This is a genomic window from Bacillus sp. FSL K6-1218, assembly GCF_038006445.1.
Taxonomy (GTDB): domain Bacteria; phylum Bacillota; class Bacilli; order Bacillales; family Bacillaceae_G; genus Bacillus_A; species Bacillus_A thuringiensis_S.
Genome location: NZ_JBBOVE010000001.1, coordinates 1,537,188 through 1,652,530, shown reverse-complemented (window position 1 = coordinate 1,652,530; position 115,343 = coordinate 1,537,188). Strand labels below are relative to the sequence as shown.

The following is a 115,343-nucleotide window of genomic DNA, read 5'->3' as shown; positions in this document are numbered from 1 at the left end:
AATCTTCAGGTGCTGTCTTCACATTTTTTGTATTGTACACAATCCCTAATGCTGAAGCACTATACCCGAAATAATGCCCTTTATCATCTGACCATTCAGAACGCAGCTTATCAGCTTGTTTCGCCTCTTTATAAGCTAACGTTTGACCCTCTTTCTTTAATCCTTCCATCGCTGGTAAGGAAGCGAGTACGACAACGTCAACGACTGGATTTTTCTTTTCAGCTTCCATTCTCGCTAAAATTTTACCAGTTGTCCCTTGAAACATTTCTACCTTTATACCAGTTTTCTTTTCAAAGTCTTTTTGAATTTTTTCTGCTAACCCTTTTGGCCCTGCACTATATACAACAATTTTCTTTTCATTCGTATTTGTACTTTTTGCATCTGCATTACCTGTCTTTGAACTACAACCTGTTACTACAGTAGAAAATAGTAAAGTACATACAAATAAAGACTTAAGCGAACTGAATTTCTTCATACGATTCTCCCCCTATATGATGAATACATTTTTTTGGTACATATAACGATACTGGTTTCCCGATGCTTAGCTTACTATTGTTATAGGCTGTCCAGATGCCTAAATTCCCCATATTTATTTTCACTTCATAACGTTCCCCTACATATGTAACGTGCTTAATTTCACCTGTATACATTTCGCACACATCATTTTTTGTCCAACTCACATGCTCTGTACGAATCATTTTCTTACCCTCTACAAGCCAATTCGCCTTACCAATAAATTTGGCAACAAATTCATGAGACGGTTTCACATAAATATCTTCCGGTGTTCCTTTTTGTAATACTTCTCCTTGTTTCATGACAATAATTTGGTCTGACATTGACATTGCTTCTGTTTGGTCGTGAGTGACATACAGTGCAGTTAAACCAATGGAATGAACGATATCCATAAGCTCTATTCTCATTTCTTCTCGCAAAATTGCATCGAGTGCACTTAGTGGTTCATCAAACAAAATAAAATGAGGTTTTGTTACAATTGCTCTAGCGAATGCGACACGTTGTTGCTGTCCACCAGAAAGTTCGTGTGGATACCTTTTCTCCATACCTTGCAAGCGAACTCGCTTTATCGCATCTTCTACTTTTTCTCGTAAATGATTCGTTTGCTTTGTAGCCCTTAAACCAAATGCAACATTTTCAAAAACAGTCATGTGCGGCCATAAAGCAAAATCTTGAAATACCATACCGATATTCCGTTCATGAGGAGATGTCTTTATCTTTTTTGTAGCAGAATACATGCACTGGTCTCCAAAATATATTTCTCCCTTATCCGGTTCTTCAAGCCCTGCTATCATTCTAAGTAAAGTCGTTTTCCCACACCCCGAAGGCCCTAAAAGTGTAGTGAATTCCCCTTGTTTCATTACAATCTGCAACGGCTTTAACGCCTGTGTTTTTCCAAATGTCTTTTCTAATCCACTAATTGTAATATCCATTGCTTCACCTCTCTCCCCTCATTCTTAACCTGCTTTCATTCTATATGGAAGATTTATACTGAATGTTAATGTACTGTAAAGATTAAATTAAAAAACTTCTAATAAACTATTTATTTCTATAGATTTTTTCTATAGTTAAAATAAAAAAGGCGGCAATTCATAATGAATCTCTTAAAATTAGAAATTGTAGTACTTATTAAGAAATACAAAAAGCTTACAATCGTTGCAGAAAAACTTGGCGTTAAACAACCAACTATTACATTTCATATAAAAAGCTTAGAAGAAGAACTCGGTGTGTCTTTATTCGAATTACGTTCTGGAAGGTATTTCTTAACAGAGGCTGGTGAGGCTTTGCACCATTATGCTTCTAAAATAGATGCACTTATGAAAGAAGCTAGACGTGTCACGCAAGAGTTTAAAGATTTTAATAAAGGTGCTATAACAATCGGCGCTAGTTATGTACCAGCGACTTATCTTTTGCCAGAAGTCGTTCATGAATTTCAATGTGAATTTCCCAATATAAAAATAACGCTACTAGTTAAAACAGCCCCTGAAATTCGAATGATGCTACAAAATCACGAAATCGATCTTGGGATAATTTCCGCTGCTCCATTTGATGAACCACTTTTAAAACAAACGAATATAATACCTGATACACTTGTTCTTGCCTTTTCCAAAGAACATCATTTTTCAAAGAAAGAAAATGTATCGTTACAAAATATCGAAAAGGAACGCATACTATTGCATCGTAATCCATCTACAACGAGAGATTTACTTACAAAATGGATGTCAGTTCATAACATTACATTCCAATCAGAAATTGAATTAGACTCATTAGAAACGATGAAACAAATTTTAAAATATGGTAATGGAATTGCCTTTATTTCTAAACTTGCTATTGAGCAAGAAATACAACGAAATGAGCTATGCTATATACCAATCCCAGAATTTGAATTTCAGCGTAATATTTATACGATTCATCATGAGGACAGATGGAATTCTAAAATCATTTCTTTTTTACTACAGAGCATCCATTCATTTGCAACAAAAAATTAAAAGGCTGTCGTTATGCACGACAGCCTTTTACACTATAAATCTATTTATTTTTCTTTGCCTCAATTTTTGCTTGCGCCTCTTCAGCCTTATCTAATGCTTCTGATACTTTCTTCTCTTTTTCTTTCACTTCATCTATACTATCGACAGCTTTAATAATTTTATCGATTCCTTCTTCTTCTACCTTTCTACGCTTTGCTACTCTTTCATTCACTTTCTCTTCTACATCTTTTGCTTTTTGAAGCATATTCTCTGCATTTGATGTTACAGCTTTTTCAAGTGCATCATCTTTTTTCTTTTGTAACACTTCATTTGCAATGTCTTTCGCTTCTAAATACTTACCGTCTTTTAATGCTGTTGCCCCGTGATCCATTTTCTCAGCAACTTCTTTATATGATTTCGCTTCATTTCCTGATTTCTCTTTTTCTGCTTTTTCGAACCACATTGTTGCATCACTATACTTTTCATCTTTCAATGATTGCATACCTGTTTCAATATATGTGTCATAATTGCTACATCCAGCCATTACGATTAATAGAAAAAGCATAACAAAACTTAATTTTTTCATGCTGTTGTCTCCTTTTCTTTGCAAGCTCACTTTACTTTAACATACATGAAAAAGAGTTTCAAAAACTAAAATACTAATTCGGTCATTTTTATTTTGTTAAGTCAAATTTCCTTTTAGGCAGACACATCCACTTGCTTTTTCATTACATGCTTCTTTACTCCTACTAATACAACTAACAATAAGCCTCCGCCTAATGTCATCATAACAATGCTAGTTGGCAACATATCTAATAATAATCCATACACAATCATACCGAGTGGTGCGATTGCAGTAGAAATTGTTTCAAGTAAGCCGAAAACGCGTCCTAAATAATTTGGATTTGTCGTCTTTTGCAAATGTACTTGCATCGGAATATTTACAACCATCATTGATATACCAGTTAACATCATAAAAGCGATATAGTAAATAAAACTTGCTACTTTCGGAATGGTGACTACTAATGGAAACACTGTACATAAACTCAAGCTCGCAAATAAAAACAACCCAATATAAACAGAGCGAAACGGATTATTCACTTCTTTACGTACTGATAACGCAATTGCACCAATTAACATCCCAACTGCTAACATTCCCTCTACAACACCGAGTTGCTTCGAAGATAGATGCAAATTTTGAACAATAATATATGGAAGTGAAACGAAAAGTGCACTCGCAAAAAAGTTTACCCCTACTGCAATTTTCATTAAACCATATATTTCACGTTGTCTTTTTACATATAAAAAACCTTCTTTTATACTCGTCAAGAAATGCTCTGTACTTTCAGCCACTTCTTTTTTATATAAATCAAATACGATAAATAATTGCAAAATAACCGCTAAAAAGAACGTAATGCTATTTAATAGGAAAAACGATTTAATTGAAAAGAAACCAAATACAACTCCACCAATAATCGGTGCTAAAATATTTGATAAAGATGCTGCCGTCTGGTTCAAAGCACTCGCTTTTTGAATACGTCCCTCATCTACTAAACTTGGAATAGATGAAGTTAATGCAACAGAATAAAAACTCGCACAAATTGATAATAATGCTGCTGAAACATAAATAAACAGAAGTGATGGCCCAAAAGTAGTTGCAAGGATAAACATAATAAGCATTGTTAAACTACTTAACAAATCAGTACCGATGACAAGCCATTTTCGATTAACACGGTCAGCTACAGCACCAGCAATCGGTCCACAGATCAGCCTTGGAATCGATCCGCAAATAAGCGTAGTTGCAAACCCCATTCCTGAACCCGTTGTCTTTAATACGTATAATCCCATTGCAAACGTATAAATACCCGCTCCTAACAAGGACGTCATTTTTCCAATCATCATTAAAATAATATTTCTCGTTGCAATCTTCATTTTCCAATCATTTTGACCTATATTTACATCCCCCATTATGACACTCTCCCCTTAAAAGTTAAATTGTGTTAAACTTATTATATAATTAACTTTCCAATTTTTACAACAAAAAGTTTAATTGTATTTAACTTTAAAATTATAAAGGAGCATATAATGGCTACTCTCGGTGCAAAAATTAAAACGTTACGAAAAGAAAAAAAGCTTACTCAAACTGATTTAGCAGGTTCAGTACTAACAAAAAGTATGCTTAGTCAAATTGAAAATGGAAAAGCTACGCCTTCCATGAAAACATTACAATATATTGCTGAAAAACTTGGATGTGAAACGAGTTTTTTATTAGAAGAAGATGATGTAGAAATTGTAGCACTCATTCAAAAAATGGAGCCATTAATAAAAGCAAATAAATGCGATGAAGTATATGAAACTTTACTACCTATCGTTCAAAAAGAACTACCTCTTACTTTAAATACAGCACGTTTATATAAGCAGTTCATAACTGGAGCGGCCATTATGAACGATTACAATATTGAATATTACGTTGAAACAGCTGTTTCTATATTTGAAAAATATACTTTGTATCGCGAAAGTACTGAAACGAAACTACTGTTTTACTATATGCTCTACAAACGGAAAAAATATAAAGAATGTTTACAGTTGATTACCAGAATTCGCGATGAATATAAAACGAAGAATTTAGAAATGGATCTTATTACACATATACAATTATATTTAAAAGAAGCAATTATTTTACTCGCATATGGTAATTATGAAAAATGTGAAAAAATCATTTTAGATGCACTTGCATTTTCAAAAAAACATCAAGTGTATTATAAAACAGATGAATTTTACCGTATTTTATCTTATCAAAAAATCATTACAACCGATAAAGAACGATATTTATATTACATAAAAAAATCGGAGCAATTTGCCATTTTTACAGAAGATACTTTATCCGCTGCAAATATAGATATATTAAAAGCTTATTACTACAATACCGTTACGAATGAATATACAATTGCATTAGAACATTTAGAACAATTCCGAGAAAAACTAAAAGATGTACCGATTTTTCAAGACGATGGATTGTATTATCTTGAAAAAGGAAAATCTCTGTATGGTTTAAAACGTTACGAGGAAGCTTTGGAAACATTAAAACGTGCTAACATTCCAGATTATATGAGTCATCCACTTGATCAGTCATGGTTATTAACAGCTGGATCATATCGTGCCCTGTGTCATATAGAACTTCAAGATAAAACGGCTGCTCTGAAAGAAGCAAAAGAAGCAGTTCAAACGATGGATGGTTATCCTAATTCCATCTTTTCTTCATTTATTAAAGAAACATTACAAATAATACAAAAACTTTAAGAATATCTCTAAATGGTATATTATTCCTCTTTTTTAGCAAAGATAATAATGATGGGAGGAATATAAATGAATATACAACGTGCAATAGAGCTTTCTGTGTCAGCGGAACAAGCCAATGTCAGTTTTCAAGGCATGCCTGTTATGATTCAACACGTCGATGAAAGCAATGAAACCGCCCGCATATATGAAGTAAAAAACCCAGGACGCGAATTAACTGTTCCAGTTAATAGCTTAGAGGAAATATAAGAAATGCCACTTCTCTTTTGAAGTGGCATTTTTCTTATGAATCAAAAATACAACTATTATTTCTTCTAATTTTTTAAGCTTATAATAAGAAAATGTAAATTTTATACTCTAAACCTATATTTTGTGATATTGTACAATCTGAAAATAATTAAATCTTTATAGATGAATAACATAAAGTTTTTTCTATTTCCAACTCTATACATAAAGGAGGAATTGTATGAGCCTCTCTATATACGAAGGTTTAGGTGTTATTTTTTTCGTAATCATTATTACTTACGCCCTTGCACACAAATATTTATGGTCAAAAAAATTACTTATTATTCTATTTCTCATTTGTAATGCTATTTATCTTATTTGGCGAACTTTTTATTCGTTACCAACTATTAATCTCATAAGTATTATCGCTGGTATTATATTGTTAATTACAGAATGGGCTGGTTACTTACAATCTATCGTTTTTAGCATTGTTTCATGGAAACCATATAAACGGAAAGAAGTACCATTATCCACTTTTGAAAAACTACCTACTGTCGACATATTTATTGCCACTTACAATGAACCGATCGATTTGTTAAAACGTACTGTAGTTGGTTGTACGTTGATTACTTATCCGAAAGAGTTACTAAACATTTATATTTGTGACGACGGGCGCCGTGAAAGTGTAAAGCAACTTGCGGCAGATTTTTCTGTTCATCACATAACTCGCACCGAAAACAAGCATGCAAAAGCTGGAAATTTAAATCATGCGATGCTTCATTCAAAAGGTGATATTATCGTAACAATGGATGCCGATATGATACCACGAGCTAACTTTTTAGAGCGAACGATTGGTTATTTTTCTAAAAATAATGTTGTATTCGTTCAAGCACCACAAGTTTTTTATAATGCTGATCCTTTCCAATATAATTTGTTTTTTGAAGATAACATCGCCAATGAACAAGATTTCTTTATGCGCCAGTTAGAAGAAGGGAAAGATCGCTTTAATGCTACGATGTATGTTGGTAGTAACGCCCTATTTCGCCGCACCGCGCTTGAAGAAATTGGAGGATTTGCGACTGGAGTTATTACTGAAGATATGGCAACTGGTATGCTACTACAAGCTAACAAATGGGAAACTATATTTGTCAATGAAACACTAGCTGTTGGATTATCCCCAGAAACATTTAGTGATTTATTAAAACAACGGGACCGCTGGTGTAGAGGGAACATTCAAGTCGTAAAAAAATGGAATCCTTTCACTATAAAAGGATTATCTTTTATGCAGCGTCTTTTATATGCAGATGGAATTCATTATTGGTTTTTCGGTGTTTATAAAATGATATTTTTACTAGCACCGCTATTATTTTTAGTATTTGATATTTATAGTTTAGAAATTAATTTCATGCACTTATTTATGTTCTGGGCACCTGCCTTTTTAACATCACAGCTTATTTTCAAAGCTGTTTCTAATAAAAAACGAACAACTACGTGGAGTCATGTGTACGAAGTTGCTATGGCTCCTTATATGGGATTTGCTATTTTATCAGAAACTTTCTTACATAAGAAGTTTCAATTTCATGTGACAAGAAAGGGAGTTCAAAATAATACAAGGCATTTTTTATGGATTGCAAGCATGCCTCATCTCATATTACTCATTTTAACAATTATTGCACTTATTCGAGCAACACTTATGCTCTTATACCCTGAGCAATATCATATTGAAAGAGAGAGCTTATATATTAATATTTTCTGGGTACTATACAACGGGATAGCTATTGTCACTTCACTATTTGTAGCATTTGAAAGACCGCGTTTTCGAAATTCAGAACGTTTCGTAGTAAATTTACCAGGTACTTTATATGCCGAAGATATGATCATTTCTTGCAATGTCCTTGATATTAGTGACACGGGGGCACGTTTTGAATTAGATTCCTCCATTCCATTTGAAACTTTATCAAGTCTATCTTCCTATATGCTATCTTTTGGCGAGGTAGAAAAGATTCATAGTACAAAAAAATGGATTCGGAGACAAGAAAATTCTGTACAAGTTGGTGTATCATTTGATGATGTATCCCATGAGCAATATTGTAAACTTATTCTTCATCTATTTAGTAAACCGGTTAATGACCGGGTGGAAAAGGTGTACGATAAAGCATTTCTTACACTAGCAATTGCATCTTTCATAAAAAACACAAAAAAAGCACCAAGACAATTTCGCAGACAACATATACGTGAGCAACTGATGTCCCCTGGAATATTGCATATGAATGGGATGCCAATTGAAGCGACCATTATCGACTATAGTACAGGTGGGTGCCAAGTACAAACGAACATCCCACTTGTAATTGACCAAATTATACAAGTAACAATGGAAGAGCGTAATATTCAAAAGAGAAATGCACAAGTGTGTTGGATTCAAAAAAAGGGTCGTAAAATATATGCTGGATTAAAATTCACAGCGTAAAAAAGAAAAGAAGCGTCATGCTTCTTTTCTTTTTTTTACATGCTAAAATACTTATTAAAGGGGGAATTTATATGGAAAATGCTTCACAAAAGGCGAATCATTATTATGCCGTGATATTCACTTCTAATTTATCAAATGATACAACAGACTATAATACCGTTGCCGAAAAAATGGAGGAGCTTGCAAAGCAACAACCTGGATTTTTAGGTGTAGAAAGTGCACGAGGTAATTCTGGGCTCGGAATAACAATTTCTTATTGGGAATCACTTGATGCAATTGAAAATTGGAAGAAGAACGCCTTACATAAAGAAGCGAAAAAAAGAGGTCGTGAGCAATGGTATGAAAACTTCCATCTGCGTATTTGCCTTGTTGAGAAAGAATTTAAGTTTCAAAGAGGCACAATATAACTATGAAGGAAAAATTAGCTCTCGTTATTGTTCATGAAATATATGGTGTGAACGACCATATGCATCACGTTACCCAGCACTTTACTTCATCTCATATAGACGTATTCTGTCCTAATCTTCTACACTTACAACATGCATTTCATTATCGTGATGAAGAAAAAGCATATCAACATTTTGTAAATCATATTGGATTTGATTATGGAAAAAAGCAAATTGAAGAATTCATTTCTCATCTTTCTAGTAGTTATACACATATTGGACTTATCGGCTTTAGTGTTGGAGCTACCATCTCATGGCTATGTAGTAACAATCCGAAAATAGATTTTATTATCGGATGTTACGGTTCTCGTATACGCGACTATGTTCACATAAAGCCTACATGCGCTACACTACTTATATTTCCTGAAAAAGAAGCTAGTTTTTCAGTATCCTCTTTAATTCAAACATTGCAGCAACAAAAAAATCCTTTACTAGAAATACAACAACTACACGGTGAACATGGATTTCTAAATCCGTACACTGAAAAATATAACGGGCACTCTACAAAACAAGCATACAATGTAATAGATTCATTTCTTGTAAAGTGAAACTTTATTAGTTTTTTATTTGGGTTATTTTTGTTAATTCTTTCGGGGATGTAATAGAAGAAGGAAGAAAAGCCAACTTTCAACTTTTCTTCCTTCTATGTTTACCTTTAGCTTTCACTGTCACTGATTCACAAGGTGTATAATATATTTGAGGTGTCGCCCTATCAACAAACATCATAAATGTAATAAAGCCGATAATAAAGAAAATAAATAACGTTAATAATATTGCTCCTATCGTTAAAAGTATCATAACACCACCCCTATACAATTTATATTATTATACCTTTCGCTATTATATGAGCGTAATCCTTTTTAGAAAAAGAAACGTAACAAAATAATCACAACCACTCCCGTTAATACTGTACCTAATAAACTACGAGTATATATTGCAACAAGAAATGTTGGAATTGCTGCGATAAGGTAATCCCACTGCATCGTCTCATGCATAAATAAAACTTGTGCTAAAAGCGCTGCTAATATCGCAATTGGTATGTAATTTAACCATTTTAAACCCCAGTCAGGAATTTGTAGTTTGCTAAATACGAGTAGAGGTAAAATACGTGGCACGAGTGTAACAGCTCCTGCTGCTAGTAAAAGTAATAATATATCTAATCTCATTTCCATTTTTCAATCACCACTCCAATCGTCGCAGCTAGTAAGGTTGCGATAATAACCGCTATACTATCTGGCATAAATAGGTGTGAAACGTATGCGATGATAATCGCTACAATTGCAACACTTAAATGAATTGCTAGTTTTGGTTTACTACTTATGAGCTGAAGAACAAATAATCCAATAAACATCGCTGGTAATGCATAATCCATCCCGTATGTATGTGGATCTGGTATCCACTCACCAAACAGCCCACCAATAATAGTAGCAAGAATCCAATTTAAATACGCTGTTACGTTAAGCCCGATCATCCATCTTTCACCTAAATATCCTTTTTGCGCCGCGTGTTGCACTGCAACGCCGAAAGTTTCATCTGTAATTTGCGAACCGATGATTAAGTTTTTAAATAGAGGAATTTTCGTAAAGTACGGCGCGAGTGCAGCACTCATAAGAAGATGGCGCAAGTTAACAAAAAATACAGTAAAAATAATTGCGGAAGCAGGAGCACCGGCTGCATACATACCAGCTAATATAAATTGGGCAGAACCTGCATAAATTAAAGTGGACATAAATGCAATTTCAATGATAGAAAAACCTGCTGTTTTTGCAATTACACCAGCTGCTATACCGATGCTCAAGTAACCAAATACAGTTGGTAAACAATCTTTTACTCCTTGCTGAAATGTATCATCGCTCTGCAAAGCTACATGTGCCTGAGCTTTACTCATCTCTATCATCCTCCATTCCTTCTAAAGTTCGTTTTCCTGTTACGACATGAACTAAATCTATATTTTCACGCCATAACGTATCTAACTTATCAGCCCCAAATTCCTTCGTGATTTCTTCAACCATAATATCGTGCCGCACATACTCTGTAGCAACGAGAACTAGCGCTGGGTCATACGTTGTAACGGCCCATGAAGTGCTATCATTTGAGAAGTTCGCAATTAATACTTCCTCTCCATCACGCGCAATAACAGTTAAATGACCACCCATTCTCTTTTCAACAACGTGAGGCGTCATATAATTATGGTGAAACGTCGCTCCTATTTTTGTTTCTGGAGCTCCAAATAAGATTGAAAATATATGTACGCCTTCCTCTTCCTTTTGATGAATGTATGGCTCAATTTCATGCACTTGGTCTTCCCATACAGAAATCCATAATTCTTCCTTTGCCCTATTAATTATATTGCATATTTCTTTTAAAACACGATCATTTGAGCGAATATGTGAAATTACATCAATCTGTCTTTCTTGTTCTAAACAATTTAATTTCTCATCTAAAAATTCAAAGGACTTTTCAAAGTCTTTTCGCATTCGATTCATTAATTCGGTAGCTGGTACTGATACATATTTAACTGGTTCAGAAGGTACAATATGCACCGCTCCTTTATCCATTAACTTACCGAGTACCTCGTAAATCATAGAACGAGGTACTCCTGTTTGTTTACTCACTTCATAGCCAGTTACTGGGGAATGTTTTAACAATCCAATATACGCTTTACATTCATATTGGGAAAATCCTAACTTTTGTAATTCCTTTATAATTTCATCCATCGGTAACCCCTCACAATCTAAATCGCTCTTACTTCAAAACGGCGATTTTGCTTCCCTTTACTTTTTACTTTATCAATAACAAGTGTTCCTATTTCACTTGTGTTTTTCACATGTGTGCCTCCACAAGCTTGTTCGTCTAAGTTTTCAATTGTAACAATGCGGATTTCTTGGATAGTAGTTGGCAGGAGATTTATTGCTGTTTTAATCATTCCTACAGCATTTTCTGCTTCTTCGCGGCTCATATAACGAGTGGAAATTTCTTTATTTTGCTTAATAAGTTTATTCACTTCCTCAACAATTTCTTCTACTTCCACGCTCGATAACTCTTGTAACTCATTAAAATCGATACGTGCTTTATCAGGATAAATTTGATTTCCGGTGCATAGAGCTCCATACTTTTCATAAACTACAGCTCCGATAAGATGCAGTAAAGAGTGATGACGCATTAAATTATGACGTCTTTCCCAATTAATCTCTAATTTAACTGGACCTAATTTTACTTGAGCTTCATCTTTTATATAGTGAACTATTTCTCCCTGCTCCTTCTTTACTTTTTTAACTTCAAATACAGACCCATCTTGTACAATGACACCCGTATCACATTCCTGTCCTCCACCAGTTGGATAAAAAACTGTTTCTTTTACAAATACTTTATTCCCTTCCACTCTTATCACTTCTGTCTCGCAACTTGTTTTGTATGCATCTTCTAAATATAATGCCGTTTTCATACTCTCACCTCTTTAGTAGTTATAGTTATACCTACTAATATAAAAAATAATATTCATACAGTCAACTTATATTTCAGAATTTTTAATTTTAAACAAAAAAAGCCTTTTATAATAAGGCTTTTTTCTACATGCTATTATTTATTTTAACTGTAAAGTATTTAATATGTTTCCCTCCAAATGCTCCCGTAAAGTAGAACCTGTATACTCTTCCCTAAATACCCCTGCCTTCACAAATAAAGGAATGACTTCACTAAAGAATAGATTTAGTGACTTGGGAGGTCCTCCTGGAATAGCAATAAATCCATCTAACGCTCCGGCCTCAAACCTATCCATAATTTGCTTCGCAACGTCTTTTGGTGTACCAACCGCAACCCAATGAGCCGATCCAACAACTTCTGGTCGCTCTAGTATTTGTTCAACTGTTGGTTCATTTTTAATAATGAAATGCCGTAATAATTCTGCATGTGTTTTACTACGTACAGTTTGATCCCGACTTGGCAGCATCTCTTCGGTAATTTTACTTTCTAGCGGAATCCCCCTCGCATCTAATCCGAGAACCATTTCAAGTAACGCATATCTCTTCTCTTTTGTGAGATGTTGATGAGCTTGCCTATGCATTTCTAGCGCCTCTTCATATGTATCACCTATAAAGAAATATAATCCAGGTAATACGCGTATAGCATCTTGCTTTCGGCCATGCTGTTCTGCTCTTCTTCTTAAATCTTGACGAAGTTCAATTCCTGACTCTACATCTGGCGTTGCGGCAAAAATTGCATCAGCAACAGAAGCAGCAAAATTCCGACCAGACTCTGAAGCACCAGCTTGAAACAATGGCATTTCTCCTGATATATGCTGCGGAATATTAAGTGGACCTTTTACCTTAAAGTACTCACCATTATGCTCAATAGGCTTTACCATCTCTCTAATAACATCAGGATTATCTACTTTCAATACTTCATTAGGGTGACTCCTCCAAAGTTTTTTTACTAACTCTGTACATTCTGCCGCTTTCGCGTATCGTTCCTCAGATGATGGCATCTCTTCCTCACCAAAGTTTTCAGCACCGTCAATGGATGTAACAATATTCCACCCTACTCGGCCGTTACTAATCCAGTGTAACGATTGTAATTGCCTTGCTAATATATATGGTGGATAAAACGAAGTTGAAGCAGTTGTAACGACTCCAATTTTTTCTGTCGCATAAGCAATAGCAGTAAACAGTAACGTCGGGTCTAAAATGACATTCCCTTTATTACGAGCAATTAAATCTGGGTGCGCCACTAAATAATCGGCTTTAAAAACAAAATCTAACTTAGCCTTTTCTGCCTGTAGTGCCAACTCTACTTGTTCATCAATTCCGGAATTAAACTCATTCTCTTGTTCTTTCTTTCTAGAATTTAAACATAATCCAATGCAAAGTTGATTCTTTGTAGACATATATACACCATCCCCTTGTTTTTAATTCACTTAGTTAAACAAATGTTGCTGTCATTATGAAATTCTATTCTTATGAAAATAGATAAAATGATATTGATAATCATTATCATTTTATGATGTAACTGTAATAAAAGCAATAACAAAAAAGACTCCCACTTTTGGAAGTCTTTTATCTCAATATTTCATTCGCTTCTTTTTCATAAATTTTATCAAATGACGTCATAACGCGCTGTGATGCTTGAATCATTTTTTGATCCGTCATAAGATCGGCCATCTCTTTCGTCATATCAACATTTGAATTTTCTAGCATATGATTTTTTACTATTCCTGCTCCGTTCGGTAAATTAGCAATGTTTCCTTCTGCTAGTGTAAAGCTTTTGTTCTCACGTTGCACGAGACGAGCATTCGTTTCGGCATCTACGGTTTTTGTTTGTAAATGAGCAATATTATTTTGTGTTACTTCATCATATAATGTACCGTCTGCTTGTACAGCAACCTTTGCTCCTTCCGGAATACGAATACGCTCATTATTCTCTCCCATTACGAAAGCACCTGAAGATGTTTGTAAATAACGATCACTATTTAATGTGAAACTACCATCTCTCGTTAAAAACGTTTCATCATTTTTAGAAGTAACGAAAAATGATGTTGTGCCGGCCGCGCCGTCATCTAAAAAGAAATCTGTAGCGCTATTTGTCATTTGTATATTTCCTTGTATTAAATTCACATGTGTTGCAGCTGGTACTACAGCGTAATCGACCGAACCGATATTTGTTACCGCCCCATCTCCTCGGCGATATGTGTCTTGTACATCAAATACTTTAGACGTCATATTTTCTGCTTTAAATCCTGTCGTCTGAGCATTTGCAACGTTATTCGAATGAACATTAATACGCTGCATGTAGTTCATCATACCCATAGAACCTATATAAAGACCGTTCATATTCGTTTGAATAAGGCAAGCGCCTTATTCTTCACCTCTTTTCTACGATGTTTGTAACATTTGTTTCGCTAAATGTTCAGCTGTAGCGATATGTATATTTTTCTTTATATCTTGTCCGTCTGTCATTAATACAATAGGAGCTGATGATACTGCTGGAATTTTCAACAATTCACCACTACTTGCTGTTTCATCAAATTTTGTAAACACAATACCATCTATATGAATATCTTTAAAATTTGTAATGATTTCAATCATATCTTTACTTTTCATCGAAGCTGATAACGTTAAACAAATATAATCTGGTTCTACTTGTCCCATCGTTTCAATCATTTCTTCCACTGTTTCTGACGTACGATAATTTTTTCCGGCTGTATCAATTAAAATATAATCGACGCGCGCTTCTTCTTTAAAATACGTAAGCGCTCTTGTCATTGCAGCCTCATCACGCACAGCAATTACTTCAGATCCAATTGTCTTTACGTTATCTTGCAATTGCTGCACTGTCCCTATGCGCGAATGATCTGTCGTTATAAAACCAACTGTTTTTTTCTTACCGTGAAATTGCCATGCCATTTTCGCAAGTGTCGTCGTTTTACCAACACCAGTTGGACCGATTAATGCAATTGTTTGTACTTCTTTTTCAAAGACGTTTTCCGTATTGAAATGAGATTTCATATCTTCCAATATGTACCTAATAACTTCTTCTTCCGTAATCATCGTTGCATTTTCAAACTTTATTTTTAACTTTTCAGCATATGCATAAATGAAATATTGTTCCACATCGTTTTGTTCTAGCATCCGAATTACTTTTTGAATAATAAACGGTACAGATTCTTGATTTTCTTTCTTTGGAGCTACTTCTTCTTTCTTTACCGGAACGACTTGTTTCACAACTTTTTTCTTTTTCGTTACTTCCGCTTCTTTCGTCGGTTTCACAACGACAATTCCTTTTTCGAACAGCTTTAATAGTTTCTCTTTTTTTCTTGCCCATTCTTCACTATTTCCTGTTTGCATCGCCGCGTATGACATAGAAGTCGTTACGTTTTCTAAATTGTGCAGTACTGATTGAATTCCATTCGCCTTCACAATTTGTTCTGAAGGATCATTCACAACATCCATTAACTGTTCATGAAATTGAGCTGTACCTTCATTCACTTCTTCTTGTTTTTCTTCTGGAAAAGCAACTAACATTTCATAATCCTTTTTCCAGAAAAACGGTATATTTCGTTTTACACTTTCATCGACAACATAATAATAATCTGTACCATATTGGTCAAATAACTTTCGATACAATTCATTTTTCGAAGCTGCTTTTATTCGCATTAACGCTTCTTTCTTTTCTGTACTTTCCATTACTTCACCCCCTACTATTCAATATAGGCAATTTGATCCACAACAATTTCTGGTGCTAATTCGCTAATACAAAGTACTTGTGCTTCCACTTGATAACGTTCTAGCAGTCTTACAATCGCAAATCTAAAATCTTTTCTACGTGTTAATAACACTGGTTCTCTTCCCATTAAACGGGCTTGTTTAAAGACGCGCTGCACTTGCTCAACGACACGTGTTTCTAAATCTAAATCCCAGTTTAATAAGTAACCTTGATATGAATTATTCACAACATCCGCATCTAACTCAATTGAATCAGAGAAAAGCGCTGCATATATTTTTCCGTCCGGATTTTTCGCATTTTCACAAATAACTTTTGAAATACATTCACGAACAAATGATGTTACACCATCCACGTGGTTTTGATAAATTTCTTTGCCGTCAATAATACCTTCAATAATTGTTGGTAAATCACGAATAGAAATACCTTCTTTTAGAAGTTGTTTAATAACATTTTGAACGAGTGATAAATCAATTTCTTTCTTCTTAATCTCTTCTAATAGAACGCCATTATCATTTTCAAGCGAGTTAATTAAGTCTTTTACATGTTGACGCTGAATTAATTCATGAAGATTACGTCTAACGACAACATCTAAATGTGTAATTAATATGCTAAGTGGCTCTAACACTTGATAGCCTTTCATTTGTGCATCTTGTACCATATGCTCTAAAATCCAATATCCATCTTCACCGAAAATTGGATCTTTCGCTGGCTCTGCATCTAAATCAGCCATTACGTTCGGTGTTTTCAGTGCTAATAAATAACCTGATTTTAAAACACCTTCAGCCGCCTTAGCACCTTTAATTCGAATAATGTAACGTCCGCGTGGTCTAAAACTCGTATTATCTTTAAAGTTAATGCCAGGAACGTTAATACCAAGGTCGGTAATAATCGACTTCCTCATAAGAACAACTTTATCACGAGCTGTTTCCCCGTTAATCTTCTGCTTTACAAGTGCTGCTAAATCTAAACCGAGTTCTACAATAATCGGATATTTATCCGTAAATACTCCGAATGAATCTTCCACTTGTTGCAGTTGCTCATCTTCGCCTTGAATCATTTCTAATTCTTTTTGAAGCTCGTCTTCTTTTTCTTTCTTTATTCGATTTTTATTACGAATGCCTAAGAAGATAATCGTTCCACCAACGAGTGCGAATGGTAAAAACGGTAGCGGAGTAAAAATACCCATTGCGATAAATAAACCACCTAGTGCATATACAACGACTTCATGCGCTAATAGCTCTTTAAAGATACCTTCTGTTACTGTATCCGGTGAGCCGTCAAATACACGCGTTACGATAATACCTGTTGAAATTGCAAGCATTAATGAACCGATTTGGTTTACGATTCCGTCACCGACAGTTAACTGTGTATAATGAAGAGCTGCATCTGCAAAGCTCATTCTTTGCTGCATCATGCCGACAATTAAACCGAAAATAATGTTTACGAATAAAATGACAATCCCGAAAATAACGTCCCCTTTAATGAACTTCCCGGCACCATCCATCGCTCCGTAAAACTCTGTTTCCATATTTAATTTTTTACGTTTTGCCTGTGCATCTTTTTCTGAAATAATACGCTGGTTTAAATCAGCATCGATAGACATTTGTTTCCCTGGTAAAGAATCAAGTGTAAAACGAGCTGCTACTTCAGCTGTACGAGATGCACCGTTTGCAACGATAAACTGGAATATGATTAAAACTATAAAAATAACGATACCAATTAATAAGTTCCCGCCAATTACGAACTGGCCAAACTCTTCAATAACATGACCCGCATTTCCGTCTGTTAAAATCGCTCGCGTCGTCGAAACGTTAATCGATACGCGGAAAATCCCGATTAATAACAACATCGTCGGAAATGACTTTAACTCATCCCACTCGTTAATACTTGTCGCTCGCATATAAATAAGCACTGACATACTTAGTAGAAAAACGATAACGATATCAAGTATAAATGGTGGAAGTGGAATTAAGAGCGCCACAACGAATGACGCTGCTAAAAAGATAGAAAAATAGGTTCTTGCAGAATCCATCTTAAACAAAGAGATCCCCTCCAAACGCGCTATTATACTTCAAGTTCATTCGTTTGAATTAAATAGCGCATAACTTCAATTACAGCTACGTATAAATCTTCAGGAATTGTCTCATCTTCCTCGACTTGATAATATAAAGAACGAGCAAGCGGACGGTTTTCCACCATTGGTATTTCATGTTCACGGGCAAGCGTTCGTATATATAATGCGAGCTCATCTTCCCCTTTTGCAACGACAATAGGCGCCGCATCAACTTGTTTATTGTACCGAAGCACCACTGAAATATGCGTCGGGTTGTTTACAATAAACGTTGCACCATCCATCTTCTTCGCGATTGTCCCTTGCAAGATCGCATGCATAAAGTTTTTTCGTTTCCCCTTTACTTGCGGGTCCCCTTCATTATCTTTATGCTCTTGTTTCACTTCTTCTTTTTTCATCTTAATATCTTGTTCATACTCCCATTTTTGATAAATGAAATCGATAATAGAAAGAACGATTAAAATAATTAAAATTGCTAAGAAGATAAATTTAATTTGCCTAATAATTTCAGTAAGTGACGCAGTCCAGTTAAAACCAATCATACTGACGATTTTCTCTAAATTCTTTTTAAAAAGAACGTACGAAACGTAACCGATTAATCCCATATAGAACAGTGATTTCAAAATATCTACTAAACTTTTACGACTAAACAATCTCGTAAAATAGTTTTTCGGATTAATACGTGACGCTTTCGGTTTAATGACTTTAGAAGAAAATAGGAAGCCGACTTGAATCATATAATTGAATAAATGAAAAGCATATACGAGTATTAATATCGGAGCCGATACTTTCAGTAATAAAATCCCCATTAAATAAAAATACTCGGTTGAATCTGTATTTTTTCCAATTTGATCAAACAGCACCGCTACGGAATTTGCAATCTCATAACCTAGCCAATCTCCGAAAAAGTAAACGACAACTGCTAATACGAGAATGGAAAATAAATTATTTAAATCTTTACTCCGGGCAATATTCCCTTCTTCACGCGATTTTTTACGCTTCTGCGGGGTGGCCTTTTCTGTTTTATTATCCTTTGCCATGCGCGTCCCCCTACTTCGTTAAGAAAAAGTTAAATAGTTTCGTATACTCTTCAAGTAATACATCCGTCATATTTTTAAACACATAACCGAGCATCGGTACACTCATCGCAATAAACAAAATACCGCACGTAATTTTAATTACGTATGCATTCATAAAAACGTTTAATTGCGGAGCATTTTTTGCAATTAAAATTAGAACAAAGTTAATGATGAATAAACTTCCCATAAGCGGCAGAGCAATTTCAACCGCTGATGTTATCGCAAATAATAACGTTGCGAGTAGACTATCTAAAAAACTAGTCGTCAACAATTTTGAAATCGCCTCTGTATATTGAAACGACTTTAAAATCGTGGCAACGAAATAGTTAATGCCGCCAAGTGAAATAAAAATAATAAGAAAAAATATATCAAAAATGGTTGATAGTAAAGTAGACTGTGAGCCCGCATTTACATCAAACAAACTTGCTTGTGATAAACCGATATCAAAGTCTAAAATATGCCCTGCCATTTTCGGAATGTTCCACAGCATCTCTACAATTTTTGAAAGTGATAAACCAATTACAATTTGCGTTGCTGCATAAGCTGCAACGTCCCAAACTGTCTTGATGTGAGAGACATCCACTTGATCGGCCACTGTAATTGAAAGAGCAAGTCCAACTGTAACCTTCGCCATTGCTGGAATGGATCGGCCTGAGAAAAACGGTAAAAAATATAAAAATGAAGTAATGCGACAAAACGCAAAAAACGTCGCCGCCCATAATTCCATATTCATTTCAGTTCACCTATCTTAGTACGAACGCAATAGCGATGGGATTTTATCAAATAAATCTAAAATAAGCATCGTTAACTCTTGGAACATCCACGGACCTAAAATGATAATAACGAGCACAATACTCGCCATTTTCGGTAAAAACGTCAGCGTTTGCTCTTGAATTTGCATCATTGCCATAATAACCGCGATAATAATAACGACAATCAGACTTACAACGGCAATCGGCATTAAAATCATAACCCCTTTATAAAAAAAGGTTTGGAAAATATCTATAATTGGTGACGTATTCATTTATATGACTCCTATCACATAGCATCAAGCGCTTCAGGCGACCGTCTTAAACATAATATCGACGATTTTTGTATATCCACCTAAATATACGAAAACGAGTATTTTAAACGGTAAACTTAAAATCATCGGCGGTACCATCATCATCCCGAGGTACATTAAAAGTGTACTAATAATCAAATCTATAAATACAAACGCTAAATAAATGAACATCCCTGTTAGTAAACCTTTTTGAATTTGCGTTAACGTAAAGGATGGTACGAGTGTAAATAAGGAAAGATCTTTCAAATCTTTCGGCAACTCTTCTCCGCGTACTTTCAGCATCATTTTCAAATCATGCTTATACGTATGCTTTGACATATATTCTTTCATAATAGGAGCTGTCGTTTCCGCAGCTTGGCTTACTGTTATTTTCTCTTTCGTCATCGGATCCCACACATCGCTCTTCAGTTGCCCGAGTACAGGCTGCATCGTAAAGAGTGATAAAAATAATGCAAGTCCAACAAGCACTTGGTTTGGTGGTAAATTCATTACCCCAAGTCCTTGACGTGTAATCCCAAGAACGATCATAAAATAAGTAAAATGTGTAAATAATAGAACGATAGAAGAAGATAATGATAAAAGGGTAACGAGCGCAAATAGTTGTACACTTGAATTACTCGTAAACTCTTTTCCATTTTCGAAATTAATAAAACCGTTCGGGGCCGCATACGCTGGATTTACAAAAATAATTGAAAAAACGATAGAAAATACGAAAATAACGGCTAATAATGATAACTGTTTCTTTATTCTCATGATGGATCCTCTACTTTTTTCGTTTCAGTCTTCACCGCGTCTTCTAGTGCTTGTTGAAACTGATTTCCTGTTCCGGTTAATTGCACAGACTGCACACCGTTATTACTAATAACAGTGAACACTTGCTTTCCGTCCACTTCAAATAAAAAGGCACTCGTTTGATGATTTAAATACACGCCGTCTTTTACTTGAATATGGCCATTTTCACCCTGCTTAAAAAACTGCTGTTTGCGCGTCTTTTTCGTCATATAATATGCACCGTAACCGAGCGCACCAAACAGTAAAACGACTTGAAATAAGGTCGTCATATACGACATATGACTCCTCCTCTACTCTTTATCTTGCATTTGACTTTGCGCTTTCATAAGCGCCGCTTGTTTCTTGTCAGCTTCAATTTCAGAAATGATAATACCGAATTTCTCGTCCATTACGATTGCTTCACCGATGCCGACTTTCATATTACTTAAATACACATCTACTTTATGTCCTAAGTTTTTCTCTACTTCAAGAACATCGCCAACTTTTAACTGCTTTACATCACCAAGCGTAATAGATGACTTTCCAAGCTTTACACCAAGTTCAATCGAAATATCTGAAACAGTATCGATATGTGCTTTGCCTGCTTCATTTCGCTTTCCTGCAAAATCTTCTAATCCCATTAATGACACAGGAGATACTTCATGCTTCATATGGATCCTCCTACTCTACAAAACTTTTAAATAGAAGCGCCTTACGCGTTCCATCTTTTCCAATAAAACAATTAAATTTATGCTTTCCATCTACATAACCAAGTAATTCATCCGAAACTTTCGTATGAAGCGGAATAATATCGCCTTCTTCAATTTGTTCAATCTCACTCATTGTCATTTTCTGCTCACCAATCGCAACGTGAACAGGTTTGTACACTTGATTTACTTTCACTTCCACTTCAGACGTATACTTCCTACGTTTGTCTGAAGAATGTTCGACAATATTTTCAGACGTTAACTTATCCATAATTTCTTCAACAGATAAGAACGGAATCCCGATACGCACCGTCGTATTCCAGAAATCTGTTTTCATATTTACGTTAAGTAATGAAATTATATCGCTCGCTGTCGTAATCTTTAATGCATTCGGATCTGTTTCCGTCGTTACAAATTTTGGTTCAATCGCAACAACACTTTCAAATGATTGCTCTAAATTTTTACAAAGAAGCAAAAATATATTATCAAGCGTTAAAAACTCAAATGCTGTTAACGGTCTGCGCATCGTAAAGTTACGCTTACTATCTCCGCCAAGCCAACATTCATGAATATAAATAACGAATGCTAAATCAATCTCAATAACAATTTCTCCAAGCTCTGGTAAACCGAGATCAATCACACAATATAAATAATAATCTTTCGGCATTTTCTCCACATACTCACTCGTAAATGGAACTTGCTCAACTGTTGAAGGCTCTAGTTCAATTGGAATACGCATACGCGCTGATAACGTCTGTGACGTCTGTTTTCCAAACGTAGAAGCAATCGCTTGCAAACTACGTAAATGCTCAACACCGAACTTCTCTGGTCTATTAAAATCATACTCTTGAAATTTCTCTTGCTTTCCTGCTTCTTGTGCGAAAGCTGGCATTTCCTCGCCTTCATTTACCGCCTTCAGCAGGGCATCAATTTGCTCTTGGCTTAATTTTTCGCCACTCATGACAATCCCCTTCCCTACCTTTTCAATTCAACGATTTCAACGTACATCTTCCCATTCTTCGTCAAAATCTTTCCGGTTCCAATCTCTTCATTCTCAAGCATAAGACGCACCGTATTTTTCGTTGAATTTTCAAGACGATACAATGTACCTTTCGTAATATGAAGCAGATCTTCAATTTTCTTTTTCGTATTTCCGATTTCAAAATAAATTGTTAACGGAATATCATCTTGTAATTTCAAATCTAGCCAACTCCCATATCATGTTCACGAAAATTTCATGTTCTCTCTATATATGAAACTCCCTATTTTGAAACGTCGATATTTAATATTTTTTTAATATATCCTTGCGTTTCTTTAAATGGCGGCACGCCTCCGTACTTTCTCACATTCCCAGGACCAGCATTATAAGAAGCAAGCGCCAATACTAAGTCGCCATTATTTTTCTTTAAATAACCGCTTAACTCTTTCACGCCACCTTCAATACTTTCAGCTGGTGAAAAGGGATTCTTCACACCCATCTCCTTCACATTCGCTGGCATAAGCTGCATAAGTCCCATCGCACCGGCATGTGACACCGTTTTCGGATTAAAATTAGACTCTACTTCAATCATTTTTTGAATTAACGTTTTTGGAATTCCGTATGTACGACTTACACGATCAATAATATCCTCATACTTCCCTTCATTGGAAGAACGTATTTTTTGAATATTATACTTCTTCGTTAATCCCCACGTATCAACAGCCTCATTTTTCGTTTCTGGGAAACGTCGTTCAAACTCTTTTTGCGCAACTTGCACTTCATCTGCTTTCTTCGTTTCAACCTTTTCTTCAGGTTTACTCGCTTCCTCTACTTTATTAATAGTTTCTGCCGGTTTATTAACAACCGCTTCTATTTTCGTAGATTGTACCGGCTGACTCATATCCTCTACTTTTGCCGGCTGCGTAGTTTCTTTCGTCTCCTTCGCAGGTTCACTCTGCAACTTCTCTTGAAAACGACTACTAACAAATGCTTGTGGACTACTTAGCTTTTGCTGAATTTGTCCTTTTTTATATGCAAGCACTTCTTTTACTATATTTCCAACTATCATAATATCACCTTTTCGGTAAACAAAGATAATCTAATATTAGAGTTTTTTTTTAAAGTTTGCAATAATCCTTTTAATAATTATGTAATAAAAAAATGAATATATTGTTAAACTGTTATTTTTTTATATTTATTAATTCGAATTTTTAGTTGACACCCGTTGTAGCAAGGATTACAATAAATCTCGAAATTGATTTTTTCGCATATTACCGTTTTTCAATTTGCAGAAAAGTCAATATAAAAAAATGGGGGTTTCTTAACATGAGAATTAATACAAACATTAACAGCATGCGTACTCAAGAGTACATGCGCCAAAACCAAGCTAAAATGAGCAACGCTATGGACCGTTTATCAAGCGGTAAACGTATCAACAACGCTTCTGACGATGCAGCAGGTCTTGCAATCGCAACTCGTATGCGTGCACGTGAAAGCGGATTAGGTGTTGCAGCTAACAACACACAAGACGGTATGTCATTAATCCGTACAGCTGACTCAGCTTTAAACTCTGTATCTAACATCTTACTTCGTATGCGTGACATCGCTAACCAATCTGCGAACGGTACGAACACAAAAGAAAACCAAGGTGCACTAAACAAAGAATTTGATGCATTAAAAGAACAAATTACTTACATCGCTGAAAATACACAATTTAATGATAAAAATTTATTAAATACTGATCAAGTAATTAACATTCAAACTCTAGATTCAAGTGAAGGTGCTAAACAAATTGGTATCCAACTAAAAGGTGCTAACCTTAAGGACTTAAAAATTGATGATTTAAAGATTGAAGATGCAGCAATTCCTCAAGATAAAATTGCTGACCTAGGAAAATTTAAAGACGCAATGAAAACCTTCGAAGCTGATTTTGGAGCAGCAACAGATGAAACAGCTAGAAAAAAAGTGGTTTCAGATGCTAAAGCTCAATTTGACAAAGTAAAAGGTTTATTTGATGGAACTAAAGTGACTGCATTTGAAAATGCTATGACAGCTGTTAAAACTGCTGATAGTGCTGATAACACAGCGGAATTTGCAAAAGTTACAGAAACATTGAATGATGTGACTTCACAAAACACTTTAAAAGCAATCGACAAAATTGACAATGCTCTTAAAACAATCGCTGACAACCGTGCAACTCTAGGTGCTACATTAAACCGTCTTGACTTTAACGTAAATAACCTTAAGAGCCAATCTGCTAGCATGGCTTCAGCTGCTTCTCAAATCGAAGACGCTGACATGGCGAAAGAAATGTCTGAAATGACTAAGTTCAAAATCTTGAACGAAGCTGGTATCAGCATGCTTTCTCAAGCAAACCAAACTCCACAAATGGTTTCTAAATTATTACAATAAGCCATTTGAGTTAGCTTCATGAATAAACCTCTCTGCTTGCGGAGAGGTTTATTTTTTCTATATAGATAGATTATTTATAAAACTTTCTTTTTTATGTGGAAGAGAGCATCTGCGATGCATAGAAGCGCTCAGTGCTTACCTTGATCCCCTCTTATGTTAAAACACAAACAGTAAATAAGCGTAAGCTCCTCTATCCTTCCATAACTGTTTATTAGATTAAAAGATACTAACTATATCAATCTATAAGGAGTGTCTATTATGCGTATTGGTACGAATGTTTTAAGTATAAATGCTAGGCAGTCGTTGTATGAGAATGAGAAGCATATGAATGTGGCGATGGAGCATTTGGCGACTGGTAAGAAGTTGAACAACTCTTCGGATAATCCCGCTAATATTGCAATTGTGACTCGTATGCATGCGAGAGCAAGTGGTATGCGCGTGGCGATTCGTAATAATGAAGATGCGATATCGATGCTTCGCACAGCCGAAGCTGCCCTTCAAACTGTGACGAATATTTTACAGCGTATGCGTGATTTAGCCGTTCAATCCGCAAACGGTACAAATTCAAATAAAAACCGTGATTCACTTAATAAAGAGTTTCAGTCTTTAACAGAACAAATTGGCTATATTGGCGAGACGACTGAGTTTAATGATTTATCCGTATTTGACGGTCAAAACCGCCCAGTTACATTAGACGATATCGGTCATACAATAAATATGACGAAACATATTCCCCCTTCCCCTACACAACATGACATCAAGATTTCAACAGAACAAGAAGCAAGAGCGGCAATTCGTAAAATTGAAGAGGCTTTGCAAAGTGTGTCACTTCATCGTGCCGACCTTGGTACAATGATAAATCGTTTACAGTTTAATATTGAAAATTTAAATAGCCAAAGTATGGCGTTAACAGATGCTGCATCTCGAATTGAAGATGCAGACATGGCGCAGGAGATGAGTGATTTTTTTAGTATGGTTTCACAAGCAAACCAAATTCCGCAAATGGTCTCTAAACTACTACAATCATAAAAATTTATCTTCCATCTTTGGAACGATTCCATACAAAATAAAAGGGAAATACATATAAACTATGTATCTCCCTTTTATTTTGTACCCAAATTTTATTACTGTGTTACCGTCATAACTTGTCCGCTACGGTCAACCATTATTTTCATTTTTCCGTCTTGTGCATTATATAGCCCGAGTTTATGTAATTCCATTTTACAATCTTGTACGAAAGTTGGTAATTTACGAATTTGATCGATATCAGAACTTGTAATGAAATGAATTAAAAGCTGCGTCATACCTTTAATATCTTGTACAAGCTCTTCTTTCTCTCGTTTTAGCCTTTCATTTTCTAGTTGTAACGACTGCAATTCCACCTCTAAGCTACGTGTATTCTTTGCTTCTCTAAAACGCCCTGCCGCCATGCTAGAAAGCTTATAAATACCTTCCATAAACTGATGTAGTTCGTCTTCTTTCCTTTCACTACATTGATTAATTGTTTCAAAGTTATCAACGATACCAGATATAACTGTTACAAGATTTTTTTCATCCTCTTTATGCTGGATTTCTTCTTTTAATTCGTACTCGTTTTCTTGTTTTCTTGCAACGATTGTCTCTTTTACTGGTATATATTTTCGCTTTCGTCCTGGTTTTTGTTTTTCAATATTTTCAAACGGCATTTCACGTTTTTTCAATTTATAATACGTATTTTGCAATTGACTTTCTGTTTTTGGAAAAAGATTTAGTTCATTTTTACTTACGTATTTTGAAATATTTAAAATGTTTAAACCGTGACGTTGACAAAATTGATACACTTCATACAGTAGCTCTAGTTCAGACTTCAGCCATGTAATTGCTGATTTTTCATATGCTCGCATCCCGCCATTTTTTTCTATATCTATTTGAAATAATACCATTCTATTATGTAAATCAACTAATTCTTCATACTTTACTTGGAATTCTTTTTCTATTTTTTTTAATTCCACCTCTAGTTGCATATCGTTCATTTTATTATTTGACATGTTTTGTAAAAGACCTAATACATTAATTGCTGTGTGGTGATACATAATCTGTGCCACTCCCCCTCATCCTTTCACAATTCTCATCTGACTCCCATGTCTTTTAAGAAAATAGCAATTTTTACATATCCATATTATAACAGTTCGAAATTATCTGTCAAATAATTAACATACAAAAATGTATAGAAAGTATAAAAATTTGGAAAATGTTTTTTTATTAATATGTAAAATTGCATATTAATTACATTTAATTATATTATATGGTATTTTGAATATTTTTTCACCGAAAAAATTTGCGTTACCACGAAATGTTACTAAAATAACCCTCGAAAATACGTTAGCTTATATTTTCAAATCAAAAATCTTTATTTGAAGATTTTTTCATACATACAGCGCCAAACATCTCAGAAACCTTTCATTTTTCTGCCAGGTTAGAGTATAGAATACCAAAAAGGAATTAGCCAATGCTACATATGGCTAATTCCTTCCTCTCTCTAACAGAATAGAGTTATAAATCCAGTCTTCAGATCCTCAATCAAAGTCTCACTTCTTCTTACCTAAACTTCATACCTCTGAACTCACATCGCATGAGACTCTATTAATCACTAAAAACTTACTTACATAAGTAGTTTCCCCTATTCCTACTAAATAGAAAAATGTTATACACCAGCTCTTCTACTTACCTATAACCACTCCATATCTCTGGTCTCAACATCGCATAGGGCTCTATTAAGCACTGACCGCTCAACACTTAGCTAGAGCTTCTATTCTGGCTAGATAGAAGCTTTTAAAGCACTAACTTATCAACTAAACCAATTAGCTCTTGAATATCTGGCTTACTTACTTGAGCATTTGCTCCTACAGCTTCACCTTTATGGAATAATTCATTTGTAATTAATGAAGAGAAAATAATGACTGGTAAACGATTCATTACTTCACTATCCTTAACCACTTTCGTTAAATGATGTCCATCCATTTTTGGCATTTCAATATCCGTAATTAGCAGGTGAATATGTTCAAACATTTTTTCGCCTTGCTCTTTCGCTAATTTTTCAATTTGTGCTAACGCTTCCGCACCATTGCTGAAGAAGTTCATTTTTGTATATCCAGCTGATGATAATGTTTCTTCTAATATTTGGCGAAGCATCGCTGAATCTTCTGCAATATAAATTACTTTTTCAGCTCGATCTGTTTTTTGTTCTAACCCTGCAATTGATTTATTGTCATAACCAGTGCCGCTAATTTCACATACAATTTTTTCATAATCTAATAGTAAGATGATTTTGCCATCTAGTTTTACAATACCAGATGTCGTTTCTTCTAGTCCCATAGATAATGAAGCTGGTTCATCAATTTGTTCCCATGAAATACGTTGAATACGATGCACTTCATCAACGCGGAAAATAACTTTCATTTGGTTTAATTCTGAGATGATAAATTTCGTTTGATCAAGTGGCTTTGTTGACTTTAAATTAAGAGCCATTGCTAAGTTAATAACAGGTAAAATTTCACCACGTACTTGAACAACACCTTCAACTGCATGATGAGATTCTGGCACAGTTGTAACAGGGAATGGATTAATGATTTCACGTACTTTCATTACATTAATACTAAATAGGTTTTCACCAACAGTGTACGTAACAATCTCTAATTCATTTGTTCCGCTTTCTAATAAAATACTTTGTGCTTGTGACATAAAGGTGTCGCTCCCCTTCCATTAATTCCGTATATCTAATTATTAAGCTTTATAAAAGCGAAAAAGTCAACTACCTATATAAAAAATATAGATAGTCGAACGATTCATTTTATAAAAAAAACAATTAATCTTGTATAAACGAAGCAAGTGCCTCTAATAACACTTCTTGTGCTCCTACAACTTCCGTCGGCATTGCTTCCCATTTTTTCGAAAGCTCGGTCTCTACTCTTATTCTCAGCTCAGAATTCATTTCTGCTAGCACATATTCTTTCGTTGCTATATCAACATCCAGTAGCGCGAGTGCATATAATTCCGGGTCATTTATTTTTTCGAATAATCGTTTTAATACTACTGGTGCTATATGTTTTAATTTTTCAATATGAATTTCCTTATCCGAAAATAGTAACTCATACTGAATAAACGTAACATTTTCTTTAATCACTTTAAAATAACAATTATTTTTTTTATCATTCACAAAATAACCGTTTGGATCTGCAATAATACTCTCTACTTTACGAATTAAATCTGGCAAACTATTCGCCGCCATTACAGTCCGCTGCTCAACCTCACTCGGCGAAATGAATGTAACGCGATACTTATTTTGCGCCATCCTCCTCACCTCTCCTTTTATAGAAATTCAGTCTAATTGTATACTACAACTACCTTAAATTAACTTAAAACTATTTTATATTACCACTTCTTACACTACCATACTACTCTAGTAACGCTACATATCTCTGGTCTTACACATCGGTCGGGACTCTATTAGGCACTAACCGCTCCAAAACATCGCCAGGTCCTCTCTCAAAACCTAAAAAGTGCTTTTAAGAACCTTTCAATAACTCTATGTTATTAAACCAAAACGCTATCTGCTGATCCGTAATATCAGGCAACATAACAAAAAACTCACGACACTTCATCTCATCCTTAAACAGTTGATACTTCCAAACGCTATCGCTACCAACACTTATGAAATAAAACTCATGGATACGGCCAATGATTGCTTGTTTTTCGCCAAATGAATACGGAGGCACTTGCTTAATTTCAAATTGATCTGGTAAATATACATGCTCTTCTCGTTCTATTTTTAATACTTGCTCGGCAAGTTCACGTTTATTTTCGAAAAAAGGCAATTGTAAAATTCGCTCTTGTCTTGTCATACGAATAAAAAACCCTTTCTACTCCATTACATTTTTTCATTACGATATATTATCGAATTAAGTTTACAACTTCATTTAATACTTCATCTGAAACTTTAATTACTTTCGCATTTCCTTGGAATCCGCGTTGGTATAACATTAAGTCAACGAACTCTACAGATAAATCTACGTTTGCACCTTCTTGTGCACCACCACGTACTTTACCCGCACCGTTTTGACCAGATGCACCAAGAGCTAAAATACCTGTTGTATTCGTCGCTGTATAGTTACCATTACCTGTTTTCATTAGTCCGCCTTCGTTCGGGAACATCGCAACAGCTAATTGACCTGCAGATTTCATACTTCCATCAGAATATTTTACCATCACATATCCACCGTCAGCAATGAAGCAATCTTTAACCGTCGCTGCTGCTCTACCATCTACGTCTGTTACTGATAATGTTTTATCTGTTGGATGGTTTGTTAAATGACTTAAGTCTAATTTTATAGAGCCGCCATCAAATGGAATATTGGCCCCTTGCTCTTTCGGATTTGGATTTCCAACAGCATCAAATGTCATATTACCACCTGCACCTGGAACATCCTTAAACTCTGTTTCTTTTTTCGAGTCATTACGCATTTGTACTTTATATGTATAATTATGTTCACTCGTTTGTTTAAACTCTACACGCATTGTCCATGTATTCCCTGCGTTATCATATACAGGTAAATCTTGTGTAATTTGTTTTTCACCAGTTGGAATATTCCCTTTAATTGTCCCTTTCGATGTTCGAATACCACCAATTGCTGTTCCCATTGGAATTTGCAACGGTCCTGGAATTCCAGATAAATCAACTTCACCAGTTGCCTCATTTGCAGGGTATGCAAATACGTATTGACCTTCAGTATTCGTAATATAGTAATCTGAAGATATCCCAAACGTACCTTTACGAGTAAATTCCATATTCCCGCCCTTTGAATCACCTACAACGAAGAAACCATTACCTTCCATTGCGGCTTGTGTTTTGCCACCTGTTAACGTAATTGTACCATCACTATAATCCGTAACCGTACCACTCATTTTCACACCGTTACCAATACTTTTCGGATTCGTTCCTGCGTATTTACCGTCACCTTTTGCACCAATCGAATTGTTATATAGTAAATCATCAAACATTGCTTTTTGTTTTTTATAACCTACTGTTTGTGCATTGGCAATATTATTTGAAGTTACACTTAATGCATTTTGTGTTGCATTCATTCCTGTAATACTTGTATATAACGCTTTAATCATAACGTATGGACACTCCTTATGAATTTGTAGTTTTTACTTCTTCAGTTACTTTTTGATCGTCTTTCTTTGCGTCTTCTGGGTTCGTTTCCCCAATCGGTTTATCAGACACTCTCTCAACGAAACGAAGAGATACAACTTTATTATTAATAACAAGCTGTACATCGTTATTTTCCGCAAGGCGAACCGTTTCTACTTGACCGGTTACTTTGTTTCCGTCACCGTCAACACCTCTTACGTATTTCCCTAAAAACTTCATTCCACCATCAAGTGCTGTTGAATACATCGTTGATTGCAGCTTATCTACTGCTTTCGTCATATTCTGTACTTGTTCCATAAGAGATAACTGCGCTGTCTGATTCATCATTTGATTCATATCCATCGCATTAAATGGATCTTGATGTTGGAAACTTGATAAAAACAATTTTAGGAAATCATCTTTCCCCATTACCCCAGGAGTCTTTTGCGCTCCTGCAGAAACTCCATTACTTTGTTGCACTGGCGATTGTACACCATTAACAGGTACATTACTTTTTTGCGCTCCTGTTTGTAACGGAATATGATTTGTACTCGTTGTATTTAATCCAACTGTTGGCACGCTTTATTCCTCCAATAATCCCGCAAATTCTGTTGATTGTTGTTTTTCATTTGTATTTGCTAATTTCTGTTTTTGCCTTTGCTCTTGTTCTCGCTGTTCTTTACGATTTTCATCTTTATCTGAATAGCTAATTTGAATGTTTATTTCTTTTTCTTTTAACTTTAATTTCAATTCATCAAAAATGATTTCAACACGTTTTTTCGCATCGTGTTTTTCCATTTCTACGTGAACGTCAATTTGATCTCCGTGTTTTTTCATAAATACTGTTAATGTACCAAGTTTTTCTGGATTTAACTGGAATAAAACACGTTCTTGTTTCACTACAAATTTTTGCAGCGCTTCTACTTGCGCTTCCATTTTCTTTCCTAAGTCAGGTAATGAAACTTTCTCAGCACCACTATTTGATTTCCCTATGTGTTCGGTACTCGTCGTTTTATTTAATAACTCTGCACCTGTAGAGCTCGAATCATTTAATGCATCAACCTCTGGCAACTCTACCTTTGCATCATCGCTCTCACCTTTCGGAAGATCTACGTCTTTAAACTCTTCTTGTTTCTTTGCAATATTACAAGTTTCTGTTTCTACAACCTTCAATGCTTGCATCGTTTGCTCCGGCATCTTCATTTTGTCTAATACCATTTGCATTGTATCTTCTAAACATATAGCATTTTTGATATTCATATTTGAAAGAAGTTCTTGTAATTGTTGTAATTCAGCTGCAGGTAATTCATTAAGTTTAATATTGCCATATTCTTTATATAGCTCTTGTATTTTTTGTATGTATTGATATAACAATTCCGGCTGCACATGTAATTGCTCAATTGCAACCATTTGCTCAGATACAGCTAATAACAACTGTTCTGTCTCTTTTTTTTCTTCTTTCTTTACAATAGGCTCTTCTTTCGTTACCGATTTTTTAGAAAGAATATAATCTTTTTTCTCTTCTGTTGGTGCTTCTTCTCGTTTCGTTTTCTCCGTTTTCGGCTGTTTTTTATTTTCCATTCTCATCGTACGATCGAATGAAGAATCTTCATTTTTTGATTGTATTTCTAGCCCTTTGTCTTTTTGCGGAGGTAAACTTTGTTGCACCGGTAATACAGACTGTATCACTACATTCACCTCATCCATTCATACACATTTTCAAATCCAGAAGCATTTTTTCTTCCAGCTTTTCTTGTGCTTTCGCAAGCTTTTTGCAATTTTCTTGATACATCTCATCAATGACACGTTCTTTTTCTTTTACTTGCTCTAAAAGGCTTTCATTTTTTTGAATAAAACCTTCCGTTTTTTTAATTTTTCGATTCCATTCTTCTATTCTTTCAGGTGAAAACGTATGTGAAGAAAGCATGCCAGCCATAATACGTTGCCCAGTTTGTACGACTTTACTACGCGATTTCACAACATATAAATCATATTCTTTTTTTTGTTCTATTTTTCTTTTTTCAGCTGTTAATTCATACACTTCTTTTAAAATATGTTCTTTTTCTTGATTTATTTGCAATTTTATTGTGTCGTACTGCTGTTTATCCACCTGTTTTCATAGCCCCTTCCTATTATAACGTTCTCCTTTTCTATTATATAGTTTTTTTCCAAAAAAATCTGTGAAATATTAAAAAACAAAAAAATAAGACCTCTTGGGCAGAGGCCTTATACTATATGGTGTATCGCTTCAACGATATCATCAAATTGGAAACTATCCGATCGACCTTGCTTTAAAAATGTATTTATACCTTCTACTTTATTTTTACATTCAAAAATATAAGCATTTTCTTCATTTTCTTGAATCGTTCCTAACTTAAAATACAATTCATTTTCTTTATAAATTGATAAAATTTTTCTCATTTCATTTGCAAGTTGCCAATGATGTGGCGACACGATTTCTTCCATAATCCTACTTACTGAATCTAATACTGAAATTGCAGGATAATGACTAAGCGTTGCAAGCTCACGCTTTAATACAATATGTCCGTCTAAAATACCACGTGCTAAATCTGGTACAGGACCATTTAAATCGTCCCCATCAACAAGCACCGTATAAATACCTGTTATAGATCCCTTTTGCGTTTTTCCGGACCGCTCTAACAGCTTCTTCATATAACTTTCCATTAACAGTGTTTTACCACCAATCGGTAGCTCTTTTACAGCAATATCCACGCTTCTACGGGCATCGGCAAAACGAGTAACAGAGTCCATCATAAGTAATACGTTATTGCCTTGATCACGGAAGTATTCAGCAATAGACGTTGCGAGTTTCGCTGCACGAAGTTGCATAAGGTGACTTTCATCTGACGTCGCTACAACAACGACGCTTTTTCGCATCCCTTCCTCGCCTAACTCTTTTCGAATAAAGTCTTTTACTTCCCGACCACGTTCTCCTACTAAACTAATAACGTTTATATCAGCTTTTGCATTTTTTGCTATCATTCCAAGTAAAGTTGATTTACCAACACCTGACCCAGCAAAAATACCAATCTTTTGACCTATACCAATTGTTAGCATAGAATCAATTGATTTTATTCCTGTTTCAAATACATCAGTAATCTCTTCACGTTCAAATGCATGTATAGGCGGCGCATCTAATTTTATTTTCTGTAATGGCACGTTTTCAGCGTCCTCATTTAACACTTCACCATTTGCACTTAACACTTTTCCGAGTAAGTGATTACCACGTGGTACAACAACATCTTCTGAAATTAATGTCACTGAATCTCCATAACATACTTTTTCTGTCTGTTCAAATGGAAGTAGCATATTATTTTCTTTTTCAATGGCAATCACTTCACATAAGACCTTATGTTCTCCAACGAAGCAAACATCTCCAATCTTCGCTTTCGGCCCTTTTGCTACGAAAAACTGTTCTTGTACACTATGAACTTTGCCTACTTTCGTATACAGTGGTGTTTCAATGAACTTATTCCATTTTTCGTTCTCATTCATTAACAGACGGCTCATACATTTTGCTCCTCAAATAGCTTCTCTTCTTCCCATTTCTGACGAAGTTTCGCAAATATAGGTGCAAATTTAAATTCAAAGAACTCTTTCTCTTCTTCCAGAACAAATTCACCAAACTGCAGGGAGAAATCATATTTCCATTCTACTAATTGTAGCAACCAATATTCTTTCGTATTTTCCTTCTCTTCTTGAATACGTTCAAACGTTTCTGGATGTACTGTAATGATTAATTTTTCAAACGAAGTTGGCAATGTTTGCACGATGCCAGTTAAAATAGGTAACACATCAAGCAATCGTGAATCTACCGCTTGATTCACGATTTTTTCTGCTAGATGAAAAGATTGATCCCATAATAACTCTGTCCATTCATATGCTGTTTCTTGTTGTTCTTTTTGAAACTGCACACGCGCTGCTTCCATCTGTTCCATTTGTTCATGAATATGCATTTGAAATTGTTCTTTATCTTGTAATAACTGCTGACGCTCTCGTTCTAGCATTTGTTGCTCTTGCCTTAGCTGATTCATTTCCATATGTAATGATTCTTGCTGGGCGCGAAGTTCTGCATGATCAGCTTGTAATTCTTCCTCTTCTATTTGAACTGAAGCTGGTTTTGGAAATTGTAATTCATACGTTTCTTCAGAAAAAGAAACAGAATTCTTCGGAATTCTGTTTTTAAATAAGGACATCCTCTTCACCTCTTTGAACGATAATTCTTCCTTCTTTCTCTAGCTTTTTCACTGTACCAGTGATCGTTTGCTGCGCTTTTTCAGCATCCGTCATCTTAAGCGGTCCTAAGCCATCTAATTCTTCTAGAATCATCTCTTTACGGTTTGAAGACATACATGTAAATAGTTTCTCTTTAATTTCTTCTTTTGCAATTTTAAGTGCTTTCGCAAGAACACCGTTATCTGTAATTTCTTCTAATACACGGCGAAGCGCAAGATCTTCAAGACCAAGTAAGTCTTCAAAGACAAACATATTTTCTTTAATTTTCTCAGATAACTCATAATCGACTTCATCCAGCTTTTGAAAGACTGTTTTTTCAACACCACGTGAAACATTATTTAAAATGTTTACGATCGTTTTCAAGCCATCAGTTTTATTAATTGCACTGAATGCCATATTATTTAATTTCGATTTTAACAACTCACCAATTTGATTAATTAATTCACCATCAACTTGTTCTAACTTCGCAATACCCATTACCGTCTCTACTCGTTTATGATCTGGCAATCTCTCAATTAATTGAGACGCAAGCTGCGGTTTAATATAAGAAGCGATAATTGCAATTGTTTGTGGTGATTCATCATTAAGCACTGTAAGAAGTGGCTCTAAATCTGTAAGTGAATTTAAGAACTCAAACGGATTATCTTTGTTATACCAAAGGTCTTCCAATAATTTTTCCAGTTCGTCTTCTGGCATGTTTTTAAATATGCGACGAATGTATTCTTTATCTGGAGTGACTAAGTTCAATTCTTTTACATTTAGTTCATATAAGAACTCTCCTAGTACATTTTCTAACGTTTCTGGTTTATATACACGAAACTTCGCGATTTCACGAAGTAATACTTCTTTTTCCTCAGCTGTCATATATTCAATGACTTTTGCTGCCACCCCTTCTTCTAATGTACGAATAAGGATGGCAGCTTTTTCTTTGGAGGAGATTTCATCTAACATCGTTGTTCCTCCCTTACTGTCCGTTTAGCCATTTTTTAATTACTTTTGCAGTACCTTCTACATGTTCTTTCGTAGCATCCTGCACTTGTTCATCTAACGTTGGTTCTTTCGGTTCTTCTGGTTCAGGTTTTGGCTCTGGCACTATTTTTTCTTCAGGAATTTCCAAGATACTTTCATTACTTGCAGCAATTTCATCTTCTGCTAAGTATTCTTCATATTCCTCTTCTTCTTCTTCTTTCTTTCTCTTACGTCTTGCTAATAAGAACCATACTAGACCACCGATCGCTAATAAGCCAGCTGTAATTCCACCGAATAACCACCAGTTCATGCCACTTTTTTCTGGCTCTTTCTCTTTTTCGACTTTCGGCTGATCGAACTGAACAGTTACAACGTTAACTTGACCATTTATAAAGTTACCGTTCGGATCAGCTTGAAGTCCTGCCGCTGTTCCGATTGCTTCTTTAAAAGTTGTCATATCCATTCTACGTTTTACTAGCGTATCATTATCTACCCATACAACAACATTTGTTTTCGTTAATTCTGGGTGTTTCTTAATTGTTTCAACTGTTTTATCTATTTCATAGTTTTCAATTTTGTTACCATTTTTATTATCATAGACAACTTTACCATTTTGATTATTGTTCGTACCGTAGTTTGGCACTTCACCGTTCGCTGTAATACCAGCACCTTGCTTCGTATCTGTCCCTTCTTGCGCAGTAGAACTTTCCTCTTGCTCTTGTTTACTACGAAGTACACCTTTATCACCATACTTTTCTGACTGACGTGTAACTTCATCGTAGTTTACAGATACTTTCGTATTCACTTTATATTCATTCGGTTTAAACATCGTCATTAACGTTGCATCAATATCTTGCTTTAATTTACCTTCAAGTTGATGCTGCATCTCTACTTCTTTCTCATAAGAAGAAGAACTACTAGAATGTGCTTCATCTGTCCCTTTTGAGATAACACCTTTTTTACTATCAATAACGCTTACTTCTTCTGCCTTTACACCAGGAACTGCTGCACTTATCATTTGCTGTATACCTGCAACTTGATCAGCTGTTAACAATTGGCCACGCTTCACTCCAACCGTAATCGCCGCTGTTCCTTTTGCTTTTTCTTCATCAAAAATCGTCTCTTTTTCAGGCAATGTAATTTGAACATTTGCCGTTTCAACTGTCGCAAAGTTTCTTACAATATCTTGCTCCAATTGCTTCTTCGTACCGACAATTTGCTTCATTTTTTTATCTTGCTCACTTGAACCGAGCGAGCTTTCTAATAAAATTTCCTCACCGCTTTTAGAATTAAACGGTAAGCCCATCCCATTCATTTCTTTTCGAACCCATGGAGCATCATTCTTTTGCACACGAATCGAACCATCGGCCGCTAATTGATAATCGACACCTAACTTGGATAATTCTGCTGTAATCTCTTGTTTATCTGTATCATTTAAATTTTGATATACAACAACATATTTATCTGGCAAGGTGAAGTATAAAAGTGCTCCTGTTACAATCGCTAAAAGCGCAGCACCAATTACTAACTTATGCCACGTTTTTAACGATTGGATAACATTTTTCATCTTTTCCATTTAAACACACCCGTCCACTTTCCTAAATTTGCATATTAATTAGTGACTTATAATTTTCAATAAGATTATCACGTACGAGAGCAGCTGTTTTCATTTGAGACTCAGCTTTCTTTTGCTGAATTAAAACGTCATGTGTTTCTCCTACCCCTTTAGTTAGTAAATCATATACTGCTGTTTGCGCATTGTTTTGCGTTTGATTCATATCTTCCAATAAATCAATAAACTTTTTCCCCTCAACTACAGATGTTTGAGAAGTTTTCGGTGCACCAATTGACTGAATTGCTCCAAATGGTTGTGTATGTAACATTGGTTGGATTTTCATATTACTATCTTCCCCCTTATCCTCGGCCGATTTCTAAATCTTTATCAAGCATTTTTTTATTTGCATTTAATACACTCGTATTTGCTTCATACATTTTTTGAGCAACCATAACATTCGTCATTTCAGCAGTTACATCAATATTTGGATAACGTACATATCCTTCTTCATTTGCGTGCGGATGCGTCGGATCATACACTAAATTTTCCGTTTTGTCTGCTTCAATACTTTTTATCTTTACTCCGTTAGTAGGAGCCCCATCTAGCATACTTGCAAAACTATTGTTTGATTCTAGCACCACACTACGACGCTCATATAAATCTGTCCCCGGAGCCGCCGTCGTATTTGCATTTACAATATTGTTAGAAGTAACTTCCATCCACTTTCTCGCTGTCGTTAGCCCTGAGCCACTTGCATTAATTGCCTGAAACATCCGTTGTCTCTCCTTCTACCTTTAACGTCCGCGTGCCGCTTGGTTAATTGCATATTGTGTATTAATTGCGTTAATTGAAATACCGTATAACTGATTTGTTTTCATTAAATCTAGCATTTCTGTCGTTACATCCACACTATTTCCGTCTTTATTCGTTTGCATTGATTTTGTTTGAATCTTTGCATATGTATTTTTCGTATTTACTGTCGGCAAGTGCATTTCATTCGTTTGATATAAATCTGGATTACTCTTTAAATCAGCCGCATTGTTTTTATATAATGTACTACTTTTATTCATCTGCTCAGCAAATGTTACATCTTGTGCTTTATAGCCAGGTGTATTTGCATTTGCAATATTACTAGAAACAGTATTTCGTTTCGTCACTAAATAATTCATATAATGGCTTACATCACTCACTAAATCTGGCATATTCCACACCCCTTCTTTTCTAAATTAATGATCCACTGATAGAAGTTTCACTTCATTATTTATTTTCTTATATGCATTTATTAAAATATTTACTATTATGTACCCCTACATATTTTATTCCATTTTTCCATTGTTGTCTTTAGAAAAATACAAAAATATAAAAAAGAATGCAAAAAACTGTATACACACAGTAATCTATACAACATTTCAATATATGAACTATAAACTAAAATCCATTTTTCTATTATTTAGATTACTATTATTTTTCATCACAGTCATAAAATGAAACCTCAATCAGCGGAGTTCTTTATGTAAATGAAGGAATAGACCCCCTTTTAAAAGGGGAATCTGTTTCCAAACGTTATTATTAATATTTACCGTAAAATGAATTAGCCTTCATTCGTCCATCATTTGTCATAATCATTTCTTCCAAAATCTTTTGCTTATCCCGAATATGCTGTGCTGCCTTAATAATGAATGGGCTTACTTCTGCTGCAACTTGCGTACGCGTTTCTTCATCCAATGTCATCATCCAGCGATTTAACATCTCACTCTTCTCAGCAAACTCTCTGTCTGACACTTGCAATTCACCGATTTCATTAAAACAGCTGACAAACGTCCGATAAATATCATTGTTCATTTTCAAGTGCTCCGCGGTAACCGTCTATTAAATCTTGTAACACTTTCACAATTGCATCAATATCTTTCGCTTCACGCGTTACTTTCATCGTTTGAATTTGAATGCTAATCCAATCGTATAAACCATATAAGCTATCATATAAATCTTTCGTAATTTCAGGATTCAATTGAAGTTTTAATTCTTCAAAAATACGTTCTAACTTTTCAAGAAGTGCGTCCCCTTCTTGTAAGTTAAAAGTATGTAAAAGTTCTTCTAAATTACGAAACTCTACAATACATCTTTCATAAATAAAAATTGTATTTTTAATCGGATTACTCGTCATAATATCATTTTGCATATAACGTTGCCATGCTTGCATATGATCACTTCCTCAACTTTCATTAATCATCACTTTTTTGTTTTGTCATTGCTTTAATTGTTTTTAGTTGGCTATCAAGCGCCGCCAATGTACTTTCTAGCTTTTGATACTTCTTCACAATTTCATCTTGCTTTTGCAAGTTTTGCGTTTCAATATCTTTAATCTTTTTATCTAAATCACTTACACGTGAATCAATGTTTTTTACTCTCTCGCCGACTACACCTTTATCACCGAATAGTTTATCAAGTGGCTCTTCCATCATTTTTCCTAAACCGTTAGAACTAAAGAAAAATTGCTTCGCTGCATCTGGCTTTTCTTTTAGTGCTTGTGTTAATTTTTCATCATTAACTTCCATCGTTCCATCTTGCTTTAATTGAATACCGAATGTGAATAAATAATTACCATCTTGAGAAAATGTTACGACATTGTTCATCGCCTGACGTACACTTTGCATAATAGCTTGACCTTGGAAAGCTCCACCTTTTCCAGCAAAGATATCTACTGTAGAAACAGCTTTATTATAATCAGCTACCATTTTTTTAATAACATTCGATGCATCTGTTACGTTTGAATCACTTACTGTAAATTTTAGATCTATACCTTTTGATTTTGGATCTGTTGTACCAGCATCTGGCGCTCCTTCTACTTTCGGCTCAGTTACCTTTAACAATTCAATTTTCACACCAGGAAGAGCTTCAATTGTATTAGTAGAACCTTCCCCTTTGATACCATTAATAGTATACATAGCATTTTGTGCTTCATTGATTGTATTGAGCGCTGTGCCATCCGCCTTAGCTAAACCCATATCTTGAAATAGTGTAGATGTGTTCCCTTCAAACTTAATTACTCCATCTGTTCCTTCTTTTTTCGAGGTCATGAAAATTTTATTTCCAAGTGTATAAGCTGATACGCCATAATCTCCATCATTAATCTTATTAATTAAATCTTTATATGTCATATCAGTTGTTACTTTTAATTCTTTACCGCCTAGTTTTAATACTTCATCTTTAGGAAGCTTCGCATTTATATCTTTAATGTCATTTGAAGCTATTTGATGACGCTGTGCGAGCTGTGTAATCGTCATATTAAAAGTTCCTGCAATCGCACCACCATCAGCTTTTACATTAATATAACCGTCTTGTGTTGTCGTTACTTTTTTCTCATTCCCTTTAAAAGCCGCTAAGTTTTTAAACGTTTGTGTAAAAGAACTAAATTCTGATTTTAAACTTGTATATAGTAGTTTATCATTTGTAAGGTCGTTCTTTTCTTTCGTATATGGTGTTTTTCTCATATCTAACGCTTGTAGCTCTAATTCTACTAGGTTAGAAGTATCGATCATATTATTTCCGAGGTTCCAAATTTGTTGTCTACCGCCAATACCTGTCATCGTTGTTCCTGCCATTGTTCTCACTCCTTATAGATTACATGTAGTCTAAAATACTCGTTTTACTCATCGTACTAACAGCTTTAAGCGTCGCTTCATACGTCGCATTTATATACGCTAAGTCAGAAATTGCTACCGCTAAATCGACATCTTCAATTTCTTTACGATTTTCTTGAAGCGCTAAATTTTGCTCGCTTAAAATTGTTTTAAACGTCTCCATTGTGTTCATTGTTGAACCAACTTCAGTTGTACGGTTAATGATGCCATCTAAGTTTGTCTTATTTTCTCCTAATAACGGTTGTAACGCTTTTTGGTCACCTTTTTGCATCGCTTCGCTCATTTGTTTTAACGTTTTTATAACCGGAGATAATAATGCTTCTCCGTTACGAAATGCTTTTAATTCATAACCGTCATTTAGTTGCCAATTCACATCATTTTTTCCACCTTGGTATGTACCATCTTCTGTAAATGGTGGCTTCTCTGCACTATCACCACCGAAAATATAACGACCTTGCTCTTTCGTATTCGCTAAATATACAACTTGTTTTAAAATTTGATCAATCTCTGCACCGATGGCTTTCAATTCTTTTTCACCATTTTGCTCACTTATTGCCCGCAACATTAATTGATCTGCTCTCGTTAAAGATTTAAAAACACCTTGTAAAGTATTTTCAGTTTGTGTTAGTACATTTTTCGAATCAGCTAAATCTTTTTGCATTTGTTCAATATTCGCCAATGAATGTTGAATCGCAAATGATTTACTCGCTGCAAGTGGATCTTCACTCATAAGAAGATTTTTCTTCCCTGAAGTTACTTGGTTTCTATGGTATTGTTGTTGCACATTCAAATCCATTAACTGATTCTTTGCCCAGTTTGCATTTTGAAATGTAGATACTCTCATTTCTATCTCCTCCTTATATATTTTCAATCAATTACTATCACTTATCGAATAATCGAAAATAGACTATCAAACACTTCATTCATCGTAGTAATAGCTTTAGAGTTTGCGACGAAGTATTTTTGGAAGGCCATTAAATTTACCATTTCCTCTTCCATATTCACACCTTCGACGCTCATCTTTTCTTGTTGAATACCTTCTAGTAAGTCCCCATGAATTTTTTGATAACCATTTACTGCACTTTTATCAGATGCAACACGAACTATAAATTGGTCTAATGCTTGTTTATAAGAAAGACCTTCTTTATAATCTCCATCTGTAATTGCTGCTAGTTTATTTGCTGTTTCAGCAGATATTTTCATTTTCGAAAAATCTTTTTGGAATTCTGGATTTAACTTCATATCCTTCGCATAATCTCCAACGAAGAAATCTTTTCCCATCACTGTATTCACTTGATTTTTCACTGAACTCATTAAGTCTTCAAGATTTTTTTTATACTCAACAATCTTCGCTTTCGTATCGATCGCTGATTTTATCGCTCCGCTAGTTACAGAGATTTCTGAACCGTAAATTTCAACTGACATTGGGTCTTTTTCTTTATTTAATTGAAGTGGATATGTATCTTGCCCATTTACTGTTAAAATACCATTCATTCTAACACTCGCGATATTAGGATTCATAGATTCATAAGATACTTCGATGTTTGCATACTTAGACATCTCTGTAACGATGCGATCTCGTTCGTCTAAAAGTTGATTCGGCACTTGTGTACCCGCTTGTCCAATTTTATGATTCGCTTCTGCTAAACTAGCAGCAAGACGATTAAATTCATTAACATGCGCTTCAATATCTTCTGCCGTCTGCGCTTCCACTGTATCTAAGTTTTTCGCAAGACGATTTACTTGACTTGTGAACTTCCCAGTTTCAGAAATTAATGTATCGTAGTAGTTTGGTTGTTCTGGATTTTTTGCCACTTCACGAAAGGCATTAAAGAAACCGTCCATTAAACTAGATAATGAATTCTTTCCTGTCGTTCCAACCATAGACTCTACACGTGATAAAGTCGAATTCATATAGTTATAGTAAGAGAGCTGAGATAATTGATCATTAAACTGCTTCGTCTTTACCTCATCAGTAATACGGTCAACACCTAGCGTTTGTACACCGTAACCAATTCTCTGTTCTGGCGTATGACCATTGCTTGCTCCAACAGATCCGTAATTCACCATTTGACGCACATAACCCGGTGTATGAATGTTAGATAAGTTTTGTTTCGTTGTTTGTAATCCCATTTGAGCCGCTAGCATCCCTGATAGCGGTGTATTATAATCAGATAATCTCATAAATCTTCACTTCTCCTTTACAATAGTTCATTCATAAAGATTTGCGAATTATTGTTTCGCTCTAAATTATATTCAGAAACAGAATCCACAATACTTTCTGTAGTTTTTAATAGTACGTTTAAGTAATATTGATTTTTCAAAAGAATCATTTTTACATTCTCTTCTAATTCAGTTACGTTTTTTTGTAATTCTTCCATTTTTTCAATTTCTTCTTGAGAAAAATACGAAAATAATGCACTTACACGAAATGATTCAACTCCTTGTTCTTTACAGAACTGAACAACCATTTCTTCAAATGAGCTTGATAACCCTTTTAAACCATCAATGTACTGCAATTGCTCTACTTGTAACTTTTGAACTGCATTTACATTTTTATTTTTTAAATTCTCATATATTTGCTCTCCAAGCGCTTGAATATTTTCATACGCCTTTTGTATAATAACGAGCTTTTCATATAATTGTATGTACATATAGCTTCCTTCCTTTTACAAGACTAAATTCACAATTAAACCATGGATTTCTCCAATTTGATTTAACATTTCTAAATGTCCTGTTTTCGTATTAATTAAATTCATAACATCTTCTAATTCATTCAATCCCATTTCTGCCTGTTTCACAATCGTCATTTTCTGTGAATATCCGTAACGCGGGTGACGAGACATGACATCTTTATACTGCAATACATTATCAACGTAAAAATTCAAAAATGATTTTACTGTATTTTTGTATTCCATTACATTATCAAGCGTTAATTCCATTTCAATTTTTTCTTTAATTTCTCCAATATTATCGACAAACGCTTCCATTTGTTCTAGTAATTTATCTTTTTTCGGATCTGCATGCAAATTATCCGAAAATGCAAGTCCTGTCCTGACATTTGCTTCTTTCGGCATTTGAGTAGCAGGCGGTATATGCGATAAAATTGGATTATGCGAGATAGAACGTAGCATATATATCACCTATTTATTTTTTTATTTCTTCCTAAACTTAATCGTAAAATCCAGTTATTTATAATTATACTCTGAACAGTAATATTTTGCAGTTATTTTTTATAAAAGATATGTTACAATTTAGCATGAGGTGGCACAATTCTATGAATATTTTCCTTTGTGGTTCAAATCAATTAACAGCATTAGATCAAGAAGAAATTAAAAAATTTTTAACTGACTATGCTCACAAACATAAAATTTACATATTATGTTATAAATCTATTGAAAATGAGGTTCTTCGTTTTTTCGTTGAGAATGAAAGACTCGCTCAAAATTTATGCCTTTACACGCTGCAACCATTGCAAGCAATAACAGATGAATTTCAAGAAGTCGTTGATTACTTAAAAAAACACGGAGCCGAATATGTTGCTTTCGATCATCCTTCCGACTCCATTTACCGATCAGATTATATGTTTTTTGTTAAACAAATTATTGAAGACACTGATTTAGTTCTCTGTTTTTATAATGGGGACAAACATACATCTGTCATCCCTGTCGATGTTGCAAAAGAAGCAGGTATTGATGCTGTCATTTATGATTTACCAGGATTACATGAAAAGCAAATGAAAAAAAGCTTTGAACAAAAAATTCGTATGATGTAAAGGGGGCGGCACAATATCATTATTGTGCCCATTGTAAATATGATAATTGAACAAGATTATGATCATTTTATCGCGAGTTTTAAACAACAATTCAATATGGATATCGCTTCGTATAAGCAAGATAGAATGCGCCGTAGAATCGATGCTTTCATTTCGAGAAAAGGCTTTGAAAACTACACTAATTTTTTAAACAAATTACGTGCTGATCAAAATTTATTTTTAAATTTTATTGACTATATTACAATTAACGTTTCAGAGTTTTTTAGAAATAAAGAACGATGGCAAACTTTAGAGTCAAAAGCACTACCTAAATTACTCGAACAAAATAGCGGAAAATTAAAGGTATGGAGTGCCGCTTGCGCTGCTGGTGAAGAACCGTATACACTTTCTTTAATTTTATCAAAGCATCTAGCTCCATTTCGTTTTGAAATTCAAGCAACAGATCTTGATTTTCATATTTTAGAAACTGCAAAACGCGGTCAATATACAGAACGTTCGTTAAAGGAATTACCTAATGATTTGAAAGAACGTCATTTCACAAAAGAGAATGATCTATATTCATTGCATCAAAACATTAAACAAAACGTCTCTTTTAAACAACATGACCTTTTAATACAGTCATTCGATACAAATTATGATTTGATTATTTGTCGCAACGTAATGATTTATTTTACCGAAGAAGCAAGAGTAAAACTTTATGAAAAATTTAGTCGTTCTTTACGAAAAGGCGGCGTACTATTTGTTGGTAGTACGGAACAAATTTTAACACCCGAACGTTACAATCTTCAGCGGTTCGATACATTCTTCTACGAAAAAATATAAAAGAGGTCGTCACAATAGAGTGACGACCTTTTTACATAACTCGAATTAAAATAATACCGACAATCCATATAAAGAGAAAAAGAAACGTCATAGACCATTTATGTTCTTGCATCGTTTGTTTTAACGCCTGTGACAATTGTGTCATGTTCATTTCCGCAAGCGCTCTCCATACACTTACATCCCGATCTTTAACCGTACGGTCTGTAACGCTAATTAAAATTGTTTCGTTAGACAATTTCGTTATATAAGCAGTAATAACCGTTACCATCAAATTTATATTTCCTTCTGAAGAATCACTTTCCACTCTAGAAATAAGTGCGCTCACATCTAGTAACGGAATATGTACTTTTCTACCAAATGATAGTTGTACTTCAGCGAAATCATATGTTCCATCTAACAAAGGAAGGTCTTTTATATGCGCCTGCTTAACAAGCCCTTGTAGGCTTCTAATTACTTGTTCAAATATTTTTTCTGTTTGCTTCCCTTCTCCAGATAACGTATGTAGCTTTTTAAAAAGTTGTAACACTGTATCCATCTCTTTAGAAAGCATTTCCTTCATAATCTTTCCATCACTTAAACTTGCAAGTAAAATACCTATTTCATTATTTTTCGAAATAATTTTAGACTGTCCAGTAAACACTAAATTGCTACGCTTTCGTTCTTTCTGGATTTCATGCTCCGAAATAGCTGCAGGCTGTTTTAATGGTTGTAGCGTCTTATCTTCAATTGTCGTACGTTTAATCTCCATTTAAGCGCCTCCACTACTATGAAATAATTAGCCCCATTCTTTATTACTCTTTAAAACTAAAAACAGTACGAATAAACCTGACATGATAGTAAACACATCCGAAGCTTGTACTCCCTGTTCACCTTTTTCTTCTTTCTTGTCTTTTGATTCTTCTTTTTGTTCTTTCTTTTTAGAGGCAACTTGTTTGTTATTTTTCTCTTTTTGGTCCTTCGCCTTATGTACTTCCTTGTTGTCTTCGAACGGCTCTTTTATAACGTAAGTAAATTCCTCTTTCTCTTTCAACGGTTCTTTTATAAACTTATTTACTTTCTCATCTTGCTTCGGAATTTGAACAACTGGCAATTTTTCTTCTGGAAGCGGGTTTTTGACTTTCAAATCCTCTTGCTTCTCATTTTCTTTCTTATCTTCTAATTCATTTTCTAGTTTATTATCTAATTTGTCTTCTTTTTCTTTCTCTTCTATCTTTTTGTCATCTTCGTTTTTTGGCGCCAAAATAGAAATGGTATATTCACTTTCCTCAACAAGTTTATTACCTGCTGCATCTATTATCTCTACATGTAATTCGTATGGCCCAGCTGGCAATTCTTCTGTTATTTCAAATACTTTTTGCCAATCCATATCATGCTTGTTGTAGTCTAATAAAAACGAAAGCTCTTTATTTTCTTTCCCTTTTAATGTAACGCGCACTTCTTTTACAGCCGATTCTATATCTGACGCTTTTACTCGTATATGTATAGAATCTCCCTGTTTTCGTTCAACTAAGTTTTCTTTTACTTCATCAATAGTAACTTCCTGTAACTTTGGCAATTCTTTATCTATAGTAGGCGTTTCATTTTTAATACGAATGAGTGGGACTTTCAATTCATTTTTTATGAGCTCTTCTTTCTCATTCTCTTTGTAACTTTGAACGAGCTGAAGATTCCAATCACCTTGCAAATCAAAATCCCCTGCTTTATAGTTAGCAACCCAGCTCTTCGTTTCTTCATCATACTCAAAAGATAGCATTCTTTCTTGCGCATATTGCTCGCCATTTTTTTGTAACTGCAATATACCTTTCATGCTTTGAATGTTTTTCCCATTTGGTTCTACAGCAATTCGCACTTCTTCGCCAACTTTAAGCTCCGGCTTATTTACTGTAATAATTCCTTGTTCCGTTTCTATCTTTCTTTCACCCAATTGTTTATTTACTACTTCTTGTTGTTCTGCTTCTTTTGGTTTCTCTTCATCTTGTTTCGTTTCCACTTGCTCTGGCGGTTCTTGAGATTCCTTATTTTCTTCTTGTACATTCACTTCATTTATTTTTTGATCTGGCTCAATTTGTTCCTCAGCCTGACTTTGCAAGGGGAAGAACAAACACACATGTATGCATAGCCAACTCATTAGAAAAAACTTTACGTTTTTCATCTACTAGTTCAAACTCCTATTTCAATGCCTTATAATGATTTCGTTACTTTTACTCCGAAAAATCCATCTACATTTACAAGTTCACCATACGCCACTAATACATCATTTACATAAATACGAATCGGTTCATCAATATCCTCATCTAGTACAACTGCTTCATTTTCTTGTAAACTTAATATATCTTGAATCGTTTTCACTGTACTTCCAAATACAAATTTCACGTTCATTTCTACATTTTGTAGAATGGACGTGTCCATATATACTGGCTCCATTTGTTTTACTTCTTTAAATTCAATAGGTTGCACAACTGGTTCTACAATTTTTTCTTCTTCAATTTCTTCTGTGGCAATCTCTTCTTCTTCCACCATTGGATACAGAAGTCGCCTTACCATTTCTTTCGCTTCAGAAATCGGCAAAATTTGATACATTTTCGATTGAAGCAGATCACCAATTTCAAGATTGAACGTAATTTGAACGAGTTCGTCCACTTCCATTGACTCTCCCAAATACTCCATTTCTTCTTTTAACGTTACAAATTTAACATTTGGCGGCGTCATGTCCATTTTTTCTTGGAACATTTCTGACATCGCCGTAGCAGCATGACCCATCATTTGGTTCATAATTTCTTTAATACCGCTCAGTTCTAATTCAGTAAGCTCTTTTTCCGGATCAACTTCCCCTGTTCCCATCATCATTAAATCTACCATTGTTAAGGCGACATCTTTCGTAAATACGAATACATTCTCATTCTTTAGCCCTTCAACAAAGTCAACATTTAAAATAACAAATGGTACTGGTACTCCATCATAATGACGAACATTGATTGCTTCCACATTTGGTGTACTAATTGTAACTGGCTGATTTAAAAGCGTTGACAATACTGTTGAAGCTGAACCAATTGAAATATTTGCAATTTCACCAAGCACATCTTTCTCTTCTTGTGTTAAATGCTCTTTTTCAACTTCTTCTACAATCTCAGTTTCCACTACTTCTGCTGTCTCGTCTTTTTCTTCTACTCCACCAGATAATTGCATTAATTTATTTACCATTTGTTTCGCATGCTCAACTGAAACAATTTGTACAAGTTTAGAGTTTACAAGATTATCTATCTTTAAATCAAACGACACTTTAACAATCGTATGATTCCCATCGATTTCAGAGATTTTCTCCATTTCTTCTGATAACTTTACAACATTAATCGTCGGCGGAGACATATCTACTGTATCTTGGAAGAATTCCGACATAGATGTAGCTGCGAATCCCATCATTTGATTCATCGCTTCTTGTACAGCACTTAGCTCTAATTCACCAAGTTCTTTTCCGTCCTCCACTTCACCTGTTCCCATCATCATTAAATCAGCAATAGACAATGCAACATCTTGCTTAAGGACAAGAAGGTTTTCCATATCTAATCCTTTTGTAAAATGAATGTTTAATACAACATGTGGAACTTCGACATCTCTTGAATCATATAAATCTACCAACTCTATGCGAGGAGCAGTAATGCTTACTTGCCTATTTAAAATCGTTGATAATACAGTCGAAGCTGAACCAAATGATATATTTGCGATTTCGCCAAGAATATCGCATTCTTGAGGCGTTAAATGCTCATTTTCTTTTTCTAGCACAATCGTGCTCGTATCCCCTTTTGTGTGTTGCTCAGGCATTTTCCCTGCCTCCTCATTTCTGTTTTTCTATCAAATAATATAAACTCTCATTTGATTTTAGCAAACTTATTATATAAAACGTTAATATGTATGTATTCCCATTATTAAATTAGTAACGATTAGCCAAAAAGCTCCCCAATTGTATACAAGTGGGGAGCTTTCCTTCATTCCTATTATAAACCTTCTGGGTTTAAAATGAGGACCACTCGTCCATCACCGAGAATCGTCGCACCAGAGAAATAGTTAGAACTCTCTGCAAAGAAGTCACCTAATGACTTTAAGACTATTTCTCTTTGACCGATAATTGTGTTTACAATAAGTCCATAGCTGCGATGTGTATTACGAACAATTAACACAGGAACCATTTGACCATCATATGACGCAAACGCCTCATCTACTGTTTTTTCACCAAATACAGTACTTAAATGTTTCACTTCAATAATTTGATTACGATAATTTAACACATCTTTTCCTTGTAAGGATTGGATGTCTTCCCTCTTAATTCGAATTGCTTCAACGATATTTCCAAGAGGTAAAGCATAACGCTTATCATTCGTTTGAACAAGCATAGATTGAATAATAGACAACGTTAACGGAAGTTCAATTCTAAATGTACTTCCCTTTCCTTCCTCAGAATCAATGATTAAATGTCCACCTAAACTATGAATCGTATGTTTTACAACATCTAATCCGACACCGCGTCCAGAAAGATCTGATACAACTTCAGCTGTACTAAATCCTGGTTGGAAAATAAGATCAAACACTTCACGATCTGTTAATCTATTGGCATCTGCTTCAGTTACAACGCCATTTTTAATCGCTTTTTCTAATACTTTCCCTTTATTAATACCGTTTCCATCATCCGTAATTTGAATAACGACATGATTTCCACTATGAAAGGCTTCTAATTTAATAGTACCTGTCTCATTTTTACCTGCATCACGTCGTTTTTCAACAGTTTCAACACCGTGATCGATTGCATTTCGAATTAAATGAACGAGCGGATCACCGATTTCATCAATAACAATTTTATCTACTTCAGTATCTTCACCTGTAATTTGTAAATCGATTTTTTTCCCTAAATCTTTCGCTAACATACGTACCATACGCGGGAAACGATTGAACACAGTTTCAATCGGCACCATACGCATATTTAATAGTACATTTTGAATATCTTTTGAAATATCGCCTAATCGATTTAAATGTTCAATTAGCTCCTTGTTTTGAATCGTTTGAGCCAATTCATCAATGCGCCCACGTTCAATTACACTTTCTTCAAACATATTCATTAATCTTTCGATTTTCTCTAATTGAACACGAATTGAACGATTCTCCACTTTAGCATTTTTCGTTTTTGTAGTACTTTTAGCTGGCATAGCACTTGTAGGTTGATTCGTTGCCACTATCGGTGATTCTACCTGCGTAGCCACAGCTGGTTGTAGCATTTCTTCTACTTGCACAACTTCTTGTGTAACGACTTTTTTAGAAGCTACTTCCCTCGATATAGGTTCTCCTTGCTTTACTTCCACTTTCTCAATTTCAGAAACATGAAGTACTACTTGTTTCAATTCTTCTATACTACAATCAGTATCCATAAATACCGTAAATTCAAATCCGAAAGCATCTGCTTCAATTTCTTCAATACTCGGAGCTGTTTTTTGTATATTCCCTACATTCTGCAATGCTTCAATACACATAATGGCACGTACTGCTTTTAAAATTGCTTGCTGTTCAACTGTTATATGCACTTCATGCGAAACTGCATCATCGTTGTCTATATGATTTTGCTCTATATGTTCCATAGAAGTTTCTACATTGCCGTTCAATAATGCTTCTAATTTCTGTTTAGTTGAGACTACATCAATATTGCCCATTCCACCTTGTTGCACATCTGCAACCATCTTCTCCAAATTATCAATGCACTCAAAAATCACATCAATAATATCCGCATTTACAACTATATTTCCATGACGAATTTCATCTAACACATTTTCCATCTTATGCGTTAAATCAGCCATCTCTGTAAATTCCATACTCGCAGACATACCTTTGAATGTATGAGCGGAGCGGAATATTTCTCCTACAACATCCATATCAGCAGGATTTTGCTCTAACACTAGCACATTTTCATTTAGCGACTGTAAATGTTCTTCTGACTCTTCGAAAAATATATTTAATAGATCTGTTTGCATTTTTATCCCCTACCTGTCTAACAAACATTTCATTTATGTATAACAATTTAGTGTTTTACAATGAGAAAAAAGGGGGCCACACGTCGATCCGCTATCACTGTTTTGATTCCTTGTGGCACCCCTTCTATATTAACTATTTGCTACTTTTGTTAAAGCTTCAATTACACGATCCGCTTGGAATGGCTTTACAATAAAGTCTTTTGCCCCGCCCTTAATTGCATCTAATACCATACCTTGTTGTCCCATTGCAGAACAAATAACAACCTTTGCACTTGAATCAATTTTAATAATTTCTTTTAATGCTTCAAGCCCGTCCATTTCTGGCATAGTAATATCTAATGTTACAATATCAGGTTGAAGTTCTTTATACTTTTGAATTGCTTCTACCCCATTCTCTGCTTCGCCGATAACTTCAAATTCAGCATTACTTTTTAATAAGTTTTTAATCATCGTTCGCATAAACATCGCATCGTCTACTACTAAAATTTTATGTGCCATTCTTTTTAATTCTCTCCTTCTATGTATAAATATATCTTAATATTTCACCTTATCATTCTCACTCATTATACAAAATAAAATGATAAAATTTAATATTTTTTTAAAAGAATTTTCGTATTTTTATTATTTTATTATTAAAATAATAATATACTACTCTTTTATATAAATAACAACGCGACGGTTTTTTTCCCAGTTTTGCGGTGAATCATTTGGTACAATTGGCTTTGTGTCTGCATATCCTACCGCAGCTAGCCTTTTATCATCCACATTATACACTTCAATTAAATGGTGAATCATATTTGCCGCTCGTGCTGAAGATAACTCCCAATTAGAAGGGAATTTCTCGTTATGAATAGGTCTACTATCTGTATGTCCCTCTACAACAATTGGGTTAGGTACGGATTGAAAAAATCCAACTAATTGACTTATTATCCCTTTCGCTTCGGGCTTAACGTTCGCATCGCCTGTATCAAATATTAAATTATCTACTATAACGACGCTTACCCCTGTATCCTCTCGATATACATTCACTTGACTAATACCGTTATTATCTACATACGCTTTCAACTTCTTATATAATTCATCCATTCTCTTTTTTGAGATCATTTTTTCATCATTTTTTTCATGTGAAATATCTGGTATTGTATTTTCCATTACTTTTGCATCTACTTGCCCCGTATCACTAAACTTTTCAAGCATCTTTGACAATTTTACTGCATCTTGCTTTGATGTAGCAACTAGTAATACAAAGAAAGTTAATAATAACATCGTTAAATCTGTAAAAGTCGTCATCCAACGAGGCGATCCCTTTTGCGGTCCTTTACTCATCATACCACTCCTTGAAATATTAGGCTGCTCCTTTTACCTTTTTTACCTTTGTTACCTTTGTTTCGTATACGTATGTATCCAGTTTCAACTTTAATTTAGAAGGGATTTGTCCACGATACAATTCTGAAATTGCTTCTATTACAAACTTCTTCTCTGTATATAAATCTTCAATACCACGATATACTTTTTCCGAAAGAGGGATTGCAATCATATTCGCAAGTACAGACCCATATAATGTCGTTAACATCGCAACTGCCATCCCTGTACCAATTTGCGATGTATCTTGTAAGTTTTGGAGCATAATGATAAGACCGATTAACGTACCAATCATTCCCCAAGCTGGAGCAAAATCACCAATTTTATCTAATAATGCTGCTCCTTTTCTTAACTCATACACTTCCGTTTCAATATCTTTCAATAACACTTCTTTTAATTCATCTTCATCGTAACCGCTTAACATTAATCGAATTCCTTTTTGAATAAAAGGATTGTCTACTTGCTCTCCATCAACCTCTAAAGAAAGCAAGCCATTCTTTTTAGACTTTTTCGAAAAATCAACAAACAAATCCGTTAACTGTTCTAAATCTTCTTCTCTTCTATGTAAAACAGTGAAAATACTTTTCGTATATTTTTTTATTTCTCCAAATCGATATGCCACAACAATTGTCGCTGTCGTTCCCCCTATGACAATTAAAATAGATGAAATATCTAAAAAGTTTTTGAAAGCTTTTATTCCACCGCCACCAAGCATAATCGCCGCTATCACTATGATGAAACCTACTATGATGCCCACTGGGCTAGAAATATCAAACTTCCTTTTTCTTCTTTGTGGTCTAGCTAATACTTGATTTTTTTCTCCCATATTTCTGCCCTTTCCTTTCCATTTTCATATAACATTTTTTTATTTTAATAATACGTTTTCACATATAACATGTATTATACGCTTATCATCTGTTTATCGCAATATACTCATGAAATTGACACATTTCATTTCTATATTAGAATTATGGTATAAAAACATGAGGAGGCTCACGATGGAACACAACATTTTACAAGTCATTGCATTAGCAGAAAAATTAAAATATGAAATGCGACACAGCTGGCTTTCCAACGGACGTCAAGAAAGTGTTGCCGAGCATACATGGCGTATGTCTCTAATGGCCATTTTAGTTGAACCTTATTTGAATCAAAAAGTAAATATTGAGAAATTACTTAAGATGGTTATTATTCACGACCTAGTCGAAGCCGAAGCTGGTGATATCCCTGCTTTTGATACAATGAATAGTCATGAATTACAACTACAAAAACAAAAAAATGAACTAGAAGCTATTTTAAATATTAAAAAAACATTAACAGGTTCTCTCGGCGAAGAATTATATGACTTATGGATGGAGTTTGAAGCGAAAGAAACGTACGAAGCAAAAGTTGCTAATGCACTCGATAAACTTGAGGTAAAAATCCAGCATAACGAAGCTGATATTGATACGTGGTTACCAATTGAACATAAAATGACATTCCAAGTAGCAAAGCATACAAACTTTGATTCTTTCCTATCTAAATTACAAAAAATTATTGAACAAGTTGGAGAAAAGAAGTTAATTGCTGCCGGTATTGATGTTGAGGCATGCAAGCAATAATGAAATAAGACACTCAACAAGAGTGTCTTATTTCATTATTGTTGATATAGCCTGCTTATAAATAAGCTGTTGTTTTCCATCCACTAATATTAAAACTGTAAATTTATCTACTCCAACAACTTCTCCTACTATTCTAACGCCACTCTTTAAGAAAATTGTAACTGTACCTTTTTCTTCTTTTATTTGTTTATACAATTCTTCCTGTAAATGTTCCAATTACTGTCCTCTCCTTCCCGTGAAACATCTTAATATAAAAAACTATAAATTTTTTATTTATGCACTTTGTCTTTTCCATTCATAAACTTATTAATTAGTATATCTAAATCTCGACTAAATAACAAAACTTTATCATGATCCAATCCGTGCCTCGCAACAAGTTGAATTAACTCTTTCTTTTTGCTTTCTATTTTATTTTGTAATTGTCCCATCTCCATCTCTATACTAAAACTCCCTTTTCCCATAATATTACTTGTAAAATTATAGTACATATTCTCTCATAAAAAAATAAAAAAATGGTTTTTTTTACAATTTTTTATTTTTTTATGCCTAAATTACGAATCACGTAAAGGTTCATTTACAAATCACTAACATACAATCCTAATGAATCTACAGGCATTTGTCTAATTATAAATGAGACTGGCTCGTTTTCTGTACAAAAAACATACTGTATATAGTAGTCCATGAACCATATAGATTAACTTACTAAAAAGGAGGAAAACATATGAGTTATGGTGGAAGTTGCGCTGGTTTCGGCGGTGGATTTGCTTTGCTTATCGTACTATTCATCCTTCTAATCATCATCGGATGTAGCTGTTGGGGTGGCGGCGGATACGGATATTAATATATCCTATCCTTGACAAATGAACTAAAAACTATAGAAAAACAGCTCATATTTGAGCTGTTTTTTTCATACTTTCGTATGAATTTATATCCCTCTTATTTGCGATTTCAACTAACAAAATATCGTTTAATATGGAATAAGAAACATTTTTCACTGATATAAAAGATGGTTATACATACATATTACAAACAAAAATTATTTTAACATTAATTCTTGTCGGCATTTCATGGGGCATTATTGGAGGCGCTTATCAGCTATTCCTAACGATCTATGCCGAGAGAATTTTCCACACTAACATTGGAATTTTATATACAGTTCAAGGCATTGGGCTTATGATTGGAAGCCTCCTCGTTAATCTTTATATGTCTCATAATAAAGAAAAAATGAAAAAAGTATTCGGTTGAGCCTACTTATTACAAGGAATTTTCTTTCTCGGATTCATTCTATCCGATCAACTTATTATCGGTATCGTTACTTTATTCTGTATGCGCATAGCAGGAGGAATCCTCGTTCCACTTGATACGACATTACTTCAAACTTACACACACGAAAATATGATGGGTAAAGTTTTTCATTCCATTATTCCGTTTACGGATCTCTTATTCAGTTATCTATGTTTTTTACAGGAGGGCTGTTAGAAATTCTTTCTCCTCAAATGATTGGCAGTTTATTAGCTACATGCTGTATTTTTGTAAATTTTATATGGCTTTTCTTATTTATCGCGGGGATCTCAGTGAATAATCTAATGATAATCAATAGATTTTAATCCCATTCATTATTTGTTTCCCAATAATAAAATTGTTTAAAAATATCAGTCTGATTTTTTAGTTAATGACCCTTATATGGCAACACTATTTGAGAAAAAACTAGATATTTATGTTAAAATATAAATAAGTTTGTGAAAGTTTGCACTTAAATAAGAGACTTCAACTAGTTAAACTTGATTAAAGAGGAGGGCTGTTTTGGGTGTTACATTCATTTTCATATGTATTATATTAGTGGCTTCTATTCTGCAAGCAAGTACAGGTTTTGGCTTTTCCATAATGGCAACCCCTTTCTTACTTATGTTATTTCTACCACAAGAAGCTATACAAATAAACATTATTTTATCTTTAATTATCTCCATTTCACTCATTTGGAAAATAAGAATGGACGTTGATTTTGTTCTACTGAAAAGGTTTATTTTGGGAAGTATAGTTGGTGTACCTTTTGGTATTTTAATCTTCATTTCCGTTAACATAAACACTTTTAAATTAGCAGTTAGCATCCTACTCTTACTATTAACATTGTTGCTAATATGCAACGTTAAGGTTAGATCAACACAATCTAGAGATTTCATAGTTGGTGGATTATCTGGTCTTTTAACGACAAGTATCGGTATGCCAGGACCACCCCTGTTACTTTACTTTACAGGAACTGATACGAAAAAAGAGAAATTGAGAGCAACTACTTTAGCTTTTTATCTATTTATATATTTCATTAGCCTACTAACTCAAATACTCTTTACTGGCACAAACAAAACAATTTGGGAATCAAGTTTTTACGCTATTCCAATCGTATTTCTAGGTTTGTATATAGGGCAAATTATTTTCAAATGGCTTAATCAACGAATTTTCAAAATATTTACGTACATCCTTTTAAGTTGCACGGGTATGTATCTTCTTATTGAAAGTTTGCATTTATTATAAGTAAGTTTTTCAAAATACAAAATCATAAATAAAATACTAACCAAACGATAAAAAGCGGCTATTATGCCGCTTTTTATTTTCACATTAAATATTTTAAAACTAGAAGCCCAGCTATCGCTATTACAAACACATTGAAAAAAATCATCCAACTTTTTTCGAAATCTTTATATCTCTCTTCTTTCACTCCACATTGTTTTAGCTTTCCAATTAAAACTGCTAATTCTTGATTATACTCTTTACTTCCTAATTGTATATAATTGTTATTTATTTTAATTCCATATACATTTTTCATTTTTTTATGTTGCGAAACTGCTTGAATTGAGTTTACTAATACACTGTATTCATTTAACTTTTTAAAATAACAATCTAACGCTATAATTTGTAACCTTGTATTAGTTAAAACAATGTAATAATAAAATGTAGCACCTGTGGTTAATATATTAGGTATAACTTTAGAATTTACAAGACTTCCTTCTTCCACTAATATTTCACATTGTATTTCCTCTCCTTCTTGCAACTCTTTCCGAACTGATTCTTCCAACATTTGCACCGTTAATTTCTTCAATAACTCCCCGTTTTTCACATAATACTTATCTATATTTATAGATTCATTCGCTTCTTTCTCTAAACGTGCAATTTCTTCTTCTGAATATTGGAGCTCATTTAACATCGATAATAATCTTTTATCCATATTACACACTCCCTTTCCACAGTTTTGAAGTTTTTTCTTCCCACGAGAAATTCGATTGTATATATAATCCGCCGTTACTTTTAATTCTTTTGCGATATCGTCAATGGAATATCCATCAATATACCTCTTTAAATATATATATCGATCTTTCTTATTTAAATCTTGAACTATTTCCATAATCTCTTCTTCTTGTTCTATTTCATACCTATCATGGACACCTGTATCTATTTCTACGTCTTTATCGATTGTATTCTCTTTATATACTTTCTTTTTATATTCCAATGCCTTCAATTTACTAATACCAATCATCCAAGATTTTAAGTTTCCCTTTTCTGTATCAAATTGGTCGATATTAAACCAAATGACAGTAAATACATCGTTATAACAATCATCCACATATTGTTTTTCAATAGGGGTACTTAATGATTTATGAATAATGTACAAAATTAATTTTCCATATTGATCAATCACTTCTTTCAAAGCATCTTGATCATGTTTTTTCATAGCTATAATTAAATCCTCTTCAGAATTGAAAATCATAAGCATCTTCCTTCCTCAGTTCCCCTTTAGCAGCTGCTTTTACTTACTATTGGCATTTCATTCTCTTTTTCTATCACTTTTGTAAAAAATTATTAATTTTTATTTCTATGTATATGATAACAAACAAAATACCTAAGTTCAGAAAGAATAAAGAACTTTCTGAACTTAGGTATTTCTCCTTCCAAAAAAGGCAAACCCACATCACAGGTTTGCCTCTTTACTCACTTCTTATTTAAACCTTTTTCACTTAAAAACTCTTTCATATGCATTCTTTTTTCTTTGGACATAAATGAACTCATTGATTCCGTCCACGTTACGTTTTTTTGATTTGATGATCTTTCTTTGTAATACGCGCTCATCGTTTCATCATATTCATTTAGTAATTCATCATATTTCTGTTCATTATATCCATTTTCATGAAGAACTGCTGCTACTGGTAAACGTGGTTTAACTCCATGTTCTTCATCTGGTACACCGACTGTCATTCCGAATACAGGATATACTTTATCCGGTAAATGAAGCAATTCGCTCACTTCTCTCGGATTATTACGAATACCACCAATATAACAAATACCGTAGCCTAATGACTCTGCCGCTAGTGCTAAGTTTTGCGCAAAAAGTGAAGCATCTACCGTCGCAACGATAAAGTCTTCTACTCCCTCATGCTTTATCTCTGTACCATGTTTTTCACATGCAATTTCAAGTCGTTTTAAATCTGCACAACAAATAAAAAATGCTGCACAGTCTTTCACATGGCGATTTCCGGATAGCTCTGCTAGTTTAGCTTTTAATTCCTGATCTGTTACATATATAACAGAATACGCCTGTACAAAATGTGATGAAGCTGCATGTTGTGCAGCGTGCACCATCTTTTCTACTACATCTTTCGGAATTGATTCTTCTTTATATTTACGAACTGAAACATGTTGCTCCATCTTATGTATTATCTCATTCATGAAAATCACTCCTTTTTCTCTTCATAATGAAAAATTAACACATCTTTTTCATTATTCACAACTTATAAGCACAAAAAGAGCAATTCTTTTTTGAATTGCTCTTTTTTTAAAACGTCTATGAATACGGTAAATGAAATTATATTAACGGTAATTTAAATGAAATTTTTTCTTGTCTTATTACGCCGTTTTCAAAACTTTAATACCTTTTACGATATTCCAAATGAAGTAGTAAATTCCTACAAGAATGAACACTGCATATGTGATAATCATTCCAATTCCAGCACCGTCAGATTGATTGAAACCTAAACCGTACATGCCTGATACTGCTAGTCCTCCAAATAAGATTGCGTATGGGAAAACATGTGACCAAAATGCTTTTTTCGCGTGATACTTCACTTCATCTTCTGCAACAAAGTACACGATAATTGGTAGTAAAAATGGTGCAAAAAAGATACTAAAGTAACATAACGAAGATAAAATATTATTTCCTTTCATCCGATTCACCTCTAAATAGTTTTTGTTACCTTCATTATGTCAGGAAACCATTCTAGAAACTATCGCTTTACCTTTCACTAACGTGACATATTTGTAAGATTTTCCTCTAAAATAATCCCGTCTGAAATTTCAGGCGGGATTATTTTCTCTATATTCGATTCATAAACCAATATTGTGTAATTGCTAAATATTCTCGTACATTCGATGGAATGATGATTGGTTTCGGTGTTTTTGCCGGAAGACCTTCTAATTGTAAACCTTGTTTGGCCGCTATTTTTTTTGCTCTAAACATATGAAAATCGTTTGTTACGATCATACCTTTTTTCATATCGGCTGGTATTAACGGTTTTGAGAATGTAATGTTCTCATCTGTGCTCGTAGATTTGTCCTCCATTATAATACGGTCTTCTGCGATGTTTTGTTTTATTAATCCTTGTTTCATTGCTAATGCTTCTGAAATGTCTTCACCTTTTCCTTGTCCGCCAGATACAATAGCAATTGTTTTCTCATGTGATTTTAAATATTCAGCTGCTTTATCAATACGATATTGCAATGAATAAGATGGTTTCGTCCCATTTACTTTCGATCCTAGTACAATTATGTAGTCAGCATCGTAGGTTGCATTCATATGCCCATGCTTATAAATGTGATATTGTAAAAACCCCATATACACGGCGCAAATCATTATGACAACTAAAATGCACTTCATTATTTTCTTCTTTCTCATATTCATATACTCCTATTTTCTTTTACTTCCTTCATGATAATATCCATTTATTTGTTTGTATACAGACAGATTTCAATAAACCCTAATTTCTCCTCTGAAAGGTAATATTTATATTACTTTCGGGAACAGTAAGTACAACTTTGCACGAAGGAGTGTCTCTATTGCTTCTCTTTTTATGTAACGTATCGTTCTTTTTTATCTTATTTTTATTATCACTTAAGATGCTCGGTAAGTCTGCTTTAGCACAACTAACTCCTCATGATTTTGGGGCTATAATTTTTTTATCTTATTTAGCTTTCCAGGCCATACCCGTCTCTGGTGCTTTACAAGCATTTCTCGGTATGGTTGTTATTACATGTTTACATTTACTCCTTACAAAATTAAGCCTATTCAACAAACTAAATCGTTTTATTCTCGGACACCCTATCATTTTAATTAAACATGGTGATATTATTTTTGAGAACTTACAAAAAAGTAGATATCCCATTGCCGAACTACTTTCTAATCTTCGCGTTGCAGGATATCCAAGTGTTCATGAAATTGAATACGCCATTTTAGAAGCGAACGGAGCTATTAGTATTTTACCAAAAAGAGAACTTGTACCATTAACTCCAAAAGATTTAAACATAGATGTTAAGTATGCTGGATTACCAATTGCACTTATCGTCGATTCACAAATTCAATACGATAACTTAAAGTTAATCCATAAAAATGAAAAATGGTTATATAAAGAATTAAAAGAAAAAGGAATTACACATATTAAAAACGTTGCTTTCGCTTCTGTTCAAGAAACAGATGGATCTTTTGCGATTAGTTTAAAGGAATAAAAAACCCCCTTAATTGCTTAAGGGGATTTTCTTCATCATATCGCTTCTTTCTCTCCTGCTATATTTAATGGAACAGGATGTTTCATACGATTCATCGTAAATACGATAATCGCAGTCATTACTTCCGCAACTGGCATAACGAGCCAAATTCCGTTTATCCCAAATAATTTTGGCATAATCCATAACAATGGAAGAATAAATAGTAACCCTCGGCTCATTATAATCAGTACTGATTTCTTCGTTTGTCGCACTGATTGGAAGTACTCTCCATACACGATGTTATAGCCTAAAAATACGTATTGAATAAAGAATAAGCTAATACCCGTTAATGTTAACTCCAATAATTCTGGAGATTGGACATCAAATAGACCAATGATATATTTCCCGAAGAATAATCCGACAATTATTGCAATGCCCCCAAGTACAACAGCAATTTTCACAGCAAACTGCAATCCTTCACGCAATCTTTCTGATAAGTTTGCACCATAATGGAAACTAGCAATCGGTTGCAATGCAGCACCTACACCGAAGAATAATAGTAATGCCATTGCATGAATACTATTCACCATCGCATAGGAAGCTACTCCTACTTCTCCTGCATATTGGACGAATGCGATATTAAAACCAATCGTTACGATTGCAACCGTACTTTCTGCTGTAAAACTTGGGAAACCAATCACCATAATTTGTTTGACAGTATCCCATTCAAAATGGAATTTCGTCCATTTTAAAATGCTACTTTTTCTAAAGAAATGGGTTAATAATACAAGGAAACCAATCGCTGCCGAAAGAATAGTCGCTGAAGCAGCACCTGTTACGCCCCATCCAAAAATAAAAATAAAGATATAGTCAAACACTATGTTTAATACAGCCGTTACAACAAGACCTGCCATTGCTAAATTAGGATTTCCATCATTTCGAATAAATGTACTTAAAATATTTTCTAAAACGTATATCATTCCAAATGTTAATAATACGTGTAAATAGTCTAATGCATACGGTAAAATCACTTCATTTGCACCAAATAAGTATGCTAAATCTTCTATTCTCCATAAGCAAATAGCTGCTAAAACACCTACGATAACAACTGCTACTGTCATGGATTGAGTAAAAATAGACCTTGCTCTTTCTCGCTTATTTTCACCTAATGCAATTGAATATAACGTTGCCCCGCCCATTCCAATCCATAATGAAATAGAGAAGAAAATCGAAAACGCTGGAATAGCCACGTTTACTCCTGCTAATCCATTTGCTCCAACTCCCCGACTAATCATTACCGCATCAATTACAATATTAACTGACATTAATACCATTCCGAGGACGGCTGGTATTAAATATGAAATAAATAAGCTTTTTATCGGTTTTTCTCTTAACTTTTCTGTTGCTTCCATACTCTAATATGCTCCTTTTTTTCAACTCTCTTTTCTTAGTTTAAACCTTCAAGTAACTTGAAGGTCAATAGAGAATTAAAAAATAAGTAACTTAATTATCGTGTTTGATCCTCATTTGTAATTATACGAGTCCTACAACTTATTGCTTTATTTTTTCATTATAGGAATTTGAATTTCTGTTACTTGCTCCTCTGGATTTTCTGTTACAGACCAATCGATTAATGCAATCTCAATCGCATCTCCACTTACTTCGTACCCTTCTTGATCAATATATTTCATTAACCTCTTATATGTTTCATCAGTTTCTTCATACGGTCCATGATGATATACACAGGCAAACATACCTTCTTTAATTTCATCTGAGCTATGCACTTGAAAGGGCATGTAATCCAAAAGAATGAAAACACTGCTATATGCTTGAAACTCATTTTGCATTAATCCTTTTTTCGCAACAGTTACACCAATATCTCCAGAAAATAAACTATCATCCATTTGCCTCATATTTTTTTGCAACGAATGGATGTAGTACTCAAACATATCATCCGTCGTATTTGGAGCAACCGCAATTGCTGTAATTTTTCGCTGCGGGATCTCTTTAATTACCATTTGTTCAGCTTTTGCTTTTGTTGCTTCCTTAATTAAATGAATTCTATGCTCCATTTTTGCCAAAGCATACTCAATTTCTCTTTGTTTTTTCAACATCATTTCTTGTTGTTTTTCCAGTAAATTGAGTGCGTATGCTGGATTTCTTTCATCAATATATTTCTTAATTTCCTTTAACGGAATATTTAACTGGCGTAAAAATTTAATCGTATCTAACAGTGAAAATTGATCGATTGTATAATAACGATAATTCGTTTGAGGATCAACAATGGACGGATGAAAAATTCCTTTTTCATCATAATACCTTAATGTGGATTCTGCGATATTATGCATTTTTGCCATTTCTCCAATTGTAAAACGTTTATTTAATAACATGTTTCCTTCTCCAATTCATTAAAAATGTTGCCTTATTTCTTCTTATTATATAGCCATTCCCTTCATACCTAAATCAAATTCCATCATGAAAATCTGCTATTTTTTCATTGATTTTTAATAAATTTTATTATATATTAATTACAGGTTCAAATTACGAGTTCAAAAGAACTTGTAATCAGACCCTTTTGTTTAATGGGTTTTACATATTTTCATTAGGCAAATTCCGAGAAATCGTATGATAAAACTAAAAATGACGAGGAGAGGATCAGATGGAATTCGAATTTTTCTTTCAAATTGCACTTATTTTATTAAGTACAAAGCTTGCTGGTGATCTTAGTGTTAGATTAGGTCAACCTTCTGTGCTAGGTAAATTAATTGTCGGTATCGTTATCGGCCCAGCTATATTAGGTTGGATTGAAAATTCAGAGCTTCTAACACAATTAAGTAATGTCGGTGTTATTCTTTTAATGTTTATGGCAGGACTTGAAACAGACTTAGATGAATTAAACGCAAATCGTAATTCTTCTTTAGCAGTTGCACTCGGGGGTATCATTCTTCCATTCGTAGGTGGTTACGTTTCCGGTCTTGTTATGGGAATGGAACAAGGAAACGCTGTATTCTTAGGATTACTTCTATGTGCGACAAGTGTTAGTATTTCCGTTCAAACACTTCGCGATTTAGGAAAGATGAAGACACGTGAAAGTACAACTATGCTGGGCGCAGCTGTATTTGATGATATTCTTGTTGTTATTTTATTAGCATTCGCAATGAGCTTCTTAGGCACTGATGATGTTAACTTAACAATGATTATCTTGAAGAAGGTTGTATTCTTCGCTTCTATTATTTTAATCGGTTGGAAAGGTGTTCCTGCGATTATGCGTTGGTTATCACCACTACGCGTATCTGAGTCTATCGTGAGCGCGGCTCTTATCATCTGTTTCTCATTCGCATATTTCGGCGAATTATTAGGAATTGCCGGTATTATCGGTGCTTTCGCTGCTGGTATTGCAATTTCTCAAACGAACTACAAACATGAAGTAGAAAAGAAAGTAGAACCAATTGCTTATGCTATGTTCGTTCCAGTATTCTTCGTTAGTATCGGTATGAATATTACATTTGACGGTATCGGCAATCAAATTTGGTTCATCTTAGCATTAACTGTTATCGCTGTATTAACGAAATTAATCGGCTGTGGATTCGGTGCACGCATGACTGGATTTGATGCAAAGTCTTCTGCAATTATCGGTGCTGGAATGGTTTCTCGTGGTGAAGTTGCACTTATCATCGCAGGAACAGGACTTTCTTCAGGTCTATTGGCACAAGATTACTTTACAGCAATCGTTATTGTCGTTATTTTAACTACAATGATTACACCACCAATGTTAAAATATACTTTTGGTGCAAAAGATAAAGCAATGAAAGCAAGTAAATAAGTTTACTATAATAAAAGGAGATTGCTATCTTATAAGATAGCAATCTCCTTTTTGTTTTATCTTTAAACAATCCCGTTCTTTTTTAACCATTTTTCAAAAATAATTCGTGCTTCATCATCATCGATATCATTACTAAATGAATACACCTTAATACCATAATCATCTATATATTCGCCTAGTTTCATTTCCTCCACTTTCTTATAAAAACCGTCTGCCTCATAGTGCGGAAGATAAGCATCCCAAACTGGTTCATTTATTCTTTTGTACGCCGTCACTTCTAAATCATATCCATCTTCATAATATCCGATGTGATAATGTTTGTTCGGATCATATTTCTCCATTAAAAGTCCCCTCCTACTAAACAAAAGCGAGCCTTATATTACAGCTCGCTCCTCTCTCTATTTATTAAATACGTTCCATCGCCGTCTTCAACGTTCCAACAACAAAGGCAATTTCTTCACTTGATATAATAAGCGGCGGTGCTAATGTTAAGACGTTATTATATCCTGCTGTTGTCATACCGTTGCGTCCTATAATTAAACCCTTTTCTTTACAAGCATTTACGACACTTGCAATTTTGTCGTTATCAATTGGCTCTTTCGTCTCTTTATCATTTACTAATTCAATTCCAACTAATAAACCTTTTCCTCTAATATTCCCAACAAGGGGATGTTCCCCAATTTCATCTTTTAGTTGCTCTAATAAAAGGGAACCCATTTGCGCAGATCGCTCGATTAAATTTTCATTTTCCATAATCTCTAAGTTTTTAAGTGCTAATGCACAAGCTGCTGGATTTCCACCAAATGTATTAATATGGCGGAAGAATTCATATTCTCCTTTACCTTTAAAAGCCTCATATATTTCTTTTTTCACAGCTGTTGCAGATAATGGTAAATATGCGCTCGTAATGCCCTTTGCCATTGTAATAATATCTGGCTTCACATCATAATTCATAAATCCAAATGCTTTTCCTGTACGCCCGAAACCGCAAATCACTTCGTCACTAATAAGTAGCGCACTGTGTTTTTGACACGTCTCATGAACAGCTTTCATATAGTCTTGTGGTGGCATTAATATGCCACCGCCTGTGATAATTGGTTCCATAATAAAAGCGGCAATTGTTTCACTTAATTCCCACGTCATAACACGATCGACTTCTTTCACACATTCTACATCATAAATATGCTGCCCTTCAATCCCAGGCATACGGTAACAATCCGGTGGTGTTACGTGTAAAAAGCCTGAAGCAAACGGCTCATATTGATATCTACGCTGCGCTTGTCCCGTCGCTGCCATTGTCGCCATTGTATTCCCGTGATACCCACGATAACGTGACATAAATTTATAACGATGTGGTTCACCTTTTTGCGCATAGTATTGCCTTGCTATTTTAAAAGCTGTTTCGTTCGCTTCTGAACCACTATTTGAGAAGAAAATAACATACTCTCCCCCAAGCCACTCATTTAACTTTTCAGCAAGCTTTATAGCTGGTTCATGAGATTGTGACATTGGAAAGTATGATAATGTTTGTAATTGCTTATAAGCCGCTTCTGCGAGCTCCTTTCTTCCATATCCACTATTCACACACCAAAGACCACTCATACCATCTAAATATCTTTTTCCTTGTATATCTTCAACCCAGCACCCTTCAGCTTTTGCCCCTACCATTGTACTATTTGGACTAAAGGGACGCATTCCGTGCCAAACATATTGCTCATCTTTTGCTAATAATTCATCAGTTTGCTTCGTTTTCATCATTACTTCCACCTTCCATAACAACTTATTTTTCACAAAAGCTGCGCTGGTGCCATGATGATTTAAATTTCTCCCTGCTATTTTCATTCCACAAAATTAAGACAAATCCTACTTATAAATCAGTAATATTTACAAGAAAATGCCAAAAGAAAAAAGAGCTTTTCTCATCTATCGAAAAGCTCCTCTTTTATTTAATGTGAAGACGCATCGCTAATACCATGACCAGTATTAGATTTCACGAGAATTTCATCAAATTTCGCTACATCTTCTTTCTTACTAGATAAAACAGTTCCTAAATATGCTGCAAGAAATCCGAGTGGAATTGAAATAATTCCTGGTGTCGTATATGGGAATAACGCTTCCCCAACAAAAATAGCTTTTCCAGCTACAGGGTTCCAAACATTAGGACTCAAGGCTACAAGAACAATTGCTGATACGAGACCTACAATCATACCAGAGATCGCACCCGTTGTGTTAAAACGCTTCCAATATATTGTAAATAATATAACTGGTAGGTTTGCACTCGCCGCAACAGCAAATGCTAAAGACACTAAAAATGCTACGTTTAATGTTTGGGCAAATAATGCAAGTATAATGGATAGTATCGCTACTCCAATAGATGCATAACGAGCCATGGATACTTGCTCTTTTTCCGTTGATTTCCCTTTGCGAATGATCTCATTATAAAAATCATGTGCAAATGCTGATGCTGCTGTTAATACAAGACCTGCCACTACAGCCAAAATCGTCGCAAAAGCAATTGCTGATACGAAAGCAAATAAGAAATCTCCACCTAACGCTTTTGCTAATAAAGGTGCCGCCATATTACCAGCTGGGTTCGCTTTAATGATCGCTTCATTTCCTACAAAAGCCGCCGCACCAAATCCTAAGAAAATCGTCATAATATAAAATGCACCAATTAACCACGTCGCATAAACGACAGATTGACGTGCAGTTTTTGCATCACGTACTGTAAAAAAGCGGACAAGTATATGTGGTAATCCAGCTGTACCAAGTACTAGTCCTAAATTTAAAGAAAGTGTATCAAGACCATCCTTATACTTTACACCTGGATTTAAAAATGAATCTTTTAATGGTGTAGCTGTTTTCATTTGAGCGAACATTTCAGTCACGCTGAAGTTGAATTTTGCGAAAACGATAACAGAAATAATAAACGTACCAGCCATAAGTAATACAGCCTTTACAATTTGTACCCAGCTCGTTGCTGTCATACCCCCAAAAATAACATACACCGTCATAAGTGTTCCAACGATTAATACAGATGTCGTATATTCAATCCCTAATAATAATTTAATAAGTGCACCCGCGCCAACTAATTGTGCAATCATATAAAAGATAGAAATCGTCATCGTATTAAGAGCCGCGACTCCGCGAACTTTTTTCGCATCAAAGCGTGCTGCAATCATATCCGCCAAAGTATACTTCCCTAAATTTCTAAGCGGTTCTGCAACAAGATATAGTACAACTAAATAAGCAACTAAAAAGCCGATACTATAAAAAAATCCATCAAACCCAGTTAATGCGATTGCCCCGGCTATACCAAGAAATGAAGCAGCAGACATGTAATCTCCAGCAATGGCCAGACCATTTTGCCAACCAGTTAATCCCCCTCCAGCCGTATAAAATTCACTCGCATTTTTCGTTTTTTTCGATGCAAAATAGGTTATGACAAGCGTACCAAGAACAATAATTAAAAATAGTGCAAACGCAGTAGTATTCAAGTTCAGCCCCTCCCTTTTTGCATATCTTGCAGAATTTTTCGGGAGATTTCATCAAATGATTCTGCTTTTTTACTATAAATCATACACAGTGCCCATGTCATGATAAATTGGGAAAAAGCAAATACCCACGCCCATGTAACGTCACCAAATGCAGGTGTATTGAGCACCTTTGAATACGATGTTAAAATAGGTAATGCGATAAAAAAACTAAAAAAGAAAATACTCATTGGAATGATAAACTTCTTTTTCGTATTTAATAACAATTGAAACTCTTCCGACTGAACGACCTCTGTATAATTCACCTCATTTTGCAACTTACGTGCTGATGTATCATCTCGTTTCATTAACCGATCCCCTCTCTTACTTAAAATGCACTTCCCCCTTGCATACATAAAGGCTAAATTTTATAAATATTCAGAAACTTATACTTATTGTAGACAATCCATGCATTCATGCAAAGATTTTTTGATAGACATTTTTCGGCAATTTCCCCTAAATTTTTAATATACTTTTTCAACATAAAGTGACACCTTACTTATTTTTTCCTCATTAAGACAAAAGCAGTGCTTAACGCACTACTTTTGTCTTTTTTTCCTTTTCTAAATTACGAGCTGTTTCGCTTAACTCAACCTCTTTTCCGTCTTTAAGTGTTCCAAATATAAAATCGAATACTGGATTTGAAACACCGAACCAAAACTTTTCGTTTTTATAATGGTGTAATATATGTTGTTTTTTTAGCCATCTTCCAAACTTAGTGACGGGACGAATCGGTCTATGGGCAATATAATGTTTCCATTCGTAAACGAGCAGCATAATAATCATTCCGATTCCAAATGAAAGTGTAATAGTAACACTTTTTGTAATACCATATGCTATAAGTAAATATATAGTAAAACTAGGTATACTAAACCATACAGGTAAAAACAAAAGTTTTAAATCATCTGGATATACGTGGTGATCATAATGTAATCTTCTTAACATTTTTAATAGAAATGTGTTTTTAGGGGACTTTATATGAAATAAAAAACGATGTGTCATATATTCATTAAGTGTATAGAAAACAATCCCAAACATACATGCTAACATGCCAACCCAAGAGAAAAATTGCATTTTTAAAATAATAATGAAAATAAATAGAATGCTATACATAATAACGATATCATGTTGTAAAAAGAACTCTTTCCCCACTTTCTTCATCTTGTTTTCCCCTTTTCCCAAAAAACAGCCGCAACATATCGTTACGACTATTTCTTTTCTATTCACTTTACAAATTTGCCTGCTGTTCTATTGTCGAGAAAAAATTGTTTGGTCCAAATATATTTTGCTTCGGAATAATATGTTCCACTGCAAACACTGTTACTTCTCCTCTTTGCACTTCTCCAATAATGAGACCAAATATTTCATGATTTACTGCAAACGTCGGTTGCTTTGTTTGTAGCAATCTTGCAGCATTATGAAATACCGCTTCATATAGTGGATTTCTATCAATAATTTCTTTTCGGATTTTTGGCGCTAACGTAATGATAATTTCTTTTCCGTCAATAGTGGTTCGATACATAAAAATCTCCCCTTCAATCTTATGTGAACAACTGTAAAGCTTTGTATGCAAAATGTATAGAGTAACCTACTAAAATAATACCTGCTCCGGCTGTTATGTAGCCAAGTGCTTTTGGTTTTAATAAAGTTCTTCCAAAATGTACAGAAAAAGCAATATTTAAATTCCATAAAATAATACCAGCAATAATGCAAAGACTGTACAAAAAAGCTTCTTGTTTCGTTACCTTCGTAAGTAATGAGCTAAGTGTACTTCCGTATATACCAAACCAAAAAACAAGATTTAATGGATTGGATATCGCAATTAAAAATCCTGCCATAAACGATTGCTTAAGGCCACCTACCTCTTCTTTTTTATATTCCATATTCGAGTGGAAAATTCCTTGTTTTACACTTTGAAATCCTAAATAAAATAACAAGAAAAAACCCGTGCAATACATGAAGGCTTGTACATATGTATACATAAACACAGAAGATAAACCGAAATAAATGAGAAGCATAAATAAAACATCTGCAGTCATTCCACCAATTCCAACAACCCAAGCATGCCAAAACCCACGTTCAATTCCTCGTTTTAACATTTCAATATTAATCGGCCCTACTGGCGCAGCTAATGAAATACCTAATACGATTTGCTGTATAATTGCTCCAAACATCGCTCTATCCTTTCTAATCTCTTTACTACTAGTTAATGATGTAATTTGAAAAAATAGACTAGCTTTCATAATAAAATACCCTTTTTTATCCAAAATATACAAAAGAGCCATCTAGGTGATGGCTCTTACTTTTCTATCCTATGAAGAAAAGGACATTTCCCTTTTATTGGTTCTACATCGTCTCCTATGAAATATTGTTTCCATTCACGATGCTCTGGGTCACCATAATGACTAATGTTAGGATGTTTCGGCAATTGATCCCACTTTTCAACTCGCTCACGGACCATTTGTCTTGAATATGCTCCTTTAGGACGATCCCCCTCTAATCCATCAAAAATAGTGCGTGGCTGAAACCCAATAACGAGAGAATTCCCTAAATGTCTAGTTTTTCGTTGTTTATAAGCTGGCGCGTTTCCAAATGCGAATATTGGCTCACCACCAAATGAAAATTCCCATAAATAATGGTCTGGATCTTCAGGAATTTGCTTTGGCCATGCTTGATTATCGTTTTCATGTAAATACTGTAACACTTTCCAAAAGGAATCACGGTAATATTCGAGTGATTGTTCTTCACATTGCGGTTCTACAAAAAGGAAAAAGCCCCTTCTTACAATCGGCCTCTCTTTCATTAACTCTAAAAAAGATAACATTGTATGCGGCAAATGACTCCAATCATTATGAGAAAGAAATGAATAACGAAGTTCATTCTTTTTCAAAGCAGTTAAACCGAAATAACATGGAAAAGTTGGTTCTAACACGACACTTGAAAAAATCTCAAATTCTTTTGCAACCCAATTCGGTATGTCAGTTCTCGTTCTCATTCCTTCATTATCTAATAAGTAAGACTTATTCATTCTTTCACCTCGTTATGTATAGCATTCAATTAAGAATATTACATACTCGGCCTGTCCTATACCTATTTAAAATTTGATTGGAAAATTATTTAAAAATATAAAAAAATAAAACCGCTTACTTGACTAAATTCTCCCAATTCGTGTATATTTAAATTAATCATTTAGCAGAATATTCAAGAATATAGCATTTTTAGTTTATATTATTTCTTTAAATGAATTTCACTAAATGAAAATAGTAAACGCTTTTAGGAGGAATTGTAACATGCAAGGAAAAGTAAAATGGTTTAACAACGAAAAAGGTTTTGGATTTATCGAAATGGAAGGCGCTGACGATGTATTCGTACATTTCTCTGCTATTCAAGGAGACGGCTACAAAGCTTTAGAAGAAGGTCAAGAAGTATCTTTCGACATTACTGAAGGTAACCGTGGACCTCAAGCTGCTAACGTAGTAAAACTTTAATCCAACATATAACAGGAGGTTACCTTACTTGGTAACCTTCTTTGTTATTCCTTTGTATATTTCCGTTTTACAGAGCAAAAACTATGTAAAATGCGCACTATACAAAGGAGGAATTATTAATGGGATCAGAAGTAAATGATTTTGAAGAAGTAAAATTCCGTGTAGAAACAGCACAAAAGATGGTAGGTTCTGCAACAATTTCAATGGATCCAGACACATTAGAGCATGCCACTACTGCAGTAGAAGCAGCTCGCTCACAGCTTGAAATTATGAAATCTGTTGCAGTAGATTTAGATGAACCATTTTTAATGAACGAGGAAAAGAAACTAAGCAAATGCGAGCAGCAATTAAAAGAAGCAAAGCACTAAAAAAACATCCAGAGAATTTTCTCTGGATGTTTTTTTATGACAACTGTTCTCCATACTTTTTCAATGTTTCTCCAACTGTACACTGTCTTATACAAAATGAATGTGCATAATATTTACTATTTGTCTTTCGATTATGTTCTCGCAAGAAACATCCTTCACAATATGTTTCTAATAAGTCATTTACCTCTGTAATGAGTTGCTTTTTATCCACCTTTGCACCTCTCTATTCGGTTATTTCTTTATGACTATCAATAACTGTTCCTTCTAATGCTTGCGTTGCTAATTGATGTGCTTCTTTATTTTGTTTTCTAGATATCGGCTCACATACAAGTTTTAATTTCATTTGCTTCGCCTTTTGTTCAATTTGATCTAAATAATGATTTAAATGTTCATCATAACAAGGCCATTCTCCGACTAATTGCTGCAGTACCACTTGTGAGTCTCCGCGAAGTGTAACTGCTTCATACTTAATCCCTAGTTCCTCGAGTATATTCATACCGTATAATAGTGATGCATATTCCGCTTCATTATTATCATCTATACCTTCTATATATGCATTGCGGCGAATGCGGTAGTTTGTATTTCCTTTTTTATAGTACACACATATACCAACGCCAGCTTCTTTCGTTTGCACATCATACCCCCCATCAAAATAAACGAGTATTTCTTGGGGCTCTTCCTCTACTTGTTTACTCAGTTTTTTCATTTCCTTTAATGACCATTCTGCATCCATTTCATCGTAAAATAAAAGTTCCTTAGCTCTTCCTGTTTTCTCAAAATCCTCTGCAAATTGAAGTATTTCTTCTATGTTCATATAATCTGTTGTTAATTCCGTCTGCAATCCTCGCTTCGTTTTATACAACCAATGAATTTTATATTTCATACTAGATTCCCCTTATGTAAGACTTCTTATATGTAGCCAGCTCATGAAAGCCTCACTTTATTTTATTATATTTTATCAAGAGTCACAGCATTATATTCAATATGATTACATACAAAAAGAGCTATCCCTATAGGAATAGCTCTTTCATCTATTACATAAATCTTTCAAATTGTACTCGCTTATTAATCCAGTACATTACAGGCATACCGATCGCCATGACAACAAATTCACCGATTGCACACGTTAACCAAGACAACATAAATGGTAAATCCAATGCAAGATGAAGTTCAATTGCAATCATAAACATTGTAATCGTAAAGATAACTGTATTAAAAATCATACGAGCCCAAACACCTTTAATAAATCGCATAGAAATAATCGTTGCAACTAACGCAAGAATAGATTGCCCTACTCCAAATACTAAATCGTAAGCGATCATAGGTGAGAAAAAGAGATTCGTTAAAAATACACCTAATACAATTCCGTAAATTGCTTTCTTGTTAAATACAACGAGATGATTAAACATCTCTGAAATACGAAATTGTACATTCGTAAAGCCAAATGGCTGAATAAGCATAGAAACAGCAATATATAATGCCGCTAAAATACCATTACCGACTAAAGTTCTAATATTCATGACAAAATCTCCTTAGTTTTTTTACGTGGGATGGTTTCGAACCACGTTATTCGTTTTTTAAGCAACAAGATTATATTTTACGTGGTAGCCCCTCTTTCGTCAATAGATTCCTATCATAAACTACCTTTTTCCTTTTAGACAACGTATAATGAAACATATGAAAGATTTAGGAGGTTTCACTTCATGACAGCAACAATCCAAAATGAAAAAGTGATCGTTTCCATTTCTGACAAAGGTGCAGAATTACAAAGCGTTCGCTTAAAAGAAGACAACACAGAATATTTATGGCAAGGTGATTCTACATATTGGGGACGTCGCGCACCAATTTTGTTCCCAATTGTTGGCCGATTAGTAGATAATACATACTACGTAGACGGTAAACCATATTCATTAACACAACACGGTTTCGCTCGTGATCTTACTTTCTCAGTGAAAGAACAAAGTGAAACAAAGATCACTTATATCGTTACTAGTAATGAAGAAACGTTAAAAAAATACCCATATGAATTCGAATTACTCGTTTCTTATGAGCTAGAAGGACAAAGCGTTCATGTAACATATGAAGTAAACAATCCTACTTCTAAAGAGATGTTCTTCTCAATCGGAGCACATCCTGGATTCAACTTCCCTTTATTGGACGGTGAATCATTTACAGATTATCACTTATCGTTTAATGGTTCGGAACGCTTAGAAACAAGCGTATTAGAAGGACCTTATCTTTCAAACAAAAAGCAATTAATCGCTGAAAATACGACTGAATTGCCACTTACATATGATTTATTCAAAAATGATGCACTTATTTTTGAAAATATGAATACAAATGAAATTTCGATTCGTTCTCATAAACATAATAAATTTGTAAAAGTAGAATTTGATGGGTTCCCATTTGTCGGCGTATGGACACCAGGGGATAACGCACCTTTCTTATGTATTGAACCTTGGTATGGAATCGCTGATGAAGTAAAACCAGCAAAAGATTTCAAGGACAAAAAGGGAATTCAATCTTTACAAGCGAATGAAACATTTACATGTCGTTACAGCATCACAATCGGATAACTACTCTATCCCCTACTTCAAAAAATATTTAAGTAGGGGATCATCTTATAATTTGGAGGTTTCTCATTTTGATTGAAGTATATATTGATGGTGCATCAAAAGGAAATCCTGGTCCTTCTGGTGCAGGGGTGTTTATTAAAGGCGTTCAACCAGCTGTACAATTATCATTGCCCCTTGGGACAATGTCCAATCATGAAGCAGAATACCACGCTTTACTTGCGGCATTAAAATATTGCACGGAGCATAATTATAACATTGTCTCTTTTCGTACAGATTCACAACTTGTCGAGCGAGCTGTCGAAAAAGAATACGCAAAAAATAAAATGTTCGCACCACTATTAGAGGAAGCACTACAGTACATAAAAAGTTTCGATCTCTTTTTTATTAAGTGGATTCCAAGTAGTCAAAATAAAGTAGCTGATGAATTAGCTAGAAAAGCTATCTTACAAAATTAACGGGGGTATGAGTGTGAAAAAAGAGTGGATTGCTCCTCTTGCTTTATTATTTGTCTCTTTTATTTGGGGAGCTACGTTTGTTGTCGTTCAAAACGCTATGTCTTTCGTTGGTCCATTTACTTTTAATGGTATTCGCTTTTTATTCGCTGGAATTATTTTATTATTCGTTCAAATGATTTTCTCAAAAAACACTTCAAAACAAGATATAAAACAGAGTAGCCTCGCTGGATTAATCGTTGGGTTCTTTTTATGTGTTGGCTATGTATTACAAACATTCGGCTTACTTTATACAACTTCTTCAAAAGCAGGCTTCTTAACAGGGCTTAGTATCGTTATGGTACCAATTCTATCTTTTATCTTTTTAAAACAAAAAGCTACCATTTTCATTGTACTTGGTATTGCTGTAGCTACAACAGGTTTATACTTATTAACAGCTGCTGATTCTTTCCAATTAAATATAGGAGATATACTTGTTCTCGGTTGTGCAATCGCTTTCGCTGCCCATATTCTTATTAACGGCTTCTTTTCTAAGAAAATATCACCTTTATTATTAAGCACATCTCAAGTATTAGCTGTTGGTATATTTTCTTCTATTTGCGCTTTCTTGTTTGAAGATTGGGAAAAATTATTTTCAGTATCACTATGGACGAATCAATCTTTTTTATTCGCACTCTTTCTAACTGCCCTGTTTGCAACATCTATTGCTTTTTTCATTCAAACATCGGCCCAAAAGCACACTTCTCCAACGAGAGTAGCAATTATTTTCGCAATGGAACCCGTTTTTGCTGCCTTAACAGGCGTTCTCGTTGCAAACGAACAACTTTCTATTTCTGCTATTATCGGATGCCTCTGTATTTTCCTAGGCATGATTTTTGTTGAATTACCTTCCAAAACAAAAAAAGAAGCGCAGGCTGCGTGAAGTTACGCTTGTAACTTCCGCATAAAAGCCTTAGCGCTTTTTTTATCTGTAATTTCTTCCTCTTTCAATCGTTCTAATAACGCAACGAAATAACTACCATCAAACTGCAATTGATGTTTAATTGTTGCTTCTATTGCTGCGTTCACAATCCCATCAGACGCACCAGTATATCCTTGTCCGAACATAATAAACCCTTGTGCTTCCTCTGATAATTTAAATCCTTTCGTATGTAAGAATGAAAGATAATCTTCTACTGTTTGCATGTTATTCCCACCTACTCAAAAATTCTCCATCTCCTATCATACATGTTTTTACACGCTATGAGAATGAAATTTCTTTGACAACTTTGTAAATCAATCTTCTACTTCGCTTACAATGGAGGATTTCCTAACAACCTGAAGGAATATGTAAAGTGGAACTTATTTCATATTAAAGGGGAGACACGATGAAACAAGCACTATTAATTATCGACGCTCAACAAGAATTAATTGATGGAAATGAGCAAGAAAATGAAGTTTTTCGCAAAACCGAGCTATTATCTACACTAAATACAGCACTGCAGAAAGCAATAGATTCAAATGCTCTTATTGTTTTCGTAAGAGATATCGATGTTGCTTCTGGCAGCGGCGAAGGATTTGAAGTACATAATCAAATTCAAGTACCCCAGTCTGCAATCCTTATTAATAAAGCAGCAACCAATTCATTCTACGGCACTTCTTTACTTGAACTTTTAAAAGAAGAAAACATTAATCATATTGTTATAGGCGGATGTAAAACAGAACATTGTATTGACACTGCCGTTAGGACAGCAACTGTACAAGGATTTGACGTTACATTAATTAAAAACGGGCATTCAACAACTGATTCTAACGTATTGTCTGCAGAACAAATTATTGGTCATCACAATAAAACTTTACACGGTCATTATAACGTTGATAATTTTTCTATGGTGAGAGATATCGAGGAAGACCTCTTTCAGCCAACTCATGACCAATATCGTGATTAAATTGGCTATAAAAAAGAATCCTTTTCACGAAAGGATTCTTTTTTCACCCAAAAACTTGTGCTGCAATGCTATACAGTTCATTACTCCTTTTTAATAATTTATCGCTATTTTTCATCATAATTGGTGGTGTATTAACCTTTTGAAAACCAGTAATCTCTAATTCATTCATGAAACCATTCTTTCCTTCTGGTACATCCATTCTTAATTTACCATGATGCTCTCTTGCTAAATAATGTACAATCCTCATTGCCATCGTATCATTTTTCGCAACAACTGGTCCTATTATTTTATTTTCTGATGTTTGTATACTTAAACCGTAACCTAATACATTTCGTTTGTTGTCCTTTACAACGATGCACTGTTCACTTTGTATCATTCTTTTCTTTAAGAATACTTTTCTATTTGTTCCAAACGCATTTTCATCTAATTTTATTATTTCTTCTAAATCACACTCTTCATACTTCACCATATAATCTTCATTTCCTACACAATAATCATTCACATTGTACGAGTTACAAATATATTTAGAAACATAGCTTACTACCCTAAATCCTAATTTTTCATATAAGGGCTTCCCTTCATCCGTAGCAATAAGTATAATGGGAGTTTGAACCGATACGCTCTTAATACATGAATTCGTTATCGCCTTTCCAATCCCTCTCCCCTTATAATCTGGATGTACAATGACCATTCCGATAGACGCTAATTTCTCCCCATATAATATTATTGCCGCGCTAGCAATTAGTTTCTCCCTCTCATTCCACACACCATATACGATACCTGAATCAAAAATAGTCTCAATTTCTTCTCTGTTATAATCCCAGCCAATATAAGAAGATAACGATACAATATCGCCTATTTGTTCTTTCCTAAGACGCTCCACCCTAATTTCCAATTCAATCATACTCCATCCCCTTATCTAGACATTTAAATCATTATTACTAAATCAACTTGTACATGTTTCCATTCATTTGTCACATACATATGTTATTTTGACCAAGACTATATTGTAAATGAGGTGACAACATGCCCATTACGAATCGATTTTCTACCACCACTAACGGCGCACTCGCTATTACTGGAAATACTTTAGGCTTAAGTAAAATTAGTAATCAAAACCGTGCTGGTACAATCGGGGCAATTGGTGCATTCGCAACTACGAATACTGCTTTACAAGTACCTACTTTTCCTGCTGGTACAACGTTAAACTATACACAAAATAGTTCTACCGCTATTTTAAATATCCCTGCTGGTAGTACTATTCTTTACGCAGAACTCGTTTGGGGTGGAAACTATTTATCTCGTGATCAAAACATTACGAGTGTATTAGGAAACCCAGTTTCTTTTACAACACCTGTTTCAACATACTCGATTACTCCTTCAGCTGTTACGGCTTCAAACCAAACATTCGTTTCAAACTCTATTACATTTGGATTTTACACTCGTTCAGCAGACGTAACAACCCTTATTCAAGCGGGAGGTTCTGGTTCCTATACTACAGGCGCGGTTCCTGGACTTGTAGATCCTATAGATGCTTCTAATGGAACAATTAATTCGGCTGGATGGACGCTTATCGTCGCTTATCAAAACGGGACATTGCCAGCAAGAAACTTAACCATTTATGTAGCGGGTAACCGTGTTTCTGCTGATACCGGTAGTGCAGATGTAGCTGTTTCTGGATTTTTAACACCTTCAGGAGGACCTGTAAGCGGGAGGTTATTTTTAAGTTCTATTGAAGGAGATGCAGATTTAATAGGGGATCAAGCTTTATTTGGACCAAATTTCAGTTCATTAAATGCTTTATCTGGGCCAAATAATGCTGTAAATAATTTCTTCGGTTCTCAAGTTAATAATGCTGCAGGAAACTTAGATACAACTGGGACATTTGGAACGCGAAATCAAAGTGCTTCTACAGGTACAAACATCTCCGCTGGAAGACAGGGCTGGGATATTACTTCTATTGATATTTCTCCTTATTTAACAAACTCACAAGTATCCGCCGCAATCCGTTTAACTACTAACGGAGATGCATATATGTTAAATACAGTCGGCTTACAAATTAATATAAACTCCCCAAATATACAAGCAACGAAAAGCGTAAATAAAAGTGTTGCTGCAATTGGAGATATTCTCACTTATACAGTTACTATCCCTAACACCGGGCTTCTTCCTGCCAATAACGCTATTTTTATAGATAGTCTCCCTAACGGTACTTCTTTTATACCCGGCACTGTAACAGTAGATAACGTACCACAAACAAATGCAAATCCCGCGGCTGGTATATCTCTTGGAACAATTAATAATGGTACTTCTCGCACAGTAACCTTCCAAGCTACTGTCGTTTCTCTTCCAAGTCAAAATCCTATCTCTAACACTGCGAATATTACATTTCAATATACACCAATCGCCGGAGGAACAACCTTTAACGGTCTTGCAACAAGCAATTCTGCTGGAACGCAAATTAACCTGGCAGATATTAATGGAACAAAATCAGTCAACAAATTTTTTACCGATATTGGTGAAACATTAACTTACAGTATTGCCTTAGCTAATATAGGAAATATCTCTGCAACAAATGTTATATATACGGACCCGATTCCTAGCGGGACTACTTTCATTCCAGGGAGCGTAACTGTGAACGGAGTTACTCAAGCTGCCGCAAATCCCGCTAATGGTATATCAATTGGGTCAATTGCTGCAAATTCTACTACTACTATTTCATTTCAAGTATTCGTTCCTTCTATCCCCCAAACAAATCCAATATTAAATAGTGGTACAACGACATATCAATACATTCCTGTACCAAATCAACCTGCAGTAAGTGGGACTGATACGACCAATATCGTATCTACTCAAGTAAATAACGCCACTGTAACAATGGCAAAAGCAGTAGATAAAAATTTCGCAGATATTGGTGATACACTAACGTACACCGTTTCCTTTACAGGTACAGGTAATACAAATGCGAACAATGTTATTTTTACAGATATCATTCCTACTGGAACAACTTTTGTTCTAAACAGTTTAACAATAGATGGCACGACACAAGTGGGCGCAAATCCCGCTACCGGCGTGAACATTGGATCCATCCCAAGCGGCACAATAAAAAATGTTGCATTTCAAGTAGTAGTAAACACAATACCCGCGTCAAATGTCGTATCTAACGGATCAAGCGCTTCTTATCAATATACCGTAAACCCTAGCCAATCTCCCGTTACAAAAAACATTTCTTCTAATCTCGTTTCCACTCAAATTAACAATGCGAATTTAACTTTAACAAAATCAACTAACAAACAATTTGCCACAATTGGCGAAACGATAAGTTATACAATCCTTATTACAAACAGCGGAAATGCAGCCGCTAATAACGTTCAACTAACAGACCCACTTCCAAACGGAACGATATTGACTCTTGGCACTGTAACACTAAACGGAGTTTTGCAGAATGTAGATTCTCTCGTTGCTTTACCTATCGGCACAATTCCTGGTGGAGCTACTTTTACCTTATCCTTTCAAGTAACAGTCATTAACATTACTGCCCAAAACCCTATTATTAATAACGCTTTCGCCTCTTATATTTACACTGTAAATCCAAGTTTGCCACCTACTTCAAAAACAGCAAATTCTAATTCTGTTACATCAACAATTAGACTAGCAAATCTCCATGTTAATAAATCTGTAGATAAAACGTTTGCGGAAGTTGGCGATGTATTAACTTACACCTTTGCTCTTACTAACGATGGAAATGTTGCAGCGAACAATGTATTACTATCTGATTCAATTGCGAATGGAACCGCCTTTGTCCCAAACAGTGTTATAGTTAACAGTGTTACTCAGCCAGGCGTTACACCAGCTAGCATCAATATTGGTAACATCAATGCTAATACTACAATTACAGCTTCATTCCAAGTAGTAATAACTAGCATTCCAAATCCAAACCCTATTTCAAATAGCGCTTCCATCTCCTATAACTTTATCGTTGATCCAAACACTTCACCTGTAAGTAAGAACACTACTTCAACCACTACATTTACTCAAGTAAACGATGCAAATGTCATTTCAGCCAAAACAGTGGATCGAGAGTTCGCTACCGTAGGGGATATATTAACTTATACTGTTACTTTGACGAATGCAGGAAGTGTTTCTGCTGATAGCCCTACTTTCGTAGATACGAATCCAGACGGTACTACCTTTATTCCAAACACTTTTCTTATTAATGGTGTACTTCAAAATAACGCAGATCCAAATATAGGTGTTCCGCTACCTTCCATTGCTGCTAACGGTTCACTTACCGTCTCTTATCAAGTAACCGTCAACTCTTTACCAACACAAAATCCAACATTAAATTCATCTAGTACACAGTATAGCTTTATTTTAAATCCGGGCGATCCACCAACTATAGAAACATCTGTAAGTAACACTGTAAGTACACAAATTAATTTAGCAAATGTCGTTATTGTCAAAGAAGTAGATTTAACTATCGCCGACGTCGGGCAACCAATCACATATACAATTTCTTTAGCTAATCTTGGCAATACTACAGCCAATAATGTTATCGTTACCGATATAATCCCTAATGGCACCACTATCGTTCCAAATAGTATTTTTATAGGTGGTGCTTTACAACTAGGTGCAGACCCTAGTGCCGGTCTTCAAGTGGGCTCCATTCCTTCGGGTGGTTTTACAACGATTGTGTTTCAAATAAGTGCAAATGGGCTACCTTCACCAAACCCTATTCAAAACAGCGCTGCACTTCAATATAGCTTTATCGCTGATCCAAACTTACCTGCTCTTGTTAGAAACACTGCTAGCAATATAGTAACTACACAAATTAATACTGCTAATATCGTTGCTACAAAACTAACGAGTACAAACTTCGCTGATGTCGGTGATGTCATACTATATGCGACTATTTTAACGAATAACGGGAATATCCCTGCTGCTAATGTAACATTTACAGATATCATTCCAGCGGGTACCCTCTTCATTCCTAATACTGTAACGATTAATAATGTCCCTATAGCTAATGCAAATCCTGCTAATGGCATTTCGATTGGTACGATAGGAGCGAGTTCATCACGCACCGTTGCATTCCAAGTTTTTGTACCAACTATCCCTGCTGTAAACCCAATTACAAATCAATCAGGCACAACATTCCAATATACGTATGATCCATCCAAACCAGCTGTAATGCAGATGGTTGCTTCTAACACTGTACAGACAACTATTAATAACGCCTCAATTGCCGCTACTAAATCGGCAGATAAACAGTTTGCTAACGTAAATGATATTATTACGTACACGACTACTTTAACGAATAACGGGAACACACTTGCGTCAAATGTAATATTTACAGATGTAATTCCAAACGGGACATCGTTTATTCCTAATAGTGTTACTGTAAACGGGAATACACTGCCTAATGTAAATCCAGCAAGCGGAATTGCAATCGACCCAATAAATCCGAATGCAAATACGATCATCTCGTTCCAAGTACAAGTAAATTCTATCCCGAATCCAAATCCAATCCCGAACCAAAGCAATACAACGTACCAGTACGTCGTAGATCCTAACTTACCTTCAGCATCCGCCAATACGTTAAGTAACGTAATAACAACTCAAATTAATAACGCTACTATTGTTGCTACTAAGTCTGTGAATACACCGACAGCTGCCATTGGTGATATCGTTACCTATACGATTGCAGTAACAAATACAGGTAATATCCCTGCTAGTGCCACTGTTTTAACAGATGGGCTTGGCGCAGGAGCTTCATTTATCCAAAACTCCGTAACGATCAATAATGTTCCACAACCAGGATTAGATCCATCACTTGGTGTTCACTTGGCAGATATTTCGCCAGGAGATACTGTATTCATTACTTTTCAAGCACAAATTTTAGCGATACCACCTAGTGGCACATTAACAAATAATGCTCTTGTAAATTATGAATATACCGTGAATCCAAACCAATCTCCTGCTGTTAATAGTACAATTACGAATACAACGGTTACTCCAATTATTGATGCTACTCTTTCTATAAATAAAACTGTCAATTCAACATTCGCTACTATTGGAGATACACTTACTTTCACTTCTACCATTACTAATTCCGGTAATACTACCGCAAACAATGTTATTTTTACAGATGTAATTCCAAATGGTACAACGTTTATTCTAAATAGTTTTACGGTAAATGGAACAACTATTCCTAATGCAAATCCACAAAATGGTATCAATATTGGCAACATAAATTCAAATGCATCCGTTATACTCAGTTTTCAAGTAAACATTACAACGATTCCAAATCCTAATCCAATCCCTAACAAATCATCGCTTCAATATAGCTTTATTGTAGATATAAATGAACCGCCTGTTTCACGAACAGTTCAATCCAATAAAACTTTTACGCAAGTAAATTCGGCTTCCGTTATCGCAACGAAAACTGCGAGCAGTGCATTTGCCGCTGTTGGAGATACAATTACGTATACAACTACTCTCACTAATAGCGGAAATACTACCGCAAACACACCTGTTTTTATCGATATATTACCACCTGAACTTTCATTCATTCCCGATAGCGTACAAATTAATACCATCCCACAACTTGGATTTAGACCAGATAGCGGGCTCTCTTTAGACTCAATTCCAGTTGGAGGAACGACAACAATTAGCTTTCAAGTAATTGTTGGCTCAATACCAGCTACAAACCCAACGTTGAACCAATCTAGCACAACATACTCGATTATTGTGGATCCTACCCAGCCGCCGGTGACAGAAACAGCTACAAGTAATCCAACTTTAGTTCAAATTAACGAAGCAATTATTCAAGCAACGAAAAGTGTGGATCGACTATTTTCTGACGTAGCACCTGGAAATTCATTTTTAACGTATACAGTTTTATTAGAAAATGAAGGGAACACGACTGCTACGAATATCATTTTTACAGATCCAATTCCAAATAACACAATATTTATAACAGATAGTGTTCGAGTAGGCGGGGTCTTATTACCTGGGGTAAATCCAGCGAATGGGATACAGATTGGGGATATTATTGCAGGAGATTTTATAAACGTTACCTTCCGTGTGCAAGTAGTTAGCATTCCAAATCCAATTTTCACAATTGGACCTGGGGGTCCAAACTCACCTGTTGTAAACGGAGCTTCCATTGATTATCAATTTATGACAGGACCTAATTTACCACTCGTTTCAAGAAATACGACATCTAATCCCGTTTCGACACAAATAAATTCTGGGGAAATTGTGGCAATCAAATCTGTAGATAAAACTTTCGCAACGATTGGCGATACAATTTCTTATACAATTACATTAAGTAACCCTGGAAATGTCACTTCACAAAATATAATTTTCACAGATATTTTACCTAACGGAACGACATTCATATCTGGCACTCTTACAAACGATTCTGGTACACAGCAAATCGGAAATCCAGCTAGCGGGATACAGATTGGAAATATAAACCCAAATGGAACGGCCGTTATTTCTCTCAACGTACTTGTTACAAACATTCCAAGTATAAATCCTATCTCTAATTTTAGTTCCATACAATTTGAACATGTGATTGATCCTAGCCAACCTTCTGCATTACAAACAGCTGTATCTAATGCGGTTTCGACAACAATTAACAGTGCGATATTAAATACAACAAAAACTGTTGATAAATCTATCATTTCCGTCGGAGATACACTTACGTATACAACGACTATTACGAATACAGGAAATACACCAGCTACAAATATAACTTTTACAAGTGCGATTCCTTCTAGTACTACTTTTGTACCAGATTCGGTCACTATAAATGGCATCCAGCAGCTTGGTGCACAGCCAGCACTCGGAGTAAATATACCAAATATCGCTCCTGGTGAAACAGTAACCGTTACTTTCCAAGTAAATGTTATTTCTGTTCCCCCTTCAAGCTCAATTATGGGTAACGATACAATTTTATATTCTTATACTGTTGATCCAAGTGCCGCTCCTATTACAACTTCTACTTCAACGAATATCGTTACAAACCCGGTACTAGATGCTATGATAACGATGGTAAAATCGGTCGATCAAACAATTGTAACACTAGGTGATACCATTACCTATACAACCATTTTAACGAATAATGGCAATACAAATGCAACGAATATTACTTTCACTGATCTTATTCCAGACGGCACAACGTTCATTCCGAATAGTGTCACAATCAATGGCAGTACACACATCGGACTCGATCCTAATACAGGTATAACAATCGGATCAATTGCTCCTAACAACTCAATATCTATAGCATTTCAAGTTACCGCTACTTCTACTCCCGTTCAAAATCCTATTGCCAATTCGGCTAGTGCTTCTTACACATTTATCACTGACCCTAATGCCCCTATTGTTTCAAGGAATGTTACTTCAAACACAGTGTTCACTACAATTAACACAGCTACCATTCTTTCATTAAAACAAGTCGATAAATCCTTTAGCCGTATTGGAGACACACTCACCTATACTGTTACTTTAACAAACAATGGAAACTCATCCGCACAAAATGTTATATTTACAGATACCATGCCAAGCGGAACTACATTTATTGCAAACACATTTTCTATTAATGGAGTTCCTCAAAGTGGAGCGGATCCAACAAACGGTGTAAATATTGGGCCCATAACAGCTGGGACTACAGTAACAGTTTCGTTCCAAGTTACTGTAACGTCATTACCAACTGAAAACCCCATTGTAAATTTCTCATCAACATCGTACCAATTAGTCTCACCACCTGATGCAGAAACTTCAATTAGTAATCCTGTTTCAACGCAAATTAAAGAAGCCATATTATCCATGACGAAAAATGAAAATGTATCCTTTGCAGATATCGGGCAAACTGCTTTTTATACTACTTCTATTACCAATGTAGGCAATACCGATGCAACTAATATTGTATTCACAGATGCATTACCAAGTGGACTCACATTTGTTCCTAACACATTAACTGTCGATGGCGTTTTACAACCTAACGCGGATCCAAATACAGGTGTATTACTTGCAACACTTCCACCAAATGAAATATATAGTATCGTCTTTCAAGTTACAGTGAACAGCATCCCACCTATTAATCCTGCACCAAATACAGCATCAACGACGTATGAGTTTACTGTTGATCCTGTTAATCCTCCTGTTTCAAGTGCAGCTACTTCCAACACTACACTTCTTCAAATAAACAACGTAACTATTATTAGCACAAAAACAGCAGATCTTACTTTCGCGGATATTGGTAATACAATAACATTTACACTTAACCTCCCTAATACCGGGAATGTGACTGCAACTGATGTAACTATTATTGACATTCTTGATAGTAATTTAAGTTTCGTTCCAAATAGTTTCACAGTTAATGGGCAAACCATTCCAAACGCTGATTTATCTACTGGTGTAAATATTGGTTCCATTAATGGTGGTAATGCGGCAATCGTTACATTCCAAGCAACTGTTATTACACTTCCAACACTTAATCCCATTTCTAACTCTGCTTCTACCACCTATCATTATGTCGTTGATCCTAGCCAGCCACCTGTTACAACTTCCAATCAATCTAATACAACGACAACACAAATTAATAACGCTACCCTTACTGCACAAAAAAATTCAAATGTATCTACGGTAGATATCGGGCAGGATATTACCTACACCGTTACAATTACAAATAGCGGAAATGTTAGTGCAACGAATGTTATTTTTACCGACCTTATTCCAGACGGAACTTCCTTTGAACCGAATAGTTTTACACTGAACGGAACTAGCATCCCAAATGCAAATATCATTACAGGCGTTCCAATTGGTGATATCGGGCCAAACCAGTCTGTAATCGTAGCATTTCACATTATCGCAAATGAAATTCCACCTATAAATCCAATTACCAATCAAGCTAACGTTAGCTTCCAGCATATCGTTAATCCAGCTAATCCTCCCGTTTCAAAAAACATTACTTCTAACAACGTTACAACAAAAATTGAAAGTGCTATTTTAAACACGATTAAAATAGGAGATAAAACATTTGCAACGATTGGTGATACGATTACGTATACAACGACTATTACGAACACAGGCAATATTCCTGCTAACAACGCTATATTCTCAGACCCTTTACCATCGTGGACACAATTTGTTGCAGGATCAGTTATTGTTGATGGCACTCCATTACCATCCGCTTCCATTATTAACGGTGTTGGCATAAATACAATTACTCCAAATCAAACTGTAACAATCATATTCCAAGTACAAATCGTAAGTAATCCAACAACGTTCACACCTGAACTCCAAAACTTAGGATTTGTTAACTTCCAATATAATGTAGGCAATGCATTACAGGCTCAGCCTGGCAATGTGGAAACGAACGTCTTCGTTACTTCTATTAATTCAGCAATACTTTCAGCTGTAAAAACTGCTAATACAGCTTTTGCAAATATCGGAGACACGATCACTTATACAGTTTTGATTCAAAATAGCGGCAATACAAACGCTACGAATGTAAATTTCTCAGACATGGTTCCAGCAGGAACAACCTTTGTTGAAAATAGTTTTGCTGTAAATGCAAGTACCATTCCAGGTGCAAATCCAAATAACGGAGTGAATATCGGAACAGTTAGCACGGGTAGTTCCTTAACCGTTACTTTCCGAGTCATAGTTACATCCACTCCACCTTCAAATCCAATTACAAACGTAGCATCTATTCAATACGCATTCATCGTTGATCCGGCCTCTCCTCCTGTTACAGGCACGATAAATTCTAATAGCGCTTCAACACAAATTAATAACGCGACTGTTACAACTGTTTTACAAGCAAATCGAACAATCGTATCTATCGGAGATGTAATTACGTATACAGCAACATTAACGAATACTGGAAACTTCCCCGCAAACTCTGTATTACTCATTAACGGAGTTCCTGAAGGAGCATTATTTGTTCCAAATAGTGTTACGCTCAACGGGATTTCACTTCCAGATGCAAGTCCAACTCTTGGTATTCCAGTTGGTATTATCGCACCAGGTGATTCCGCTACTATTACGTTCCAATTTCTTGCAAGTTCTATTCCACCGCAAGGAGCGATTATAAATCAAGCACTTACAAGTTACACGTATATTGTCGATCCAAGTCAACCTCCTGTTACAGCAACATCCTCGTCTAATACGGTTAATACAGCTGTTGTTGATGCATCGTTATCCGCAATTAAAAGTACAGATTCTCTCGTACAATCTACTGACGGTACAATCACTTACACAGTAGTCGTTCAAAACAACGGAAATACTACTGCAAATACAGTTACTTTAACAGATTTGGTCCCAGAAGGAACTGCATTTATTCCTAATAGCGTAACTATTAATAGCGTTTCCGTTCCAGGTGCTGACCCTAACGTAGGAATACCATTAAACTCCATCGCACCGTCAGAAATCGTCACTGTAACATTCCAGGTTATCGTTCAATCTATTCCAAGCGTGAACCCAATTTCTAATACAGTCCGTATTGACTATACTTTTATCGCCGATCCAACTGCTCCTATCATCTCTCGAACAATTACGTCTAATCCTGCTTTCACACAAATTTCAGATGCGACTATCCTTTCTTTAAAAGGAGTCAATGCACAACAAGCAACAACAGGTGATATTTTGACTTATACGATAACACTAGAAAATACCGGAAATATTCCAGCTACTAATCTCACATTTTCAGACACTATCTCCCAAGATACTACATTCGTAGAAAATAGTTTTACACTTAACGGAACAGCTATACTTGGTGCCAATCCAAATGTAGGTGTTACTTTGCCTAACCTAGCTGCAAACGCTACGCACCTTATTTCGTTCCAAATTCTTATTACCGATTCATTCTCGCAAGAATCGATTACAAATCAATCCAATACAACATATACAATTCAACCAGACCCAGGGCAACCGCCTATTACTGAAACATCTACTAGTAATATCGTCATTACAAATTTCGTGCAAGCGCAATTGACAATTACTAAAACATCCAATCCAACAACTGTAGATATCGGTGGAACTATACTTTATATTTCTGAAGTGAAAAATACTGGTAATGTTGACGCAATAAATATTAATTTCACAGATTCTATTCCATCTGGGACTACATTCGTTCCCGATAGTGTCACAATTAACGGTGTCCTTCAGCCAGGTGTAAATCCAGAAAACGGAATACCGATTGGAACAATTCCAGCAAACAGTTCCAAAACGATACTATTTCAAGTGCAAACAAATAATCCACCTACTGAAACCGAAATTGTAAATCAATCTTCAGCAACTTACCAATATGTAAGTATCCCTACAGCCCCACCAGTAAATCGCTCTGCAAATTCTAACATTGTTACAACATCACTTCAAAACGCAAATATTATTTCTGTTAAAAGCGCGGATGTAGCTTTCGTATCAATCGGGCAAATTATTACCTACACAAATACACTACAAAATATAGGAACCGTTCCAGCTAACAATACCGTGTTCATTGATAACATTCCGGAAGGTACTATATTCATTGAAGATAGCTTAGCAATAAATAATGTCATCCAGCCTGGTGCGAACCCAGAGAATGGCGTAACTCTCGGCACGATACAACCAGATGAAACAGTCACTCTTTCATTCCAAGTACAACTTACAAATATACCAGAGGGCAATACAGTCATTAATATTTCAGACACTTCGTACGAATACCAAATTGACCCTAGTTCTCCAATTATTCAGCGTAGATCGTTATCAAATGCAGTAAATACTGAAGTGCGGACGGCAAATGTTAGTGCCATTAAATCCGCCAATAGATCCATTACACGCATTGGTCAAATCATCACATATACAGTCGCAGTTACAAACGCCGGTACAGTACCTATTACAAATACTCTCCTAATTGACGCAATTGCAGCTGGGACCACATTCGTTCCAAATAGCATTCTTGTAGATGGCGTACCAAGACCTAACGAAAATCCAATTACCGGTATCAATCTTGATATAATTCTTCCAAATAATACGATTATTGTTACGTTCCAAGTAAGCGTAGTCTCTATACCGCCACAAAATAACATTAATAATATCGCCGTCATTCACTATGAGTATCGACCGGACCCAAGCGCACCACCAATTTCAGAAACGACCTCTTCCAATAGTACAAATATACAATTTATTGATGCTATTCTTATTGCTACAAAATCCGCTAATACTGTATTAGCTAACATTGATGAAACCATTGAATATACAGTATTCATTCAAAATAATGGATCTACTACAACTAACTCCATCTTTTTTACAGATACTATAGCGGATGGAACAGTATTTATTCCAGGAAGTGTAATAGTTAACAATACTGTACTTCCTGCAGCAGATCCGAATATCGGCTTTTCCATTCCTAATGTCGCAGCAGATCAAATGGCTACAGTAACATTCCAAGTTTCCGTTACGAATTTACCTGTTGTAAATCCAACACCTAATACTGCAAACATCGTCTACGACTTTATTTTCAATCCTGACTTTGCACCAATTCAAAAATCTACTACTTCCAATACTACTTTCGTTCAAATTAATGATGCTGATATCGTTTCACTTAAAACTGTTGATTTGACCTCTGTAACAATTGGTGACATTTTAACTTATACGACAACTTTAACGAATACAGGGAATACGGATGCCACTGCTGTTGTATTTACAGACAATATACCTGATGGAACAACTTTTATTGACGGTAGCGTTTTAGTAAATAACATTCCTCAGCTTAACGCCAATCCAAGTGCAGGTATACTTGTAGGAACGATTGCTCCTAATATTTCTATCCCAGTCACATTTTCTGTTACCGTCGTAGCTCTTCCTGCTAGCGGCCATGTTCAAAATCAATCAACTTCTCGTTATACAATAAACGTGGAAGAACAAATATCGACTAGCAATATTACCTTCACTGAAGTTATTTCTGCTAATGTAATTGCGACAAAAACAACGCCTATCCAATATGCTGACTTACAAACTATCATCCCTTATACAATTTCCATCATAAATAACGGAAATATACAAGTCGAAAACATTATTGTTACAGATATCATCCCAGCAAATACGAGCTTTATAGAGAATAGTGTTATCGTGAACGGCAATGCTCGGCCAAATGACAACCCTCTTAACAGTATACAAATTGATAACATTCCGCCTAATACGACAGCAACTATTCTATTCCAAGTACGGGTTACTTCGATTCCACAAACAAATCCAATCTCTAACACGAGTACAATTGAATATGAATACACGGTACCAGATCGACCACCTATTACCGAAACTATTATTTCATCAGCTGCCGCAACAGAAATTAATCACGCGAATTTGAATAGTAATAAAGCTGTTGACCTTGCATTTGCAACGGTTGGTGATACGTTAACGTATACGATTACACTAAATCAAACCGGTAATGTTGCAACAAATGATGTAATCATTCAAGATATTATTCCTCAAGGTACTACGTTTATAGAAAATAGCGTCATTGTAAACGGAGAAGCTCTTCCAGGAGTGAATCCAGTAAGCGGCATACCAATTGGCACTATAATTGTTGGTGGAGATGCTATCGTTTCATTCCAAGTAACTGTGACTTCTATTCCAACACCAAATGAACTAAACAACAAAGCAATTACTACTTTTAACTATATAGTCAACCCAAATAACGTACCCGTTACAAATACGACTACAACAAATACCGTCACAACTACTGTCCAAAATGATAATGTCATTGCCATAAAATCTATTGATGTAACGAATGCCTTACCTGGTCAAACTTTAACGTATACAATTACGATTACGAATAGCGGTAATGTAACGATTGAAGACCTTCTTGCCATAGACACCGTACCAATAGATACGACTTTTGTTGCTGATAGTGTTACGATTAACGGAATCAATCAGCCTAATGAAAATCCTGAAAATGGTATTACGTTAGGAAATCTTGCTCCTAATGAATCTGTTATTATTACGTTCCAAGTGACAATATCTTCTTCTACTCTTCAATCTACAATTAATAATGATGCTTCTGTTTCCTATACCGTTATCATTGATCCAACAAAACCACCTATTACAATTACAAAACAAACAAATACCGTTACAACGACAGTCATTGATCCGATGGTTCGCATTGAAAAAACAGCTGACAAATCTATTGTCGTTATAGGAGATATCATTACATTCACATTAGCGGTATTTAATCACTCCCCAATTCCGACAATCAGTACTTCTGTTATAGACACAATTCCAGCTGGTACAACATTTATAGAAAACAGCGTAACAATTAACGGTACTTCGGTTCAAAATGTTCGTCCAGACACTGGTATTAATATTGGTTCTTTATCTGCAGATACAGTAGCAACTATAACATTTCAAGTTCTCGTAACTTCTATTCCTTCAAACAGTACAATTATAAATTCTGCAACAGTTACCGCTGCTTTTCAATTGACACCACAGGATCCAATTATTACTTTCATTGTTAATTCAAATATTGTTCGTATACCAGTTCAATTTGTAACTGCAACAGTCACGAAAAACGCTTCCGTCAGCTCCGCTTATTTAAACCAATATTTTGATTATACGGTGCGTATTACAAATACTTCCGAAATTTCACTCTCAAATATTTCTTTACAAGATACCATTCCAGCAGGTTTACAATTTATAAACGGCACTGTCTTTATTAACGGTGAACGCTCTCCACTAGCGAATCCGAATATCGGTTTCCTAGTTGCCACTAATTTAGAGCCAAACGAAACAATTATCGTGTTATTCACAGTACAAGTAATAAGTCCACCTGTTAATAATCAATTTAAAAATACGGCCAATATTTCGTTACAACTTCAAGTCTCGCCTACCGATCCACCAATTACAGTAACCGTTACAAGTAACGAAAACATCGTCACCTTTGTTCCAGAAAATCCAGACGAAACACTTCCAAATTTAAATTGCTTCTTTGACGGTGAACGCTTCATACGGATTACTCCCCGAAATGCAAGAAATTACCTTTGGACTTGGATTTGGTGGAATTAAATTAAAAAAGAGATTGTAGTTTGGTTGAAACCAAATTACAATCTCTTTTTCATTACCTTTATCACACTACGTTATAACTCGTCCAAGGATATACAATTAAGCATCACCTCAAGTTATTTTAGTCGTAATAAGTTGGCCAGCTTCATTAATAGTAACTTTCCAGTTCACTCCACTAGCTGTCTTCATGATTATGCCTTTACTTGCCTCTATTTCAATATCTCCAAACATTCTTCCACCAGTTGTAGCTAACCAAGCATTCCCATTTTCCATAGAAGACCTTGCAAAGATGCGATTAATTCGAAAACGCTTATGATCTTGAGAATAACCACTTAATGTAATTCTTACTTTATATAGTTGATTCGCCTTCATATTCGATATAATTGTATCGCCTACATTTAATGGAACATCCGATGCGATAACCCAATTTCCAGTTGCGCCTAATGCATATTCAATTTTAATTTTTTTCGGGCTTTCTCCCCATCCAAAATACATTCCAAAACAATTTAACATTTGTATTGGTTTTTTCGTAAAATCCAGTTCAATGACAACTGGATTACTATCTGGAACGTCAATATAGTTTACACTTTGTTCATCTATTAAATTAAAGCAATTTGCGAGATTTCCCCCGTACGGTACTTTCCCACTTACTTGCTTAACAATATACTTCTGCTGAGCATTTACTAAAATATCATCTTGATTCCCTATTAAATGCGGTCTATTTAACGTCAACGGTAACTGAATTCGTAGGGATTCTTCATAAGTAGACTTACAAACATTGTATTGTCCTTTATCTACAATAATTGTCGAAAGCAGATTTGAAAAAAGGTAGTTTCGATGAGAATTAGAAGAAAATTCAATGACAATTTGTTCACTACTCATCCGGTACGTATCCCAAATCATACAATCAAATGTATTATACGCACCTGAGCAACGAATTGCTTTTTTCGTTTGTTGTCTACATTGCACTTGAATATCATGAAACGTATTTCCTGAACTTTCATTTGGCAAATCACTATTTCCATCTACTTCAATCCCATACCCACATCCATCAATAAATATAGATTGAAATACATTGGCGTTAATCCAGCAAGGTGTATTGATATCATTTATATATTCTGTCTTCAAATGTATTGCAGTTTGAAAATTTTTAATTTGAATAAATTTAACTTGAAAGAAACTAATAAAATCCCATGCCTTTTGACAATAAAAATATATAGCTTTTCCTTTATACGATGGAGTTGCATTTACTATATTTATATTTGATATAACAGATTGATTAGGTACTTCGATTTGTTGTGAACCAGAAACATAAATAACAGCAGATTGAAACAATGGATTTATAACTTGAATAGTACCACCAATTATCGAAGCGTTACTTTGTAGCTCAAATGCATTAAAATCCCCATCAATTTGCAGCGTTACAGTAGGATCTAACTCTAATCTTACATTTGATTTAATAACAATGGGCTTTACAATTTTGTACGTATTTACTCCTGTAATTCTTACCGTCGAAATTCGGTTAGCTACACAATAATCAATAGCTTGTTGAATTGCTAATGAACTATCATTTCCCGAGTTCGGAACTGCGCCAAAACAATTAATATTAACGCTACTTTCTGGCACACAACCTTCTTGGGAAGAAATATATTCTGACAAAATAAATTCACTCCTCATATTACCTTTTTCATATAATATGTGAGTTCTCTCTTAAAAGTTTCTATAATAAAAAAAACAAACGACCTACCCGGTCATTTGTTTAATTCATATATATTTTTCGTTTCTTCTATCATTTTAGTTAACGAGAAATACCTCACTACTTTCTCTCGTGCTTCGAGTCTAATAGCATTTACCTTTTCTTCATTCACTTGTAGTTCCTCAAGCGCACTTGCGAATTCAGATTCACAATATTCAGATATTAAAATGCCTGATTCTCCATCTATTACCGCTTCATTTATTCCGCCAACATCTATTGAAACAATTGGTGTCCCTGTAGCCATCGCTTCAATTACTACCATTGGAAACACTTCACGAAAAGATAATAAAAGTAAGGCATCCATATTCCCTATAAACTCATGCGGCTCTGAAATATTCCCTAGCATCTTCACACTTTGCTGCAATCCATATTTTTCTATTTCTTTCATAATCGATTCTTTCTCTGGTCCATCACCAGCAATATAAAACATAAAATCATTTCTCTTTTTCAACACATTTGCAATTTTGACAAATAGTTGATGGTTTTTCTCTTTGGATAATCTAGCTAATATCCCTATTTTATATGTAGATTCTTTCTTTTTCTGCTGGAATAAAAACTTTTCAATATCGACACCGTTATAAATTGTATTTATTTTTTCTTCTGCTACATGAATTGAAATTAAATTATTCTTTTCAAACTCACTTACTGTAATAATATTGTTCACATATTTATTCATGAAATAACGAAAAAGCGTTGGCATTTTCTTTTCTAATATCGTTACATTATGTTTCGTATAAACAATTTTCATCTTTTTTTTAATAAACTTTTGAAGTAGAAAAGCATATAATACCATTCGCAAACTATTTGCATGAATAAGTTCTATCTTTCGTTTACAAATTTCGTTTCGTAAATAATAAATATTTCTCAAATGATTCCATCGACTAAGTAATATAAAATTTTCTTTTCTAGTAAGAGATTCATATAGTTCTCCATCACCTGCAGCTGTATAAATCTTAAAATCCTCATAACGCAAATTACTTTCCAATTTACAGAAATAGCTCTCGGCTCCGCCAGTTATTAGTTTATCTGTCATCAACAGTATATTCATAATTGCGTCTTCCCAACTACATTGATTTTATTTTTTTTATAAGCATGATAAGCATACTTACTAAAATAGTAAAAAATTTGCACCGAATTCAGTCGTTCTTGTTCCCTTAACAATTTCCAATACCGGAAAGCTGCTCTAATTTTATTTCTAGAAACAGAATTTGTAACAATTCTATATTTTGCTAATACTTGCTGTATCCCTTTTGCTTCATACCCTTCATGTAATAAGTTCAGCCATAACGCTGTATCTTCCGGCTGTATACTAGGCATTTCCACATACGGAATTTTTTCACGATCAATCATCACTGTTAAACACCCGATAATTGTATTCCCTGCTAAATAATGATAGTCAACAGATTTTGGTACACTCACTTCGCGATTTAGTTCATTACCATTTTCATCAATTAAACTATACGACGCATATGAAAAAGCAATATTCATTTCTTCCATAAATAACAATTGTGTCTTCAATTTATGCGGCAACCATATATCATCACTATCTAAAAAGGCAATGTACCTTCCTCTCGCCTCTTGAATCGCTAAATTCCGAGCTTTAGCAGCACCGACATTTTCTTTTAATGATAATAACCTAATTCGTGAGTCTCCTTCTATTATCTCTTTAATTTTTGCGGCAGATTGGTCGGTTGAACAGTCATCAACGATAATCATTTCCCAGTTTTCATACGATTGATTCTGTACAGATAAAATTGTCTCACCTATAAATCGTATACTATTATAAGAAGGTGTTATTACAGAAACATAAGGCGGCTCGTTATGTGCTGATAGACATTTTACCATCTATCTTTCCCCTTCCTTCATATATTGAAATATACTTCACAACAACTGCTAAAAATAAAAAGAACGCTTCGTTAATAATAAGTGACAATGACATCATCTGAAATAAAAATGCAATCATAGTCAATAGAAGGTATGGCCTTTCACGAAACAAAGTATGCTGCGCTAGCTTGAACATTAATATGAATAAAAACGTGCTATATAGAAGAAAACCAATTGTACCCGATTCAGACAAAATTTCTAAAAATGTATTGTGTACATATAATTTTTCATTAAATTGATACTCATAATAATTCGAAAAGTTAAAAGCACCGATTCCGATATATGGATTGGATAAATAATATTTAAAAGCAGCTTCCCATAATGTAAATCTACCACTTCCATTATCATGGGAAAAATCAGAAATTCGTTTATTTAATATGTCATCTAATTGGCCCCCCATTACACTATTCGATAAACTAAAAATAACTACACTAAACAATACTAAACTCATAATTATTTTTATTTTTTTAGCGAAACTAGACATACATATATATACAAAAACGACCAGTACAAGCGCTAATATACCGCCCCTTGAAAAGGTTAATAGACTCGTCGTAACACATAAAATCAACCCTAACATGTTAGTAATATTTTGCAAATTCGTCATATAGTACATAAAAAATATTGTATTATAGAAAATAAAAATGTTAGGATCATCTAGCAATCCAATTAACCGTGGATATCCTCTATCAACTAATAACCCGGCAAAAATTTCTCTCTCTTCTCCACCGTATAAACTAAAGTATTGTAAACCGATTATATAGAGTATTAGACTTACAACATTAAATACTACTCCTACATAAGCAATAGATGATTCAAGTACCACTATTTCAGTATTCCCCAATAAATTCCTCATTATAAAATAGCATCCTAAAACGAGTAGCACGCCAAAAATCATACGAATACTAGCATTTAAATACATAGAAAGAATTCCACTTAAACAATAAATGAAATAAAACAGTAAAAATACAACTTCATGAAAATATAACTTTTGAATATGAAAGTCTTTAATTGTTAAACAAAAATATATGACTAAAAAAATCATATATATCTTCAATGAAAATCCAATATATAAATTGTATTTACTTAACATAACAAATAATATTAGAAGAATAATCCATCCCATCGATACTTTCATATTATTTTCCATAGGCTATATCCCCTGTTTCGTAATATAATCCTTTTTGCGTATTTTTCTTATAAAAGAAAGAAGAAGTTTTTTCAGCTCATAATCATATAGGAATATGGCAGCTACTACGATTAGTATATTAAGAACAAGCGCAATTAAATGATATGTATGCAATATATATTGCACTCCAATAAAGGTTACACCAAAATAAATTGTATACGGTATTACAATTTGGAATACAATTTTTTTCTTCACTACACTTACCGCTATATATCCCACTAAAGCGACAATTTCAAATAAAACCATAGCGTATGCCGCTCCTATCACTCCACCAATACTACTAAAGCTATAAAGCATAACCCCACCTATCACCAATGCTACACACTGCACAACAGTTCTCTTATTTTGACATCCACTTGTCGTTAAACCGTCAGCAATGGCAATATTTAAACTTTGTAGCACAATAAGAAATGATAATATTTGGAGTGGTTCTACTGCATTGCTCCATTCTTCATGAAAAAATATAGAAATAAAGTATGGTGCTAAATGATATAAACCGATCGTCATACATATTCCTACAATCGCCATTGATTTAATTTGAAGCAAATTTAATTTCGTATGCTCTTCTAAATTATTCTGGTTATAATGCTTAAAGAGCACTGGAAAAAATGCACCTGCAATTACCCCCGGTACTTGATATAAAGCTGCCGGCATCCGATACGCCACTGCAAAAACACCTACCATACTTAATGGCAATGTATAGTTAAGCAAGATAGGCGCTAATTGTGGCGTACTCATTATTAAAAAACCGCTAATAATAAAAGGAGTTAATTGCCAAAATAACGCTTTATGAATGACGACTTTCATATTCATTTTCGTCTTTCTTCTCATGATATATATACTGAATAAACCACCGATCATATACCCAAAAGCATATAAGCGAGCCGTTACATACACCGGTAACTCTCCGAAAATACAAAAACATGTAATTATAATGACAACCGATGATGATACAACTTTAATGAGCGCTATATACTTCATACGTTCCGTCAGTTGAAAATAGGCAATCCCTATGTTTTGCCAAGTTAACCCTATTAACATGAAAAACATTACGTTTATCGTCATATAAATTAAATTTTTATCCGCATACATATAATGAATAGAAATATAACCGATGATAGAAATAAAAATAAGTAGAATCATTCTTATTTTTACATACGATGATAAAATCTTCTCTAAATCTGCTCCATCCTTTGCCCCTTCTCGAAGAAACGTATTACTAAGTCCTAAGTCTGTAAAAAATAACATAACAAACGTCACTGCTATGGCAACACTAAACATCCCATAATGTTGTGCATTAAAAAAGTTTGCTAAAGCAATTAAACTGACAGCCTGAAGAAGGTTAGCTAAAATCGTGCTATAAAATAGATGGATAATATTATTTAGAATAGATCTACCCATACCAGTTCTCCTTTGCAAGTAACCTACTTACATATGTTGTTTGTTTACATATATATTTATCTTGCACCATTACCGTTCAATACAATTAAAACGGTCTTACATAAAATACGGATGTCCATCCGAATCGTTTTCATTTCAATATACTCCATGTCTAACCTCAACTTTTCCTTTGGATCAAGATTATACCCTCCATTTATTTGTGCCCATCCTGTTAAGCCTGGTTTTACCATTAAACGATCCTTAAATTCTGGAATATACGCATCAAATTCATTATAAAAAAACTCTCTCTCTGGTCTAGGACCTACAAAAGACATATCTCCTCTTAAAATATTTAAGAGTTGTGGTAATTCATCAATTCTCGTTTTTCTTATAAACAATCCAACTTTTGTAATTCTTTGATCATGTTCTTTTGCCCATTGTGGTCCGTTCATTTCAGCATCCTTTACCATCGACCTTAATTTAAATACATTAAACTTCTTCCCGTTTATACCTAAACGTTCTTGAAAGTAAATTGGAGCCCCTGATGTTTCTAAAGTAATCATAATACAAAAGAACAACATAATTGGTATCGTTAATAGTAACAATATGATTGAAAATATAATATCAAACAAGCGTTTTACACTTCGATTCAATATGCTAGGCTTTTCTTGAGCCGGAATCGTATACAACTTGGCTTGATTTGTTTCACGAATCATGGATCGTTACCCCCACATTCAAGAATATAAAATTATACCTATTAATTCACATTCTTTCCTCTTTATATCCGCTATTACTTTTTGCACTGTACGTAGTGAATCTTTTCGCTTTTTAACTGCTAAAACCACTCCATCGCACTTCCCTGCAATAATGTGCGTAGCAGGAAGGTCAAATACTTCAGAGGAATAAAAGAAAATGTAATCAAAATCTTCTTTCCACTTAGCAATCGCATTATCAAATTCATCCATAGCAACTAAGGGTGTCCCTGTGTGTACTGTTTTTTTTGCAGGAATACAATATAAGTATTTAGACAAATTACTAGAAAAAGATTCATAATTGCAGGGGGAAGAACTTATTATATCGTTTACTGTTATCATGTGATTACTTTGTAATAATACATGTAGTTTAGGGTCAGAAAAATTCACATCAATAAGTAACACCTTTTTCTTCATTTCCGCAAACACTAGACCCATATTTACTATAAGCGAGGCAACAACACCTCTGTCCTTCGTTGAACTAACTGTGAATAGTTGTTTTCCAGATTTTTTCAGCTCGTGATATACCGTATAAAACTGCTCTTTCATCAGATCATCATGCATATTGAATGGCAGCTGTTTCTTTGTCCTAAACATCGACATGTTCACCTCGATATATAGATGATTGTTTATCAACCTCTGTAGGTTTCTTTTTTCTATTCGGTTTCATATTTATGTAACCAATAACAGAAACTGTTGTTATTTTCTCTAAATCCTGTTCCACGTATATACGTTCATCAAAATAATCTCGAAATACAGCTAAACCTATACCAACAAAAAAACTAACAATTAAAGAAATAGGAATGATCAGTTGAAATTTCGGAAACAATTTTTCGGCCTGTTCCTGTAACTCAGGATCAGTTAATACTTTCACTCCTTGTACATTTGTGTACTGTTGAAAGCTTTTTTGTGATTGCTCTGCCAATGTCTTTACTATGTCTTTCACGACTTTCGGATTGGAATCTTTTACTGTAACAGTTACAATTTGTGAGTTGTCCGTATTTACCACCGAGATTTTTTGTGCTAATTCATAACTTGATTGCTCTAATTTCAAAGTTTTTTTAACTGTTGAAATAATTAATGGGCTTTTTAAAATATCGACATACGATGTTACTAGTTGCTTATTTTCTTGTGTTTTATTTGTTGAATTTTCCTTATTAAACTCATCTAAATTCCCAACAAGAATTTGCGTTGAATATTGATATGACGGCTTTAAAACATACATAGAGATAAGAACTAAAGAAGCGGTTAAACAACACATCGTTAAAATAATCGTTACGAATCTTCTTTTCAATAATTGTTGAAAATCTTTTATACTCATTTCTTGCTTCAATTATTTCACCGCCCTTTTCTGAATAACATCCTGCAAGTCACTCTTTACAGATAACCCTTTCTCCTTTCTATCCACTTGTTTTGTTACATACTTTCCAACTCTGAATGCAAATTTTTCTACATATATATACGAAAGCATTGCAAATATAAACGAAAAAACAAGTGAAAAAATTAAAATAATAGGCAACGGTAATATTTTATGGAGCATGTATATAAGGGAAAATAACGATATAATATGATATAAATAAAGACTGTAAGAAATCTTCCCCAAATATAACAAGTATTTATTACGTAGTAAGGACGACAAAGTTGATATTGACAAGCTTAATATGACAAATAGACATGCACTTATCGCCACTATGTAGTCTCGAAATATAAAATTATTGAGCACTTTAATTTCTCCAATAAGCCCTTCATACATAAAAAGTAAAATTGCAAATAAAAACCATGCAATTTTCGTGTTTTTAGTACAATTACTATAAAAAACTATTAAATTATTTTTATACTTCGCAACTAGTGCTCCTAGTAAAAACAACACCGTGTAATGCAACGTTAATGCATAGCTTGTTAATGTTAAGCTCGAACGGAACAAAAATAATATCATGACAGAACATATACTAAAACTAAACAATAATAGTAATGAACACCTCAACGTTTTTCGTAAGCAAATCATCAAAATTAACGGGAAAATTATTGATATTCGCATTTCATGGACAAGCGACCAAATCACACCGTTATATGCATCTGTATTATATTTCCCAACCAATAAAATATGTTGTGCGATTAAACTTGAAGAACTTTCAATCGTCCATGAGCGATTAAACCATTCACTTAAATAAGAAATACCATATTCACTAATTGTAGTCTGGCATATAATAGCTATAATTATTGCCACAATATAAGGAATGTATATTCTACATATACGTTTTAAAAGGTATGACCCATAGCTACTATAGTTTTTTTGAATAGATTCATACAAAACAAATCCGCTCAAAACAAAAAAGATAATAACAGATTCGTTACCACTACTAAAAATTAGACGAGCAGGCGTTTCTTTTAATAGATACACAACAAATGGTTTATTATCTTCATAACTGTAATTTTGAAATGCTGAAAAAATCATTAAATGATGACCAATCATTACTACTAATGAAGAAATCCCTCTTATAGAGTCCAATTCTTCGTATCTCTTCATCTTTTTACATCAACTCCTAATGAAATGATAATAATCATTTCAAAGCGACATCTTTATTCATATTCCTCTCCTTTCTTTTCATTCCAATTTTTCATATTAAAATGATTTTATAGTATAAATTTGAGTGTATTGTAACATTTTTGGTAATATTATGAATAGTAAATCTCAAAAATTGGTATATACCAATTTCAACCTCGAAAAATGAGTAATATTGATAGAAAAACACTATAAAAATATCTTGCATATTTACAAAATTAAAGAGATGAATAACGTTTTTTCAATATAAAATAAAAAAGATAGCCTATATAGGCTATCTTTTTTATTTTATTTAATTACTAGCACCACTATATGCCACATGTCGTTTCTCAATTCTCTCTTCAATTTCTTTCATATTTTCTTTATTATTTAATAGTGATTGTTTATTTTCAATTAATAATTGTTTAAAAGATTTTCTCACTTTTTTTCTCATTTTCATTGTCCTCCTTGGGGGATGGTTTATATAAAAGATAAAGAATTATCTGTGTGTTCTTATAATAATTGATTGTTGTGAATTCTATTTGAACTTCATATGAAAATTCCGTTTATTTTCTGACAACTTTGTGAACACGAAAAAAGAGACTATCTAAAACTATGTTGAAATTAATTCACTTCATTATAAAAGTTACTATTTTCATCAACTTTTATCATTATACCTTGTCGAAACATTTATATATTTAAAATTGAGTTCGACATAATTTTATTTACTATAATACTGTTTACAAAAACAAAAAGAAGGTGTTGCATAAATCAAAGCTCGACTTATGCAACATCCCTCTTTCCAAACTATTTATAGCATATTTATTAATATTTCAGGTCTTCCCCAATTCATTTCTTCACAAACAAATCTAAGTTTTTCTCCATCCATTGTGTGTAATCCCTCTTCTAGTGAACATGAAATTGGAACTTCACAGTGAATTTGTGCTAATTGTAACGAAATATTTAAGTTCTCTAAATCACTTTCAATCTTCGTACGCTGCGCTTTTGTTAATGATTCTACATTTTCTAGTACAGCGGATACTGTTCCGTGCTCTTGAATAAGCTTATACGCTGTTTTTTCACCGATACCTTTTACACCTGGATAATTATCACTTGTATCTCCCATGAAAGCTTTTGCATGGACGATTTGCCACGGCTCTATACCTTTTTCTTCCATGATTTTCTCCGGTGTGTAATATTCGTAATTTCCAATTCCTTTACGCAGAAGCATAACTGTAACGTTCTTATCAACAAGTTGAAGTAAATCTGTATCACCAGTTAAAATATAAACTTCAGCTTCATTGCAATATTGTTTTGCAAGCGTACCGATACAATCATCGGCTTCGTAGCCTTTCATACCGATAACTGGAATGGATAATTTCGCAGTCATTTCTTGTACTAAATCAAATTGAGGAATTAATTCTTCTGGTGGCGCTGCACGATTTGCTTTATAATTCGAGAACGATTCTGTTCTAAATGTCGTACTTCCCATATCCCAGCATGTAACGATATGTGTTGGTTCGATCGCTTGCGTAGCTGTTAACAAGTGTTTCATATAACCATGAATCCCGTTCGTAGGTGTTCCATCTTGTCGTTTCATAAATTGTCCGTAGACACTTGTTGCGTAAAAAGCACGAAATAATAGTGCCATACCATCAACTAATAATACTTTTTTCATAATTCCTCTCCTATTAAAAAAATAATAACCTCACGTTATCACGTAAGGTTATATAAATAGATTACCATTCTACGTTTTTGCTCAACTTTGTCTATTATACATTGTTTTTGTATATTTAGCACCATTAACACATTAAGACATCCTACTACAACATGTATGCAATATGCCTGAATACGTATTTTTCCCAGTAGAAACAACGACAGCCTTTGCATTTCCACTAACAATATGCGAACCTTTAAAACATACATTTTCAAGCTCAAGTGGATTATAATCTTTCATCCGTTTTAATGGAATAAATCGTTTACGTTCAAGGTGATAGCAGCTTTCAAACTTCTCTATACTCGCTTCGTTTCCCGTTAACACAGACTCATTTACTAATAAATCATCTGCATAAATAATACGTACATCAGCTGGCACAGCATCTCCAGCCGAAAGAAAAATCATATCTCCAGGTACAAGTTCTTGCACTGGTATCTCCATCATTTTCAGTTCACTATTTAGCCCTGTACTACTAGAACATTCTACTCTAGATACAGTAATCGTTTCACGTTGTAATTCATCACACACACGTTGTTTTGAAAAACCTGGGATCATGCCACCAAGCTTTATCATTACTTCTGCAAGAAGTGCTCTTTTTGAAGTTAGTTCATTTCGGCCATATACTTGAATACGTTTTTGTGCCTCTTTCATTGATAGTCCGTCTCTTGTTGTTTTAAAATATGCAAATACAGATTTTACATCTCTTGTTGCAATTTCAATTAATAAATCTTTATTTTTTTGAAGCATTGTTTGTTCTTTTATTGATTTTTTACTTAGTTTATATGACGTGTTACCCACAGTTTTGTTTGCATATAACATATTATCGTCTCCTCCTTTACAACATAGGAAGAAACGCTTTGTTTCTCAATTTATCCACTTTACTGTGAAAGTGTCTAGCGCTTTATAAACGCTACATTGTGATAAATATAGAGGGAGGAACAAGTCGTTTCCTGCCTACATCATATATTTTTGATTTGAAGTATATGGGTAACGGAACCGAGTCAGAATTTGACATGCTCCTCACCTCCTCGTTTAATTTTATAGTTTATACTATGAAATTACTCATAGCTTGGTAACAAAAAAGACCCCTACCCTTAAGAGAGTAGCGGCCATTACATACACAAATAAACGATTTCTAATATAATTAGAAATCTACGGACCTCTCCCTCACCGAGTTTTAGCACTGTATAGCATAGGTACATTACCAGCTACGTTAAGAAAAACCTTAATTCGATCATTCCTGTTGACCCATTGGCGTCTCTCGACATTTTTGGGCAGTAGCATTTCTCTATACAGGAGCCTCACCTAACAGAGACTTATTTTCATTACATTGAAAATGTTACTCTTATTTAAAATAGATGTCAACCATAGCCTACAATTTTTTCAAAAGGTATGGCAAACTAACGTAAAGTTTTTAATAAGTTATACAGCCAGCAATTACAATCCCAATTGAAAGCGATAAAAACATAAGAAAAAGACCGACTGCTTGATTATCTTCTTCAAGACTTTTGTTTATATTAAAGCGCGGTGTAAGCCACTCAGCTAAATAAAAAACGATAATTTGAGCCAAAATCCCAACTGCTCCCCACGAAATCATATCAAGAAGTGAAATTGAATTAGCTGCTGTCGAATATAAAACAATAGCTAACCCAAGTAATCGTCCTCCAAGCACATAGCTTACCGCCTTATTTCCTTGAGCCATTAACTTAAATTCCTTAACTTTCGTTGTCACTTCCATCAAGAACAGACCTATACATAAAAGGCCGAGTGTTACTGCTAAATATAATAAAAAATTAATCATTTTTTCCCCTCCTTTTTATACCTACCGGTAAATAGTACGATTCATTTCCGGTAATCTTTTCTCCCGCACGAATACCGATACTACTCGCTTTTCCAGCAATTAAAAACGAACCAAACACATATGACAGTTTCTCGATCCCTTTTTCTGTTTCCAAGGATACGACTGGCAGTTCGGTATACTTTTGAAATATCGGCAGTGACGCTTTATACGTTTGGTGTGCATTTTGAAGCATAATATTTTCGTCTTTATCGCGAATCGTAATTGTATCTCCTTCTCTCCCAAATGAAGGTTTTTGAACGAAAGAACCTTTGCCTAAAAATAAATCTGGTTCTAAATATGTAGGTAACATATATTCTTTAATCCACTGTTGTTCCTCATTTGTATAAAAGGCCTCTTCTTCTGCTAACCCCCAAATAAGACACTGAATTGATTTTGGCTGAAGTAAAAATGCTGACAAAGGATTTATTATAAAAAGCTTTCCGGCTTTTACAAGTTGTAACAGTTCCACACCTACCAAATCTCCTGTTTCAGGATCTTGATCCTCAATTAAATCTTCTATCGGATATGTTTGGCGATATAAAACATCAATCTTTGCCCCATCTTTATCGACTAGAGCATCCTTTGTAATTCTAAGTTCTGACATTGGCACTACTTTATTTTCAACATGGCATAGCTGACTTAAATACATAGTGGTATTCCAATCCTCGATATGTTCATGATGTGCTGTAAAAACAACATTTGGATTATCTAATCCCTTTGTCGCTTCCATTACTGCTTTCGTTACACCAGAAGCTAGCAATCGTTCTTGATCCGAGTTTGGATCATCATAGCCTAGATTTTTACATACTTTCCCATTCATTTGAAAACATTCCACAATAAAAGTTGGTGTATCACTATTAAACTCAAGCATTTTGATTTTGTTATCCTCTGTTACAGCAAAATCAAATCGCGAAATTACAGATTCAGGATAAAGCCCTTTCATTCTAATGAAAGATAAACTCGCGGATGGAAAGCCAAGATCTAGAAGCTGTTCGTCACTTAAATTACGCAGCAGTCTAGCAGTCTTAAAAAATATTTTCCCCATTCGTTCAGTCGCTAAGTGTAATTGGTCCAAAGTCTGATTTGTTATAGAAAAAACATGAAACAAACTATACTCACATTCATATAAATCCGACCAAAAATTCGGATGTTTTAAATAAAATTCTTTTCGATCCCTTATGTATTGCGACATATTTTAGCCCCCAAATCCTCCCTTTGAACCGCTTCCAATTCCACCTTTAAATTCAGCAGACGATTGATACGATTTAAACGCCGATGAATTTTTAAAGGTGGACTTATTTTGATAGTATCGCCCACCATAGAAATAATGCCCACGATAACCTGAACTACTATCATCACACTGCCATACCCCAAGTTCATCATCCCAATCCCAATCAGAACAACTATTATCATTCGGTTTTGGGGGAAGATCTTGTGCGCAGCCAAATAAAGTGCCAGTCATTAAAGATGTTACGACACCACCTACTAGCCATTTCGTTTTTGTCACCTTCGCACTCCCCTTTTTAAATTATATTTCTATTATATAAGACGGCATGATAAAGTAGAAGAAAAAGGAAGAAGAGGGATTAAATGCGCTTAGAATATCGACTTAATGATGAAACAAAAGGGTATCCTGCTTTATGGAACTACGCAAATATTTCTAATTCTGAAATTATCGCACGCATGACTTGTGAATATTTTATTAAAGAGAAAAATACTTATGTTGTTACTGCAACTTCGGTTGATCCAGACGGAACAGCAGTTATTTATATTCAAAAAGAAGTTTTCGCAAATGACCCTTCAGACCCTACATACTCCTACATCGGTTTTGAAATTAGAGAACTAAGTGAAACGAGTTCAAACATAGTAGATAGTCAAGATGTATGGAACTACGAAGAAATTTTACCATCTCTTCATTCAGATATTATATATATTCAGCGAGACGGCATGTCTATGGAATTCTCCTTGGATTCAAGAGAGATTGATGAAGACAGAAAGTGCTACATTTATTACGGAAACTTCACAGGTGAATCAAGATAATATTGATATATCTATGCAACAAAAAAACCTTACGTATAAAACGTAAGGTTTTTATATAGCCCCACATATGCCGTTCTCTCTAGATGTCCATAAACCTGCTCTCACAGGTGGATGCTCTCACAAATGTTTGTAACTTCCTTCTTAAAAAGATGGCATGTTAGCTACATTTAAATATTGAACTTCCATATTAAACTTATTGGTTTAAGACATGCATAAGCTACGTACACCGTAGGAATTTTATATAAGGTTAGTTGAAATAAGACCCCCGCACGTGCCGCTCCTCGTAAATGTCCAAAAACCCGCTACTCGCAGGTGGATGCCCTCACAGTTACCGTACATCTTCCTCCACAAGGAAGGCTTGATGATGGTCGCTAAATATTGAGCTTCCGTATAACTAACATCGGTTTTAGACATAAATAAGTTACGCACACCGCAGGATGTATTATTTACTTGTCGTTATATTATCACATTGTTTCTAATGTGTAAAATACAAAGTTTTTCGAGCAATCTCTTGCTTGTGACCTTATTTTAATACAAATTATTTTTGCATGCAAGTGATTAATCTTCTTCTTTTGCAATTTGATTTTCTGGATAAGAAATCCAATCACTCCAGCTACCTGCATACAATTTAACATTTTGGAATCCAGCCAATTTTAATGCAACGATATTTGGACATGCCGTAACACCAGAACCACAATATACAATGGTTTCCTTATCTTTCAACAGGTTTTGGAATCGTTCTTGTTGCTCAGCTTCATTCTTAAATTGTCCTGATTGCAACATTCCATCCTTCCAAAAATAGTTTGCTGCTGTCGGAATATGTCCTGCTTTATGATCGACAAGTTCCTCTACACCAGCATAACGTTTTGGCTCTCTTGAATCAATTAACGTAACATCTGCACCTGCCTGGATATTCTCTCTTACTGTTTCCATCGATACAAGCATATGATCTTGTATGTTTGTTTTAAATGTTTTTCGTATAACAACAGGAATTTCCGTTGTTGTCGGTAGTCCATTCTCTTTCCAAACCGGGAAACCACCATCTAATATATATACTTTCTCATGTCCTACATAGTTACATAACCACCATAAACGAGCAGCATTTGCACCAGCTTGACTGTCATACGCAATTACTGTCGTATGTTCATCAATACCAACCTCCGAAAGCTTGTCCGCAAACTCTTCAATGCTTGGCAACGGATGGCGGCCACCATGTTCTGCTATAGGACTTGATAAATCTAAATTCAAATCAAAATATAACGCATGAGGAATATGTTCTTCTTCATACTTTTCTCTACCCCAATTAGGATTCGCTAAATCAAAACGACAATCGATTACACGGACGTTCTCATCTTCTATATGCTCACGTAACCATTCGACTGTAACTATCATCTTTAACGACCTTCTTTCTCTTGTAAACGACTTACATACTCCATAACCATTTCTTCTGTAACATATTTACGCTGCAAGGTAACACCATTTTTTGCAAGATCATTAATTTGCTTTGTTACAACATTAATGACATCAACCGAAAATTCTTTCCCATTTGACGCAAGAGATACGGCTGCTTCAATAGCTGCTTCACGCTGCGCATCTAATTGTAAACATGCTTTTACACTTTCATTTTGTTTACGAGAATGTGCTGTAATTGCTTTATGTACTTCCATCTTCTCTTCCCCCTAAATAAGTTATACGTTCTAATTCAATTCCATTGCAAGCCGAATCATATCACGGCATACAATGCCATTTTCAATAATCTCTTCTTCATAATGCTTCGAAAAGTAATCAAAATCAATAGAAAAAATACGAAATCCACATTTTTGATATAAAGCAAGTTGTGAAACACTAGAATTGCCTGTACCAATTTCAAGTTTTGACATACCATATCCTTTAGCAGTTTCTACGGCATGCCTTACTAGCTTCTTCCCAATCCCTTTTCCTTGCAAATGCTCTGCAACTGCAATATTCATGATTTCCATCGTCTTCGGCCTTGTTTCCAAAAGAACATACACACCGATGATGCTGCCCCCTTGCTTTGCTACGTATGTTAACCCTCTTTGTACATATATAGCTATTTGCCGTTCACTTGGATCAGCAAGTAGCAATAAAGACTTCGGTATAGCCTCTTTTAAAATACGTTCTATTACAAAAGACATAAAAAATCCCCCCCATCTCTATTGTTCTAAACCCTCCTTGTCTACCATAAATAATAGAAAGGAGGGATTCACCATGGACAACAATGAGAAAAAATGCAACGTCATCTCTATTGATGGAAAGAAGAAGAAAAGCGACACGTATTCCTATCCAAAATTAGTAGTTGAAAATAAAATATACGAATTTTCTTCATTCGTCTTATGCGGTGAAACACCAGACGGCAGACGACTTGTTCTTACTCATATGATTTCTACCGATGAATTTGCTGGATTTGTAAAATCTTTAGATACTGTACTGCAAAAGAAAATTGAACGAATCTTTTTCTCATAACGACTATATAACATAAATTTCTTTTTCAATCTCTACTAACTGCTTGTGCAATTGTTCTTTACTTTGTTCATATAGAGATACATCAATCGTTTCAGCCAATGCAAATAATATACTTTCATAATAATTCATCACATCTTGCTGCATTACTTTTTGGAATAAGTTCCATTTCAAATCCCACTCTTGCTTATAATGATGAACAAATAAATCTTTTTCATCAGCTACATAGTTTGATACGAAAGGTTCTAATACAACTTTAGCCTCTTCTTGCATGAAAGCTTTATCATTTTTTTCAAAAAAGCTTTTTTCATTTTTAAAATGCGCCAGTGCTTTTTTGAAATCTTTTATTTCAACTGAAGGGAACGGTTCTTTATGTGTAATATCTTTATATTCATACTCAACTGTTCCATTCATAGAAATTGATTGATTTTCTACTTTACAGTTCACTACAATTTCGTCCTTTGCACGCTTCATCGCTTCGTCTATCCATTTTTCAAGACGTAATGATGTCGCACGCATTTCTTGTAATAAATCATGCTGAATAAATGCTACTAATTCCATAACACACTGTTGCAATTGTGTTTTCACATTTCCATCCGTTCGAAGTGACGCCGGATTAATAAATTCAGTAAACACATCGTTATAACGTAGGAATAGACGCTGTTGCACGTAATAAAGCAACTCTTTCACTTCATTTTGCATCGCCTGTTCTTCAGCAAGTACACTATATGATGAAATAATATGAAGTAGTTGATCACGCTCTGCTTCATATTTTTTCGTTTGCTTCTCTTTCTCTTCATTCCCCTGCTTTGCACCATTTATCATGTTTACTAAAAGCTGATTTGCCCCTTGCAACGCACCATATAAAGCATGCACAGAAACAAGCATTAAATCTCTCATCATAAAGGACGTAAATGATTCCTCAAACTTAGTAATTCCAGAGTTTTGTAAAATACCATACTTCTCTTTTTCAACATTCTTTCCTTGTTTCTCTTCAAGCGCACATAAACTTGAAATTGCAAATAAACGCGGATTTCTAATACCGTATTGCAGTAGCTGATCTGCGATATAACCTTTTACCATTTCAAGTTCTTCTTCAGACTCTGCTAAATCCGCCGCATTAATTAAGAAGAACATTTTATCAAGGGCAAAGGTATCCTTTACACGACCAAGCTGAATTAAAAATTCACGATCAGCACGAGAGAATACATGGTTATAATATGTTACAAATAAAATAGCATCTGCGTTTTTAATATACTGGAATGCAACATCCGTATGGCGAGCATTAATAGAATCCGCTCCAGGTGTGTCTACAAGCGCTACTCCCTGCCTTGTTAAAGCACAATCATAATAAAGCTCCATATACTCAACGAAGCATGATTTTTCTTCATTCGCTACATAATCAGAGAACTCTTCTAATGTGACTTGTACTTGTTCTCCTAAATACGTAGAAACTGCATCATACCCTTTTTGTACCGCTCGTAAAAAGCTAAATGTTGTTTTTTGCTTCCCAGTCGGTGAAGGATATTTCATAACTTTATCAATTTGTGCTAACGCCTCATCTAACGTAGTAATCTCATAATGAAACAGCTTATAAACAGCTTTCATATCTTCTAATAGAGCTTGCTTTGATTTGAATTGAACCATTACTGTTCCGTGTGGTTTTTCCTCTGTAACCGGCAAAATTTGATTAATCGTTGCCGTCGTCGGATTTGGTGATACAGGAAGTACCTTCTCACCAAGTAAGGCATTGGCAAATGATGATTTCCCAGCACTAAAAGCTCCGAATAACGCTACTGTAAATTGTTTCGTTTCCACACGACGCCTTTTTTCTATCACCTCTTGCTGTACATGTTTCAGCGCTGGCAATGGCTCTAATATCATTTCAGCTTTCTTCACTTTCTCTAATATACGCTGAATATTTAAAGCTGCCGTTCCTTTTATCTCTTCTTCATGAGCCGCTACGTTATCATTTACCATTTCCTGCTCTTGTAGTGTGAATTTCTCACTAACAATTTGTTTTTCACGTTGCAATATCTCCTCTATTTGCAATCCTTCTGGTGTAGCAACACGCTCGTGCCAAACATTTTGTAAATAACTTTCATATGTCTCTAAATTGTTACTGTATTGTAATTCCGTCTCTTTTGCCGTTTGCAACATCGTATATTTTTCAATCTCTTCTTCCATACGAGCAACTGCTTCCTTCACTTTTTGCTTTAAAACGACTGCACTTTTATCAAAAATTTGCTGTGCTTTTGTAAAATAACGTTTCTTCAGTTCATTCGCTACATCCGCTGTATAAAGAAGTAAGTAATCACCTGTGAAACCTGCACCTTGTTTAATGACTTCAGCTAACATTTCTGGTCCAAAAGCAATTTCTAAAGCATATATGTCTTTCCCAATTTCCTCCGTGAACAATCCTTCTTCTTTTAAGAAGGCTACAATAAATTCTTTCACATGAAAATCAAGTTGCGTTTCAACAGTCTTTTGAAGGGCAGAATAAAACGCCTCTACACGTCTTTGTTTTTCTTGCTCCGTCTTTCCTTTCGCAAATAGCAAACCAACTTTAAACTTTGTTAATTTCGTTTCTAAATATGCATTTGCCAATTCTCTCATTTCAAACGGCATTAAATACGCGTTATCTAATATAGCTTGTAAACCTTTTATAAATTCGTTTCTCACATGAGATTCTTTACTAGCCTCGCGATGTTTAGTTTCCGTTAGCTCTTCTTTCTTTTCAACTATTTCTGAAATCGAAAGCGGTGATGCTAACTCTTCCTCATATGTCAAAAGAGCTTTTTCATTTTCAGAAAGAATAAACGAGAAATGTTCTCCCATTAAATATTCTGTTTCTCGCTCCATTCCCTCTCTTACATACTGCTCTTTTTCTTTCATAATAGAAGTAATTAATGTTTCTAAACTTCCAATTTCATTATGTGGATGGTTCATCATTCGTAATGACGTATAATAAACTCCATCTACTTCAATATCCCAGTTAGAGAACGATTGTTTCACACTATCTTTATAATCCTCAAATGATAATTCATTTTCTTTATGTTTATCTATTTGATTTACAACGAGATAAACCGTTTTATTACGTTGTTTCAATTCTTTAACAAATTGCAAATTCACTTCCGATTGGACGTGATTATAATCCATCATATAAAAAATTACGTCTGCTAGATGTAGCGTTGATTCTGTCGCTAGTTGATGGGCATCATCTGTTGAGTCAATCCCTGGTGTATCAACTAACATAACACCCTCAGGAATTGGTGCATCATTCCGATAAATATGAACACCAATTACCTCATCGCCATCTTTACAAATTTGCTTTAATTCTTCTGCTGAATATGCACCGTCATATTCGTACTGCTCTCCAGATTTAACCGTTACAACAACACGATCCATTCCTTTTTC

At 34.7% G+C, this 115,343-nt stretch carries 115 protein-coding genes, 2 other RNA genes, 2 pseudogenes and 2 riboswitches (2 of these 121 cut by a window edge); of the genes and pseudogenes, 25 read left to right on the top strand and 94 right to left on the bottom strand.

Going from position 1 to position 115,343, the window contains the following annotated elements:
- Together MHI26_RS08680 and MHI26_RS08675 are read right to left on the bottom strand one after the other, a co-directional pair.
- Nucleotides 1-475, bottom strand: the start of a protein-coding gene (locus MHI26_RS08680) for an ABC transporter substrate-binding protein (protein ID WP_061666834.1). It extends 551 nt beyond the left edge of the window; 475 of the gene's 1,026 nt are visible here — the first part of the coding sequence; its start codon is at nucleotides 473-475; its stop codon lies beyond the left edge, outside the window.
- Complete coding sequence (locus MHI26_RS08675) at nucleotides 453-1,445, bottom strand: ABC transporter ATP-binding protein (RefSeq protein WP_061666835.1); 993 nt, start codon at nucleotides 1,443-1,445, stop codon at nucleotides 453-455. Before MHI26_RS08675 ends, MHI26_RS08680 begins: the two co-directional genes overlap by 23 nt.
- Before the next feature lie 162 nt (nucleotides 1,446-1,607).
- Between MHI26_RS08675 and MHI26_RS08670 the strand changes: the two genes are divergently transcribed.
- Complete coding sequence (locus MHI26_RS08670) at nucleotides 1,608-2,501, top strand: LysR family transcriptional regulator (RefSeq protein ID WP_001050622.1); 894 nt, start codon at nucleotides 1,608-1,610, stop codon at nucleotides 2,499-2,501.
- 40 nt (nucleotides 2,502-2,541) lie between these two features.
- Here the strand turns inward: MHI26_RS08670 and MHI26_RS08665 are convergent, their stop codons facing one another.
- Nucleotides 2,542-3,066: a DUF4398 domain-containing protein gene (locus MHI26_RS08665; protein WP_000736417.1), complete on the bottom strand. Its 525-nt coding sequence runs from the start codon at nucleotides 3,064-3,066 to the stop codon at nucleotides 2,542-2,544.
- A gap of 113 nt (nucleotides 3,067-3,179) precedes the next feature.
- Complete coding sequence (locus MHI26_RS08660; protein WP_061666836.1) at nucleotides 3,180-4,448, bottom strand: MFS transporter; 1,269 nt, start codon at nucleotides 4,446-4,448, stop codon at nucleotides 3,180-3,182.
- A gap of 117 nt (nucleotides 4,449-4,565) precedes the next feature.
- On the opposite strand from MHI26_RS08660, the gene MHI26_RS08655 reads away from it, so the two are divergent.
- The 5 genes from MHI26_RS08655 (at nucleotide 4,566) to MHI26_RS08635 (ending at nucleotide 9,463) form a co-directional block, all read left to right on the top strand.
- A complete protein-coding gene (locus MHI26_RS08655; protein ID WP_061666837.1) occupies nucleotides 4,566-5,780 on the top strand; it encodes a helix-turn-helix domain-containing protein in 1,215 nt (404 codons plus the stop codon).
- Nucleotides 5,781-5,846: 66 nt separating this feature from the next.
- Nucleotides 5,847-6,026 (top strand): H-type small acid-soluble spore protein, encoded by a 180-nt coding sequence (locus tag MHI26_RS08650; RefSeq protein WP_001025734.1) that lies wholly within the window; start codon nucleotides 5,847-5,849, stop codon nucleotides 6,024-6,026.
- A 217-nt stretch (nucleotides 6,027-6,243) separates the two neighbouring features.
- Nucleotides 6,244-8,469: a glycosyltransferase gene (locus tag MHI26_RS08645; RefSeq protein WP_061666838.1), complete on the top strand. Its 2,226-nt coding sequence runs from the start codon at nucleotides 6,244-6,246 to the stop codon at nucleotides 8,467-8,469.
- A gap of 71 nt (nucleotides 8,470-8,540) precedes the next feature.
- Nucleotides 8,541-8,876 carry an antibiotic biosynthesis monooxygenase family protein gene (locus MHI26_RS08640; RefSeq protein WP_000426495.1) on the top strand — a complete coding sequence of 112 codons (336 nt, stop codon included), beginning with the start codon at nucleotides 8,541-8,543 and terminating at the stop codon, nucleotides 8,874-8,876.
- Between the two features lie 2 nt (nucleotides 8,877-8,878).
- Nucleotides 8,879-9,463 (top strand): dienelactone hydrolase family protein, encoded by a 585-nt coding sequence (locus tag MHI26_RS08635; protein ID WP_000660118.1) that lies wholly within the window; start codon nucleotides 8,879-8,881, stop codon nucleotides 9,461-9,463.
- A gap of 79 nt (nucleotides 9,464-9,542) precedes the next feature.
- Here the strand turns inward: MHI26_RS08635 and MHI26_RS08630 are convergent, their stop codons facing one another.
- The 18 genes from MHI26_RS08630 to MHI26_RS08545 form a co-directional block, all read right to left on the bottom strand.
- A complete protein-coding gene (locus tag MHI26_RS08630) occupies nucleotides 9,543-9,713 on the bottom strand; it encodes a DUF3951 domain-containing protein (protein WP_000602239.1) in 171 nt (56 codons plus the stop codon).
- A gap of 62 nt (nucleotides 9,714-9,775) precedes the next feature.
- Entirely contained in the window at nucleotides 9,776-10,087 is a 312-nt protein-coding gene (locus tag MHI26_RS08625) for an AzlD domain-containing protein (RefSeq protein ID WP_000425931.1), read from the bottom strand.
- Entirely contained in the window at nucleotides 10,078-10,803 is a 726-nt protein-coding gene (locus MHI26_RS08620) for an AzlC family ABC transporter permease (RefSeq protein ID WP_000030479.1), read from the bottom strand. Before MHI26_RS08620 ends, MHI26_RS08625 begins: the two co-directional genes overlap by 10 nt.
- Complete coding sequence (locus tag MHI26_RS08615) at nucleotides 10,796-11,632, bottom strand: TrmB family transcriptional regulator (protein WP_000343387.1); 837 nt, start codon at nucleotides 11,630-11,632, stop codon at nucleotides 10,796-10,798. Before MHI26_RS08615 ends, MHI26_RS08620 begins: the two co-directional genes overlap by 8 nt.
- A gap of 17 nt (nucleotides 11,633-11,649) precedes the next feature.
- A complete protein-coding gene (locus tag MHI26_RS08610) occupies nucleotides 11,650-12,360 on the bottom strand; it encodes an alanyl-tRNA editing protein (protein WP_061666839.1) in 711 nt (236 codons plus the stop codon).
- A gap of 138 nt (nucleotides 12,361-12,498) precedes the next feature.
- Complete coding sequence (locus MHI26_RS08605; RefSeq protein ID WP_061666840.1) at nucleotides 12,499-13,797, bottom strand: NtaA/DmoA family FMN-dependent monooxygenase; 1,299 nt, start codon at nucleotides 13,795-13,797, stop codon at nucleotides 12,499-12,501.
- A 169-nt stretch (nucleotides 13,798-13,966) separates the two neighbouring features.
- The gene (locus MHI26_RS08600) at nucleotides 13,967-14,740 is read right to left on the bottom strand and encodes a flagellar basal-body rod protein FlgG (protein WP_097888634.1); all 774 of its coding nucleotides are present in this window, start codon (nucleotides 14,738-14,740) and stop codon (nucleotides 13,967-13,969) included.
- A 42-nt stretch (nucleotides 14,741-14,782) separates the two neighbouring features.
- Entirely contained in the window at nucleotides 14,783-16,093 is a 1,311-nt protein-coding gene (gene flhF / locus MHI26_RS08595) for a flagellar biosynthesis protein FlhF (protein ID WP_000446176.1), read from the bottom strand.
- Nucleotides 16,094-16,107: 14 nt separating this feature from the next.
- Entirely contained in the window at nucleotides 16,108-18,174 is a 2,067-nt protein-coding gene (flhA, locus tag MHI26_RS08590; RefSeq protein ID WP_061666841.1) for a flagellar biosynthesis protein FlhA, read from the bottom strand.
- A gap of 23 nt (nucleotides 18,175-18,197) precedes the next feature.
- Complete coding sequence (gene flhB, locus MHI26_RS08585) at nucleotides 18,198-19,244, bottom strand: flagellar type III secretion system protein FlhB (protein ID WP_001040119.1); 1,047 nt, start codon at nucleotides 19,242-19,244, stop codon at nucleotides 18,198-18,200.
- Nucleotides 19,245-19,254: 10 nt separating this feature from the next.
- Nucleotides 19,255-20,016, bottom strand: coding sequence for a flagellar biosynthetic protein FliR (locus tag MHI26_RS08580; protein ID WP_001055717.1), 762 nt, complete (start codon nucleotides 20,014-20,016; stop codon nucleotides 19,255-19,257).
- Between the two features lie 15 nt (nucleotides 20,017-20,031).
- Nucleotides 20,032-20,307 carry a flagellar biosynthetic protein FliQ gene (locus MHI26_RS08575; protein WP_001098080.1) on the bottom strand — a complete coding sequence of 92 codons (276 nt, stop codon included), beginning with the start codon at nucleotides 20,305-20,307 and terminating at the stop codon, nucleotides 20,032-20,034.
- Between the two features lie 33 nt (nucleotides 20,308-20,340).
- A complete protein-coding gene (locus tag MHI26_RS08570; protein WP_001220582.1) occupies nucleotides 20,341-21,099 on the bottom strand; it encodes a flagellar type III secretion system pore protein FliP in 759 nt (252 codons plus the stop codon).
- Nucleotides 21,096-21,416 (bottom strand): hypothetical protein, encoded by a 321-nt coding sequence (locus tag MHI26_RS08565; protein ID WP_000121178.1) that lies wholly within the window; start codon nucleotides 21,414-21,416, stop codon nucleotides 21,096-21,098. Before MHI26_RS08565 ends, MHI26_RS08570 begins: the two co-directional genes overlap by 4 nt.
- A gap of 12 nt (nucleotides 21,417-21,428) precedes the next feature.
- Nucleotides 21,429-21,788 (bottom strand): flagellar motor switch protein FliN, encoded by a 360-nt coding sequence (fliN, locus tag MHI26_RS08560; protein ID WP_000680010.1) that lies wholly within the window; start codon nucleotides 21,786-21,788, stop codon nucleotides 21,429-21,431.
- 10 nt (nucleotides 21,789-21,798) lie between these two features.
- Complete coding sequence (gene fliM / locus MHI26_RS08555) at nucleotides 21,799-22,785, bottom strand: flagellar motor switch protein FliM (RefSeq protein WP_000012361.1); 987 nt, start codon at nucleotides 22,783-22,785, stop codon at nucleotides 21,799-21,801.
- Nucleotides 22,786-22,799: 14 nt separating this feature from the next.
- On the bottom strand, nucleotides 22,800-23,024 hold the full coding sequence (locus MHI26_RS08550) for a flagellar motor switch protein FliN (RefSeq protein WP_000775712.1): 225 nt from the start codon (nucleotides 23,022-23,024) through the stop codon (nucleotides 22,800-22,802).
- Between the two features lie 62 nt (nucleotides 23,025-23,086).
- The gene (locus MHI26_RS08545; protein WP_061666842.1) at nucleotides 23,087-23,872 is read right to left on the bottom strand and encodes a lytic transglycosylase domain-containing protein; all 786 of its coding nucleotides are present in this window, start codon (nucleotides 23,870-23,872) and stop codon (nucleotides 23,087-23,089) included.
- A 257-nt stretch (nucleotides 23,873-24,129) separates the two neighbouring features.
- Here MHI26_RS08545 and MHI26_RS08540 point away from each other — a divergent pair, with 257 nt between their 5' ends.
- Nucleotides 24,130-25,215 carry a flagellin N-terminal helical domain-containing protein gene (locus MHI26_RS08540; RefSeq protein WP_001222350.1) on the top strand — a complete coding sequence of 362 codons (1,086 nt, stop codon included), beginning with the start codon at nucleotides 24,130-24,132 and terminating at the stop codon, nucleotides 25,213-25,215.
- A gap of 258 nt (nucleotides 25,216-25,473) precedes the next feature.
- Nucleotides 25,474-26,244, top strand: a complete 771-nt coding sequence (locus MHI26_RS08535; RefSeq protein WP_061666843.1) for a flagellin N-terminal helical domain-containing protein — start codon at nucleotides 25,474-25,476, stop codon at nucleotides 26,242-26,244.
- 95 nt (nucleotides 26,245-26,339) lie between these two features.
- Here the strand turns inward: MHI26_RS08535 and MHI26_RS08530 are convergent, their stop codons facing one another.
- The 22 genes from MHI26_RS08530 to MHI26_RS08425 form a co-directional block, all read right to left on the bottom strand.
- Nucleotides 26,340-27,287 (bottom strand): DNA-binding domain-containing protein, encoded by a 948-nt coding sequence (locus tag MHI26_RS08530; RefSeq protein WP_061666844.1) that lies wholly within the window; start codon nucleotides 27,285-27,287, stop codon nucleotides 26,340-26,342.
- Between the two features lie 739 nt (nucleotides 27,288-28,026).
- On the bottom strand, nucleotides 28,027-28,935 hold the full coding sequence (locus MHI26_RS08525; protein WP_000075943.1) for a chemotaxis protein: 909 nt from the start codon (nucleotides 28,933-28,935) through the stop codon (nucleotides 28,027-28,029).
- A 124-nt stretch (nucleotides 28,936-29,059) separates the two neighbouring features.
- A complete protein-coding gene (locus tag MHI26_RS08520; protein ID WP_000068302.1) occupies nucleotides 29,060-29,545 on the bottom strand; it encodes a hypothetical protein in 486 nt (161 codons plus the stop codon).
- A 214-nt stretch (nucleotides 29,546-29,759) separates the two neighbouring features.
- A complete protein-coding gene (locus MHI26_RS08515; protein WP_000198165.1) occupies nucleotides 29,760-30,095 on the bottom strand; it encodes a DUF3964 family protein in 336 nt (111 codons plus the stop codon).
- 49 nt (nucleotides 30,096-30,144) lie between these two features.
- Entirely contained in the window at nucleotides 30,145-31,368 is a 1,224-nt protein-coding gene (locus MHI26_RS08510) for a flagellar hook protein FlgE (RefSeq protein ID WP_000588320.1), read from the bottom strand.
- Nucleotides 31,369-31,384: 16 nt separating this feature from the next.
- On the bottom strand, nucleotides 31,385-31,963 hold the full coding sequence (locus MHI26_RS08505; protein WP_001143485.1) for a flagellar hook assembly protein FlgD: 579 nt from the start codon (nucleotides 31,961-31,963) through the stop codon (nucleotides 31,385-31,387).
- Between the two features lie 3 nt (nucleotides 31,964-31,966).
- Nucleotides 31,967-33,073 carry a flagellar hook-length control protein FliK gene (locus MHI26_RS08500; protein WP_061666899.1) on the bottom strand — a complete coding sequence of 369 codons (1,107 nt, stop codon included), beginning with the start codon at nucleotides 33,071-33,073 and terminating at the stop codon, nucleotides 31,967-31,969.
- Between the two features lie 10 nt (nucleotides 33,074-33,083).
- Nucleotides 33,084-33,494 (bottom strand): hypothetical protein, encoded by a 411-nt coding sequence (locus MHI26_RS08495; RefSeq protein ID WP_000360860.1) that lies wholly within the window; start codon nucleotides 33,492-33,494, stop codon nucleotides 33,084-33,086.
- A 116-nt stretch (nucleotides 33,495-33,610) separates the two neighbouring features.
- Complete coding sequence (fliI, locus tag MHI26_RS08490; protein ID WP_061666845.1) at nucleotides 33,611-34,915, bottom strand: flagellar protein export ATPase FliI; 1,305 nt, start codon at nucleotides 34,913-34,915, stop codon at nucleotides 33,611-33,613.
- Nucleotides 34,912-35,601 carry a FliH/SctL family protein gene (locus MHI26_RS08485; RefSeq protein WP_000051697.1) on the bottom strand — a complete coding sequence of 230 codons (690 nt, stop codon included), beginning with the start codon at nucleotides 35,599-35,601 and terminating at the stop codon, nucleotides 34,912-34,914. Before MHI26_RS08485 ends, fliI begins: the two co-directional genes overlap by 4 nt.
- Nucleotides 35,588-36,592 (bottom strand): flagellar motor switch protein FliG, encoded by a 1,005-nt coding sequence (gene fliG / locus MHI26_RS08480; RefSeq protein ID WP_000883364.1) that lies wholly within the window; start codon nucleotides 36,590-36,592, stop codon nucleotides 35,588-35,590. Before fliG ends, MHI26_RS08485 begins: the two co-directional genes overlap by 14 nt.
- 13 nt (nucleotides 36,593-36,605) lie before the next feature.
- The gene (locus MHI26_RS08475) at nucleotides 36,606-38,186 is read right to left on the bottom strand and encodes a flagellar M-ring protein FliF C-terminal domain-containing protein (RefSeq protein WP_061666846.1); all 1,581 of its coding nucleotides are present in this window, start codon (nucleotides 38,184-38,186) and stop codon (nucleotides 36,606-36,608) included.
- Between the two features lie 22 nt (nucleotides 38,187-38,208).
- A complete protein-coding gene (gene fliE, locus MHI26_RS08470) occupies nucleotides 38,209-38,508 on the bottom strand; it encodes a flagellar hook-basal body complex protein FliE (protein WP_000701672.1) in 300 nt (99 codons plus the stop codon).
- Between the two features lie 16 nt (nucleotides 38,509-38,524).
- Nucleotides 38,525-38,938 carry a flagellar basal body rod protein FlgC gene (gene flgC / locus MHI26_RS08465; RefSeq protein ID WP_000484685.1) on the bottom strand — a complete coding sequence of 138 codons (414 nt, stop codon included), beginning with the start codon at nucleotides 38,936-38,938 and terminating at the stop codon, nucleotides 38,525-38,527.
- Between the two features lie 21 nt (nucleotides 38,939-38,959).
- Nucleotides 38,960-39,367 (bottom strand): flagellar basal body rod protein FlgB, encoded by a 408-nt coding sequence (flgB, locus tag MHI26_RS08460; protein WP_061666847.1) that lies wholly within the window; start codon nucleotides 39,365-39,367, stop codon nucleotides 38,960-38,962.
- Nucleotides 39,368-39,734: 367 nt separating this feature from the next.
- Nucleotides 39,735-40,007, bottom strand: a complete 273-nt coding sequence (locus MHI26_RS08455) for a hypothetical protein (RefSeq protein ID WP_001058090.1) — start codon at nucleotides 40,005-40,007, stop codon at nucleotides 39,735-39,737.
- A complete protein-coding gene (locus MHI26_RS08450) occupies nucleotides 39,997-40,365 on the bottom strand; it encodes a flagellar export chaperone FliS (protein ID WP_016077910.1) in 369 nt (122 codons plus the stop codon). Before MHI26_RS08450 ends, MHI26_RS08455 begins: the two co-directional genes overlap by 11 nt.
- A gap of 22 nt (nucleotides 40,366-40,387) precedes the next feature.
- On the bottom strand, nucleotides 40,388-41,767 hold the full coding sequence (locus MHI26_RS08445; RefSeq protein ID WP_061666848.1) for a flagellar hook-associated protein 2: 1,380 nt from the start codon (nucleotides 41,765-41,767) through the stop codon (nucleotides 40,388-40,390).
- Nucleotides 41,768-41,786: 19 nt separating this feature from the next.
- Nucleotides 41,787-42,650, bottom strand: a complete 864-nt coding sequence (locus MHI26_RS08440) for a flagellar hook-associated protein 3 (protein ID WP_061666849.1) — start codon at nucleotides 42,648-42,650, stop codon at nucleotides 41,787-41,789.
- Between the two features lie 41 nt (nucleotides 42,651-42,691).
- Nucleotides 42,692-43,990 carry a flagellar hook-associated protein FlgK gene (gene flgK, locus MHI26_RS08435; RefSeq protein ID WP_061666850.1) on the bottom strand — a complete coding sequence of 433 codons (1,299 nt, stop codon included), beginning with the start codon at nucleotides 43,988-43,990 and terminating at the stop codon, nucleotides 42,692-42,694.
- 17 nt (nucleotides 43,991-44,007) lie between these two features.
- Nucleotides 44,008-44,460 carry a hypothetical protein gene (locus tag MHI26_RS08430; protein ID WP_000275878.1) on the bottom strand — a complete coding sequence of 151 codons (453 nt, stop codon included), beginning with the start codon at nucleotides 44,458-44,460 and terminating at the stop codon, nucleotides 44,008-44,010.
- Between the two features lie 15 nt (nucleotides 44,461-44,475).
- The gene (locus MHI26_RS08425) at nucleotides 44,476-44,940 is read right to left on the bottom strand and encodes a YaaR family protein (protein ID WP_000946323.1); all 465 of its coding nucleotides are present in this window, start codon (nucleotides 44,938-44,940) and stop codon (nucleotides 44,476-44,478) included.
- A gap of 143 nt (nucleotides 44,941-45,083) precedes the next feature.
- Between MHI26_RS08425 and MHI26_RS08420 the strand changes: the two genes are divergently transcribed.
- Together MHI26_RS08420 and MHI26_RS08415 are read left to right on the top strand one after the other, a co-directional pair.
- Complete coding sequence (locus MHI26_RS08420) at nucleotides 45,084-45,581, top strand: flagellar motor switch protein FliG (protein WP_001020110.1); 498 nt, start codon at nucleotides 45,084-45,086, stop codon at nucleotides 45,579-45,581.
- Nucleotides 45,582-45,620: 39 nt separating this feature from the next.
- Nucleotides 45,621-46,403, top strand: coding sequence for a CheR family methyltransferase (locus MHI26_RS08415; RefSeq protein WP_061666851.1), 783 nt, complete (start codon nucleotides 45,621-45,623; stop codon nucleotides 46,401-46,403).
- Between the two features lie 31 nt (nucleotides 46,404-46,434).
- Here the strand turns inward: MHI26_RS08415 and MHI26_RS08410 are convergent, their stop codons facing one another.
- The 7 genes from MHI26_RS08410 to MHI26_RS08380 all read right to left on the bottom strand — a co-directional run bounded on the left by MHI26_RS08410 (nucleotide 46,435) and on the right by MHI26_RS08380 (nucleotide 54,602).
- Nucleotides 46,435-47,151, bottom strand: coding sequence for a hypothetical protein (locus tag MHI26_RS08410; protein ID WP_061666852.1), 717 nt, complete (start codon nucleotides 47,149-47,151; stop codon nucleotides 46,435-46,437).
- A gap of 27 nt (nucleotides 47,152-47,178) precedes the next feature.
- Nucleotides 47,179-48,555: a transglycosylase gene (locus MHI26_RS08405; protein WP_061666853.1), complete on the bottom strand. Its 1,377-nt coding sequence runs from the start codon at nucleotides 48,553-48,555 to the stop codon at nucleotides 47,179-47,181.
- Between the two features lie 29 nt (nucleotides 48,556-48,584).
- Nucleotides 48,585-50,222 carry a flagellar motor switch protein gene (locus MHI26_RS08400; protein ID WP_016082188.1) on the bottom strand — a complete coding sequence of 546 codons (1,638 nt, stop codon included), beginning with the start codon at nucleotides 50,220-50,222 and terminating at the stop codon, nucleotides 48,585-48,587.
- Nucleotides 50,223-50,395: 173 nt separating this feature from the next.
- Complete coding sequence (locus tag MHI26_RS08395; RefSeq protein WP_061666854.1) at nucleotides 50,396-52,414, bottom strand: chemotaxis protein CheA; 2,019 nt, start codon at nucleotides 52,412-52,414, stop codon at nucleotides 50,396-50,398.
- A gap of 129 nt (nucleotides 52,415-52,543) precedes the next feature.
- Nucleotides 52,544-52,912 (bottom strand): response regulator, encoded by a 369-nt coding sequence (locus MHI26_RS08390; RefSeq protein WP_000940568.1) that lies wholly within the window; start codon nucleotides 52,910-52,912, stop codon nucleotides 52,544-52,546.
- Between the two features lie 150 nt (nucleotides 52,913-53,062).
- Nucleotides 53,063-53,740, bottom strand: a complete 678-nt coding sequence (locus MHI26_RS08385) for an OmpA family protein (RefSeq protein ID WP_000033627.1) — start codon at nucleotides 53,738-53,740, stop codon at nucleotides 53,063-53,065.
- A 19-nt stretch (nucleotides 53,741-53,759) separates the two neighbouring features.
- Entirely contained in the window at nucleotides 53,760-54,602 is an 843-nt protein-coding gene (locus tag MHI26_RS08380) for a MotA/TolQ/ExbB proton channel family protein (RefSeq protein ID WP_050843146.1), read from the bottom strand.
- Nucleotides 54,603-54,774: 172 nt separating this feature from the next.
- Here MHI26_RS08380 and MHI26_RS08375 point away from each other — a divergent pair, with 172 nt between their 5' ends.
- Nucleotides 54,775-55,377: an HD domain-containing protein gene (locus MHI26_RS08375; RefSeq protein WP_061666855.1), complete on the top strand. Its 603-nt coding sequence runs from the start codon at nucleotides 54,775-54,777 to the stop codon at nucleotides 55,375-55,377.
- Between the two features lie 27 nt (nucleotides 55,378-55,404).
- Here MHI26_RS08375 and hfq read toward each other — a convergent pair whose 3' ends face one another.
- Together hfq and MHI26_RS08365 are read right to left on the bottom strand one after the other, a co-directional pair.
- Nucleotides 55,405-55,593 carry an RNA chaperone Hfq gene (gene hfq, locus MHI26_RS08370; protein ID WP_000400665.1) on the bottom strand — a complete coding sequence of 63 codons (189 nt, stop codon included), beginning with the start codon at nucleotides 55,591-55,593 and terminating at the stop codon, nucleotides 55,405-55,407.
- A 53-nt stretch (nucleotides 55,594-55,646) separates the two neighbouring features.
- A complete protein-coding gene (locus MHI26_RS08365) occupies nucleotides 55,647-55,865 on the bottom strand; it encodes an aspartyl-phosphate phosphatase Spo0E family protein (RefSeq protein ID WP_061666856.1) in 219 nt (72 codons plus the stop codon).
- A 233-nt stretch (nucleotides 55,866-56,098) separates the two neighbouring features.
- Here MHI26_RS08365 and MHI26_RS08360 point away from each other — a divergent pair, with 233 nt between their 5' ends.
- The 3 genes and pseudogenes from MHI26_RS08360 to MHI26_RS08350 all read left to right on the top strand — a co-directional run bounded on the left by MHI26_RS08360 (nucleotide 56,099) and on the right by MHI26_RS08350 (nucleotide 57,906).
- On the top strand, nucleotides 56,099-56,218 hold the full coding sequence (locus tag MHI26_RS08360; protein WP_000120179.1) for a YjcZ family sporulation protein: 120 nt from the start codon (nucleotides 56,099-56,101) through the stop codon (nucleotides 56,216-56,218).
- A 140-nt stretch (nucleotides 56,219-56,358) separates the two neighbouring features.
- Nucleotides 56,359-56,984: pseudogene (locus MHI26_RS08355) on the top strand (MFS transporter); the annotation flags it as partial.
- Nucleotides 56,985-57,180: 196 nt separating this feature from the next.
- Nucleotides 57,181-57,906, top strand: coding sequence for a sulfite exporter TauE/SafE family protein (locus MHI26_RS08350; RefSeq protein WP_000539221.1), 726 nt, complete (start codon nucleotides 57,181-57,183; stop codon nucleotides 57,904-57,906).
- 79 nt (nucleotides 57,907-57,985) lie between these two features.
- Here MHI26_RS08350 and MHI26_RS08345 read toward each other — a convergent pair whose 3' ends face one another.
- The 5 genes and pseudogenes from MHI26_RS08345 to MHI26_RS08325 all read right to left on the bottom strand — a co-directional run bounded on the left by MHI26_RS08345 (nucleotide 57,986) and on the right by MHI26_RS08325 (nucleotide 61,315).
- Nucleotides 57,986-58,597, bottom strand: coding sequence for a flagellar motor switch protein FliG (locus MHI26_RS08345; RefSeq protein ID WP_042973234.1), 612 nt, complete (start codon nucleotides 58,595-58,597; stop codon nucleotides 57,986-57,988).
- 1 nt (nucleotide 58,598) lies between these two features.
- Nucleotides 58,599-59,143: pseudogene (locus MHI26_RS08340) on the bottom strand (sigma-70 family RNA polymerase sigma factor).
- A 215-nt stretch (nucleotides 59,144-59,358) separates the two neighbouring features.
- Nucleotides 59,359-60,093, bottom strand: coding sequence for an oxygen-insensitive NADPH nitroreductase (gene nfsA / locus MHI26_RS08335; protein WP_061666857.1), 735 nt, complete (start codon nucleotides 60,091-60,093; stop codon nucleotides 59,359-59,361).
- 177 nt (nucleotides 60,094-60,270) lie between these two features.
- Nucleotides 60,271-60,588 (bottom strand): DUF4870 domain-containing protein, encoded by a 318-nt coding sequence (locus MHI26_RS08330; RefSeq protein WP_000678056.1) that lies wholly within the window; start codon nucleotides 60,586-60,588, stop codon nucleotides 60,271-60,273.
- 148 nt (nucleotides 60,589-60,736) lie between these two features.
- Nucleotides 60,737-61,315 carry a YdcF family protein gene (locus MHI26_RS08325; protein WP_001227671.1) on the bottom strand — a complete coding sequence of 193 codons (579 nt, stop codon included), beginning with the start codon at nucleotides 61,313-61,315 and terminating at the stop codon, nucleotides 60,737-60,739.
- Nucleotides 61,316-61,476: 161 nt separating this feature from the next.
- Between MHI26_RS08325 and MHI26_RS08320 the strand changes: the two genes are divergently transcribed.
- Nucleotides 61,477-62,142 carry a DUF421 domain-containing protein gene (locus MHI26_RS08320; RefSeq protein WP_000923936.1) on the top strand — a complete coding sequence of 222 codons (666 nt, stop codon included), beginning with the start codon at nucleotides 61,477-61,479 and terminating at the stop codon, nucleotides 62,140-62,142.
- A 35-nt stretch (nucleotides 62,143-62,177) separates the two neighbouring features.
- Here the strand turns inward: MHI26_RS08320 and MHI26_RS08315 are convergent, their stop codons facing one another.
- Nucleotides 62,178-63,533: an MATE family efflux transporter gene (locus tag MHI26_RS08315; protein WP_000388397.1), complete on the bottom strand. Its 1,356-nt coding sequence runs from the start codon at nucleotides 63,531-63,533 to the stop codon at nucleotides 62,178-62,180.
- 147 nt (nucleotides 63,534-63,680) lie between these two features.
- Nucleotides 63,681-64,511: a MerR family transcriptional regulator gene (locus MHI26_RS08310; RefSeq protein ID WP_000925913.1), complete on the bottom strand. Its 831-nt coding sequence runs from the start codon at nucleotides 64,509-64,511 to the stop codon at nucleotides 63,681-63,683.
- 269 nt (nucleotides 64,512-64,780) lie between these two features.
- On the opposite strand from MHI26_RS08310, the gene MHI26_RS08305 reads away from it, so the two are divergent.
- Nucleotides 64,781-65,944: a cation:proton antiporter gene (locus MHI26_RS08305; protein ID WP_061666858.1), complete on the top strand. Its 1,164-nt coding sequence runs from the start codon at nucleotides 64,781-64,783 to the stop codon at nucleotides 65,942-65,944.
- A gap of 62 nt (nucleotides 65,945-66,006) precedes the next feature.
- Here MHI26_RS08305 and MHI26_RS08300 read toward each other — a convergent pair whose 3' ends face one another.
- From MHI26_RS08300 to MHI26_RS08265, 8 genes are all read right to left on the bottom strand, one after another.
- Nucleotides 66,007-66,285 (bottom strand): DUF3986 family protein, encoded by a 279-nt coding sequence (locus MHI26_RS08300; RefSeq protein ID WP_000417069.1) that lies wholly within the window; start codon nucleotides 66,283-66,285, stop codon nucleotides 66,007-66,009.
- A 64-nt stretch (nucleotides 66,286-66,349) separates the two neighbouring features.
- A complete protein-coding gene (locus MHI26_RS08295) occupies nucleotides 66,350-67,699 on the bottom strand; it encodes an aspartate aminotransferase family protein (RefSeq protein ID WP_000850967.1) in 1,350 nt (449 codons plus the stop codon).
- Between the two features lie 191 nt (nucleotides 67,700-67,890).
- Nucleotides 67,891-69,441 (bottom strand): solute symporter family protein, encoded by a 1,551-nt coding sequence (locus tag MHI26_RS08290; RefSeq protein WP_061666859.1) that lies wholly within the window; start codon nucleotides 69,439-69,441, stop codon nucleotides 67,891-67,893.
- 2 nt (nucleotides 69,442-69,443) lie between these two features.
- Complete coding sequence (locus MHI26_RS08285; protein WP_000817366.1) at nucleotides 69,444-69,785, bottom strand: DUF485 domain-containing protein; 342 nt, start codon at nucleotides 69,783-69,785, stop codon at nucleotides 69,444-69,446.
- Between the two features lie 223 nt (nucleotides 69,786-70,008).
- Entirely contained in the window at nucleotides 70,009-70,638 is a 630-nt protein-coding gene (locus tag MHI26_RS08280) for a sterol desaturase family protein (protein ID WP_061666860.1), read from the bottom strand.
- 67 nt (nucleotides 70,639-70,705) lie between these two features.
- The gene (locus MHI26_RS08275) at nucleotides 70,706-70,999 is read right to left on the bottom strand and encodes a hypothetical protein (protein ID WP_000286356.1); all 294 of its coding nucleotides are present in this window, start codon (nucleotides 70,997-70,999) and stop codon (nucleotides 70,706-70,708) included.
- Nucleotides 71,000-71,018: 19 nt separating this feature from the next.
- Entirely contained in the window at nucleotides 71,019-71,762 is a 744-nt protein-coding gene (locus tag MHI26_RS08270) for a LysE family transporter (RefSeq protein ID WP_001196840.1), read from the bottom strand.
- Between the two features lie 14 nt (nucleotides 71,763-71,776).
- Complete coding sequence (locus MHI26_RS08265) at nucleotides 71,777-72,505, bottom strand: YqcI/YcgG family protein (RefSeq protein ID WP_001043774.1); 729 nt, start codon at nucleotides 72,503-72,505, stop codon at nucleotides 71,777-71,779.
- Nucleotides 72,506-72,767: 262 nt separating this feature from the next.
- On the opposite strand from MHI26_RS08265, the gene cspB reads away from it, so the two are divergent.
- Both cspB and MHI26_RS08255 read left to right on the top strand, forming a co-directional pair.
- Nucleotides 72,768-72,965 carry a cold shock-like protein CspB gene (gene cspB / locus MHI26_RS08260; RefSeq protein ID WP_001161731.1) on the top strand — a complete coding sequence of 66 codons (198 nt, stop codon included), beginning with the start codon at nucleotides 72,768-72,770 and terminating at the stop codon, nucleotides 72,963-72,965.
- A 119-nt stretch (nucleotides 72,966-73,084) separates the two neighbouring features.
- Nucleotides 73,085-73,333: a DUF2564 family protein gene (locus MHI26_RS08255; RefSeq protein ID WP_000534399.1), complete on the top strand. Its 249-nt coding sequence runs from the start codon at nucleotides 73,085-73,087 to the stop codon at nucleotides 73,331-73,333.
- A 34-nt stretch (nucleotides 73,334-73,367) separates the two neighbouring features.
- On the opposite strand, the gene MHI26_RS08250 is transcribed toward MHI26_RS08255, so the two are convergent.
- The 3 genes from MHI26_RS08250 to MHI26_RS08240 all read right to left on the bottom strand — a co-directional run bounded on the left by MHI26_RS08250 (nucleotide 73,368) and on the right by MHI26_RS08240 (nucleotide 74,853).
- Nucleotides 73,368-73,544, bottom strand: a complete 177-nt coding sequence (locus MHI26_RS08250) for a zinc-finger domain-containing protein (RefSeq protein WP_000358801.1) — start codon at nucleotides 73,542-73,544, stop codon at nucleotides 73,368-73,370.
- A 12-nt stretch (nucleotides 73,545-73,556) separates the two neighbouring features.
- Nucleotides 73,557-74,216, bottom strand: coding sequence for a ribonuclease H family protein (locus MHI26_RS08245; RefSeq protein WP_061666861.1), 660 nt, complete (start codon nucleotides 74,214-74,216; stop codon nucleotides 73,557-73,559).
- A gap of 151 nt (nucleotides 74,217-74,367) precedes the next feature.
- The gene (locus tag MHI26_RS08240; protein ID WP_001026473.1) at nucleotides 74,368-74,853 is read right to left on the bottom strand and encodes a QueT transporter family protein; all 486 of its coding nucleotides are present in this window, start codon (nucleotides 74,851-74,853) and stop codon (nucleotides 74,368-74,370) included.
- Between the two features lie 6 nt (nucleotides 74,854-74,859).
- Nucleotides 74,860-74,904, bottom strand: a riboswitch (PreQ1 riboswitch).
- Between the two features lie 132 nt (nucleotides 74,905-75,036).
- On the opposite strand from MHI26_RS08240, the gene MHI26_RS08235 reads away from it, so the two are divergent.
- From MHI26_RS08235 to MHI26_RS08225, 3 genes are all read left to right on the top strand, one after another.
- Complete coding sequence (locus MHI26_RS08235; protein ID WP_061666862.1) at nucleotides 75,037-75,909, top strand: aldose 1-epimerase family protein; 873 nt, start codon at nucleotides 75,037-75,039, stop codon at nucleotides 75,907-75,909.
- A 68-nt stretch (nucleotides 75,910-75,977) separates the two neighbouring features.
- Complete coding sequence (locus tag MHI26_RS08230) at nucleotides 75,978-76,364, top strand: reverse transcriptase-like protein (RefSeq protein ID WP_000573873.1); 387 nt, start codon at nucleotides 75,978-75,980, stop codon at nucleotides 76,362-76,364.
- A gap of 13 nt (nucleotides 76,365-76,377) precedes the next feature.
- Complete coding sequence (locus tag MHI26_RS08225; protein ID WP_061666863.1) at nucleotides 76,378-77,283, top strand: DMT family transporter; 906 nt, start codon at nucleotides 76,378-76,380, stop codon at nucleotides 77,281-77,283.
- Between the two features lie 2 nt (nucleotides 77,284-77,285).
- On the opposite strand, the gene MHI26_RS08220 is transcribed toward MHI26_RS08225, so the two are convergent.
- Nucleotides 77,286-77,546 carry a DUF6123 family protein gene (locus MHI26_RS08220; protein WP_001195212.1) on the bottom strand — a complete coding sequence of 87 codons (261 nt, stop codon included), beginning with the start codon at nucleotides 77,544-77,546 and terminating at the stop codon, nucleotides 77,286-77,288.
- A gap of 182 nt (nucleotides 77,547-77,728) precedes the next feature.
- Here MHI26_RS08220 and MHI26_RS08215 point away from each other — a divergent pair, with 182 nt between their 5' ends.
- Nucleotides 77,729-78,289 (top strand): cysteine hydrolase family protein, encoded by a 561-nt coding sequence (locus MHI26_RS08215; protein ID WP_061666864.1) that lies wholly within the window; start codon nucleotides 77,729-77,731, stop codon nucleotides 78,287-78,289.
- A gap of 43 nt (nucleotides 78,290-78,332) precedes the next feature.
- On the opposite strand, the gene MHI26_RS08210 is transcribed toward MHI26_RS08215, so the two are convergent.
- The gene (locus MHI26_RS08210; protein ID WP_061666865.1) at nucleotides 78,333-79,193 is read right to left on the bottom strand and encodes a GNAT family N-acetyltransferase; all 861 of its coding nucleotides are present in this window, start codon (nucleotides 79,191-79,193) and stop codon (nucleotides 78,333-78,335) included.
- Between the two features lie 122 nt (nucleotides 79,194-79,315).
- On the opposite strand from MHI26_RS08210, the gene MHI26_RS08205 reads away from it, so the two are divergent.
- A complete protein-coding gene (locus tag MHI26_RS08205) occupies nucleotides 79,316-94,348 on the top strand; it encodes a DUF7507 domain-containing protein (RefSeq protein ID WP_061666866.1) in 15,033 nt (5,010 codons plus the stop codon).
- Between the two features lie 108 nt (nucleotides 94,349-94,456).
- Here MHI26_RS08205 and MHI26_RS08200 read toward each other — a convergent pair whose 3' ends face one another.
- The 15 genes from MHI26_RS08200 to MHI26_RS08130 form a co-directional block, all read right to left on the bottom strand.
- A complete protein-coding gene (locus MHI26_RS08200; RefSeq protein WP_061666867.1) occupies nucleotides 94,457-96,004 on the bottom strand; it encodes a hypothetical protein in 1,548 nt (515 codons plus the stop codon).
- Between the two features lie 92 nt (nucleotides 96,005-96,096).
- Nucleotides 96,097-97,149 carry a glycosyltransferase family 4 protein gene (locus MHI26_RS08195; protein WP_061666868.1) on the bottom strand — a complete coding sequence of 351 codons (1,053 nt, stop codon included), beginning with the start codon at nucleotides 97,147-97,149 and terminating at the stop codon, nucleotides 96,097-96,099.
- On the bottom strand, nucleotides 97,146-97,946 hold the full coding sequence (locus MHI26_RS08190) for a glycosyltransferase family 2 protein (protein ID WP_000237677.1): 801 nt from the start codon (nucleotides 97,944-97,946) through the stop codon (nucleotides 97,146-97,148). The genes MHI26_RS08195 and MHI26_RS08190 overlap by 4 nt, the downstream gene beginning before the upstream one ends.
- On the bottom strand, nucleotides 97,921-99,135 hold the full coding sequence (locus MHI26_RS08185) for an O-antigen ligase family protein (RefSeq protein ID WP_061666869.1): 1,215 nt from the start codon (nucleotides 99,133-99,135) through the stop codon (nucleotides 97,921-97,923). The genes MHI26_RS08190 and MHI26_RS08185 overlap by 26 nt, the downstream gene beginning before the upstream one ends.
- A gap of 3 nt (nucleotides 99,136-99,138) precedes the next feature.
- Complete coding sequence (locus MHI26_RS08180; RefSeq protein ID WP_061666870.1) at nucleotides 99,139-100,575, bottom strand: oligosaccharide flippase family protein; 1,437 nt, start codon at nucleotides 100,573-100,575, stop codon at nucleotides 99,139-99,141.
- Nucleotides 100,576-100,631: 56 nt separating this feature from the next.
- The gene (locus tag MHI26_RS08175) at nucleotides 100,632-101,270 is read right to left on the bottom strand and encodes a sugar transferase (RefSeq protein ID WP_000617647.1); all 639 of its coding nucleotides are present in this window, start codon (nucleotides 101,268-101,270) and stop codon (nucleotides 100,632-100,634) included.
- Nucleotides 101,271-101,288: 18 nt separating this feature from the next.
- Nucleotides 101,289-101,909 carry a CpsD/CapB family tyrosine-protein kinase gene (locus MHI26_RS08170; protein WP_061666871.1) on the bottom strand — a complete coding sequence of 207 codons (621 nt, stop codon included), beginning with the start codon at nucleotides 101,907-101,909 and terminating at the stop codon, nucleotides 101,289-101,291.
- Nucleotides 101,896-102,639: a YveK family protein gene (locus MHI26_RS08165; RefSeq protein ID WP_000807060.1), complete on the bottom strand. Its 744-nt coding sequence runs from the start codon at nucleotides 102,637-102,639 to the stop codon at nucleotides 101,896-101,898. The genes MHI26_RS08170 and MHI26_RS08165 overlap by 14 nt, the downstream gene beginning before the upstream one ends.
- Complete coding sequence (locus tag MHI26_RS08160; protein WP_000833050.1) at nucleotides 102,640-103,833, bottom strand: acyltransferase family protein; 1,194 nt, start codon at nucleotides 103,831-103,833, stop codon at nucleotides 102,640-102,642.
- Between the two features lie 328 nt (nucleotides 103,834-104,161).
- The gene (locus MHI26_RS08155; protein WP_001228048.1) at nucleotides 104,162-104,302 is read right to left on the bottom strand and encodes an FbpB family small basic protein; all 141 of its coding nucleotides are present in this window, start codon (nucleotides 104,300-104,302) and stop codon (nucleotides 104,162-104,164) included.
- Between the two features lie 357 nt (nucleotides 104,303-104,659).
- Nucleotides 104,660-105,526, bottom strand: coding sequence for a 5'-3' exonuclease (locus MHI26_RS08150; RefSeq protein WP_000757064.1), 867 nt, complete (start codon nucleotides 105,524-105,526; stop codon nucleotides 104,660-104,662).
- A gap of 132 nt (nucleotides 105,527-105,658) precedes the next feature.
- Nucleotides 105,659-106,384 carry a P-type ATPase gene (locus MHI26_RS08145; RefSeq protein WP_000964946.1) on the bottom strand — a complete coding sequence of 242 codons (726 nt, stop codon included), beginning with the start codon at nucleotides 106,382-106,384 and terminating at the stop codon, nucleotides 105,659-105,661.
- A 335-nt stretch (nucleotides 106,385-106,719) separates the two neighbouring features.
- Nucleotides 106,720-106,885, bottom strand: a riboswitch (M-box (ykoK) riboswitch).
- Between the two features lie 94 nt (nucleotides 106,886-106,979).
- The gene (locus tag MHI26_RS08140; protein WP_000606857.1) at nucleotides 106,980-107,366 is read right to left on the bottom strand and encodes a DUF350 domain-containing protein; all 387 of its coding nucleotides are present in this window, start codon (nucleotides 107,364-107,366) and stop codon (nucleotides 106,980-106,982) included.
- Entirely contained in the window at nucleotides 107,359-108,597 is a 1,239-nt protein-coding gene (locus tag MHI26_RS08135; protein WP_061666872.1) for a glutathionylspermidine synthase family protein, read from the bottom strand. The genes MHI26_RS08140 and MHI26_RS08135 overlap by 8 nt, the downstream gene beginning before the upstream one ends.
- Nucleotides 108,598-108,600: 3 nt before the next feature.
- Nucleotides 108,601-108,912, bottom strand: a complete 312-nt coding sequence (locus MHI26_RS08130) for a hypothetical protein (protein WP_000169030.1) — start codon at nucleotides 108,910-108,912, stop codon at nucleotides 108,601-108,603.
- Nucleotides 108,913-108,995: 83 nt separating this feature from the next.
- On the opposite strand from MHI26_RS08130, the gene MHI26_RS08125 reads away from it, so the two are divergent.
- Nucleotides 108,996-109,445, top strand: a complete 450-nt coding sequence (locus MHI26_RS08125; protein ID WP_001235523.1) for a hypothetical protein — start codon at nucleotides 108,996-108,998, stop codon at nucleotides 109,443-109,445.
- A gap of 54 nt (nucleotides 109,446-109,499) precedes the next feature.
- Here the strand turns inward: MHI26_RS08125 and ssrS (MHI26_RS08120) are convergent.
- From ssrS (MHI26_RS08120) to MHI26_RS08100, 5 genes are all read right to left on the bottom strand, one after another.
- Nucleotides 109,500-109,683, bottom strand: a non-coding RNA gene (gene ssrS / locus MHI26_RS08120) — 6S RNA.
- 21 nt (nucleotides 109,684-109,704) lie between these two features.
- Nucleotides 109,705-109,887: non-coding RNA, 6S RNA (gene ssrS / locus MHI26_RS08115), on the bottom strand.
- 116 nt (nucleotides 109,888-110,003) lie between these two features.
- A complete protein-coding gene (locus MHI26_RS08110) occupies nucleotides 110,004-110,837 on the bottom strand; it encodes a sulfurtransferase (protein WP_061666873.1) in 834 nt (277 codons plus the stop codon).
- 2 nt (nucleotides 110,838-110,839) lie between these two features.
- Nucleotides 110,840-111,112, bottom strand: a complete 273-nt coding sequence (locus tag MHI26_RS08105) for a YpbS family protein (protein WP_000451820.1) — start codon at nucleotides 111,110-111,112, stop codon at nucleotides 110,840-110,842.
- A gap of 30 nt (nucleotides 111,113-111,142) precedes the next feature.
- Entirely contained in the window at nucleotides 111,143-111,601 is a 459-nt protein-coding gene (locus MHI26_RS08100) for a GNAT family N-acetyltransferase (protein ID WP_061666874.1), read from the bottom strand.
- A 73-nt stretch (nucleotides 111,602-111,674) separates the two neighbouring features.
- On the opposite strand from MHI26_RS08100, the gene MHI26_RS08095 reads away from it, so the two are divergent.
- Nucleotides 111,675-111,929 (top strand): DUF3931 domain-containing protein, encoded by a 255-nt coding sequence (locus MHI26_RS08095; RefSeq protein WP_061666875.1) that lies wholly within the window; start codon nucleotides 111,675-111,677, stop codon nucleotides 111,927-111,929.
- A 3-nt stretch (nucleotides 111,930-111,932) separates the two neighbouring features.
- Here the strand turns inward: MHI26_RS08095 and MHI26_RS08090 are convergent, their stop codons facing one another.
- Nucleotides 111,933-115,343, bottom strand: the 3' portion of a protein-coding gene (locus tag MHI26_RS08090; protein WP_061666876.1) for a dynamin family protein. The gene runs 249 nt beyond the window's last position; only the last 3,411 of its 3,660 coding nucleotides appear in the window; its start codon lies beyond the right edge, outside the window; it ends in the stop codon at nucleotides 111,933-111,935.

Excerpts from the sequence above, each read along its gene's own strand:
- MHI26_RS08535 (WP_061666843.1), top strand. The coding sequence starts at position 25,474 with ATGCGTATTGGTACGAATGTTTTAAGTATAAATGCTAGGCAGTCGTTG.
- MHI26_RS08445 (WP_061666848.1), bottom strand. The coding sequence starts at position 41,767 with ATGGCAGGAACAACGATGACAGGTATTGGCGGTAGACAACAAATTTGG.
- MHI26_RS08100 (WP_061666874.1), bottom strand. The coding sequence starts at position 111,601 with ATGTCTTTTGTAATAGAACGTATTTTAAAAGAGGCTATACCGAAGTCT.
- MHI26_RS08205 (WP_061666866.1), top strand. The coding sequence starts at position 79,316 with ATGCCCATTACGAATCGATTTTCTACCACCACTAACGGCGCACTCGCT.
- MHI26_RS08575 (WP_001098080.1), bottom strand. The coding sequence starts at position 20,307 with ATGAATACGTCACCAATTATAGATATTTTCCAAACCTTTTTTTATAAA.
- MHI26_RS08580 (WP_001055717.1), bottom strand. The coding sequence starts at position 20,016 with ATGAATATGGAATTATGGGCGGCGACGTTTTTTGCGTTTTGTCGCATT.
- MHI26_RS08655 (WP_061666837.1), top strand. The coding sequence starts at position 4,566 with ATGGCTACTCTCGGTGCAAAAATTAAAACGTTACGAAAAGAAAAAAAG.
- MHI26_RS08540 (WP_001222350.1), top strand. The coding sequence starts at position 24,130 with ATGAGAATTAATACAAACATTAACAGCATGCGTACTCAAGAGTACATG.
- MHI26_RS08155 (WP_001228048.1), bottom strand. The coding sequence starts at position 104,302 with ATGAGAAAAAAAGTGAGAAAATCTTTTAAACAATTATTAATTGAAAAT.
- MHI26_RS08215 (WP_061666864.1), top strand. The coding sequence starts at position 77,729 with ATGAAACAAGCACTATTAATTATCGACGCTCAACAAGAATTAATTGAT.
- MHI26_RS08140 (WP_000606857.1), bottom strand. The coding sequence starts at position 107,366 with ATGATTAATTTTTTATTATATTTAGCAGTAACACTCGGCCTTTTATGT.
- MHI26_RS08440 (WP_061666849.1), bottom strand. The coding sequence starts at position 42,650 with ATGAGAGTATCTACATTTCAAAATGCAAACTGGGCAAAGAATCAGTTA.
- MHI26_RS08670 (WP_001050622.1), top strand. The coding sequence starts at position 1,608 with ATGAATCTCTTAAAATTAGAAATTGTAGTACTTATTAAGAAATACAAA.
- MHI26_RS08520 (WP_000068302.1), bottom strand. The coding sequence starts at position 29,545 with ATGGCGCAAAATAAGTATCGCGTTACATTCATTTCGCCGAGTGAGGTT.
- MHI26_RS08625 (WP_000425931.1), bottom strand. The coding sequence starts at position 10,087 with ATGGAAATGAGATTAGATATATTATTACTTTTACTAGCAGCAGGAGCT.
- MHI26_RS08605 (WP_061666840.1), bottom strand. The coding sequence starts at position 13,797 with ATGTCTACAAAGAATCAACTTTGCATTGGATTATGTTTAAATTCTAGA.
- MHI26_RS08400 (WP_016082188.1), bottom strand. The coding sequence starts at position 50,222 with ATGCCTGAGCAACACACAAAAGGGGATACGAGCACGATTGTGCTAGAA.
- MHI26_RS08485 (WP_000051697.1), bottom strand. The coding sequence starts at position 35,601 with ATGTCCTTATTTAAAAACAGAATTCCGAAGAATTCTGTTTCTTTTTCT.
- flgC (WP_000484685.1), bottom strand. The coding sequence starts at position 38,938 with ATGTTTCAGGCAATTAATGCAAGTGGCTCAGGGCTAACGACAGCGAGA.
- MHI26_RS08210 (WP_061666865.1), bottom strand. The coding sequence starts at position 79,193 with ATGATTGAATTGGAAATTAGGGTGGAGCGTCTTAGGAAAGAACAAATA.
- MHI26_RS08475 (WP_061666846.1), bottom strand. The coding sequence starts at position 38,186 with ATGGAAAAGATGAAAAATGTTATCCAATCGTTAAAAACGTGGCATAAG.
- nfsA (WP_061666857.1), bottom strand. The coding sequence starts at position 60,093 with ATGAATGAGATAATACATAAGATGGAGCAACATGTTTCAGTTCGTAAA.
- MHI26_RS08600 (WP_097888634.1), bottom strand. The coding sequence starts at position 14,740 with ATGAACGGTCTTTATATAGGTTCTATGGGTATGATGAACTACATGCAG.
- MHI26_RS08640 (WP_000426495.1), top strand. The coding sequence starts at position 8,541 with ATGGAAAATGCTTCACAAAAGGCGAATCATTATTATGCCGTGATATTC.
- MHI26_RS08405 (WP_061666853.1), bottom strand. The coding sequence starts at position 48,555 with ATGAAAAACGTAAAGTTTTTTCTAATGAGTTGGCTATGCATACATGTG.
- MHI26_RS08455 (WP_001058090.1), bottom strand. The coding sequence starts at position 40,007 with ATGAACAATGATATTTATCGGACGTTTGTCAGCTGTTTTAATGAAATC.
- MHI26_RS08280 (WP_061666860.1), bottom strand. The coding sequence starts at position 70,638 with ATGAAGAAAGTGGGGAAAGAGTTCTTTTTACAACATGATATCGTTATT.
- MHI26_RS08610 (WP_061666839.1), bottom strand. The coding sequence starts at position 12,360 with ATGAAAACGGCATTATATTTAGAAGATGCATACAAAACAAGTTGCGAG.
- fliN (WP_000680010.1), bottom strand. The coding sequence starts at position 21,788 with ATGAAGCATGAAGTATCTCCTGTGTCATTAATGGGATTAGAAGATTTT.
- MHI26_RS08160 (WP_000833050.1), bottom strand. The coding sequence starts at position 103,833 with ATGAAGAGATACGAAGAATTGGACTCTATAAGAGGGATTTCTTCATTA.
- MHI26_RS08545 (WP_061666842.1), bottom strand. The coding sequence starts at position 23,872 with ATGATAGTTGGAAATATAGTAAAAGAAGTGCTTGCATATAAAAAAGGA.
- MHI26_RS08565 (WP_000121178.1), bottom strand. The coding sequence starts at position 21,416 with ATGTCGTATATGACGACCTTATTTCAAGTCGTTTTACTGTTTGGTGCG.
- MHI26_RS08315 (WP_000388397.1), bottom strand. The coding sequence starts at position 63,533 with ATGGAAGCAACAGAAAAGTTAAGAGAAAAACCGATAAAAAGCTTATTT.
- MHI26_RS08365 (WP_061666856.1), bottom strand. The coding sequence starts at position 55,865 with ATGTACTATAATTTTACAAGTAATATTATGGGAAAAGGGAGTTTTAGT.
- MHI26_RS08235 (WP_061666862.1), top strand. The coding sequence starts at position 75,037 with ATGACAGCAACAATCCAAAATGAAAAAGTGATCGTTTCCATTTCTGAC.
- MHI26_RS08615 (WP_000343387.1), bottom strand. The coding sequence starts at position 11,632 with ATGGATGAAATTATAAAGGAATTACAAAAGTTAGGATTTTCCCAATAT.
- MHI26_RS08645 (WP_061666838.1), top strand. The coding sequence starts at position 6,244 with ATGAGCCTCTCTATATACGAAGGTTTAGGTGTTATTTTTTTCGTAATC.
- MHI26_RS08275 (WP_000286356.1), bottom strand. The coding sequence starts at position 70,999 with ATGTATCGAACCACTATTGACGGAAAAGAAATTATCATTACGTTAGCG.
- MHI26_RS08380 (WP_050843146.1), bottom strand. The coding sequence starts at position 54,602 with ATGGGAGAAAAAAATCAAGTATTAGCTAGACCACAAAGAAGAAAAAGG.
- MHI26_RS08410 (WP_061666852.1), bottom strand. The coding sequence starts at position 47,151 with ATGGAGATTAAACGTACGACAATTGAAGATAAGACGCTACAACCATTA.
- flgK (WP_061666850.1), bottom strand. The coding sequence starts at position 43,990 with ATGAGATTATCTGATTATAATACACCGCTATCAGGGATGCTAGCGGCT.
- MHI26_RS08515 (WP_000198165.1), bottom strand. The coding sequence starts at position 30,095 with ATGACAAGACAAGAGCGAATTTTACAATTGCCTTTTTTCGAAAATAAA.
- MHI26_RS08265 (WP_001043774.1), bottom strand. The coding sequence starts at position 72,505 with ATGAATAAGTCTTACTTATTAGATAATGAAGGAATGAGAACGAGAACT.
- MHI26_RS08135 (WP_061666872.1), bottom strand. The coding sequence starts at position 108,597 with ATGTCGCAATACATAAGGGATCGAAAAGAATTTTATTTAAAACATCCG.
- MHI26_RS08415 (WP_061666851.1), top strand. The coding sequence starts at position 45,621 with ATGATAATTGAACAAGATTATGATCATTTTATCGCGAGTTTTAAACAA.
- MHI26_RS08420 (WP_001020110.1), top strand. The coding sequence starts at position 45,084 with ATGAATATTTTCCTTTGTGGTTCAAATCAATTAACAGCATTAGATCAA.
- MHI26_RS08510 (WP_000588320.1), bottom strand. The coding sequence starts at position 31,368 with ATGATTAAAGCGTTATATACAAGTATTACAGGAATGAATGCAACACAA.
- cspB (WP_001161731.1), top strand. The coding sequence starts at position 72,768 with ATGCAAGGAAAAGTAAAATGGTTTAACAACGAAAAAGGTTTTGGATTT.
- MHI26_RS08145 (WP_000964946.1), bottom strand. The coding sequence starts at position 106,384 with ATGTTATATGCAAACAAAACTGTGGGTAACACGTCATATAAACTAAGT.
- MHI26_RS08185 (WP_061666869.1), bottom strand. The coding sequence starts at position 99,135 with ATGGAAAATAATATGAAAGTATCGATGGGATGGATTATTCTTCTAATA.
- MHI26_RS08305 (WP_061666858.1), top strand. The coding sequence starts at position 64,781 with ATGGAATTCGAATTTTTCTTTCAAATTGCACTTATTTTATTAAGTACA.
- MHI26_RS08430 (WP_000275878.1), bottom strand. The coding sequence starts at position 44,460 with ATGTACATACAATTATATGAAAAGCTCGTTATTATACAAAAGGCGTAT.
- MHI26_RS08395 (WP_061666854.1), bottom strand. The coding sequence starts at position 52,414 with ATGCAAACAGATCTATTAAATATATTTTTCGAAGAGTCAGAAGAACAT.
- MHI26_RS08295 (WP_000850967.1), bottom strand. The coding sequence starts at position 67,699 with ATGAAAACGAAGCAAACTGATGAATTATTAGCAAAAGATGAGCAATAT.
- MHI26_RS08620 (WP_000030479.1), bottom strand. The coding sequence starts at position 10,803 with ATGAGTAAAGCTCAGGCACATGTAGCTTTGCAGAGCGATGATACATTT.
- MHI26_RS08125 (WP_001235523.1), top strand. The coding sequence starts at position 108,996 with ATGCGCTTAGAATATCGACTTAATGATGAAACAAAAGGGTATCCTGCT.
- MHI26_RS08385 (WP_000033627.1), bottom strand. The coding sequence starts at position 53,740 with ATGAGTAAAGGACCGCAAAAGGGATCGCCTCGTTGGATGACGACTTTT.
- MHI26_RS08650 (WP_001025734.1), top strand. The coding sequence starts at position 5,847 with ATGAATATACAACGTGCAATAGAGCTTTCTGTGTCAGCGGAACAAGCC.
- MHI26_RS08255 (WP_000534399.1), top strand. The coding sequence starts at position 73,085 with ATGGGATCAGAAGTAAATGATTTTGAAGAAGTAAAATTCCGTGTAGAA.
- MHI26_RS08220 (WP_001195212.1), bottom strand. The coding sequence starts at position 77,546 with ATGCAAACAGTAGAAGATTATCTTTCATTCTTACATACGAAAGGATTT.
- MHI26_RS08675 (WP_061666835.1), bottom strand. The coding sequence starts at position 1,445 with ATGGATATTACAATTAGTGGATTAGAAAAGACATTTGGAAAAACACAG.
- MHI26_RS08245 (WP_061666861.1), bottom strand. The coding sequence starts at position 74,216 with ATGAAATATAAAATTCATTGGTTGTATAAAACGAAGCGAGGATTGCAG.
- MHI26_RS08325 (WP_001227671.1), bottom strand. The coding sequence starts at position 61,315 with ATGAGAAAGAAGAAAATAATGAAGTGCATTTTAGTTGTCATAATGATT.
- MHI26_RS08570 (WP_001220582.1), bottom strand. The coding sequence starts at position 21,099 with ATGAGAATAAAGAAACAGTTATCATTATTAGCCGTTATTTTCGTATTT.
- MHI26_RS08525 (WP_000075943.1), bottom strand. The coding sequence starts at position 28,935 with ATGTCACAAGCACAAAGTATTTTATTAGAAAGCGGAACAAATGAATTA.
- MHI26_RS08150 (WP_000757064.1), bottom strand. The coding sequence starts at position 105,526 with ATGAAAAAAGTATTATTAGTTGATGGTATGGCACTATTATTTCGTGCT.
- MHI26_RS08300 (WP_000417069.1), bottom strand. The coding sequence starts at position 66,285 with ATGGAGAAATATGATCCGAACAAACATTATCACATCGGATATTATGAA.
- MHI26_RS08170 (WP_061666871.1), bottom strand. The coding sequence starts at position 101,909 with ATGTCGATGTTTAGGACAAAGAAACAGCTGCCATTCAATATGCATGAT.
- MHI26_RS08110 (WP_061666873.1), bottom strand. The coding sequence starts at position 110,837 with ATGATAGTTACAGTCGAATGGTTACGTGAGCATATAGAAGATGAGAAC.
- fliE (WP_000701672.1), bottom strand. The coding sequence starts at position 38,508 with ATGAAAATCCAACCAATGTTACATACACAACCATTTGGAGCAATTCAG.
- fliM (WP_000012361.1), bottom strand. The coding sequence starts at position 22,785 with ATGAGTGGCGAAAAATTAAGCCAAGAGCAAATTGATGCCCTGCTGAAG.
- MHI26_RS08105 (WP_000451820.1), bottom strand. The coding sequence starts at position 111,112 with ATGGAAGTACATAAAGCAATTACAGCACATTCTCGTAAACAAAATGAA.
- flhB (WP_001040119.1), bottom strand. The coding sequence starts at position 19,244 with ATGGCAAAGGATAATAAAACAGAAAAGGCCACCCCGCAGAAGCGTAAA.
- MHI26_RS08425 (WP_000946323.1), bottom strand. The coding sequence starts at position 44,940 with ATGCTACGTTCTATCTCGCATAATCCAATTTTATCGCATATACCGCCT.
- MHI26_RS08450 (WP_016077910.1), bottom strand. The coding sequence starts at position 40,365 with ATGCAAGCATGGCAACGTTATATGCAAAATGATATTATGACGAGTAAT.
- MHI26_RS08660 (WP_061666836.1), bottom strand. The coding sequence starts at position 4,448 with ATGGGGGATGTAAATATAGGTCAAAATGATTGGAAAATGAAGATTGCA.
- MHI26_RS08095 (WP_061666875.1), top strand. The coding sequence starts at position 111,675 with ATGGACAACAATGAGAAAAAATGCAACGTCATCTCTATTGATGGAAAG.
- MHI26_RS08635 (WP_000660118.1), top strand. The coding sequence starts at position 8,879 with ATGAAGGAAAAATTAGCTCTCGTTATTGTTCATGAAATATATGGTGTG.
- MHI26_RS08180 (WP_061666870.1), bottom strand. The coding sequence starts at position 100,575 with ATGGGTAGATCTATTCTAAATAATATTATCCATCTATTTTATAGCACG.
- fliG (WP_000883364.1), bottom strand. The coding sequence starts at position 36,592 with ATGTTAGATGAAATCTCCTCCAAAGAAAAAGCTGCCATCCTTATTCGT.
- MHI26_RS08390 (WP_000940568.1), bottom strand. The coding sequence starts at position 52,912 with ATGGCACATAAAATTTTAGTAGTAGACGATGCGATGTTTATGCGAACG.
- MHI26_RS08665 (WP_000736417.1), bottom strand. The coding sequence starts at position 3,066 with ATGAAAAAATTAAGTTTTGTTATGCTTTTTCTATTAATCGTAATGGCT.
- MHI26_RS08175 (WP_000617647.1), bottom strand. The coding sequence starts at position 101,270 with ATGATTCGTGAAACAAATCAAGCCAAGTTGTATACGATTCCGGCTCAA.
- MHI26_RS08285 (WP_000817366.1), bottom strand. The coding sequence starts at position 69,785 with ATGAAACGAGATGATACATCAGCACGTAAGTTGCAAAATGAGGTGAAT.
- MHI26_RS08630 (WP_000602239.1), bottom strand. The coding sequence starts at position 9,713 with ATGATACTTTTAACGATAGGAGCAATATTATTAACGTTATTTATTTTC.
- fliI (WP_061666845.1), bottom strand. The coding sequence starts at position 34,915 with ATGAGCCGTCTGTTAATGAATGAGAACGAAAAATGGAATAAGTTCATT.
- MHI26_RS08330 (WP_000678056.1), bottom strand. The coding sequence starts at position 60,588 with ATGAAAGGAAATAATATTTTATCTTCGTTATGTTACTTTAGTATCTTT.
- MHI26_RS08310 (WP_000925913.1), bottom strand. The coding sequence starts at position 64,511 with ATGTTATTAAATAAACGTTTTACAATTGGAGAAATGGCAAAAATGCAT.
- MHI26_RS08270 (WP_001196840.1), bottom strand. The coding sequence starts at position 71,762 with ATGGCTCTTTTGTATATTTTGGATAAAAAAGGGTATTTTATTATGAAA.
- MHI26_RS08190 (WP_000237677.1), bottom strand. The coding sequence starts at position 97,946 with ATGGTAAAATGTCTATCAGCACATAACGAGCCGCCTTATGTTTCTGTA.
- flhF (WP_000446176.1), bottom strand. The coding sequence starts at position 16,093 with ATGGAAAGTACAGAAAAGAAAGAAGCGTTAATGCGAATAAAAGCAGCT.
- MHI26_RS08360 (WP_000120179.1), top strand. The coding sequence starts at position 56,099 with ATGAGTTATGGTGGAAGTTGCGCTGGTTTCGGCGGTGGATTTGCTTTG.
- MHI26_RS08195 (WP_061666868.1), bottom strand. The coding sequence starts at position 97,149 with ATGAATATACTGTTGATGACAGATAAACTAATAACTGGCGGAGCCGAG.
- MHI26_RS08375 (WP_061666855.1), top strand. The coding sequence starts at position 54,775 with ATGGAACACAACATTTTACAAGTCATTGCATTAGCAGAAAAATTAAAA.
- MHI26_RS08240 (WP_001026473.1), bottom strand. The coding sequence starts at position 74,853 with ATGAATATTAGAACTTTAGTCGGTAATGGTATTTTAGCGGCATTATAT.
- MHI26_RS08345 (WP_042973234.1), bottom strand. The coding sequence starts at position 58,597 with ATGGATAAAAGATTATTATCGATGTTAAATGAGCTCCAATATTCAGAA.
- flgB (WP_061666847.1), bottom strand. The coding sequence starts at position 39,367 with ATGCCAGATTTAGTGAGTGATGTAAGCCATTATATGAATTATTTAGTG.
- MHI26_RS08530 (WP_061666844.1), bottom strand. The coding sequence starts at position 27,287 with ATGTATCACCACACAGCAATTAATGTATTAGGTCTTTTACAAAACATG.